Source organism: Ruminococcus sp. 5_1_39BFAA (assembly GCF_964240875.1).
GTDB lineage: Bacteria > Bacillota > Clostridia > Lachnospirales > Lachnospiraceae > Blautia_A.
Genome location: NZ_CAXSVO010000007.1, coordinates 57,672 through 169,852 on the forward strand (window position 1 = coordinate 57,672; position 112,181 = coordinate 169,852).

Genomic DNA, 112,181 nt, shown 5'->3' on the forward strand with positions numbered 1-112,181 from the left:
TTTACAAATGTACGAATCCCACTGGGATAAAGAAAAGAAACAGCCGCGTTCAAAAAGTGTCATGGCTTTTGGCTATGTAGATGAACTCATTTCTGATGAAATGCCGGATCCTGTCGCTTATTATAAAGAGTTTGTGAAACAGAAAAACGAGGAACGTGCTGCGGCTTTCGCCGAAGAAACCCGTCCGCGCGCTTTTGCTGCCCCCGTGGAATTCAACCTCGGACATTTTCTCCTCCATACACTTTTAGAAGAACTGAATGTCAAGGAAGTCATAGACATCCTGGCAGCTCAAATGCACTTTCAGTTCAGTGTATACGATATGATCGCCCAGCTTATTTTTGCCAGGATTATTTATCCCTGTTCGAAATCCAAGACCGTTTCCACTGTTTTCCCCCATCTTTACAACAGCTCCCCGATCTCAGAGGATCAGGTCTACGATGGATTGTCCTTTATCGGTGAATCCTATAAAAAATATATCGAACTCTTTAACCATTGTTATGAGCAGCACTATCAGAGGGATTTCAGCAATGTATTTTTTGACTGTACGAATTATTATTTTGAGATTGACCTGCCCTGTGAAGATAAGCAGAAAGGACCTTCCAAAGAGAACCGGCATGATCCTATCATCGGTCAGGCGCTTCTCCTGGATGCAGATCTGGTTCCGCTGGCCATGCAGATGTATCCCGGAAATGAATCCGAGAAACCTTATATCCGAAAGATCATTGAGGAAATGAAGAGCCGCTATAAAGTCTCCGGAAAGACAGTGCAGGTCGCAGATAAAGGGCTCAACTGTGCCAGAAATATCTATGCTGCCGTGAAAGAAGCGGACGATGGATATATTTTCTCTAAATCCATACATGGCAGAAATTTAAGTGGGAAAGAAAAGAAATGGGTCGTATTAGAAAATGATGAAAATGTATGGGAGAATCACACGGATAAAGACGGGAAGCTCTTATACCGTCTCAAGTCCTGTGTAGATACCTTTTCCTATCAATTTAAAGAAACCGATCCCAAAACAGGGGAAGAAACCGTGACTGTTTTTTCAGTAAAGGAAAAACGGATAGTTTCTTACAATCCGGCCCTGGCTAAAAAGCAAAAAGCCGAGATCATGAAAATGGCAGACAAAGCTTCCAACTATACGACTTATAAGAAAATGACCCGGGAGGAATTAGGGGATTCTGCGAAATACATCAAAATAACCAACAAGGACAGGAACGGAAAGAAAATCCAACCTGTTATAGAGATTGACCAGGAAAAGCTGGATGAGGATCTGAAGTATGCGGGGTACAATCTTATGGTTACATCAGAGCTGGATATGGAGCCGCTTCAGGTCTATCAAACATATCATAACTTGTGGAAGATCGAGGAATCCTTCCGGATCACGAAATCTTATCTGGATGCGCGCCCGGTTTATATGCAAAAAAAAGAAACAATCTATGGGCATTTTTTAATCTGCTACCTTAGCTTGTTTCTTTTAAGAGTATTAGAGATCAAAGTTTTTAAAAACGAGATCAATTCCTACGACCTGATTCACTTTATACGCGACTTCCGGGTCGCAAGAGGCGCAGATGGCTCCTATATCAATATATCCAGAAACCAGGCAGTCAACGAAAAAATCAAAGAGTTGACCGGAATAACCAATCTGGATGCTTTGTATCTTTCCAAAAAGGAAATCGAAAATTTCTTCCAAAACTGTATGTTGCTTGACTCCTGAGTACTAGGTTTTGAGAGAAACGACGTAAGTCAGGTAGCATAGATGTAGACCATCCTTTAGAATCTATAGAAGTCAGCACCATATTCTTTAGAAGAGAACCTTATAGTTCAATCCCTGCAAGTGGTCAATTTCCGCTCAATTTCCGTGAAGATAAAAAACGTAAAGTAGGTATTGACGAAAAAGGGAAAAAAGTGTAGAATAACTTCAGCTCATTAAATTTATAAAAATTTAAAGTGAGAAATTCTGCGAAGGGAATCAGTAGAGACAGAAACCTGACCTACAGAGAGCTGCGAATGGTGGAAAGCAGCGGTTGGCCTGTTTTGAATATCATCCCTGAGAAGGGAAGCCGAACACAAGGAAGTGCCAGTAGGTTTCCACGGTCGTTCCCCGTTACAGGAACCGCGTATGCCGGTACGTTGTTGGATCGTACTTGTTTCAAGGTAGAAACAGGGTGGTTGCGGATAGTTGTCCGTCCCTAGTTTGGGGACGGATTTTTTTCGTTTAATCCAAAATCCGGCGAGTAACAAGAGGAGGAAAGAGCATGAAAAATTACAAAAAAATCATGAACGCAGTGGCGGCAGTAGAAAAATTCATACTGATCATTTCTACCCTGCTGATTCTGGTCCTGACAGTGGGAAATGTATTTTCACGTAAAGTCATCCATCGTTCCTGGTCCTTTACAGAGGAACTGGTGGTAGCTGTGTTCGTACTGATCACACTGATGGCGGCAGCTTTGGCGTGCCGGAACGGTGAGCTTGTGAACCTGACCCTGATCACGGACCGTCTGCCGGAAAAGCTGAAAAAGCCATCCGTCATCCTGATCACCGTTTTAAGCATTATTTTTACAGCAGTCCTGTTCAAGTACGGTATGGACAAGGTTATCACACAGTTAGAAAATGGCAAAAGAACCTTTGTCCTGAACTGGCCGGAGTGGATTTTCTGGTCCTTTGTACCGATTGGGGCAGCCTGCATGATTCTTCACTTTATTGAATATTGTGTGGATTTCTGCACAGGCAATATGAAAAAGGAGGATAAATAAATGATAAGTGCAATCCTGTTTATTTCATTTTTTGTTTTCCTGATCCTTGGAGTTCCCATCGCGATCTGCCTGGGACTGTCCTCTATCTGTGCGATCCTTTATTCAGGAACATCTTTAACAATTGTTGCGACAAATATGTATTCAGGAATCAGCAAATTCCTGCTCCTGGCAATTCCATTCTTCGTACTGTCAGGAAATATTATGGCAAAGGCTGGTATCTCCAAACGTCTCATCAAGTTTGTAGATACCTGTGTAGGACATAAAAAGGGCGGTATCGCTATTGTGTGCGTTATCGTAGCCTGCTTCTTCGGAGCGATTTCCGGCTCCGGACCTGCAACAGTTGCAGCTCTTGGAGCGGTATTGATCCCGGCCATGGTGGAGGAGGGAGGATTTTCAGCACCTTTCTCTACGGCATTGATGGCAACTTCAAGCTCCATCGCCATCGTCATACCGCCAAGTATTGCCTTCGTTGTATACGCTTCCATCACAGGCGTTTCCATTGCAGATATGTTTACCGCAGGTATTGTACCCGGTATTTTAATGGGGGTTGCTCTGGTAATCGTGGTTATGCTGGAAGCAAAAAAGCACAATATCAAGCCGACCCACCAGAGAGCCACCGGAAAAGAGAGATGGACAGCCTTTAAGGATGCCTTCTGGGGCTTCCTGATGCCAGTCATCATCCTTGGCGGTATTTACGGAGGTGTCTTCACTCCTACCGAGGCGGCAGCCGTATCTGTTGTTTACGGACTGTTTGTAGGTATGGTGATCTACCGCGAGGTAAAGTTAAAAGATCTGGCCGATATTTTTGTGGAATCTGCAAAGACCACAGGAGGTATTATGCTCATTGTGGCATGTGCATCCCTGTTCTCTTACGTCTGCACAAAATTCGGTATTGCGGAAGCTGCTTCCGCACTTCTTGCAAGCATTGCACATAACCAGTTTACGTTCCTGCTGATCGTAAACATTATATTCCTGATTGCAGGCTGCTTTATTGACGCAAACTCTGCAATGTACATTTTTATCTCGATCATGCTTCCGGTGTGCAAAGCCCTTGGCTATGACCTGGTGGCATTTGGTGTGATGGCAACCGTAAACCTTGCCATCGGACAGGTAACACCGCCTGTTGGTGTAAACCTTTTCGTTGCAATTGGAATCAAGATCAAAAAGGGAATGGAGGTTACTCTGCAGCAGATTTCCAAAGCAGTGGTGCCGATGCTGGTAGCGAGTGTAGCGGTTCTGGCTGTTGTAACTTATGTTCCGGCAGTTTCTGTAGCGCTTCCAAAAGCGCTGGCAAAGAACGGATCTTATTCCGGTAATCCGGGAACTGGTGCGGCTGAGGTGGCTTCCAATGACGAGACAGCCGACAGCGGCAACGGGGACAATTCCTTTGACACCATCGGCGACTACAGCGACCTTGACTGGCCGGAGATGGAATGGAACTTTGCCTGCTCCACAACCGAAACCTCTACCTGGGCAGACGGCGGTCGTAAGTTTGGCGAGCTGATGGAGAAGGCTACCGGAGGCAAGGTAAAGGTTAATGTTTACGCTGCCGACCAGCTTACAAACGGAAACCAGTCTGAAGGCATCCAGGCGCTGATGAATGGCGATCCGGTACAGATCTCCATGCACTCTAACCTGATCTACTCCGCATTTGACCCGAGATTTAACGTGGTATCCCTGCCGTTTATCTACGATTCCGTAGAAGATGCGGATGCTAAATTCGACGGTGCAGCCGGAGAAAAAATGAAAGAGATTTTAAATGAATACGGTCTCCACTGCATGGGTATTGCAGAAAACGGCTTCCGTGAGCTGACCAACAGCGTGCGTGAAGTAAAATCCGTGGAGGATATGAAGAACCTGAAAATCCGTGTAGCAGGCTCCAATCTGCTGATGGAATGCTATAAGAGATGGGGCGCAGACGCTACCAACATGAACTGGTCTGAGACTTACACCGCACTGCAGCAGAATACGGTAGAGGGCCAGGAGAATCCGCTTCCGGCTATCGATGCGGCAAGCGTGCAGGAGGTTCAGCCTTACTGCTCCATGTGGGATGTAATTTATGACTGCCTGTTCTTCTGTATCAACCAGGAAATCTATGACGGACTGACACCTGAGCAGCAGGCTGTTGTAGATGAGGCGGGCCAGAAAGCTGTTGAATACGAGCGTTATATTAACCGTTCCGGCGATGAGGAGATCACCAGCCGTTGGGAGGACAAAAATGGCGTGACCTTTACTGCTAAGGAGGATATGGATATTGACTCCTTCAGAGAAGCAGTAGAAGGCATTGACCAGTGGTATATTGAGCAGTTAAAATCTGAGGGATATGATGACGCCGAGGAGTTAGTGGAAAGCTTTACCTCTGACGCGGATGTTCCTGTTTTTGATGTGGCGGATCACAGTGACCTTGACTGGCCGGAAATGGAGTGGAATTTCACCTGTTCCACCACAGAAACCAGCACCTGGGCAGAAGGCGGCCGCAAGTTCGGCGAGCTGATGGAAAAGGCCACAGGAGGAAAAGTCAAAGTCAATGTTTACGCTGCTGACCAGCTTACAAACGGAAACCAGTCCGAAGGAATCCAGGCGCTGATGAACGGCGACCCGGTACAGGTTTCCTTACATTCTAATCTGATCTACTCTGCGTTTGACCCGAGATTTAATGTGGTATCCCTGCCATTTATCTACGATTCTGTGGAGGACGCAGATGCAAAATTCGACGGTGCAGCCGGAGAAAAGATGAAAGAGATCTTAAGTGAATACGGGCTTCACTGCATGGGAATCGCAGAAAACGGCTTCCGCCAGCTTACAAACGGCGTGCGCGAGGTCAAATCCGTGGAGGACATGAAAAACCTGAAGATCCGTGTGGCAGGCTCCAATCTGTTGATGGAATGCTACAAGAGATGGGGAGCAGACGCCACCAACATGAACTGGTCTGAGACCTACACTGCATTGCAGCAGAATACAGTAGAAGGCCAGGAGAATCCGCTTCCGGCAATTGATGCGGCAAGCGTGCAGGAGGTACAGCAGTATTGCTCCATGTGGGATGCAATTTATGACTGTCTGTTTTTCTGCATTAACCAGGAGGTTTATGACAGCCTGACACCTGAGCAGCAGGCAGTTGTGGACGAATGCGGACAGCTTGCAACGGAATACGAGAGATACATCAACCGTTCCGGCAACGAGGAGATCATGAGCCGTTGGGAAGAGAAAAACGGTGTGACCTTTACAGCAAAGGAGGATATGGAGCTTGATTCCTTCAAGGAAGCTGTAGAAGGTGTGGAAGACTGGTTCGTAGAGGAACTGAAAGCACAGGGCTACGATGATGCACAGGAGCTTGTAGACAGCTTTACTTCCGAGACTGAGACGGCTGCCGAAGAAAAGACTTATGACGTGGCAGATCACAGCGACCTTGACTGGCCGGAGACGGAATGGAACTTCACCTGTTCCACAACAGAAACCTCTACCTGGGCAGAAGCAGGCCGTAAGTTCGGTGAACTGATGGAAAAAGCCACCGGAGGAAATATCAAAGTCAATGTTTACGCAGCAGACCAGCTTACAAACGGAAACCAGTCCGAAGGAATCCAGGCGCTGATGAACGGCGACCCGGTACAGGTTTCCTTACATTCCAATCTGATCTACTCTGCGTTTGACCCAAGATTTAATGTGGTATCTTTGCCGTTTATCTACGATTCCGTGGAGGACGCAGATGCAAAATTCGACGGTGCAGCCGGAGAAAAGATGAAAGAGATCTTAAGTGAATACGGGCTTCACTGCATGGGAATCGCAGAAAACGGTTTCCGCCAGCTTACAAACGGCGTGCGCGAGGTCAAATCCGTGGAGGACATGAAAAACCTGAAGATCCGTATGGCAGGCTCCAATCTGTTGATGGAATGCTACAAGAGATGGGGCGCAGACGCCACCAACATGAACTGGTCTGAGACCTACACTGCATTGCAGCAGAATACAGTAGAAGGCCAGGAGAATCCGCTTCCGGCAATTGATGCGGCAAGCGTGCAGGAGGTACAGCAGTATTGCTCCATGTGGGATGCAATTTATGACTGTCTGTTTTTCTGCATCAACCAGGAGGTTTATGACAGCCTGACACCTGAGCAGCAGGCAGTTGTGGACGAATGCGGACAGATCGCTACAGAATATGAGCGAGACATTAACCGTTCCGGCGATGAGGAGATCATGAGCCGCTGGGAAGAGAAAAACGGTGTGACCTTTACAGCAAAGGAAGATCTGGATATTGATTCCTTCAAGGAAGCTGTAGAAGGCGTGGAAGACTGGTTCGTAGAGGAACTGAAAGACCAGGGCTATGATGACGCCCAGGAACTTGTGGATACCTTTAAAGAATAAAAGTTAAAAGAGAAAGGGGACTGACGTATGGATGCGCCAGTCCCCTTTGCATTACAGGATTCCCATGATCCGCAGTGCACACCAGACAAGAAGAAGCGCCATGACTGCATTCATAACCTTATAATGGTCTGCGTAGAAGCGGTTCAGAATATTTCCGGCAAACGCCCAGATGAGATTTCCCAAAGCCCCCAGGATCATAAGATACACAGCGAAAAAGAAGAGAACAGGAATGGCTGACTCATATGGAAGTATGTAGGAAGAAAACATAGTCAGTCCGTAGATGATAATCTTCACATTTACAAGCTGAAGAAAGATTCCCATCACATACGAGGGCTCTTTTTCCTGTACGCTGGCAGAGGGTGGCTGACGTTTGGCTGTCTGCCAGGCAAGATAAAGAATATAGGCAGCGCCGATATATTTCATGACAGGCTGGATACCGGGGATGAGATTTCCCAGGGTGCTGCAGAAAATTCCGCTTAAGCACATAAGAGTCAGGGAGCCGGTCCAGATACCAAGCATAAAACGGAAATTCTTTTTTACACCGTATTGGCTGGCAGTTGATAAAAGCAGAATGTTATTAGGTCCCGGGGACCATACAGTAATGATGGCAGAAAGAGTCATATCGATAAAAACGGATATAGGCATGGAAAGATTCTCCTTTTATATTTCTGCCGTCTATTATAATATTTTTCAGTGGGTTTTAAAAGTATTTTTCTGATAGATTTCCATAAAAAGGTCGAAAAATAAATAAAGATATGTTATAATATTCATAATATTTTCAAAATACTATCTAAAATGAAAGAAAATAGAAAGGAAGAGGAGGAACGGCGTATGTTAAAGAACTGGGCTCCGGAAGAAAGACCGGAAAAGGAAGAAATCAAGGAGCGGCTAAAAGCGGCCAGCCAAAAGCTTTATGAACTGCAGATGAAGATTAAGGAGCATAAGCTTCCTGTGCTTGTGCTGTTTGAAGGATGGGGTGCTTCCGGAAAGGGCAGCTCTATTGGAAAGGTCATCAAAAATATAGACCCGAGATTTTTTAAAGTAGCTACCATGTCTGCTCCAACAGAAGAAGAACTGCGCCGACCATTCCTCTATCGGTATTTTAAGCAGATTCCGGAAGCTGGTAAATTTACTTTTCTCGATTCCGGATGGATGGAGCAGACCTGTAAAGACTGTCTGGATGGGCTGAAGGGAGAAGCCTATGCAAAAAGGATTGACAGCATCAAACGGTTTGAGCGTCAGCTTACGGATAACGGATATCTGGTTCTGAAGTTTTTTATGGAAATCGATAAAGAGGAGCAGACCCGTCGAATGAACGCTTTATTAGACAGTAAGGATACAGACTGGCGTGTAGCGGAGTTTGACAGATGGCAGAATGAGCACTATAAAAAGTGCCGGAAAATTTTTGACAAATATCTTACGGATACCAATACCTCGACAGCGCCGTGGTATATCATTGATGCAACAGACAAAAAGTGGGCGGAATTACAGATATTGGAAACCATGGTAAGCAATATCGAGGTGGCAATGCAGAACAGCGGTCATTCCACTCCTCTGCTTCAAAATGTCTTTCCTCTTGTAAAAATGCCCAAGCTTTCCGAAATTGAACTGGAAGGAAAGGAAATCAGTGATGAGGATTACAAGGCAGAGCTGAAACAGCTTCAGAAAAAGCTGGGCGAGCTTCATAACCGCCTCTACCGGAAACGGATCCCGGTGATCATCACCTACGAGGGCTGGGACGCAGCAGGAAAGGGCGGCAATATCAAGCGCATTACCGAGGCACTTGATCCCAGAGGCTTTGAGGTTCATCCAATCGCAAGCCCGGAGCCTCACGAGAAATCCCGCCATTATCTGTGGCGTTTCTGGACAAGGCTTCCAAAGGACGGACACATTGCCATTTTTGACCGGACCTGGTACGGAAGAGTCATGGTAGAACGTCTGGAAGGCTTTTGCAGCGAAAACGACTGGAAAAGAGCCTACAATGAAATGAATGAATTTGAAAAGGAACTGTCCGACTGGGGTGCTGTGATCATCAAATTCTGGGTTCAGATAGACAAGGACACCCAGCTCGCCAGATTTACCGATCGTCAGAACAATCCGGAAAAACAGTGGAAGATCACAGACGAGGACTGGCGGAATCGGGAAAAATGGGATGCCTATGAGGGCGCCATCAATGAAATGCTCACAAAGACCAGCACCGTCTACGCTCCCTGGTATATTCTGGAATCCGTGGACAAAAAATATGCAAGGATCAAAGCTTTGAAAATCGTGATTGAACAGCTTGAGAAGGCACTGAAATGAGCAATTTGATTTTTAGCTTAAATGCGACCTTACCAGTTTTTTTTACCATGATATTAGGATGGTTTTTTAAGAAAACAGCATTAATGGATGACCATTTTGTGGAGAAAACAAATAAATTCGTATTTCGGGCTGCGCTGCCGGTATTGCTGTTTGAAGATCTGGCTTCTGTGGATTTTATTGAAGTGTGGGACACATCCTTTGTGTTGTTCTGTTTTTTTGCCACCCTGTTGTCGGTTTTGGGTGTGACAGCAGTTTCCTTTTTGTTAAAAGACAAGTCCATCCAGGGCGAATTTATCCAGGCGTCCTACCGCAGCAGCGCGGCTATCCTGGGCATTGCTTTTATCCAAAACATTTACGGAAATGCAGGCATGGGCCCGCTGATGATCATTGGCACGGTACCTCTTTATAATATATGTGCGGTTGTGGTGCTCAGCTTTATGAAGCCTGACCGGAAAAAACTGGATAAGCGCCTGTTAAAAGAAACCCTTCTGGAAATCGTAACCAATCCTATTATTCTGGGCATTGTTGCGGGGATGATCTGGTCGGTTCTGAGGATTCCCATGCTTCCTATCCTTGGGAAAACCGTGAAAAATCTGTCTGCCCTGGCCACACCTTTGGGTCTGATGGCTATGGGGGCTTCTTTTGAAATGAAAGATGTGTCAGCCTGCCTGAAACCAGCAGTTCTTGCCTCTTTTATAAAGTTAGTGGGCCTTGCGGCGGTCTTCCTGCCCATAGCCATAAACCTTGGCTTCCGCACGGAAAAATTAGTAGCTATACTGGTTATGTTAGGAACTGCCACAACCGTCAGTTGCTATATCATGGCCCGGAACATGGGGCATAAGGGCGTATTGACATCCAATACGGTTATGCTCACAACTCTTTTCAGCGCCTTTACCCTTACCGGATGGCTGTTTCTGCTGCGGACTATGGGATTCATTTAAATCATCTGTTCATCTGCATTTTAAAGGGCGCCATTTGGCGCCCTGTTACTATTTCTTAATTCATAAATTTTTTCAGCTCATCCATAAAGGTGCTGACATCTTTAAATTCCCGGTACACGGAAGCAAAACGGACATATGCTACGGAGTCCAGGTCTTTCAGGTGATTCATTACAATCTCGCCGATGGTGGTACTGGAAATTTCTTTTTCTTCGGTCTTAAAAATATCCCCTTCGATGGAATCCATCATTTCCTCAAGCCGTTCGCTTGAGATGGGACGCTTATAGCAGGCGCGACGGATGCCGTCCATTAACTTGGAGCGGCTGTATTGTTCGCGGTTTTGATTCTTTTTGATTACGGTCAGTGGTATGGTTTCCACCTTTTCATATGTGGTAAACCTTCTTCCGCAGGAATCGCACAATCTGCGGCGGCGTATGGAGTTTGTATCCTCCACTGGCCGGGAATCCACGACTCTTGTATTATCCTGATTACAATATGGACATTTCATGGAACTCTCCCCTTTCTCCATGGCACCCTTCCTGCCATGTCCCGAAACTCTGTTTTATTGGACTATTATACTGTATTTTTTGTTGTTATGTCAACAAGACGACAGGCATATTTCGCATTTGTCAAGCATAAATTTTGAAAAAAGCAACTTTTTAATCTGTTGCGAAAAAGTGGTTATCTATGCGCCTTTGTGAGTTAAAGCAAAAGGAAATCATCAACATCTGTACCTGCCGTAGCCTGGGATGCCCCATCGATGTGGAGTTTAACTGTGCCACAGGCCGTCTGACAGCCCTGGTTGTACCCGGACCAGGGCATTTTTGCGGATTTTTTGGAAGAGACAGTGAATATGTTATACCCTGGGAATGTATCCGCCAGATTGGGGATGACATTATTCTGGTAGAGATTCAGGAAGAAAAATGCTTCCATAAGGACTGAAGGTTGTAATTTTCTAACTACTGTTCACAGGTATATCACGCGAGGTGTTTTATGTGAGCAAAGGTCACATAAAACCCGAGAATGGCAGGCGCGAAATCGCATTTATGCGATTTCTGTGCATCCCGCGGAGCGTGTTGCTGTGAACGGAGTGAACAGTAACATTTTCTGCTTTTGTCAAGGGCTTTTATTTTTTATATTTTTCCGAAAAAAGTATATTTATCCTCCCGGCTGAGAATCATTTCTAGTGACGAAAGAAGATAAGGAGGATTCTTAAGATGGCACTTAACAAAGTAGAAATTTGCGGGGTCAATACAGCGAAGCTTCCAGTTCTGAAAGCCGAAGAGAAAGAAGAGCTTTTTCGGAGAATCAAGGAGGGAGACGAAGAAGCCCGGGAACTTTACATCAAAGGAAATTTAAGGCTTGTATTAAGCGTGATCAAGCGCTTTCAAAGCAGCAGTGAAAACGTGGACGATCTGTTTCAGATAGGGTGTATTGGTCTGATCAAGGCCATTGACAACTTTGACACGACTCTGAATGTAAAATTTTCTACCTATGCGGTACCCATGATCATCGGAGAAATCAGGCGGTATCTCCGTGACAACAATTCCATCCGTGTCAGCCGTTCCCTGCGGGACATTGCCTACAAAGCCATATATGCAAAAGAAAACTACGTAAAGCAGCACTTAAAGGAGCCTACCATAGCGGAAATCGCGGAGGAGATCGGCATAGAGAAAGAAACTATCGTTTATGCCATGGACGCGATCCAAAATCCGGTAAGTCTCTTTGAGCCAGTATATACAGAGGGCGGTGACACCCTCTATGTAATGGATCAGATCAGCGATAAGAAAAACAAAGAAGACCACTGGATCGAAAATCTTTCTTTGCGGGAAGCCATGCAGCGTCTCAATGACAGGGAGAGGCATATTATTGAGCTGCGTTTTTTTGAGGGAAAAACACAGATGGAGGTGGCTGGGGAAATCGGCATCTCCCAGGCGCAGGTCAGCCGCCTGGAAAAAAATGCGCTGAAATCCATGAAGAACTATCTGAGACCGTAAAGGTCAAAAAAGCCTTCCGCCTTGCAGTAAATACAAAGCGGAAGGCCTTAATGTCTCAGGAAACATAAGAAGCTGCCAGCGACAGATTCTTTAATTAGCAGATACCCTGTGCCTTCATAGCATCCACAACCTTCTCGAAGCCTGCGATGTTTGCGCCTACAACATAGTTGTCTTCCATGTCATAACGTTTTGCAGCCTCATCAGCTTTCTGGAAGATATCCTTCATAATGTTGTGAAGCTTCGCATCAACCTCTTCAGCTGTCCAGGAAAGTCTCATGGAGTTCTGGCTCATCTCCAGGGCGGAAGTAGCAACACCGCCTGCGTTTGCAGCCTTTCCAGGCATAAACAGAACGCCGTTTTCCATTACATAGTTGGTAGCGTCCAGAGTGGTAGGCATGTTAGCTCCCTCTACAACATATTTGCAGCCGTTTGCAACCAGAACCTTAGCACCCTCAAGATCAAGCTCGTTCTGAGTTGCACATGGCAGATAAACGTCACATTTGATATTCCAGATGCCAAGACCTTCTGTATAGGTAGCACCCTCAACCCGCTCTGCGTATTCTTTGATACGTCCGCGTTTTACTTCTTTGATATCTTTTACGATATCCAGCTTAATGCCTTCCGGATCATAGATATATCCGTTGGAGTCGTTCATGGCAACAACTTTAGCACCCATCTGCTGAGCTTTTTCTACTGCGTAGATCGCAACGTTACCGGAACCGGTCACTACAAAGGTTTTGCCCTCCATAGAATCATTGTGAGCCTTCATGATCTCATCCAGCATGTAAACAACGCCGTATCCGGTAGCCTGGGTACGGATCAGGGAACCGCCGAAGGTAAGACCCTTTCCAGTCAGAACACCTTCATACAGACCGCGGATTCTCTTATACTGTCCGAATAAATATCCGATCTCACGTCCGCCCACACCGATATCGCCTGCAGGAACGTCTGTGTCAGCACCAATATATTTGGAAAGCTCTGTCATAAAACTCTGGCAGAATGCCATAACTTCTCTGTCAGATTTGCCCTTCGGGTCAAAGTTGGAACCACCTTTGCCGCCGCCGATCGGAAGACCGGTCAGAGAGTTTTTGAAGATCTGTTCAAAACCTAAGAATTTCAGAATGCTCTGGTTTACGGACGGATGGAAGCGGAGACCTCCCTTGTAAGGTCCGATTGCGCTGTTAAACTGTACGCGGTAACCTTTGTTTACCTGAACCACGCCTTTATCGTCTACCCACGGAACGCGGAAGGAGATGATTCTTTCCGGCTCAACGAGACGCTCCAGGATGGAAAGTCTGCGGTACTCTTCTTCGTTTCTGTCAATTACTACTTTCAAAGAATCCAGAACTTCTTTTACTGCCTGGTGGAACTCCGGCTCGCCCGGATTCTGAGCTACGACTCTCTCATAAACTTCTTCGGTATAAGACATTGTAAATCCTCCTCATCCAAGATATAAAAATTTTTTCGCTTGCTATTATACACTAAAGTATTAAAAAAGAAAAGAGTAACATGGGATTTTTTTTATGAATGTTGCAAATCATTTTGGGAAAGCCTTGCGAAAAAATGGTAAATATGAGATGATAGGTGATATTTGTAGGTGAGGAGTGTGAATTTTATGAGAACATTTGAAAAATCCAGCAAATTGGATAATGTATTATACGATGTGAGAGGTCCGGTGGTGGATGAGGCCGCGAGAATGGAAGAGGATGGTATGGAAATACTGAAGCTGAATATTGGAAATCCTTATCCGTTCGGATTCTCCGCGCCGCAGGAGGTTATTCTGGATATGCTCAGCAACGTCCGCACTTCCCAGGGATATTCGGATTCTAAAGGGATTTTCTCTGCCAGAAAGGCAATCATGCAGTATTCACAACTGAAAAAGATTCCAGGTGTGACGATGAATGATATATATACAGGAAACGGTGTCAGCGAACTTATCAATCTGTGTATGCAGGCACTTCTAAATAACGGTGACGAAATTCTGATTCCTTCCCCGGATTATCCGCTGTGGACTGCTACGGCGACTCTGGCAGGAGGAAAGGCAGTGCATTATATTTGTGATGAGCAGTCTGAATGGTACCCGGATATAGAAGATATCCGCAGCAAGATCACAGACAGAACAAAGGCTATCGTGATCATCAATCCAAACAATCCCACCGGAGCCGTATATCCAAAGGAAATCCTGGAACAGATCGTCCAGGTGGCAAGGGAGCATGAGCTGATCATTTTTTCCGATGAGATCTATGATCGTCTTGTGATGGACGGATATGAGCATACCTCCATAGCATCCCTGGCACCAGATGTTTTCTGCGTAACCTTTTCCGGTCTGTCAAAATCCCATATGATCGCCGGATTCAGGATCGGCTGGATGGTTCTGAGCGGTGCGAAACACAGGGCAAAGAGCTACATAGAGGGCTTAAACATGCTTTCCTCCATGCGTCTGTGCTCCAATGTTCCGGCTCAGGCTATCGTGCAGACAGCATTGGGCGGTTACCAGAGCGTCAACGAATACATCCAGCCGGGCGGAAGGGTGTATGAGCAGAGAGAGTATATTTATAAGGCTCTGACAGACATTCCGGGGATTACAGCAGTAAAACCAAAGGCAGCCTTTTATATTTTTCCGAAGATCGATACAAAGAAATTCGGAATTACAGATGATGAGCAGTTTGCGTTGGATTTTCTTCATGAAAAGCAAGTATTGCTTGTACCGGGCAAGGGCTTTAACTGGGGAGAACCGGATCATTTCCGCGTTGTATATCTGCCGAATGTGCTTCAATTGGAAAAAGCGGCAGCAAAGCTGAGGGACTTCCTCAGTACATACAAGCAGAGCTAAGGTGGTATCTACACAAAATTTTAGGATATAGACCTTGGAAAAAATTAATGCTATAATAGATTTATCGGCCAACGATTGATGGACAGTACGAAATATCCGTGAGGGGTAAGGAGGATAAAATTATCGAAGAGCTGAAAAAAGAAAGGGGATTAAACTATGGCAGGATTTAATATGAAAGTGACACCGGAAATTGAGAGACTGACAGACATTTGTACGGAGAATACAAGCCTTGACCTGTCCCTTTACGCAAAATATGACGTAAAGCGCGGGCTGCGTGATGTAAACGGAAAGGGTGTTCTGGCAGGTCTGACTCAGGTTTCCAATGTAAATGCAGTGAAGGTTGTGGACGGAAAAGAGGTTCCCTGCGCGGGCAGCCTTTCCTATCGCGGCTATGACATTAAGGAGCTGACAAGGGGATTTGTTAATGATGACCGTTTCGGTTTTGAGGAGACGACGTATCTTTTGCTTTTCGGAAAGCTTCCTAACAGCGAGGAGCTGGAAGAGTTTTCAAAGCTTCTTACAAACCAGAGATCTCTACCCACGAATTTTGTAAGAGATGTTATCATGAAGGCACCGTCAAAGGACATTATGAATGCTCTTTCCAGAAGCGTTCTGACTCTTTACTGTTATGACAAGAATCCAGATGACATCTCCCTGCCAAACGTACTTCGGCAGTGTCTGAATCTGATCAGTGTATTTCCGCTTTTGTCCGTATACGGATATCAGGCGTATAACCACTATATTTGTGGAAAGAGCCTTTACATTCATAATCCAAAGAAGGGGCTTTCCACTGCGGAAAATATTCTGAGAATGCTCAGACCGGATAAAAAGTATTCCCATTTGGAAGCAAAAATTCTGGATTTGGCTCTGATCCTCCATATGGAGCACGGTGGAGGAAATAACTCTACTTTTACAACTCACGTAGTTTCATCTTCAGGAACAGACACTTATTCTGCCATTGCAGCAGCACTTGGTTCCCTGAAGGGACCAAAGCACGGCGGTGCCAATATTAAGGTTGTCAGCATGTTCCATGACATGAAGAAAAATATTTCTGACATTGGGGACGAGGATGCGGTAAGGGATTATCTGAAGAAGCTTCTCCATAAAGAGGCATTTGACAGAAGAGGGCTGATCTATGGTATGGGTCATGCAATCTATTCCGTTTCCGACCCAAGAGCAGAGGTTCTGAAAAGCTTTGTGGAAACCCTTGCCCGTGAAAAAGGAAGGATAAAGGATTACAATCTTTATTCCATGGTAGAAAGGATGGCGCCTGAGGTGATCGCAGAGGAACGCCATATCTACAAAGGCGTCAGTGCCAATGTGGATTTTTACAGCGGATTTGTATACAGTATGCTGGATCTGCCATTGGAGCTGTATACGCCTATGTTTGCTGTGGCGCGTATTGTTGGATGGAGCGCACATCGTATGGAGGAGCTTATCAATACGGATAAGATCATCCGTCCGGCTTATAAGAATGTTCTGGAGCCGGCAGCATATGTTCCGCTGAATGAGCGCAGCTAAGAAAGGCAAGTGAGAGTATGACGGAATTAAATGGATCAGCACTGGTTCTGGAGGGCGGCGGCAACCGGGGGGTGTTTACAGCCGGAGTCCTGGATTATCTGATGGAGAGGGAAGAGAAGTTTTCTTATGTGATCGGTGTGTCCGCCGGGGCCTGTAATGCCATGGACTATCTTTCCGGGCAGCCGGAACGTACCAAAAACTGTATGATCGTGCGGGAAAGAAAGAACCGGTATATTGCCACCAGGGGAGCATTGAAAAAAGGACGGCTGTTTGATATGGATATGATTTTTGACCAATATCCGAACAGAATTTTTCCCTTTGATTTTGATACCTATTTTCAGTCAGATATGGACTGTGAGCTGGTGGTAACCAATTGTCTTTCGGGAAAAGCCAGGTATTTGTCAGAGAAAGAAAGCAGAGAAAGGCTGCTGGCAATCTGCCGTGCATCCTCCAGTATCCCTGTAGCCAGTGATATGGTGATGGTGGACGGAGCGCCCTGTCTTGACGGAGGAATTGCAGATTCCATACCAATCATACATGCAATGGAAAAAGGTTACCGCAAGAACGTGGTGATCCTTACCAGAAACAAAGGCTACCGTAAGAAAAAGCCGGGTAAGAGCCGGGCACTTTATATTGCAGCATTTAAAGAGTATCCGGAGTTTTTGAATACGCTGCTGACGCGGTACAGAAATTACAACCGTACCTTGGAGCTTATTGAAAAATGGGAACAGGAAGGTCATATTTTTGTAATCAGGCCGGAGATGGAAACCGTTTCCAGAACTGAACAGAATACCCGGAAACTGACAGAGTTTTATCAGCATGGCATGGATGTGATGAAAGAGCGTTTTGATGAAATGCAGGCATATCTGAAAGGCTGACAGTTTTGCTCTTTAAAGAGCTTAGAGCGTGCTTGAAAAATGCTTTCAGCCAGATGTGCGTCACAATTTGTGAGAGACAAATATACCGCAAAGTGGGGCGTGCAGATGACTGGAATGAATTTTCAAACACGCTCTAGGAGAAAACGCAGAAATTAAGGATGAGGTTGGGATGTTTAAGAGCTTTTTTCCGGATGAATATCTGGATTCCGCATATGAGATAGATTATGATGGGCTGTACAGAAAAGGAATCAGGGGGATTTTGTTTGACATTGACAATACCCTTGTGCCCCACGGTGCTCCGGCTGATGAAAGGGCGGTAAGGCTGTTTGAGAAGCTCCATGAAAGGGGTTTTGGCTGCTGTCTGGTTTCCAATAACAAAAAGCCGCGCGTCGAGCCCTTCGCTTCAGCAGTGGGAGCCCATTACCTGGAAGATGCAGGAAAGCCTTCTGTAAAGGGATACCAAAAAGCTATGGAGATTCTGGGAACAGATACAAAGAATACGGTTTTCGTAGGAGATCAGCTTTTTACTGACATTTACGGCGCAAAAAGGGCGGGACTGCAGACCTTTCTGGTAAAGCCGATCCATCCCAAGGAAGAGATCCAGATTGTCCTGAAGCGTTATCTCGAAAAAATTATTCTATATTTTTACATGAAAGAGGAGGGGGATTCATGAACCATATCGTGATCATAGGATTTATGGGTTCAGGTAAGACACGTGTGGGAAAACGTCTGTCCAATGATCTGGGACTGCCGTTCGTGGATGTTGACAGAGTAATTACAAAGAAAATGGATTTAAGTGTAAAGGAGATTTTCCAGAGATTCGGGGAACCATATTATCGCGCCCTTGAAACTATAACTATCAAGGCTTTGATCGAGGACCAGGAACGCAAGGTGGTCTCTCTGGGATCCGGGCTTCCTATTCAGGAGCAGAACCAGAAATATCTTAAAGAACTGGGTACCATTGTTTATCTGAAAGGCTCTGCAGATACACTGCGGAAACGTCTGGAGGGAAACAGCAGCAACCCGCTTCTGGAGGGAGAAAACCAGGATGAAAAAATCAAAAAGCTTCTGAAACAGCGCGACCCGGTGTACACAAAGTATGCGGATATCCAAGTTGTAACAGGTGTGAAGCCATTTGAGGAGCTGATCCGGGAAATCGAGGAAAAATTGGAAGCATATGCAAAAAAATAGTTGAAAAATATGCGCAGGTATTATAGAATAATGAAAGTGAAGCACAATAAGGAGGAAATATTAATATGATTTCAGCAGGTGATTTCAGAAACGGCGTCACAGTAGAAATTGATGGCAATGTATGTCAGATCGTAGAATTTCAGCATGTTAAACCTGGAAAAGGAGCAGCTTTCGTAAGAACCAAATACAAAAATATCATCACAGGATCCGTGTTAGAGAAATCTTTCCGTCCTACTGAGAAATTCCCTACCGCACGTATTGAGCGTGTAGATATGCAGTATCTGTACAGCGACGGCGGTTTATTCTACTTCATGAACGTAGAGACTTTCGATCAGATTGGTCTGACTGAGGAGCAGGTTGGAGATTCTCTTAAGTTTGTAAAAGAAAATGAAATGGTTAAAATATGTTCTCATAACGGCAACGTATTTGCAATTGAACCGCCGTTGTTCGTAGAGCTTCTTGTTACAGAAACCGAACCTGGCTTTGCAGGAAACACTGCTCAGGGAGCTACGAAACCGGCTACCGTAGAGACGGGGGCACAGGTTATGGTTCCGTTGTTTGTTAATGAGGGAGACAAGCTGAAAATTGATACCAGATCCGGAGAATATCTTTCCAGAGTATAATTGGAGAATATGTACTGCCATCGGTGTGAACCGATGGCAGTTTTGCAATTTGATAAAACGAGAGACAGGTAATTGGCCAGAGAGAGGCAGGAGGAGAATATGGAATATACAACATTAGGAAAAACAGGTCTGCGCATTTCCAGAATGGGCTTTGGAGGAATCCCCATTCAGAGGATTGATGCCCAGGGAACAAGGGAATTAATGAAGAAGCTTGCCGAGTCAGGCGTAAACTATATCGACACAGCCAGAAGCTACACGGTGAGCGAAGAATATCTGGGCTATGGCCTGGAAGGAATCCGGAACAGATTTGTCCTGGCAACAAAGAGCATGTCCAGAACAAAGGATGCCATGGCAGCAGACATTGAGATAAGCCTTAAGAATTTGCGGACAGACTATATTGACCTGTATCAGGTACATAATCCAAGCATGGAGCAGCTTGATACGATTGTGGGAGAGGGGGGAGCACTGGAGGCTCTTCTGGAGGCAAAGGCTGCCGGAAAGATCGGGCATTTGGGACTGACAGCCCATTCGACAGCAGTGTTTGAGCGCGCGCTTTCATTGGACTGGGTAGAAACCATCATGTTCCCTTACAACATCGTAGAAAACCAGGGGGAAGAGCTGATTGCAAAATGCAGGGAGAAGAATATTGGATTTATAGATATGAAGCCCCTGGCAGGAGGAGCCATTGAAAATGCTGCACTGGCTCTCCGTTATGTCTGTTCCAATCCGGCTGTGACGGTTGTGATACCCGGAATGGCAGATATTGCGGAGCTGGATGAAAATGTAAGGGCTTGTTCAGATACCAGTCCCATCACAGAAGAAGAGAAGGCTGAGCTGGAGAAAATCCGTCAGGAGCTGGGAACGGATTTTTGCCGGCGCTGTAATTACTGTGCGCCTTGTACTGTAGGAATCAACATCCCAAGTGTTTTCCTGTTTGCAGGATATCTGGAGCGGTACAATCTGGCTGACTGGGCAAAAGAACGCTATTTTGGCCTTCCGGTGAAGGCTTCTGCCTGCGTTGAGTGCGGAGAGTGTGAGAGCAGATGTCCGTATCATCTGCCGATCCGCCAGAAGCTGAAAAAATGTGCGGAAGAATTTGGAGAATGATTTTTGACACCATATTTAACAAAAAAAGCTCTGAAGCCTGGTAATTCCAGGCTTCAGAGCTAATCCAACAAGTGGACCTGGCGGGAATTGAACCCGCGTCCGAAAGTCTATCCCTTGAGGCATCTCCCATCACAGTCGCTGAATTAACATTCCCTCTACAGCACGCCCACCGACAGGCTTACTGCTTCAGTAGCTTCATGATACATCTGCCGGGACAAAGCTTAACCGGCAAGGTTTCTCACATAGTCGACGCCAGGAACCTGATGTGTGAGTGCACCAGGACTGACGGGCAGCACTTAGGCTGCCATTACTAACTGATCGTCAGCGTTTATATTTAGAATTTCCCGTTATTACGCAGTTCGGGAGACTGCGGATGGCTTCCACAACTTCAAAACCCCCGTCGAAACCAGTACAAGCCCTAATGATGAATAGACAGGTGTCTGGTACGCAGACGAAGAGAAAAGCATTTGTGCGGCTTTTCTTGAATCATTATAGCGGTATTCCTGTGAGGTGTCAAGCCTGTAAAAAAATACTAAAAGTTCCTATGATATAAAAAAGCACTGCGCGAATGATGCGCACGGATGCAGGGGGGATTTATTGCTTCGGGATATGCATCCGGCGCGGCAAAAATGTAATGAATGCCTATTTCCCTAAATACCCCCCATCTACGGGAATGACAGCTCCGGTAATGTAATTGGACTCCTCGCTGGCAAGAAAAACACTGATTCCTTTCAGATCTTCAGCAGTCCCCCAACGTCCCATTGGAATACGGCTGCTGATCTCCTTGTACTGACCGGGATTTTTTTCCTTTAATTCGGCAGTGAGGGCGGTAGCCATATATCCGGGAGCAATGGCATTTACGCAAATCCCGTAACAAGCCCATTCATTGGAGAGCGCTTTCGTCAATTGTGCTACAGCGCCTTTACTGGCAGTATATGCAGGTATCCGCACGCTGCCGAAAAAGGAGGTCATAGAGGCGATATTGATTATTTTTCCGCCTCCCTGTTTTTTCATCTTGGCAGCCGCCAGTTGAGACATATAAAAGACCGCGCTCAGATTGATACGGATGATTTTCTCCCACTGTTCAGCGGGAAAGTCCAATGCATCGCAGCGATATTGTATACCAGCTCCATTCACCAGAATGTCTAAACGTCCGTCAAGATATTCCAATGCTTTTTGATATCCGGCCTCAATCTGGTTCTTGTCCTGAAGATCTGCCTGCACACCATACACGGAAGGTCCGCTTTGCCCCATCTCCCTGGCTGCGTCAAAAGCTTTGGAGGAGGATCCAAGGAGTACTACTTCTGCACCTGCTTCATGCAGCCCCTCAGCGATTCCCTTGCATAAACCGCTGCCGCCGCCGGTGACCAGAGCTTTCTTTCTATCTAATGTAAAATTCATGCTATCTCTCCTTTTTTAACTTATTATACAAAAAAAGTTTTCTGACATCAATTATGGAAATATATGAAACAAATAATATTTCGAATCTGAAAGGAAATAATAAATAAAGGAAAGTGAGAAACATGCGGCATATTATTTTAAAATCTTAGAAGGTGTGAAAATAATAATCAAACTATTTGACAAAATTGGACAAAAAATAGTTCGAAATTTTAAATATAGTATAATTACTCAAAAATATAGAGGAAATTTGTTACGAAAGACATTGTTGTGTGAAAAATATTTGCTTATAATTTATTAAATAGGTGTACGGGATGTTGGGAAGGTGCTTAATGGAATAGAGGTGGTGCGATGATTATATCTGTAAAGCAGATGCAGAATATTGTAGAAGAGCTGGAAGACACTATACAGAAGAATATTAATATTATGGATGAAAAAGGCTGTATAATTGCCAGTTCCGACCCGTCCAGAATCGGAAATTATCATTCCGGAGCACAACAGGTAATTAATGAAAAGCTGGATGAACTTGTTATCTGTGACCAGGACGAGTATGCGGGAGCAAAAAATGGAATTAATCTCCCTATTATTATAGAAGGGGAAATCGTGGGTGTAGTTGGAATAACCGGAGAAAAAGAAGAGGTTCAGACACTGGGGAAGATCATCCAGAAAATGACCAAAATATTGATTATGGACAATTACCAAAATAATCAGAAAAAGACAATGGAAAATATGAAAAATAATTTTATTTTCAGTTGGCTTTTTACGAATGAGGACGAAACCGATACGGATGAAAATATTAACCTTAGAGGCAGGCTGCTGGGGATTGATATTAATTTGAACCGGGTTGTAGTTGTAATGGGAATTGAAAGCAAAAAGTCAGATCAGGGACAGCATGAGGCAGAGATAGAACAGAAGAGATATGAAATAATCAGCAAAGAAATTAAACGATATCTGAAACATGATTCCCAGCATTTGTTTTCTCAGATTGGTACAAAGCTGGTTATTTTTTTCCATAGTTCTGATACCATAGAGGTAATGAGAACAGTAGGAGAAATGGCTAAGGGGATTGAAAAACAGTATGATAGCAATGTGTATTGCGGGATTGGAACAGCAGGAACCAATCGTCTTGAAATCAGACGATCTTACCGGGAGGCAAATACGGCCTGCAATCTTGCCATGCGTATGAAGAACAGAAAGATCAAACTGTATAGCGATGCGGACATGGAGCTGCTGCTGCAAAATATTTCCAGACATGACCGGGAAATGTTTGTGAAAAGGATTTTTAAAGATTGCCAGGACAGCGAAATTCTGAAATGGGTACAGCTTCTCAGGTGTTATACGGAAAATAATGGTTCTATCACTAAGACGGCAGAAGATTGCTATATTCATAAAAACACTTTGCAGTATCGTCTTACAAGACTGAAGGATATTACCGGATATGATCCGAGAATTATAAAAGAATCCATTCCACTTTATATAGCAATGCTGATCTATGAATTTGATTACAATGGAAATACGGAGTGAACTGCGTGTATCAATGCAGCGTTGATAAATTATCACTTTAATTTACGAAAAATATTTCTTGCAATTAAGTGTATTATCCTGTATAATAACTTTAATTTATTAGTTGGGATGAGGGAAATATAACAGATGTACAAAGGTGTACAGCGTTTGGGGTATCGCAGTACACCTTTTTTGTTTCACTATATGGCAAAATGACGATTTTGCTTTCAATTGCGTTTCCTGATTCCAATCAAACACAGGGTAAGGGAGGAAGCATTTAGGTATGTTAGAATCAGTAACAAATGTGATCAACCAGATTGATGGTATGGTGTGGGGATGGTGGATGATTATCCTTTTGCTGGGAACACACATTTTTATGACTATCCGCACAGGATTTATCCAAAGAAAAATAGGAACAGGAATCCGTCTATCGGTTTTAAAAGATCCGGATGCAGAAGGAGAAGTCAGTCAGTTTGGCGCATTGACTACAGCGCTGGCCTCCACCATTGGCACTGGTAATATTATCGGCGTGGGAACTGCAATTGCCATAGGAGGCCCCGGGGCAGTTCTGTGGTGCTGGCTTACCGGTGTATTCGGAATTGCAACAAAATACAGTGAATCTCTCATTGCGGTAAAATACCGTGTGAAAACAAGAGATGGGCGTATGCAGGGCGGAGCAATGTATGCCCTTGAACGTGGGCTGAATATGAAATGGCTTGGGTTGATTTTTGCGTTTTTCGGTGCATTCGCTTCTTTTGGAATCGGATGTGCCACACAGGTAAATGCTATTGCAACTGTGTGCAAAGAAAATCTTGGTATAGCCCCGGCGCTTATTGGCATTGCGGTAGCGGTTTTAACAGCGCTTGTGATTTTTGGCGGAATCAAAGCAATTGCTAATGTATGCGAAAAACTGGTTCCTTTTATGGCTGTGTTTTATGTGTTGGGATGTATCGTCATCTTAGGAATCAACTTTAACTTTATAATTCCTGCTATTCAGACGATCTGTAAGCTGGCATTTACACCTGGTGCAGCAGCAGGCGGTCTTGTGGGGAGAGGGATTATGATGGCAATGCAGTATGGTATTGCAAGGGGACTGTTTTCAAATGAATCAGGTATGGGTTCTGCGCCCATTGCAGCGGCCGCCGCACAGACGAGGAATCCTGTTCGTCAGGCACTTGTTTCCAGTACGGGCACATTCTGGGATACAGTAGTTGTTTGCCTTATGACAGGTCTTGTTCTTGTTACCAGCATTATGAAGAACCCATCTATTGACATGGGGGCTATTTCAGATGGAGGTATATTAACCACACTGGCATTTTCACAGATTCCTGTACTGGGACCTGTTATTCTTGTCGTGGGTATTATTTCGTTTGCATACTCAACGGTTCTTGGATGGGCATATTACGGTGAGCGCTGTGTTGAATACTTTGCAGGGAAAAAGGGACTGATTCCTTACCGCGTTGTCTATATTGTGATTGCTGCAATTGCGCCGGTTGTTTCTTTGAATCTGGTTTGGACGATTGCGGATATCTTAAACGCATTGATGGCGATTCCGAACCTTGTAGCAGTGCTGCTGCTCTCTAACGTGATCGTGAAAGAAACGAAAAAATACATTAACAATCTGGATGCAAAAGACGATACGGAGATTCCGGTAATTGATAAGTGAAAAGTTAAAATATAAATCTGATGAAGATGAAGCATTTTTCAAACACGCTCTAGGGACTGGTGTTAAAAACACCAGTCCTTTTTATGCTATAGGATAGTACTCCATTTTGTTCTGAATGGAAACTTGTCAAACTTTCTATAGCATAAAAAACGCAGCTTACGCTGCGGGATGCGCACTACTGTGTACGCTATTACACTAAGCTCGAAAATACCTCGCTAAGTGTAATATGTGTTCGCGCAAGAGGAATATGGTTGCTGGCGCAACCGCGCTTCGGCGCGAGTGTGCGCCAAGGCGCACACTTTTTTATTGGCAAACAGGATATGTTACATAAAACCAAAATAAATTAATTAATTTGGTATATGTAATATTGTAAAGAAGTATTGATTTTTATACAATCTATATTAGTTAAAACGTATATGAATAAAGGAAAAAACATATAAAAATTGTGCGTTATTCACAATAACTTGCGAGCGGAAAGGAGAAGTTTTTAGTGAAATTATTGTTAGCTTCTGATTCATATAAGGGAAGCCTGACCACGTTGCAGGTTGCGGAACAGATTAAAAAAGGAGTCAAGAAAGTCTTTCCGGATGCAGAATTCATGTGTGTGCCTGCTGCAGACGGCGGGGAAGGTACCGTAGAGGCTATGGTCAGCAGCATGGGTGGAGAGTATCGGAGCGTTGAAGTTACGGCTCCAAATGGGAATAGAGTTCGGGCAAAATATGGATTGCTGCCAGGGAAAAATGTCGTTTTGGAAATGGCTGCAGCATCGGGACTTCCGCTTGTTCCGCGGGCAGAGCGGGATGTGATGCACGCTACAACCTATGGAACAGGTGAGCTGATCCGGGCGGCTTTGGGAGAGGATTGTAAACGGATTTACATAGGAATCGGCGGCTCTGCTACAAATGACGGCGGGCTGGGTATGGCTCAGGCATTGGGATTTTCTTTTCTGGATGCAGAAGGAAAGGAAGTTGGATTTGGCGGAAGAGAACTGAAACGTGTGGTGAAAATTGATATTTCTAATGTAGATGCAAGGCTGAAAGAAAAAGAAATCATTGTAATGAGCGATGTGAGTAATCCTCTTTGCGGTGAGCTTGGTGCATCTGCCATATATGGTCCGCAGAAAGGCGCTACGCCGGAACAGGTGAAAGAACTTGACGATGGCCTGAGACATTTTGCCGGGGTGATAAAAGAACAATTGAACATGGATCTGATAGATATGCCTGGAGCCGGAGCGGCTGGCGGACTTGGAGCCGGATTGGTTGCCTTTACAGGAGCAAAAGTGAAATCAGGAATAGAGGCAATTCTTGAAGCTTCTAATTTTAAAGAAAAATTAAAATGGGCAGATCTGGTCATCTCAGGTGAAGGAAAAATTGACAGACAATCAGCTTTTGGAAAAGTGATTTCTGGAATCTCCAAGGCTGCAAAGGAAAATGGTGTTCCGGTGATTGCAGTATCGGGTTCTATTGAATACGGAGCAGAGATTATTTACGAAGAGGGTGTGACATCGATGGAGGCTGCGGTTTGTAAACCGATGCCATTGGAGGAGGCACTCCGTAACGCAGATATCCTGGTGGAAAATGCGGTAGAACGTGTGATGCGCACTATAAAAATCGGACAGGAAATGTCTTGACAGTTGGTGGTCGTATGCAGAATTCAGATGAGAAGAAGATAGAAAATATTTATCCGGCAGACATTAAAAATCTCTACGACGCGTTAAGGAAGTCATCAGAAAAGTTTCCGGATAAAATTGCAGTGATCGAAGAAAAAAGAAAAATCACTTATAGCAGGCTAAGGGAAAAAACAGATGTATTAGCAGATTATCTGATGGGAAAATTCAGGATAAAGCAGGGCGATAGAGTAGGGCTTTTGTTCGTAAACAGCATTGATTTTTATATTGCATTTTATGCTGTGATGAAGCTGGGAGCTATTGCAGTCCTGGTGAACACAAAGATGCAGAGCGAGGAAATCGCGTTTACTCTTGGAGATACAGGAACACATTGCTTAATTACAAATGAGCGGTGGTTGGAAAAAATTTCGGGAATCATAACTGATCTGAAAATTGACCGCATCATAACAGAAGTTAGTACAGACAAAAGAATTCCGGATGTGCAAATGACATCCATGGAAAATATATTTGACACTGCGGATGGCCTTGCAGCGGAACATGCGGAAGCTGTTCAGAAGGATGATCTGACGGCTGTGATCATGCACACGTCAGGTACCACCGGTAAACCAAAGGGAATTATGGTATCGCACCAGAACATCATGGGGACTGCTTACGGATACCGGGATGTTCTGGGATTAAATGAAAATGATATTACGGTTATTTCGGTCCCTGTATTTCACATTCTGGCTTTAAGCTGTGTATCCAATACGTTTCTCAATATGGGAGGAACAATGGTGGTATTTGAGAGATTTGATGCGAATAAGGCACTTGAAGCAATGGAAAAATACCGTGCTACACATTTTCATTCCGTACCTGCCGTTTATATCAAAATGATGCAGGAAGCAACAAGAAAATACGATCTAAGCTCATGGCGGATCGCGGTTTGCGGCGGAGCCATTATCAGTGAAGAATATAAGGAAAAGTTTTACAGGATGGTACCCAGTGCTTCCTTCCGTATTGCTTATGGTCTGACAGAAACAGCAGGATCAGGTGTCCTTTCTTTTGAGCATGGAATGCCGGGAAAAGAAGTGCCGAATTGCAGATTGTCCATTTTGGATGAAAAAACAGGGCTGCTTATGGATTACGGCGAAGGTGAGGCAATTTGCGAAGGTCCGGTTGTTACCACAAAGATTTGGGGAAGAACTCCGGAGGATCCGCTGAGACTTCATACAGGAGATATTGTCAGAAAAGAAAAGAATGGTGATATCTATATACTGGACAGAATCAAGGATGTGATCAACCGGGGAGGGGAAAAGCTATTTCCCTCATCAATCGAAACTGCTTTGCTCCGGTACGAAGGAGTAGACGAGGCTATCGTATTTCCGGTAAGCGACGAATTACTTGGGGAGGTTCCGGCGGCTATTTTGGTAGAGAAGGAAAATTGCAGAATTTCTTTGGAGGAAATACAAAAAGATCTTCCAAAGAGAATTGGAAAGTTTGAACTTCCGCAGTATCTGGAAATCTGGAAAAAAGAGGATATCCCCCTTACGGGAAACGGAAAAGTAAGAAAAAAAAGACTGCGTGAGATATTTGAAGAGATATTAAATAAAAAGTCTGGATCATAAAACGGAAATAAGGAGGAAAAGATGAGAAAACCGGAATTTATCACTGCGAAAGAGGCAGTTTCAAGAATTAAAAGCGGAACGACTCTTTGCACGATTGGAATGACCATGGTTTCTGCCTGTGAGACGATTTTAAAGGAACTGGAAAACAGCTTTTTAGAGACCGGAACTCCGAATCAGCTTACTTATGTGCATACCTGCGGGCAATCGGACAGAAGTGCTGGAGCTGTTTACCATATGGCGAATGAGGGTATGACAAAGAGAGTAATTGGCGGACATTGGGGCCTTTGCCCAAGAATGATGGAGCTGATCTCTGCTAACAAGATTGAAGCATATAATCTTCCACAGGGACAGATGGCAAATATGTTCCACAGCATGGCACTTCGTGAACCTGGAAAGATCAGCAAGATAGGGCTGGGAACGTTTATTGATCCAAGAATCGAAGGCGGAAAAATGAATGACAGAACAAAGCCGCTGGAAGATATTGTAGATGTAGTAACCATTGACGGTGAGGAATATCTCCGCTATAAGGAAATTCCTATTGATACACTGCTGATCCGTGGTACATATGCAGATGAAAACGGCAATATATCTACCCAGGAAGAGGCGATGGTGCTGGAACTGCTTCCGGCTGTTATGGCTACAAAGCGCTTTGGCGGTCAGGTTATCTGTCAGGTGAAAAATATTGTAAAGGCCGGAACCATCAGCCCGAAAGATGTTATTGTTCCGGGGGTGCTTGTTGATGCAGTTGTGCTTTGTGATAATCCGATCCAGAACCACAGACAGACTTCTTCCTGGTATTATGATCCGTCTTACAGCGGTCAGGCACTGGCACCAGAAGCTGGCGAAGAACCGATTCCGCTTACTGTCCGTAAGGTAATTGGAAGAAGAGCCATGATGGAACTGGAGCCGGATATGATAATTAATGTGGGAACTGGAATTCCTAACGATGTGATCGGAGCGATCATTGCAGAGGAAGAAATCGGGGATGATATTACCATAACCGTAGAGTCCGGAATATATGGCGGCGTACCGGCCGGAGGAATTGATTTTGGAATTTCCAAAAATGCGCAGGCACTCATTCCTCATGACAGACAGTTTGAATACTACAACGGTGCCGGAATTGATTATACCTTTATGGGCGCCGGAGAGATGGATGAAAAGGGAAATGTAAACGCTACAAAAATGGGAGACAAAGCGCCTGGAGCCGGAGGATTTATTGATATTACGGCCAGGGCAAAAAATGTAATTTTCTGTTCTACTTTTACAGGAAAAGGACTGAAAGTTTCCTTTGATGAAAGTGGAATGCACATAATAGAAGAAGGTAAAATCCGCAAAATGGTTAAGAAAGTACAGCAGATTTCATATAATGGCAAAATTGCCGGTGAGATGAACCAGAACATGGTGTATGTGACGGAACGTGCTGTATTCCGGCTTACCCCGGAGGGTCCGATGCTTATAGAAATTGCAAAAGGTATTGACCTCCAGAAGGATGTTTTGGATCAGATGGATTTCAAACCTTTAATTGCTGAAGATCTCAAATATACGGATACACGGATCTATCTTGAAAAATGGTCCGGGTTGAAGGAGATATTAATAAATAAGAAAAGGAGGTAGTTGAATGAGTATTAAGAAAGTAATGGTGGTGGGAGCCGGCATTATGGGAAGCGGCATTGCGCAGGTTTGCATTGAGCATGGCATCCAAACCGTACTTACTGATATCTCAAAGGAACTTGCAGACAATGGAAAAGCAAAAATTGACCATTTTCTGCAGAGGAAGATTGAGAAAGGAAAGATTTCTCAAGAGGTAAAAGATAAGGCGATATCGCTCCTGACAACAAGCGGAAGCTATCAGGACGGAGCAGATGCAGACCTAGTAATTGAGGCAGCAACTGAAAATGTTCCGATCAAGCTGAAGATATTTGCGCAGCTTGACGAGATTATGAATGAGAATGCTGTTATGGCAACTAATACTTCTACAATTTCCATTACCAAGATCGCAGGGGCAACAAAACATCCTGACCGCGTAATCGGAACACATTTCTTTGTTCCGCCGCCAGCAATGAAACTTCTGGAGGTAATACCGGGAATTCTTACCAGTGATGAGACTGAGAAAAAGGCACTTGCTTTTGCAGAACAGATTGGAAAAGAAGCAATTAAAGCACCGGATACATCCGGTTTCCTGGTAAACAGAATGTTGGTTCCGATGCAGAACGAGGCTATTTTCCTTGTAATGGAAGGGAATGATCCTAAGGCTGTGGATGCATCCATGAAGCTGGGAGCAAACTTCCCGATGGGACCTCTTGAATTAACTGATTTTGCAGGTCTTGACACTGTATTGGCAGTTATGACACAGATGTATGAGGATTTGGGAGATCCGAAATACAGGCCGTGTCCACTTCTGAAGAAGATGGTTAATGCTCATCTTTTAGGAAGAAAAACGGGAAAAGGTTTTTACGATTATACAAAAAAATAAGAAATACATAGGAGGGTAAAACATGAGGTGTAAAAAATTATTCGCAGGCGCAATGGCAGGTTTACTGGCAGTCATGTCAATGTCAGCCGTAGTATCAGCAGAGGAAGCAGAAACCATTAAAGTAGGATGCGTGTTCCCGATCACCGGCAACAATGCGGATCAGGGTGTGTTTAACGTTGACGGATGCCAGTTTGCAGTAGATTACATCAATGATAATGGTGGAATCCAGTCACTGGGCGGAGCAAAGCTGGAACTTGTTGCCTATGATAATCAGTCTGACGCGGACCAGTCCAAAGCAGTTGCAGAACGTTTGATCAACGAGAATCCGGATATCGTGGCAGTAACAGGCGCTGCATCCAGTTCTTTTGTACTTCCGATGCTTCCGGTATTTGAGAAAAACCAGATGCCGTTCTTAACAGCACAGGTTTCTGAGTCCATTACAAACCAGGGATATCAGTATGCATTCCGTTTCGGTTCCACAGGTGGAAGTTTTGCTGAATATCAGGTTAAGTTCCTGGAGTGGTTAAACGAAGAATACAATCTTGGCATCACAAAGGTTGGTATCGTATATGAGGATACGGAGTGGGGTATCTCCAATACATCCGGTGCTGTGAATGCGATTGAAAGTTCTTCCGCAAACGGATCCGGTCTGGAGATCGCTTATAATGAGTCCTTTACCGCAGGTTCTTCCGACCTTACAAACATCGTGGTCGGACTGAAAAAGGCAGGCTGCGAGGTTGTATTCCCAACCTGCTATACACAGGATGCGAAGCTGTTATTCAACACTATGAAGAGTATGAACTATAGCCCGCTGATCATCGGCGGCGGCGGTGGATTCCTTTATCCGTCCTTTGGCGAGGAGCTTGGCGAACTGGTTGACGGCGTTGTTTCTGTAAGCGGACATAACTATGATGTCCAGACGATTACAAATAACGCAGAGATCGCTGATATCGGCGCACAGTTTGAGGAAAAATACGGATACTTTATGCCGGAGCAGAGTACTTCCGCATTTAGTGCAATTTATCTGATGGCACAGGCTCTTGAAAACGCAGGAACAACAGATCATGCAGCAGTTGCTGATGCGCTCCGTGCTCTTACCTGTGAAGCTGCTACACCTGGCGGAGCAATTTCTTTCGATGAAACTGGTTCCAACAATAACGCTCATGCTGTAATCGTTCAGTGGCAGAAGGGCGAAGACGATGTTTACAGAACAAATTGCGTATTCCCGGATACCGAAGCTGGCGCAGAGTTCCAGATGACTGATGACCTGAAGGCTATGCAGAAATAAGGCGAAATAGGAATACATACGGGATGTATTGCTGTTTCCGGCGATACATCCCGTATTACTTAAAGGAGGTTACGAGACATGATGACGTGGGTATTTTTCCAATCCCTGATAAGCGGCATCCTGGCCGGAGGTGTTTACGCACTGTTCGGCGTTGGTATCACGATTATCTTTGGAGTTATGAAAATGGTAGATTTCTCCGCCTGCGCACAGTTGGTTTGGGGTATGTATTTTACCTGGATTTTCTATTCCGTGACGGGATTAAACTGCTACTGGGCAATTCCTTTTGTAGTAATCTGCATGGGCGCTCTTGCGTGGGTGATTTTTAAAATAATAGTAAGACCTTTGCTGGGGTCTGATGATACATCCTTTATTCTTGTTACATTAGGTCTGTCGTATTTCTTACAGAATCTGGCAGAATTTGTATTTGGTGCAGATCCGAAATCTGTTCCTTCTTCAATTAAAACATCTTCTATACTGATTGGTGATTACAGCATCGGTTTACCGCGACTGATCGCATTCGTTGCCATGATCATACTGGTATTCGGCGTTTATACGCTGTTAAATAAGACTACTCTTGGACGGGCTATGAGAGCGACAGCAGAGAAACCGGAGGTTGCTCAGATGCTCGGAATTAATACAAAGAAAACATTTACAATCGCATTTATGATCGGTGTAATATTTGCCGGCTTATCAGGACTTCTGCTTACACCATTGTATTATGTAACTCCAACCTCTGGTCATATGTTCCGTACCACTGCCTATATTGCAGTTATTATCGGCGGCTTGGGAGATATTAAAGGAGCATTGGTAGGCGGTCTTACCATTGGCGTTATCGAGGCATTAGTAACCGGACTGATTTCCAATGATTTAGGTCCTGTGGGTATTTGCCTGGCACTTCTGATCGTACTTTACTTAAGGCCTCAGGGATTCTTTGGGAAAGGAGAGCGTCGAGCATGAATAAATATTTACAGAAAAAATACATCCCGGCTTACGTGCTGCTGGTGATCGCTCTTCTGATACCTGCGGTTACAACCGGAAACTACATTATTTCTATCCTTGTAAACTGTATGTTTTTTGCTGCAATGGCAGGCTGCTGGAATATTATCGGCGGATATGGCGGACAGGTATGCTGGTGTGAGGCATCCTTTATTGCAGTCGGTGCATATTCAAACTTTATTCTGAATGCAGAATTAGGATGGTCCCCGTTTGTTTCTATTCCTGTGGGAATGGTAGTTGCAGTGCTGATTGCAACGGTAGTGGGATATTCGACCTTCCGCCTTCACGGACCATATTTTTCCATTGCGACCATCGCCTGCGGCGAGGCAATCCGTGTATTGATCCAGCATTTCGATACCTATACCAAGGGTGCTGCCGGAATGTATGTTACATACCGCAAAAATGATTTCTGGGCACTGACCTTTGCAAATGACATACCATTTTACTATATTGCACTGATTATTATGCTTTTGGTAGTTTTTGTAACCTTTAAGTTTACAAAATCAAAAACAGGCTACTACTTAAGCGCTATCAAGGGTGATGAAACTGCGGCAGAATCCCTTGGAATTGAAACCTTCAAAGTTAAATTAAGAGCTTTCCAGTTGAGTGCTGTTATGGCCTCTGTTGTTGGATGTTTCTATGCATCATTCCTGACTTATATCGCTCCCACCAGTACGGCAAGCTTTGACTTATCCATGAAAATCGGCGTAGTTGCCATTGTTGGTGGTGTTGCAAGCCTTTGGGGACCGGTTATCGGTGGTTTCGTAGTCAGCCTTCTGATTGAGTTTACCAGCGTTTTATTCGGTGCGGCAGGCGGAAGCCAGATGGTATACGGCATCCTGCTTATGGTTGTTATCATCTTTAAACCGGAAGGCATCATCGGATTCTTCCATAAGGATAATACTGTAAACAAAACTTCAGGCATTCGCTTCAGACGGAAAAAGGAGGGGGCATAATGGGAAGATTACTGGAAGTAACCGATTTGTCTATTTCTTTCGGAGGTATCAAGGCGGTTCAGAACCTTAACTTTCACATTGACCAGGGTGAGATCTTAGCGCTCATCGGGCCGAATGGTTCCGGAAAGTCTACTACGGTCAACATGATTTCCGGTGTGTATATTCAGAATAAGGGAACGATCGTATTTGACGGGAAAGAAATTCCTACAAAAATGAGTATTGCGGAACGTGCGAAATTGGGAATTGAGAGAACCTTCCAGACTCCGAAACCGTTTTCAAATTTGTCGGTATATGACAATATTTATACCATCGCACTGCAGAAGAATTCAAAAGCACAGGCAGCAGAATTGACGGATGAAATTCTGAACCTGACAAAACTTTATGATTTAAAAGACATAAAGAGTGGAAAATTGTCAATTGAGAAAAGAAAATGGATGGATCTGGCCCGCTGTATGGCGACAAAACCCAAGATCATTATGATGGATGAGGTTATGGCAGGCTTGAACCCGTCTGAAATGGAATCCAGCCTTGACCTTGTCAGGACGATCAATAAAGAAGGAATCACAGTTCTCTTTATCGAGCATGTTATGAAGGCGGTTGTGTCGGTATGCACAAGAGCGATCGTATTAAACCAGGGACAACTGCTTTGCGAAGGAGAACCACGTGAGGTATTGAATGATCCGGAGGTAATTGCTGCATATTTGGGAGGTGAAGACGATGCTGTTGGAAATTAAAGACTTGTGTGCCGGCTATGGTGACCTGCAGGTCCTGTTTAACGTATCAATGCACGTGGATGAAGGAGAGGTTGTATCTCTGGTTGGTTCCAACGGTGCCGGGAAAACAACACTTCTTCGGATCCTTTCCGGACTGGAGCCGATCAAATCCGGAAGCATTACCTATCAGGGGGAGGATTTGATGAGTATCAAATCCTATGAGAAAGCAGATCACAAGATAGCACATATCCCACAGGGACGAGGAATCCTCGGAAGCCTGAGTGTGCGGGAAAATCTTGTTATGGGAGCTTATCCGAAGGATGCTCGGGCAGATATGGAAAAAAATATCCAAAAATCCTATGAGATGTTCCCGATTCTGAAGGAACGCCAGAACCAGATGGCAGGCTCCTTAAGCGGCGGTGAGCAGCAGATGCTGGCTATCGCAAGAGCTTTGATGATCAATCCGAAGCTTCTGATGCTGGATGAGCCGTCATTGGGACTTGCTCCTATTGTTGTGAAGGATATGTTTGGAATCATTTCCACTGTTGCAAAGCAGGGTGTGAGTATTCTGATCGTAGAGCAGAACCTGAAGCAGGCTCTGTCTGTAGCGGACAGAGGATATGTTCTGGAGACAGGACATATCGTAATGGAAGGCAAAGCGGCAGACCTGCTGGCAGATGAAAAGATCCAGGCAGCATATCTGGGTATCTAATGGTAAAAGCTTAACCATACGGAATGGGAGAACGCTATGGAAAACGTTAAAAAAGCAGCGGTAGTTGGTGCAGGGATGATCGGTATCAGTATGTGTGCACTGCTCACCGGGAATGGTGTGGAAACGTTTTTATATACCAGAAGCAGACAAAAGGAAAGAAAAGAACAATATGATCAGATTCTTGCAGGGCTTGTGGAGGATGGATTGCTAGAGGAAGAACAAAAGGAAATCTGCGCCTCATATCTACACATTACTTCCTCCTATGAAGAATTAGAAGAGGTGGACATTGCTTTTGAATGTGTGGCAGAAAACCTGGAGACCAAGCGGGAAGTATTTGCAAATCTCCGGACATTCTGTCCAGGACTTTTAGTGGCAGTTTCCACAAGCTCTGCAATTTCATCCAGGGAACTGGCTGTTGCCAGCGGTATGGAGGATAAGGTTCTTGTAGCACATCCCTTTTATCCTCCTCACCTGATTCCCTGTGTAGAGGTTGTACCGAATGCTTACACTTCAGCACAGAGTCTGGAAATATTGAAAGATTTTCTTGAAAATCTGAACAGAGAAGTGGTTGTTATAAAAAAAGATGCTCCCGGGTTTATTGCAAACCGGCTCCAGTATGCCATGTTAAGAGAAGCAATACATATTGTGGAACAGGGAATCGCAGAGCCGCGGGATGTGGACAGGGTGCTGAAATATAGCTTTGCACCACGATATACAGCCATTGGGATTTTTGAGCATTTTGATAACTGCGGTTTGGATCTGGCCAGAGATATCAGCGATTATCTCTACCCTGATCTGTGCAGCACCGGGGAGGCCCAGAGTTATGTCAGAGAGAAATGTGATAATGGGCATTACGGGGTAAAAAGCGGACAGGGAACTTATTTTTGGAATGACCGTGATGTGGAGGATCTAAAGGAGCGGGTTAAAGCTCCGTATCTGAAATGTTTTTCATGGAATATTCCGGAAAAGTTTTGTGAGATGCAGGAGGAAAGGAATTGAAACCAATGAGATTACATCATGTGGGAATTATCATGCCCACAATGGAAAAGGCAGAAGCATTTATGGAGCAATTTGGGCTTGAAACGGATTATATGGAGTACGTGGATGCCTATCATGCGCATTGTCTTTTTACAAAATACACACAGAATGAATCACCGGTAGAGCTGATCATCCCTACAGAGGGTGTGCTGACAGAATACCGGGGCGGAAAGGGTGGTCTTCACCACATTGCATTTGAAGTGGAAGATGTGGAAAAGGCCAGACAGGAATTTGAGGAAAAAGGACTGGAAATGCTGGAGGATGCAGCAGTACCGGGCGCAGGCGGAATCATTGTGAATTTTTTACGGCCACGTTACGGATTTGGAGTACTGGTGGAATTTGTACAGCAGGTGAAGTGATAGGAGGTACATGACATGAATGGATTAAAGGATGTAGTGATCGTGAGCGGATGCAGAACTGCAGTAGGTTCTTTTGGAGGAAGCTTAAAAAATGTGTCAGCCATTGATCTGGGAGCCTTAGTTGTAAAGGAAGCAGTGAACCGGGCCGGAATCCAGCCCTCTGACGTGAATGAGGTGATCGTAGGACAGGTAGGCCAGATCGCTGAAAATGGTTTTGTTGCAAGGGCAATCAGCCTGAAGGCCGGCATGCCAAAAGAGACAACTGCATATTCTGTAAACCGTCAGTGCGGTTCCAGCCTCCAGGCTATCGCAGACGCAGTGATGGAGATTCAGACCGGATATGCGGATGTGGTAGTCGCTGCAGGCGCAGAAAATATATCCCAGCTTCCTTATTATGTAAAAGATGCAAGATGGGGAGCAAGAATGGGGCACAAGGTATTTGAAGATGGTGTTATTGACATTCTTACCTGGCCGTTGGACGGAAACCATAATGGCGTGACTGCGGAGAACGTTGCAAACACCTATCATGTTTCCAGAGAAGAGCAGGATGCTTTTGCCATGAGAAGTCATCAAAGGGCATGCGCAGCAATTAAAGAAGGAAAATTCAAGGACGAGATCGTACCTGTAGAAATAAAGGACAGAAAAGGAAATGTAACGGTTTTTGATACCGATGAAGGTCCAAGAGAAGGACAGACAATGGAAAAACTGGAAAGATTACGTCCCTGCTTCGTAAAGGGCGGAACCGTAACAGCCGGAAATTCTTCCAGCCTGAATGACGCCGCCGCCGCTGTTGTGGTAATGTCCAGAGAAAAGGCTGAGGAGCTTGGAGTGGTTCCAAAGCTTACCATTAAAGGTTACGCAGTAGCAGGTTTTGACGCAGAGCTTATGGGATATTCACCGAAATTTTCCAGTGAAAAGCTTGCAAAGCAGCTTGGTCTGAATCTGAAAGACATTGATATGTTTGAAATTAATGAGGCTTTTGCAAGCCAGGCATTTGCAGTAACCCGCGACCTGGGTCTTGACGAGAATAAGGTTAATATTTACGGTGGCGGAATTTCCATTGGACATCCTATCGGGGCTACCGGATGTATTTTAACGGTAAAGGTGCTTTATGAGCTGATGCGTACAGACAAAAAGAATGCCATGATCAGCATGTGCATTGGCGGCGGACAGGGAATTTCTATGTACTTTGAGAAATAGGTGGGGTGAATATGAAAGAGAATATTGTAATTGTATCAGGTGCGAGAACTGCGATCGGAAGCTTTGGCGGCTCCTTAAAGGGATTAGAAGCAACGGACTTAGGCGGGATTGCCATTAAAGAAGCATTAATCCGTGCGGAAGTGGCACCTGAGGATGTGGATGAGGTTGTGATGGGCTGCGTGGGACAGGCGGCTGAAAACGCATTTATGGCAAGAGTAAGTTCTATTAAGGCAGGAATTCCCTATGAAGCCACCGCTCTGACGGTAAACCGGTTATGTTCTTCAGGTCTTCAGGCTATTTTGACTGCTGCCATGGAAATTGACAACGGTTTTTGCGACATTGCGGTTGCAGGCGGCGGTGAAAGCATGGATAACATCCCGTTCTATCTGCGCAAAGCAAGAACTGGTTACCGAATGGGACATGCTGAGTTGGAAGACGGTCTGATCACAGCACTTTCAGATCCTATTACCAGGGATCACATGGGAATTACTGCGGAAAATATTGCAGAGCGTTATCACATTACAAGAGAAGAACAGGATGAATATGCTCTGATGAGCCAGCAGCGAGCTGCAAAAGCAAGAGATGAAGGAAAGTTCAGGGACGAGATCGTTCCGGTTGAGGTAAAGGTCAATAAAAAGGAAACAAAGATTTTCGATGTGGATGAGCATATCCGGGATAATGTGACTTTGGAAAAGCTGGCAAAGCTTCGTCCTGCATTTAAAAAGGATGGAACGGTAACGGCAGGCAATGCTTCCGGAATCAATGACTGCGGTGCTGCTGTGGTACTGATGAAAGAGGAAGAGGCAAAACGCAGAAAGTTAAAGCCACTGGTACGGATCGTTGATGCTGCAGCGGCTGGTGTTGACCCGGCTTATATGGGAATCGGACCAATTCCGGCAGTGAGAAAGCTGTTAAAGAAGACAGGACTTACTGTGGATGACATTGATCTGTTTGAATTGAATGAGGCATTTGCGAGCCAGTCTATCGCCTGCATCCGTGAGCTTGGACTTGATGTTGAAAAAGTAAATGTGAACGGCAGCGGCATTTCTATGGGGCATCCAATTGGCGCCACAGGATGTATCATCACGATCAAGCTGATGAATGAGATGATTCGCCGTAACGCAAGATACGGAATCGCGACGCTTTGTATTGGCGGCGGTCAGGGTCTGGCAGTTCTTTTTGAGAGAGATCAGGACTGAAATGCGGCAGGAAAGGACAGTAGATTATTCACGAACAGAAAATACGTATCTGGTTATGTCAAAACATATTAATGGATATGGGAGACTTTTCGGCGGCGTATTGATGCAGTGGATCGATGAAGTGGCAGGAACTGTTGCGAGACGGCATTCCAGCAGTATCGTTACAACGGCATGTGTGGATAATCTGAACTTTAAGGCAGGCGCGTATTTTGGAAATACAATCGTATTGATCGGGAGAATGACGCATGTAGGAAAAACCTCAATGGAGGTAAGAGTAGACACCTATGTGGAAGAACTGGACGGAACAAGGAAGATGATCAATCGTGCTTATGAAGTACTGGTGGCAATCGACCGTGACGGCAACAAAAAAGAAGTACCGGCACTGAAGGTGGAAACGGAGGCCCAGCGGGCAGAGTGGATCGGCGGTGAGAAGCGTTACGCGCTTCGCCGGCAGCGGCGTCTGGAAGGATATTAAAGAAAAGCGGGTTGGAAGCGGAGAAATGCTTCTGGCCTGCTTTTTATATAAAAGAATTCAATTTCCCTCCTGCGTTCACAGAACATACATAAATATCTGCTAAGATGTTAAAAAAGACTGGAAAAGAGTAACCTGTGAATAGGAGGAAGATAGAATGGATGCGTTGAAAATTCTTGTAGTGGACGATGAGAGCCGTATGAGAAAGCTGGTAAAAGACTTTTTGGTGAAAAAAAATTTCCAGGTGCTGGAGGCCGGAGACGGTGAGGAGGCGATGGATGTTTTTTATAAGGAGAAGGATATTGCTCTTATCATTCTGGATGTGATGATGCCGAAGATGGATGGCTGGGAGGTATGCCGTGAGGTGCGGAAAAATTCCAAGGTGCCGATCATCATGCTGACAGCCCGGGGAGACGAGCGGGACGAGCTGCTTGGATTTGATCTGGGAGTGGATGAGTATATTTCCAAACCATTCAGCCCAAAGATTCTGGTAGCGCGAGTCGAGGCTATTTTAAGGCGTACAGGTCAGCAAAGCATGGAGGATATGCTCAGTGCAGGCGGTATCGTTATCGATAAGGCTGCTCATCTGGCAACGGTAGATGGGAAGACCATGGATTTAAGCTTTAAGGAATTTGAACTTCTGACATATTTCCTGGAAAATCAGGGAATTGCTTTGTCCAGGGAGAAAATACTGAATTCTGTATGGAACTACGATTATTTTGGCGATGCCCGTACCATTGATACCCATGTAAAGAAGCTGAGAAGCAAAATGGGAGAAAAAGGAGAGTATATAAAGACTGTGTGGGGAATGGGCTATAAATTCGAGGTGGATGAACCATGACGGCCAGAATGAAAAAGGTCCACTCATTAAAGGGGCAGATCACAGGAACCTTTATTGGGCTTTTGCTCCTGTCCATTTTGACAATTTTCATTATTAACGGTCTTTTTCTGGAGAGCTATTATGTATCCAAAAAGACAGAGGTTCTTTCAGATGCACGGGATATGTTGAGCAGACTGGATATCGATGCCCTGGTCCACGACGATGGCACGTCAGAAGAGCTTTCTTCTGACATTATCAAACAGGGAACACAGAATAACTTAAGCCTGGTGGTGATTAATGCGGATAACAGCAAATACATCTGCTGGCCTGAAAATGAAGACCAGCTTCGGAGCAAGCTGTTTTTCGGCTATGCCAGTGACCTGGATACTGATAAGGGAAAGGGCAGGATCCTTGAAGAAACAGAACGGTATGTAATGCAGAAGATCCACGACCGATTTACAGGAATGGATTATGTAGAATGCTGGGGCAGGTTTGAAAACGGCAATTATTTTCTGGTGAGAAGTCCTTTGGAAAGCATCCGGGAGAGTGCTGCGATTTCCAATAAGTTTTACTTTTTCGTGGGAATTATTATTATTGTCATCAGCGGCATTCTGATCAGTGCCGTGACCAGGAGGATTACCAAGCCTATTTATGAGCTGACGGGGCTTTCACAAAAGATGTCCAATCTGGATTTTGAGACGCGGTATACAAGCCATTCCAATAATGAGATCGACGTGCTTGGAGATAATTTCAATAAGATGTCCAGCCAGCTCGAGAGTACCATTTCCAAGCTGAAATCAGCCAATAATAAACTGCAGCAGGATATTGCGGATAGGGTAAAAATAGATGAGATGCGGAAGGAATTCCTGGACAATGTTTCTCATGAACTGAAGACTCCTATTGCGCTGGTGCAGGGTTATGCGGAAGGGTTAAAGGAAAATATAAACGATGATCCGGAGAGCATGGAGTTTTACTGCGATGTCATTATAGACGAGGCTTCAAAAATGAATAAAATGGTGAGAAACCTTTTAACCCTGAATCAGTTGGAATCCGGACGGGATGCAGCCGTGATGGAGCGGTTTGATCTGATCGCCCTGATCAGAGGAGTCCTTTCCACAATGGATATTATGATCCAGCAAAAGGAGGCAAAGATTCTTTTTACCGGAAAAGAACCGGTATATGTGTGGGCGGATGAGTTTAAAACAGAGGAGGTTGTGACAAATTATGTGAGCAATGCCCTGAATCATCTGGATGGAGAGCGGGAAATTGAGATCAAGGTTTTGATGGATGGGGAAGAACGGGTAAAGGTGACGGTATTTAACACCGGAAGTCCCATTCCGGAGGCAGATATTCCAAATCTCTGGAATAAGTTTTATAAGGTGGATAAGGCGCGTACCAGAGAATATGGCGGCAGCGGTATCGGACTTTCTATTGTAAAAGCGATCTTGGAAGGGATGAATCAGAAGTACGGCGTAGAGAATTTTGACAACGGCGTGGAATTCTGGTTTACTCTTGATAGAAAATAGAGTGAATCAGGCAAAAAAGCACTTTGCAAGTGCCTTTTTTTGCGTTATACTTAAACGATGAGTAGGATGGACAGCAGGAGGAATGCTATGATTGGAATAATCGACTATGATGCGGGAAATATCAAGAGTGTGGAAAAAGCGTTTCATCTTCTGGGTGAGGAGACCGTGGTTTCCCGTGACCCGGAGGTGCTTTTAAAGGCGGATAAGGCCATTCTGCCTGGAGTGGGAAGCTTTGGGGAGGCAATGGAAAATCTGCATACGTACGGACTGGTGCCTGTGATAAAGGAAATGGTGGAGAAGAAGACGCCGCTTCTGGGAATTTGTCTGGGACTCCAGCTTTTATTTGAATCCAGTGAGGAATGTCCGGGCGTGGAGGGACTTGGCATATTAAAAGGGAAAATCGTTAAGATACCGCCGTCGCCTGGTCTGAAAATCCCTCATATGGGTTGGAACTCTCTCCATCTGCAGAACAACGGAAGGCTGTTTTACGGGATTCCGGAGCAGACCTATGTGTATTTTGTCCATTCCTATTATTTGGAGGCAGACGAACTGGAGATCGTAAAGGCAACAACGGAATACAGCACCTGTATCCATGCTGCTGTGGAGAAGGATCAAGTGTTTGCCTGCCAGTTCCATCCGGAGAAGAGCAGCCGTTACGGGCTGAAGATCCTGGAAAACTTCGCAAAAGCAGGAAGGGAGGCTTAGAACGATGTTTACAAAAAGAATCATTCCCTGCCTGGATGTAAATAATGGACGGGTGGTAAAAGGCGTAAATTTTGTTGACCTGAAAGATGCAGGAGATCCGGTCGAGATTGCAAAGGCATATGATGAAGCCGGTGCAGATGAGGTTATTTTCCTGGATATCACTGCTTCCTGTGAGGAACGGGATACCGTAGTGGAGATGGTGCGCAAGGTTGCGGCAAATGTATTCATTCCGTTTACGGTAGGCGGAGGAATTCGCACGGTAGAGGATTTCAGAAAGCTCCTACGGGAGGGGGCAGATAAGATTTCTGTGAATTCCGCAGCCATTGACAGACCGGAGCTGATCCGTGAGGCAGCAAATAAATTCGGCAGTCAGTGCGTGGTGGTGGCGATAGACGCAAAACGCCGTCCGGACGGTGGATGGAATATTTATAAGCACGGCGGCAGGCTGGATACAGGGATCGATGCGGTTGAATGGGCAAAAAAAGCCGAGGCTTTGGGGGCAGGGGAGATCCTGCTTACCAGTATGGACTGCGACGGAACAAAAGCAGGATACGATATTCCTCTGACAAAAGCTGTTTCAGACGCAGTTACGATTCCGGTGATTGCTTCCGGCGGCGCCGGAACGTTGGAACACTTTTATGAAGCACTGGCGGAAGGCGGAGCAGATGCGGCGCTGGCAGCCTCCCTGTTTCATTACAAGGAGCTGGAGATTTCACAGGTAAAGGAGTATCTGGCAGAAAAGGGCGTATCCGTCCGCAGATAAAGAACAGATATTTGACATCAAGAGATACGATAACGCAGATAAAGAACAGATATTTGACATCAAAGAGATACGATACCACAGATAAAGAGGTGACAAAATGGCCCCGATAGCAGGAGACTGGCAGGAGGCACTGAAAGATGAATTCCGTCAGCCGTATTATGGGAAATTATATAAGACTGTGATGAATGAGTACAGGACCCGAAGGGTTTTTCCGCCGCCGGAAGATATGTTCAATGCGTTTCATTTCACACCCCTTCATGAGGTAAAGGTGGTGATTTTGGGACAGGATCCCTACCACAATGTAGGGCAGGCAAACGGATTATGTTTTTCCGTAAAGGAAAATGTGGAAATTCCGCCGTCGCTGGTAAATATTTTTCAGGAGCTTCACGATGACTGCGGCTGTTACATTCCAAATAACGGATGCCTGGAAAAGTGGGCGAAGCAGGGCGTTCTTTTGCTGAACACCGTTTTGACAGTCCGTGCGCACCAGGCGAATTCCCACAGAGGAATCGGGTGGGAGCAGTTTACGGATGCAGTGATCAAAATTTTGAATGACCAGGACAGACCCATTGTGTATCTGCTGTGGGGAAGACCTGCTCAGATGAAAAAGAGCATGCTGTACAATCCCGGGCAGCTTGTACTGACAGCAGCTCATCCCAGTCCGCTGTCAGCGTCAAGAGGCTTTTTCGGGTGCAGGCATTTCAGCAGGACAAATCAGTTCCTTTCAGAGAACGGACTGTCTCCCGTGGACTGGCAGATAGAAAATATTCAGCGATATGAGGGATTTTAGACATGGGAAAAAAGAATGACAATACACTTGTAAAAAATGCATCCTTTCTGATGGTTGCGGCGTTGATTTCCAAGATCATCGGTATGCTGTATAAAAGCCCATTGTCCACCACACTGGGAAATAACAGTTATGCCATGTTTAACTATGCCCAGAATGTCTATTTTATTCTTCTGATGATCTCATCCTTCAGTATTCCACAGGCAGTATCGAAGATCATGGCGGAAAAAATTGCATTCCGGAGATACCGTGATGCGCAGAAGGTATTTCACTGTGCGCTTATTTATGTGGTGATCGTCGGCGGGATCGTTGCGTTGTTTTGCTTTTTCGGCGGTTCTATACTGGTTCCGGATTCCATGTCCGGTGCGCGGCTTGCACTGAGGATGCTGGCACCGACTATTTTTATGTCCGGAATTCTTGGGGTATTCAGAGGTTATTTCCAGGCATACCGGAATATGATGCCGACATCCATTTCACAGATCGTGGAGCAGATTTTTGTGGCAACCTTTGCCCTTCTGATGTCCAGTGTCATGCTGAAGCATTTCAGCGGAGAAAAGGAAGCTGTGGTGCAGTCGTGGGGTGCGGCAGGTGCCACCATGGGTACGGGAGCGGGTGTGCTGGCTGCGCTGGTTTTTATGGTTTTGGTGTACCGGTTAAACCAGAGAGTCATCCGCAAAAAGATTAAATATGATGAGGTTTCTGTGGATGAGGATTCGGCAGACGTGATGAAAAACATTATTCTCATTGTAATGCCTATCGTTCTCAGTGCTTTTATCTATAATGTAAACGGATTTATCAACAGCTATATGTATTCCGGAATACTGGGAGCCCGCGGACAGGATCACGACATGATTCAGAGCATGTATGCAGAGTATGGGTATTATATGACGCTGATCAATATTCCTCTTACATTGGCGAGCACTGCGCCTACCTCTATGATTCCGGAGGTTTCCGCACAGTATGCAAGACGGGATATGGCCAGCGCCAGAGATAAAATTGACAGGGCTACCTGGATCAGCATGTTTATTTCCATCCCCTGTACTGTGGGACTGGCAGTGCTGTCGGGTCCTATCACGCGCCTGCTTTTTCCAAGGACAACAGGCGTGGCAGGAGAGCTTATGATACTTGGTGTGATTACCATTATTTTAAATGGGAATTCAAACATCTCAAACGGCGTGCTTCAGGGAATCGGCAAGCCTAACATTCCGATGCGGAATGCGGCGATCGCATTAGTAGCAGATGTGATCGTTATGGCAGTGCTCCTTTTGCTGACTGATCTGGGGGTATACACGATCGTGATTTCCATGATCGTTTACGCAGTGGTAATGTGTCTGCTCAATGAGATATCCATGAAAAAATATATGCGGTATCAAAATCCATGGAAGATGGCATATATCAATCCGCTGCTGGCGTCCGTGCCTATGGCTGTGGTGGCGGGAGGAGTGTATTATGGGCTGTATGCGCTGCTCCATTCCAATATCATCTGTCTGGGTATTGCGGTGATTCTTGCGGCAATCGTCTATTTTATGGTATATCTGATCGTAAGCAAGCCTACAGATGAAGATTTTGCCATGATGCCGGGAGGAGCATATCTGAAAAAAATTTACCGGAAATTGCCTGTTGGTTAAAAATATAGGAAATGAAATATTTTAAGGATATCCAGGGAACATAATGCGGCGAAGCTTTTTGCCGGAAATGTAAAAAAAGGAGCGTATACTGCTGTGGTATACGCTCCGTCCTTTTATGTGCGCCTTGCGGCGCACGTTTCGATTCATCTTACGCGTCTTTCTTTGCTTTCAGGTTTTTCTGCGCGGTGGAAAGCATCAGTTTGATCCTGTTCAACTGGTTTACCTCGCTTGCACCCGGATCATAGTCAATGGCAACAATGTTTGCCTCCGGATGGGAGCGGCGGATCTCCTTGATAACACCTTTTCCCACAATATGGTTCGGCAGACAACCAAATGGCTGGATGCAGACGATATTGGGCACGCCGTCGTGGATCAGCTCCATCATTTCTCCTGTTAAGAACCAGCCTTCACCAGTCTGGTTTCCTGTAGAAACGATTGGGGAAGCCATCTCTGCCAGATCACGGATATCAGCGGTAGGATGGAAATGGCGGCTTTCTTTTAACGCCTGATTTGCGGTTCCCCGAACCCACTCAATCGCCTTAATCCCCATATTACCCATAAAGGCTTTGGACTTCTTAAAGCCAAGGTTATCGACTTTGAAATTCTGATTGTAAAAGCAGTAGCACATGAAATCGATCAGATCAGGCACAACAGGCTCTGCCCCTTCTGCTTCAAGAAGGTCTGCCAGGTGGTTGTTGGCAGCGGGAAGGAATTTTACAAGAATCTCTCCCACGATTCCTACACGGGGCTTTTTCTCATCGCTGATGAGGATAGTGTCAAAATCATGAACCATCTCCCGGCACATTTTTTTGAACTGGCTGTGGCTTAAGGAGCTTCCGGAAACAAAAGCGATCACTCGCTGTTCCCAAATCTTATGCTTGCGGTTCACGATTCCTTTTTCTAATTCATAGGGCCGCATCCGGTAGATACACTTCATAAGAATATCCCCAAATACAGCAGCATATACAACCGCCTTTACAAGGGGGAAAGTAAGCTTGAATCCAGGATTGCTCTCCAGTCCGCTTAAGTTAGCTGAGATCACAGGAACCTGCTCCATATCCGCTTTCTTCAGCGCTCGGCGGATAAATGCAATATAGTTGGAAGCACGGCAGCCTCCGCCGGTCTGTGACATGATGACCGCAGTTTTGTCCAGGTCATATTTTCCGGACAGCAGCGCATCCATGATCTGTCCCACCACGATCAGGGAGGGGTAGCAGGCATCGTTATTTACATATTTCAGACCCACATCCACAGCGTGCTTGTTATCATTAGGCAGGACTTCAAGATGATATCCATTGGCATTAAAGGCTGCCTGCAGCAGGGAAAAATGCACCGGGGACATCTGCGGGCAAAGGATGGTGTAATCCTTGCGCATCTCCTTGGTAAAGCTGGCCTTTTCTATAGAAGAAGGCTCTATGGACCTTGCTTTTTTCCGGGCGTCCTTAGCGCGGAGGGCAGCCAGCAGAGACCTGACACGGATACGTGCTGCGCCAAGGTTGTTTACCTCATCAATTTTCAGACAGGTATAAATCTTTTCGCTGCGGTCCAGAATCTCATAGACTTCATCGGTGGTAACGGCGTCAAGTCCGCAGCCAAAGGAGTTCAACTGGATCAGGTCAAGATTTTCCCGGGTCTTAACGTAGTTTGCTGCAGCATAAAGGCGGGAATGATACATCCACTGGTCATTGACACGGATAGGACGCTCAATGGGAACTAGATGGGAAACGGAATCCTCCGTCAGCACCGCAACGCCGTAGCTGTTGATCAGATCCGGGATACCGTGATGGATCTCCGGGTCAATATGGTAAGGACGTCCGGCAAGCACGATTCCCCGGCGGCCTGTTTCATCCAGATATTTCAGGGTTTCCTCGCCCTTTTTCTCAATATCTTTATGTACGGCAGTCATTTCCACCCAGCCCTTGTGAGCTGCAGCCTTCACCTCATCGGCAGGAAGATCCGGGAAAATCTCAAGGAGACGTTTTGTGGCAATCTCCTCAGATGTCAGCGCCAGGAACGGATTCATAAACGTGATGGACGGGTCATGAAGCTCATCCACATTGTTTTTGATGTTTTCCGCATAGGAGGTGACAATGGGGCAGTTATAATGGTTTACTGCATCCGGGAATTCGTTCCGCTCATAGGGGATACAGGGGTAGAAAATAAATTTCACGCCTTTTCTGAGAAGCCACGTTACATGTCCGTGGGCCAGCTTTGCAGGATAGCATTCCGACTCACTGGGGATGGATTCAATACCAAGCTCGTAAATCTTTCTGGTAGAGGTAGGGGAAAGCACAACCTCATATTTCAGCTCTGTAAAGAAGGTGTACCAGAAAGGATAATTCTCGAACATATTCAGTACACGGGGAATCCCAACCTTTCCGCGGGTGGCTTCATCCGGTGAAAGCGGCTGGTAGGAAAAAATCCGTTTATACTTATATTCATAAAGATTCGGGATATGATCCTTGTTTTTCTCCTTACCGATACCGCGCTCGCAGCGGTTTCCGCTGACAAACTGGCGTCCGCCTGTGAATTTGTTTATGGTGAGACGGCAGTTGTTGGTACATCCGTGGCAGTTTGCCATGGAGGTAGTATATTTGAGGGCATTGATCTTTTCAATGGAAAGCATGGTGGTTTCTGTGCCTTCGGTGTAACGCTCCCTGGCAATGAGGGCAGCACCGAACGCGCCCATGATTCCCGCAATATCGGGACGGATGGCTTCACAGTCCGCGATCCGCTCAAAGCTTCGGAGAACCGCATCGTTATAGAAGGTACCGCCCTGTACTACAATGTGCTTGCCAAGCTCTGTGGCATCGGAAACCTTGATAACCTTATACAACGCATTTTTGATAACAGAATAAGCAAGACCTGCTGAGATATCGGATACCTCAGCTCCCTCCTTCTGTGCCTGCTTTACCTTGGAATTCATAAATACGGTACAGCGTGTGCCAAGATCAATGGGATGCTGTGCAAAAAGGGCAGCCTTGGCAAAATCCTGAACCGAATAATTCAGGGATTTGGCAAAGGTCTCAATAAAGGAACCACAGCCTGAGGAGCAGGCTTCGTTAAGCTGTACGCTGTCCACGGTCTGATTTTTGATCTTGATACATTTCATATCCTGGCCGCCGATGTCCAGGATACAGTCTACCTCCGGATCAAAGAAAGCAGCGGCGTAGTAATGGGAAACCGTTTCCACCTCTCCCTCGTCCAGGATCAGGGCAGCCTTGATCAGCGCCTCGCCGTAGCCTGTGGAGCAGGAGTAGGCGATCTTTGCATCCTTTGGAAGAATGCTGTAAATCTCCTGGATGGAGCGGATGGCAGTCTTTAAAGGGCTTCCGTTGTTATTGCTGTAGAAGGAATAAAGCAAGGTTCCGTCCTCGCCGACAACCGCGGTCTTCGTAGTGGTGGAGCCTGCATCGATACCTAAATAGCAGTTTCCTTTGTATGTAGAAAGATCGCCTTTTTTTACCTGGTAAGCATTCTGGCGTTCATGAAAAGCTTCATAGTCCTCCTGTGTCGCAAAAAGAGGCTCCATACGTTCCACCTCGAAGTCCATATGGATGGAACCCTGCAGGCGGTTCTTTAATTCCGTCAGGGAAACCGTCACCTCATCTTTTGCATTCATGGCAGAACCCATAGCTGCAAAAAGGTGGGAATTCTCCGGTACAATGGCGTGCTCGTCGTCAAGCTTCAGGGTGCGGATAAATGCCTGTTTCAGCTCTGAAAGAAAGTGAAGAGGACCGCCCAGGAATGCAACATGACCGCGGATCGGTTTTCCGCAGGCAAGGCCGGAGATCGTCTGGTTTACAACTGCCTGGAAAATAGAAGCAGACAGGTCTTCCTTTGTGGCACCGTCATTGATCAGGGGCTGGATGTCAGTCTTTGCAAATACACCGCAGCGGGCCGCAATGGGGTAGAGTGCCTTATAATTTTTGGCATATTCATTCAGACCGGTTGCGTCTGTCTGAAGAAGAGATGCCATCTGGTCAATAAAAGAACCGGTACCGCCTGCGCAGATACCGTTCATACGCTGCTCAATATTACCGCCCTCAAAGTATATGATCTTGGCATCCTCACCTCCAAGCTCAATGGCAACATCAGTCTGAGGTGCGATCTTCTGCAGGGCAGTAGAAACAGAAATAACCTCCTGGACGAAGGGGATTTCAAGATGATTGGCAAGAGTCAGACCACCGGAGCCTGTAATGACAGGATGAAGAGTCAGCTCGCCAAGCTTGTCGTAGGCTTTTTGGAGCAGATCAGCCAGTGTTTCCTGAATGTTGGCGAAATGGCGTTCGTAATCTGCAAAAAGCAGGTTTTCGTTTTCGTCAAGAATTGCGATCTTGACAGTGGTGGAACCAATGTCAATTCCCAATGTGTGTTTAGTCATAAAAATAAAATTTGCCTCCTCGTTACTGTACTTCTATAAGTAGTCTTATGTTATTCGTAAAAGAATTAACTCCAATAAGTGAAATCCCTGCGTATTCTTTCTTATTAAATGTACGGCAGGGACATTCTATAATATTATACGATAAGGCGCAACAAATGGCAATGTAAAAGTTTAACAATGATTCCGGGCTTTACAGTTGAAATTTCAGTTATTTCAAGCTATAATCATCTTTATTGTAAGGAAAAGGAATTAATTAAGGAAAGGAATGTGCAAATGGCAGAATATAAAATTCTGAAGACAGAAGGACGGGCGAAAAGAGCAGAATTTCATACCGTCCACGGAACGATCCAGACTCCTGTTTTTATGAATGTAGGTACTGTGGGAGCTATCAAGGGTGCTGTTTCCACAATGGATTTAAAAGAAATCGGAACCCAGGTGGAGCTGTCCAATACGTATCATCTCCATGTGCGGACCGGCGACAAGCTGATCAAAGAATTCGGCGGTCTTCACAAATTCATGGTATGGGACAGGCCCATCCTGACAGATTCCGGCGGCTTCCAGGTGTTTTCCCTGGCAGGTCTGCGGAAAATAAAGGAAGAAGGTGTCTATTTCCAGTCCCATATTGACGGTCATAAGATTTTTATGGGACCTGAGGAGAGTATGCAGATCCAGTCAAATCTGGGGTCCACCATCGCCATGGCATTCGACGAATGTCCCAGCAGCGTAGCAGACAGAGATTATGTACAAAATTCGGTAGACCGCACGACGAGATGGCTTGTGCGCTGCAAGGAGGAGATGGCAAGGCTGAACAGCCTGCCGGATACGGTGAACCGGGAACAGCTTTTATTCGGCATCAACCAGGGTGCCGTCTACGAGGATATCCGAAAAGCCCACGCAGATACCATTTCTCAGCTTGACCTGGACGGCTATGCCGTTGGAGGTCTGGCAGTAGGCGAAACACACGCGGAGATGTACCGGATCCTGGACGAGGTGGTACCTCACCTTCCTCAGAACAAGCCCACCTATCTGATGGGAGTTGGAACTCCCGCAAACATCCTGGAGGGCGTGGAACGGGGAATCGATTTCTTTGACTGTGTATATCCCAGCAGAAACGGCCGCCACGGACACGTCTATACAAACCACGGAAAGATGAACCTTTTCAACGCAAAATACGAGCTGGATCACCGTCCCATCGAGGAGGGCTGCCAGTGCCCGGCCTGCCGCCATTACAGCAGAGCTTATATCCGTCATCTCCTGAAAGCAAAAGAAATGCTGGGCATGAGACTGTGTGTTCTTCATAATCTCTACTTTTATAACCACATGATGGAAGAGATCCGCGACGCTCTGGACAGCGGAAATTTTGCAGCATACAAAAAAATGCGTCTGGAAGGCTTCGAGGAAGGCAAAATTAACGGGAATCGGTAAAAAATAGGCAAAACTACTTGATGAAACCACTTTTTTTGTGTATGATATACTACAACGCTCTGAAAAACCAGTATATGGCAGAGAGAATTATTTCGAGTAAGATACAGGAGGAATTTTAAATGGACGCAGCAAGCGGAATGAGTATGGGATTTACCATCGTATGGCTGGTAGTTCTTTTCGGAATCATGTATTTTCTGATGGTAAGACCGCAGAAAAAAGAGCAGAAAAGAGTTCAGACCATGCTGAGCAGCATGGAAGTAGGTGACAGCGTAGTTACCACAAGCGGCTTCTACGGAGTCATCATCGACATGACCGAAGAGGACGTGATCGTAGAGTTCGGCAACAACAAAAACTGCCGAATCCCCATGAGAAAACAAGCAATCGCCGAGGTAGAAAAAGCAGAACAGGCTTCTGCTTAAGTAAAAAGGATGTCGCAGTTGCGGCATCCTTTTTTGAACTATAAAAAGTATAGTCTTTCCTGATATTTCCATTCCACACATCCTACCTCTCGTGTGAAACAATCCCACAAAAATCCCACACGATCCCTCGTGTGAAGAGCGGGCCAACAGGGGGAGCGCGAGGGGGCATGCGGCCTTCGCTCTCCGAGCTTGCCCCCTCGCATACCTCGCATAACAGTTTTTTACTTTAATAGGTTGAAATCTCCGAAAAAGTGCGTTATTATAATAACAATATCCAATTGTAGAAAAGAGAGCGAGGAAATTATTATGAATTACAACATCTCACTGATTCCCGGCGATGGAATAGGCCCGGAAATTGTGACAGAAGCAAAAAAAGTTCTTGACAAAGTATGCGAAAAATACGACCATACCTTTACATACTCCGAGCTGCTGCTGGGCGGCGCATCCATCGATGCCCATGGAGTTCCTCTCACCGAGGAAACCATTGCCGCAGCAAAAGCTTCAGACGCTGTCCTGATGGGCTCCATCGGCGGTGATGCAAAAACCTCACCCTGGTATAAACTGGAGCCGTCCAAACGCCCGGAAGCCGGACTTCTGGGAATCCGCAAGGCGCTGAACCTGTTCGCTAACTTAAGACCAGCATATTTATATAATGAATTGAGAAATGCTTGTCCTCTGCGCGATGAGATCATCGGCGACGGCTTTGACATGATCATTGTCCGTGAACTGACAGGCGGTCTCTATTTCGGCGAAAGAAAAACAATCGAAGAGGATGGCGTTAAAATAGCAATTGATACCCTGACTTATAATGAAAACGAGATCCGCAGAATCGCCATCAAAGCCTTTGACATTGCTATGAAGCGCCGCAAAAAGGTGACCAGTGTAGACAAAGCAAATGTTCTGGATTCCTCCAGACTGTGGAGAAAGGTAGTCGAAGAAGTAGCAAAAGACTACCCGGAAGTAACCCTGGAACACATGCTGGTCGACAACTGTGCAATGCAGCTTGTCCGCGACCCGAAGCAGTTTGACGTGATCCTCACAGAGAATATGTTCGGAGATATCTTATCCGATGAGGCAAGCATGGTAACCGGATCCATCGGAATGCTGTCCTCCGCAAGCTTAAACGAGACAAAATTCGGTCTCTATGAGCCAAGCCACGGCTCCGCACCGGACATCGCAGGACAGAATAAGGCAAACCCAATCGCTACGATCTTATCAGCAGCCATGATGCTCCGCTTCTCCTTAGACCTTGACAAAGAGGCAGACGCAGTGGAAGCCGCTGTACAGAAGGTACTGACAGACGGCTACCGTACAGGCGATATTATGTCCGAAGGCTGTAAGCTGGTGGGAACAAAAGAGATGGGCGATTTGATCGCAGAGGCGATTTAATTTTTTCAAAAATTCTAAACGATGTTATAATTGTTCATAGAAATACAATATCCATTTTATTTTATGGTTTATAAAAAGAGAGGAAATCAATCATGAAAAGCGATGCAGTAAAAAAGGGTTCCCAGCAGGCACCTCACCGTTCCCTGTTCAATGCCCTTGGAATGACAAAAGAAGAGATGGAACGTCCCCTTGTAGGAATCGTAAGTTCATATAATGAAATCGTACCGGGTCACATGAACCTGGATAAAATTGTAGCAGCCGTAAAACAAGGCGTAGCCATGGCAGGAGGAACACCTGTTGTATTCCCGGCTATTGCTGTATGTGACGGAATCGCCATGGGACATATCGGAATGAAATACTCCCTGGTAACACGTGACCTGATCGCAGATTCCACAGAAGCCATGGCACTGGCACATCAGTTTGACGCCCTTGTTATGGTGCCAAACTGCGATAAAAACGTACCCGGTCTTCTCATGGCAGCAGCAAGGATCAATGTACCTACCGTATTCGTAAGCGGTGGCCCCATGATGGCAGGTCATATTCACGGACACAAAACCAGCCTTTCCAGCATGTTTGAGGCAGTAGGCTCCTATGCGGCAGGAACGATCTCCGAAGAAGAGCTGACCGAATTTGAAAACAAAGCCTGCCCCACCTGCGGTTCCTGTTCCGGTATGTATACCGCTAACAGTATGAACTGTCTGACTGAAGCACTTGGTATGGGACTTGGCGGAAACGGAACCATTCCCGCTGTATATTCCCAGCGTATCCGCCTTGCAAAGCACGCCGGAATGCAGGTTATGGAAATGTACAGAAGAAATATTCGCCCAAGAGACATCATGACAAAAGAGGCTATTATGAACGCCCTGACCGTAGATATGGCTCTCGGATGTTCAACAAACAGTATGCTCCATCTTCCGGCAATCGCTCATGAGATCGGTTGGGATTTCGATATCAGCTTTGCAAACGAAGTCAGTGCAAAAACACCAAACCTGTGTCATCTTGCACCGGCAGGCCCAACATATATGGAAGACCTGAACGAAGCAGGCGGTGTTTACGCCGTTATGAACGAGTTAAATAAAAAAGGACTTCTCAACACAGAATGTATAACCGTTACAGGAAAAACAGTGGGCGAAAACATTGAAGGATGTGTGAATCTGAATCCTGAGGTTATCCGACCGATCGACAATCCATACAGCCAGACAGGAGGCCTTGCGGTATTAAAAGGAAATCTTGCTCCGGACGGCGGCGTAGTAAAACGTTCCGCAGTGGTGGAGGAGATGATGGTACACGAAGGACCTGCAAGAGTCTTTGACTGCGAGGAAGATGCAATCGAAGCCATCAAGGGCGGAAAGATCGTAGCCGGAGACGTAGTGGTCATCCGCTATGAAGGACCGAAAGGCGGACCTGGCATGAGAGAAATGCTGAATCCTACCTCTGCCATTGCAGGTATGGGTCTTGGCTCTTCCGTAGCTTTGATCACAGACGGCCGTTTCAGCGGTGCATCCAGAGGAGCATCCATCGGACACGTTTCTCCTGAGGCAGCCGTAGGCGGACCGATCGCGCTGATCGAGGAAGGCGATATCATCAGCATCAATATTCCGGAGCTGAAGCTGGAAGTGAAGGTTTCCGATGAAGAGATGCAGGCGAGAAAAGCAAAATGGCAGCCAAGAGAGCCTAGGGTAACCACAGGATATCTGAGCAGATATGCGTCTATGGTTACATCCGGAAATCGCGGCGCTATTCTGGAAATACCAAAAGGAGGTCGTTAAATTGCAGCTTACAGGTGCAGAAATTATTATAGAATGTCTGTTAGAGCAGGGAGTTGATACCGTATTCGGATATCCGGGAGGAGCCATTCTGAATGTTTACGATGCTCTTTATAAATACAGCGATAAAATTAATCATGTGCTGACGTCTCACGAGCAGGGAGCTTCCCATGCGGCAGACGGCTATGCACGGGCTACGGGAAAGGTGGGAGTGTGCCTTGCAACCTCCGGTCCCGGTGCTACCAACCTTGTTACGGGAATTGCCACCGCGTGTATGGATTCCGTTCCGGTGGTAGCAATTACCTGCAATGTGGGAACAGCCCTTTTGGGAAAGGATTCCTTTCAGGAGGTTGACATTGCAGGAATCGTAATGCCTGTTACAAAGCACAGCTATATTGTAAAAGACGTGACAAAGCTTGCGGAAACCATCCGTAAGGCATTTTCTATTTCAAAAAGCGGTCGCCCGGGTCCTGTCCTTGTGGATGTGCCAAAGGATGTCACTGGGGCAAAATGTGAATATATCCGTCACAGCATCACGGCAGTAGAGCCAAAAGCAGATACCATCCGTCAGGAGGATATCAAAACTGCTGTGGAAATGATCAAAGCGGCAGAAAAACCGTTTATTTTCGTAGGCGGAGGCGCAGTGATCGCCAACGCGTCCGAGGAAGTAAGGGAGCTTGCACACAGGATCCAGGCTCCGGTATGCGACAGTCTTATGGGGAAAGGAGCATTTTCCGGCGAGGATGAGCTGTATACAGGACCTGTGGGAATGCACGGGAGCAAAACATCAAACTACGCCATGTGCGAGTGCGACCTGCTGATCACGCTCGGCGCACGTTTCAGTGACCGTGTGACAGGCGACACCAGCACCTTTGCATCCCAGGCAAAGATCCTGCAGATTGATGTAGATGCAGCAGAGATCAATAAAAACGTTACCGTAGATGCCTCAGTGATCGGAGATTTAAGAGAGGTACTGAAGCTTCTGCTTGAAGCAGTTCCGGCAAAGGAACATCCGGAATGGGTAGAGCATATTGAAACATTAAAGGAAAAATATCCGTTAAATTACGACCACAGCCAGCTTACAGGTCCTTACGTGATCGAGAAGCTTTATGAGCTTACTGGCGGCGATGCCATTATTTCCACGGATGTGGGACAGCATCAGATGTGGGCAGCACAGTATTTTAAGTTCAAAAGTCCCAGAACCTTCCTGACTTCAGGCGGTCTTGGAACCATGGGCTACGGCCTTGGCGCTGCTATTGGAGCAAAAATGGGATGCCCGGATAAAACTGTGGTAAATATTGCAGGCGACGGCTGCTTCCGTATGAACATGAATGAGATCGCAACAGCCGTGCGCTGCGGCAAACCGCTTGTGCAGATCATTTTGAACAACCATGTTCTTGGCATGGTGCGTCAGTGGCAGACTTTGTTCTATGGACAGAGATATTCCCAGACCATTCTGAATGACAGTGTGGATTTCGTGAAGGTTTCCGAGGCAATGGGTGCAAGGGCGATCCGTGTCACCAAGCTGGAAGAGGTGGAGCCTGCATTAAAAGAGGCCTTAAGTGCTGACGGCCCGGTTGTGCTGGATTGCTGGATCGACCAGGATTTAAGCGTTTATCCGATGGTTCCGGCGGGGGCTAATCTTGATGATGTATTTGACGAGGAGGATATGAAAAAAGATGAGCAGAGTGTATAATTTTTCGGCGGGTCCGGCTGTTCTGCCGGAAGAGGTACTGAAAGAGGTTGCTGCTGAAATGATGGATTACAACGGAACAGGCATGTCTGTGATGGAAATGAGCCACAGAAGCGCAGCATTCCAGGAAATCATTGACACTGCAGAGCAGGATCTCCGTGACCTGATGAACATTCCGGATAACTATAAGGTATTGTTCCTGCAGGGAGGAGCATCCCAGCAATTTGCCATGATTCCCATGAATTTGATGAAAAACAAGGTTGCGGATTATATCGTAACAGGACAGTGGGCAAAGAAAGCATACCAGGAAGCACAGAAATATGGCAAAGCAAACAAGATTGCCTCTTCCGAGGATAAGACCTTTTCCTATATTCCGGACTGCAGCGATTTACCGATAAGCCCGGATGCGGATTATGTTTATATTTGCGAAAACAATACCATTTATGGTACTAAGTTTAAAAAGCTTCCTGATACAAAGGGCAAGACCCTGGTTGCAGATGTCTCCTCCTGCTTCCTGTCTGAGCCTGTAGATGTGAGCAAATACGGCATTATTTACGGCGGTGTTCAGAAAAATATCGGACCGGCAGGTATGGTGATTGTGATCATCCGCGAGGATCTGATCACAGAGGATGTTCTTCCGGGAACTCCAACCATGCTCACTTATAAGACCCACTCGGACGCAGGTTCCCTTTACAACACCCCCAATGCATACTGCATCTATGTATGCGGCAAGGTATTTAAATGGCTGAAGGCAATGGGCGGTCTGGAGGAAATGAAGAAACGTAATGAGGAAAAAGCAAAAATCCTTTATGATTTCCTGGATTCCAGTAAGCTCTTTAAAGGAACCGTGGTTCCGGAGGACCGCTCTCTTATGAACGTGCCTTTTGTGACAGGCGATAAGGAAATGGATGCAAAATTTGTAAAAGAGGCGGCAGCAGCAGGATTTGTAAACTTAAAGGGACACAGATCCGTTGGCGGCATGCGCGCAAGTATTTACAATGCAATGCCGAAAGCAGGAGTGGAAGCTCTTGTAGCCTTCATGAAAAAATTCGAGGAGGAAAACGCATAATGTATCAGTATCATTGCCTGAACCCCATTGCTGAAAAGGGACTTGATATTTTTGACAACAATTACAGAAGCTCTGACACTTTGGACAACTGCGATGCGGTTTTAGTCAGAAGTGCGAAGATGCACGATATGGAGCTTCCTGAGAGCGTTGCAGCCATTGCACGCGCAGGAGCCGGAGTAAACAATATTCCCATTAAGGAATGCGCAGAAAAAGGAATCGTAGTATTCAATACACCGGGTGCCAATGCAAACGGCGTAAAGGAGCTTGTTTTAGCAGGAATGCTGCTGGCTTCCCGAGATATCGTAGGCGGTATCGAGTGGGTACAGCAGGAAAAGGACAGAGCAGATATCGATAAGCTTGCCGAAAAGCAGAAAAAACAGTTTGCAGGCTGTGAGATCATGGGCAAGAAGCTTGGAATCATCGGCCTGGGAGCAATCGGAAGCATGGTGGCAAATGCAGCGGCTGGCCTTGGCATGGAGGTATATGGCTATGACCCTTATATTTCCATTGATGCAGCATGGAATTTGTCACGTACCATTAAGCACAGCAAAACTCTGGATGAAATTTACACACAGTGCGACTATATCACTATTCATGTCCCGCTTATGGACGCCACACAGAAGATGATCAACAAAGAAGCCTTCAGTAAAATGAAGGACGGCGTGGTGCTTTTAAACTTTGCCCGCGATCTTCTGGTGAATGAGGAGGATTTGATCGAAGCCCTGGAAGCCGGTAAGGTAAAGAAATACGTAACCGATTTTGCTAATCCGACAGTGGCAGGCAGAGAGGGAATCCTGGTAACCCCTCACCTTGGCGCTTCCACTGAGGAGTCAGAAGAGAACTGCGCGGTCATGGCAGTAAAAGAGCTGCGGGATTTCCTGGAGAACGGAAATATCAAAAACTCCGTCAACTTCCCTAACTGTGATATGGGAACCTGCGTGGCAGTGGGCAGAATCGCACTTACCCACAAAAATATCCCTAATATGATCAGCCAGGTAACGAAAATCCTGGGCAGTGAAGGCTTAAATATCGCAGACATGACAAATAAGAGCAAGGGCGAGTACGCATATACGCTGATCGACCTGGAAAGCGCCGCATCTCAGCAGGCGTTGGACGCTCTGCAGGCAATCGAAGGCATGTCTAAAGTACGTGTGATCAAATAAGGCGGATTATATTTTCAAAAGAGATTTGGCGCAAAACCTTAGTGCCAAATCTCTTTTTCTATTTGTTGAAAATCTGTATCAAAATTGATTATAATAAAGCCATGAAAAAGAGAGTGATTGGCCAATCATACCTCTGAAAAGAGAAAGAACGAACAATAAAAGAAGAAGGAAAAAGAGGTGTGAATTTATGAAAGAAAAAGTACAGTTATTCGGCAGATTTTTAAGCGGAATGGTAATGCCAAACATCGGTGCCTTTATTGCATGGGGACTGATCACCGCATTATTTATGGAAACAGGCTGGTGTCCAAATGAAAGAATAGCCCAGTTTATCAGTCCCATGTCATCCATGCTTCTCCCGCTGCTCATTGCATATACAGGCGGAAATGTAGTGGCAGGACAGCGAGGCGGCGTAATTGGTGCCATTGCGACCATGGGTGTTATCGTAGGTTCCGATGTGCCTATGTTCATCGGCGCTATGATCGTAGGTCCCCTGTCTGCATGGGTGATCAAGAAATTCGACAAATTCATGGAGAATAAGGTAAAAGCCGGATTTGAAATGCTGGTAAACAACTTCTCCGTTGGTATCATTGGTGCCATCCTTGCGATTGCTGCAATGTATGGCGTTACACCACTTGTAACAGTATTAAACAACGCTATGGAGGCAGGTGTGGGATTCTTCGTAGATCACGGCTTACTGCCACTGACAAGTGTTTTCATTGAGCCGGCAAAGGTTCTGTTCTTAAACAACGCAATCAACCATGGCATCCTGTCACCAATGGGAATCAAACAGGTTGAGGAAGCCGGAAAATCTATTTTCTTCCTTCTGGAAGCAAATCCGGGACCGGGACTTGGTATTCTGTTAGCTTACTGTGTTGCCGGAAAGGGAAGTGCAAAAAGCTCTGCACCGGGAGCAGCGATCATCCATTTCCTGGGCGGTATCCATGAGATCTACTTCCCATATATCCTGATGAATCCGCTTCTGATCCTGGCTACCATAGCCGGCGGCGCAGTGGGTGTATTCACCTTCAACCTGATGGGCGTTGGTCTTACCGCTCCGGCATCACCGGGAAGCATCCTGGCAATCATGATGATGGCAGAACGTCACAGCTATGTTGGCCTGATCCTGGGCGTGCTCCTGGCAACAGTCGTATCCTTTGTAGTGGCAATCCCGATCCTGAAATTCATGGGTAAGGATGCAAGCCTTGAGGAAGCACAGCAGAAGAAGGATTCTATGAAAAAACAGGCAAAAGGCATTGTGGAGAGTGAAGCCCCGAAAGCAGCAACTGCAGGTAAAGTAAAGAAGATCGCATTCGCATGTGATGCAGGAATGGGATCCAGTGCAATGGGCGCTACGGTTCTGAAAAAGAAAATCGCAGCAGCTGGCATTGAGGGTATCGAGGTTATCCATACTCCTGTATCCTCCATCCCACAGGATGTCCAGGTGGTAGTGACCCACGAGGAGCTTGGGGAAAGAGCTGCCCACAGCAATCCAAACGCACAGTTGATCCTGATCACAAACTTCCTGGCAGCACCTCAGTATGAGGAGTTAGTGGAGCAGTTAAAGAAACAGTGAGAATAGCGCAAAGCAAAAAATGAACAGTTACGCTTGCGGCAGAACTGTGAAAATGATATGATATGAGTGTCGGAAACAGGGTAGATTCTGTTTCCGGCACTTCTTACTATTTGTAAAAGGAAAAGGTGAGAAAAATGGAATTTACACCGCGGACAAAGCAGATCCTGGGGGTTATGCTGAAAGAGGACCAGAACATATCCGTAAAGAACCTTGCGGAAAAAGTGGGGGTCAGTAAGCGTACCGTACAGAGAGAACTGGAATATATCGACATGAGCCTGAAACCATATCAGATACAGTTTATGTCAAAAACAGGAGTGGGCATTTGGCTGGAAGGAAGCGCTGAAGAAAAGGCCAGACTTTTGGCAGACCTGCAAAGCGGAGACGCTTATGATGTGAGCAACCGGGAAGAGCGAAGAAAAAGGCTGATCCTGGAAATCCTGAAGGACAAAGGACTGAAAAAACTGTTTTATTACAGCAGTAAATTCAAGGTCAGTGAAGCTACTGTCAGCACGGATCTGGAGGCTGTGGAGGAATGGCTGAATAAATACGAACTACATGTGATCCGTAAGCCGGGCAGCGGTGTAGCCATTGAGGGAAGCGAAGAAAGCTATCGAAAAGCAATAAAAGCTTTTATTAATGAAAATATAGATACCAGGCTTTTGCAGGAAGCTTATGAGTTTGAATCGGACAGCCTGGAAGGGCTTGCAAAAAGCAATCTGGGACAGATTCTCAATGATGATGTCCTGAAGCGGGTCATCAACTGCATTCTCTGTATGGAGGATGACAGGATCATGAACCTGACGGAAAACTCCTATACAGGTCTTGTGATCCACATTTCCATTGCCATCAATAGGATCCTGAAAAATGAGATCATTGAGAAAGATGCCAGATGGAGCGAGGAGATGCCCAGAGATGGGGAATACTCCCTGGCGCTGTGTATTGCCCAGGAGCTGGAGGAGGAATTTGATATCCGGATCCCACCTGTGGAGGTTGCCTATATCTGCCTTCATTTAAAAGGGGCAAAGCATGAAAAGATCCAGTGGGATGAAAAAAAGACAGCTCTGCCGGAAAGCCGTGAGATGCAGCGCATGATCAATGAAATGATCGATGCTTTTGATCAGGAAAAGGCGTATCTGCTGAAGCTGGATGATGAGTTTATCCAGGGTCTGTTGGCGCACCTTCAGCCTACCTTTATCCGCATCACCCACAATATGAATATCAGTAATCCCGTTTTAGAAGATATTAAGAGGGACTGCCCGGAGGTATTTGAGAAGTGTCAGCGGGTGGCAGAGGTAATGGGAAAATGGATCGGAAAGGAAATACCGGAGGCGGAAACAGGTTACCTTGCCGTTCATTTCGGAGCTGCCGTGGTCCGTATGGAAAATCGGAATGAAAAATTCAGGAAGGTCTGCGTTGGCGTTGTGTGCTCCAGCGGTATCGGGATTTCCAGACTGATGTCCTCCAAGCTTGAAAAGGCATTTAAGGAGAGGGTGATCATAAAATGCTATGGAAAAAATGATATCACTCCTTATATCGCAGGAAAAACCGACTTTTTTGTGGCCAGTATTCCCATTGATCCGTTGGATACGCCTGCAGTTTTTGTCAATCCGCTGCTCAGTGATTCCGATATGGAGCAGGTGAGAAAACTGGTATATAAATATGAGCGGACACCGGAAAAGAAAAAAGAAGAGACAAGCTTTTCCACACAGTTGGAAGAAATCAATCTGGTGGCGGCTCAGATCAACGCAGTTATTAAATATATGGAATTTTTCAAGGTAGATAATTATATTACCTTTGATGAGCTTCTCATTGCAATCGGTGAAAAGTTGTCTCCTTACCGGGACATGGGGGAGATGATCCAGGAGGATCTAAGGCGCAGGGAAAGGATCGCCAGCCAGGTTTTTGCGGAGTTTGGCTTTGCGCTGCTTCATACCAGGACAAAAGGGGTGATCCGACCGGGATTTACCGTCTGTATGACAAAGGATCTGGGGCCGTTTTTGAATCCGTATTTTAAACAGATCCGGGCTGTTTTTATCATGCTGGTACCGGATGACGGCAATGTTAAGATCAATACGGAAATTATGGGTCATATCAGTTCCATTCTGGCTGAGGACGACCATTTTCTCAATACCGTATGCAAGGGAGACAAAGAAGAAATTCGAAAAGAATTGTCTGCCCATTTAAAAAAGTTTTTCAGCAAATATCTTTCCAGGATACAGTAGGGAAAGCTGATCATTCGTTCCCAGAAGTGACCGGAAAGTTCAGACCCTATGAGAGGGACTTACTACAGAAACGGGAAGGAAGAGTTACATATGAAAAATCCTCTGCATTATCAGTTGACAGAATGCGATTGCGGTCCCACTACCATGATGAACGCGATCAGCTATCTTTTTGACAGGGAGGACATACCTCCGGAAATTATCAGAAATATTATGCTTTACTGTCTGGACTGCTACGGCGAGGAGGGAGAGCCTGGAAAGCATGGTACCTCCAGAATGGCGATGCTGTTTTTAAGCAACTGGATCAATCAGTTCGGTAAGCTGGGACGCCTGTCTGTTAAGACAAAATATCTTGCAGGAAAATGTGTGTATCTTGGGAGTGGAAGCTACATAAACGATGCACTCCACAGAGGCGGCGTGGTGGTACTCAGGCTGATTTATGAGGTGGAGCACTATGTGCTTTTGACGGAGGAAAAGGATGGTCTCCTCTATATGTTTGATCCCTTTTATGAGGAGGAGCCATACGATGAGCCGGACATTGTGATGGTGACAGACCAGCCCTTCCGGTATAACAGGATCGTTCCGGAGAAATATTTTAACTGCGAAGGGAACACCACCTATTCTCTTGGCCCGGAGGAGGACAGAGAGGCAGTGCTTCTTTTTAATAAAGAAACAGAACTTGTTGCGGAAAAGACGATTGAATATTTCATTTAGCAGATTACTTCTGAAGGGATTTGGCGCTATCGGATGGCGCCAAATCCCTTTTTCTTTGAGTTGAAAAATACATGGCAATGGCACTATAATAAAACCATCAAGAGGAACGAAAACAAAATCAAAAAGGTTATAAAGAAGAATCAAGGAGGATATGATATGTTTTTCAAAAAGAAAAAAGAGGAGCCAGTACAGCAGGAGAAAAAACAGCTTTTATACCGTGAGAACATTCAGGTAGGATGTAAGGCAGACACACAGGAGAACGTCATCAGAAAAGTAGGACAGATGCTGGTAGATACAGGATATGTAGATCAGCCTTACGTGGAGGCAATGATCGAGAGAGAGAAATCTTTTTCCACATATATGGGAAATGAGCTGGCGCTTCCGCACGGTGTAGAGGCAGCCAAGAAAGAGATCAAGGCATCAGGAATCGCAGTGATGGTTTTCCCGGAGGGAACCCAGTGGGGAAAAGAAATTGTTAAGATTGTTATAGGAATCGCCGGCGTTGGAGAGGAACACCTGGAAATCCTGGGCGTGATCGCAGATAAAATGCTTGCAGCGGATTCCGTAGAGAAGATTGTAAATGGAGATGTAGACACGGTTTACAATATGCTTTCCGGTAATTAAAGGAGGAAACGAAAAATGATTGTCACAGTAACCATGAATCCTGCCATTGATAAAACGGTGGAGATCACCGAAATGCAGCATGGCGGATTGAACAGGATAAAAACAGTGGAGTACGATGCCGGCGGTAAAGGAATCAACGTTTCCAAAACCATCCGGGAGCTTGGCGGAACTACCGTAGCAGTAGGCTTTCTGGGCGGCAATAACGGAAGAACCATTGCAAATGTCCTGGAGGAGAAAGAGATCAAGAGTGATTTTGTCTGGGTAGACGGAGAGACAAGAACCAATACAAAGGTTTTTGAGGAAAACGGCACTGTTACCGAATTAAACGAGCCCGGCCCGGTGATCACAGAGGAAGCAGTAGAGAAGCTGATGGAAAAGCTTGAGAGCTATGCGGGTGAAAATACCATGTTTGTCCTTGCCGGAAGCATCCCGGCAGGCGTATCAAAGGATATTTACGGAGAGATTACCCGCAGGGTTCACGAAAAAGGCTCCATGGTGCTGATGGATGCGGACGGTGAGCTGTTTAAGAGAGCTTTGGAGGCAGGCCCGGATATCATCAAACCGAACCGTGTGGAGCTGGAGGAGTTTGCAGGAATGGATTACCGTGCATCCGATGAAGAGCTTTTGGGAATCGCACGGAAATTCATGGAAAAGGGAATTCAGACCATCGCCGTATCTATGGGAAAAAGCGGCGCCATGATCATCAGCGGAGACTATCAGGTAAAATGTCCGGCACTTTCTGTAAAAGCCCATTCCACCGTAGGCGCAGGTGACGCTATGGTAGCAGCACTGGCATATTCCTGGGACAAAGGACTTGATAAAGAGGAAATGGTAAAAATGTGTATGGCTGTTTCAGCCGGAGCTGTTACCACAGTGGGTACAAAACCGCCTTCCAGAGAAGTAGTTGACACCTTAAAGGAACAGGTTGTGATCGAAACACTTTAAATGTTGCCTGGTGAAAATAATAGCTGTCAGAGGGACAGCAGGATTCTAATATGAAAGGGAGAGAAATCATGAAGACAAAAGCAGTCAGATTATATGGAACAAGAGACCTTCGTCTGGAGGAGTTTGAATTACCGGAAATCAAGGATGACGAGATTCTGGTAAAGGTTATGAGCGACAGTATCTGCATGTCCACCTACAAGCTGGCAGAGCAGGGCAAAAAGCATAAAAGAGCACCTCAGAATATTGACACCAACCCTGTTATCATTGGCCATGAATTTGCAGGTGTTATCGTAGAAGTAGGTGAAAAATGGAAGGATCAGTTTAAACCGGGCATGAAATTTGCACAGCAGCCGGCGCTGAACTACAAGGGAAGCCTTGCATCTCCCGGATATTCCTATGAGTTTTTCGGCGGAGCCTGCACCTACTGCATCATTCCTCACGAGGTAATGGAGCTTGGCTGTCTGATGCCGTATGACGGCGACAGCTTCTTCGAAGCATCTCTTGGAGAGCCAATGAGCTGCTGCATCGGCGGATATCACGGAAATTATCACACCAATAAGAGAAACCACGACCTTGCAGGCGGCACAAAGGCAGATGGAAATATCCTGGTTGCAGGCGGCTGCGGACCGATGGGTCTTGGTATGATCAGCTACGGAATCCAGTTTGAGAACCGTCCGAAACGTATTGTTGTAACTGACATTGACGATGCAAAGCTGGCAAGAGCAGCAGAGGTGATCACACCGGAGAAGGCAGCAGAGAACGGCGTTGAGCTGATCTATGTAAACACTGCAAAAATGGAAGATCCGGTTGCAGGTCTGATGGCTATCACAGACGGACATGGCTATGACGATGTTTTTGTAATGCTTCCTATCAAACCAGTTGTGGAAATGTGCGATAAGATCCTGGCATTTGACGGCTGCATGAACTTCTTTGCAGGCCCGACAGACAACCAGTTTAGCGCAGAGATCAATATGTACAATGTTCACTACACCAGCTCCCATATCCTGGGAACCACCGGAGGAAACAACGATGACCTGATCGAGGCAAATACTCTGGCAGCAGCAGGAAAAATTGAGCCGGCTGTTATGGTAACACATGTAGGCGGAATTGACAGTATTGTGGACGCAACCTTAAACCTGCCTAAGATTCCGGGAGGCAAGAAACTGACCTATACCCAGTTTGATATGCCGCTGACCGCAATCGAGGATTTCGAGGAGCTTGGAAAAACAGACCCGTTGTTTGCAAAGCTTGACGCAGCATGCAAGAAAAACAGAGGATTATGGAGTGCAGAGGCAGAAAAAATCCTGTTTGAGCACTTTGGAGTAGAAGCATAAGGAGAACCTATAATAATTATAATCGGGAGGAAAATCATATGGTATCCAAAAAAGTTACAGTAACAAATGAATCCGGTCTTCACGCAAGACCAGCAGGAGTATTAGCAAAAGAGGCAGGAAAATGCCATTCAAATGTAACCATTAAAACAGGTGACAGAACCGTTCAGTGCAAGAGCATCCTGAACATTATGGCAGCCGCTATCAAATGCGGAACAGAAATCGAAGTTTGCTGCGATGGTGAGAATGAGGCAGAAGATCTGGCTAAGATCGTTGCTTTGATCGAGAGCGGACTTGGAGAATAATCACAGGTAACACACATATTCATATATTCATTCTTAAATAACCTTCATGGAAAAAGCACCGGAGTTTTGAAAGCACCGGTGCTTTTTCTCAATTGTTGCTTATCGTCCGCAGGCTGCAATGAAATCCAGAACCTCCTGCCTTTCCGGCATAACGCGGAGAGCGCCCTTTCTGGTGGTGATGAGAGAAGCAGCAGCATTTGCAAAGGTCATCATCTCCAGCAGGTTTTCACTGGTCAGACCCTCAAGGCCATGCTCCAGCACATAGTTCAGGATGCTTGCGCAGAAGGTGTCTCCGGCACCGGTTGTCTCAATGGTGTTTTCCTGAAGGAATGGAGCGCATTCTACACGCAGGTCTTTATAATATGCGCGGCTGCCGTCCTTACCCATGGTGATCAGTACCAGGGGAATGTTGTATTTTTCACGGATGAGAGCTGCACCTTTGTCATAGTCAGTGGTACCGAAAAGGAATTCCACCTCGTTGTCAGAGATTTTCAGTACGTCACATTTTGTCAAGCCGTATTCAATTTCTGTTTTTGCGTCATCCAGAGATTTCCAGAGAGGCGGACGCAGGTTCGGGTCAAAGGTGATGATACATCCTGCTTCTTTGGCTGCATCCAGTGCGTAGCGGGTAGCTTCTCTGACTCCCTCGTGGGTGGAGGAGAGAGTACCAAAATGGAAAATGCGGGAATTCTGGATCAGTTCCAGAGAAACCTCGTCTTTTGTAAGCATCATATCAGCGCCGGGATTGCGGTAAAATGAGAAATCCCGGTCGCCGTCCGGGTAGGTGTGAACAAAGGCGAGAGTGGTGTGAACCTCCTCGTCCATGACCAGGTTGCGTGTGTCAATTCCTACTTCCTCTACAGCAGCTTTTAACTGATTGCCAAACATATCTTTACCTACTTTTCCAATAAAAGCAGTTTTTTTGCCCAGACGCTCCAGCATAGCCAGCACGTTACAGGGAGCACCGCCGGGATTTGCCTCCAGAAGAGGGTTGCCCTGGGAACTGGTTCCGTTCTCAGTAAAATCAATCAACAGTTCGCCTATGGCGGTTACATCGAACAATTTGCTTTCCATATAAAAAATCCTCCTTTAGAAAACTTGATGCGTTTTTCTCTTAACAACAATTTATCCCAGACAAAGAAGTTTGTCAAACAAATTCCTTTATTTTTCTAAATAAAGATGGTAAAATGAAAAAAGATACTTTTATAATAAAAGAATTGAATCCTTATGCCGCAAAATGTGCGGGGAAAGAGAGTTAATTATGAATGAAAAGATTTATGAATATATGGACTGGCCCAGAATTGAAGGAATTATTTACGGAGAGGAGACATCCCCAAAGGATGTGATGGGCCCCAGGCTGACACCGGACGGCGTTCTGGTTCAGGGCTTTTTCCCGGAAGCACAGTCGGCAGAGGTTTTGGTTGGCAAAAAGGCATATGCCATGGAGCTGGAGGATGAGGCAGGATATTTTGCAGCTCTGATTCCGGCAAGGAAGATTCCGGCATACCGGTTCCGTGTTAAGTTTGATGACAGGACAGCGGAGTTTTATGACGCCTATGCCTTTCCTGGGCTTATGACGGAGGCTGAGGAGCGGGCTTTTTGCGCGGGGGTGTATTATCAGGCATATGAAAAGCTGGGAGCACATCCGGCAGTGGTGAATGGCGTTTCCGGAACATATTTTTCCGTGTGGGCGCCAAATGCTCTGCGTGTCAGTGTTGTCGGACCTTTTAATAATTGGGACGGCAGATATCTGGCTATGCACAGGATGCCTATGTCCGGTATTTTTGAATTGTTTGTACCCGGTGTGTCCGCAGGAACTGTTTATAAATACGAGATCAGGGTAAAGGGAGGAGCTGTCTGTCTGAAGGAAGATCCTTACGGAAACAAAACAGAGTTGCCGCCGTCCTTTGCCAGCGTGGTTGAGGATATTAAGAGCTTTGAGTGGCATGACCAGAAATGGATGAAGGAGCGGGAAAAATATTCTGACCGTTGTCAGCCCATGTCAATTTATGAGACAAGCCTGACAAAATGGAAATCCGGTGAGGAGCTGGTGCGTTTTGCATCAGAGATGGGATACACCCATGTGGAGCTTCATCCGGTGATGGAATATATGGAGGATGGAACAGACGGATATCCCACCGCAGCATATTTTGCTCCTACTGCAAGATTCGGGACACCGGAGGATTTCCAGAAGCTGGTGGATGGGCTTCACCAGGCGGGCGTGGGTGTGATCCTGGATTGGAGTCCTGCGCAGTTCCCACGGTTTGAGGGCGGATTGGAGAAGTTTGACGGTACTCCGCTTTATGAGGTGCAGGATCCTTCTGCTGCTGTGCATCCCATGTGGGGTACCATGCTTTACAATTATGAAAGTCCCATGGTCAAGGATTTCCTTATTTCCAATGCCTGCTTCTGGCTGGAGGTTTATCATGCAGACGGTCTTCGCATGGATGACGTGGACGCCATGCTTTATCTGGACTATGGAAGAAGAAACGGAGAATGGACACCGAATATGTTCGGCTCCAATGAAAACCTTCATGCCATGGAGTTTTTAAAACACTTAAATTCTATCGTGACAAAAAGAAATCCTGGCGCAATCCTGATCGCCCAGGAGGATGGGTTGTGGCCTCAGCTTACGGACAGTGTGGAGAACGACCACATAGGCTTTGGGTATAAATGGAGCGGCGGCTGGACAAAGGATTTTCTGTCCTATCTTTCCGTGGATCCAATTGAGAGAAAGCATTATCATGACCAGCTTACTCTTTCCTCGCTGTATGCTTATTCTGAGTACTATGTGCTGACTCTGGGGCAGCGTGATGTGGGAAATCTGGCTGACTTTATGGAAAAGCTTCCGGGAGATGAGAAGCAGAAGGCGGCTCAGGTGAGAGAAGCCTATGCCTATATGATGCTTCATCCGGGATGCAAGATGATGGCTCCGGATGCGGGGATGCCGTTCGGTCTGAAGGCGTGCATTCAGGATCTGAATGAAATTTATAAAGCACATTCGGCGCTTTATGAGAAGGATGATTCCTACGATGGTTTTGAGTGGGTACAGCTTATGAAGTATGAGGAAAATGTGCTTGTCTTCCTGAGAAAGACGGAGAAGCCGGAGGATACGCTTCTTGCGGTATGTAATTTTGCGGCTGTTCCCTATGAAGATTACCAGACAGGTGTACCGTTTGCAGGAAAGTATAAAGAAATCTTCAACAGCGATGCAAGGAAATACGGCGGTGAAGGCATCGTGAATCTTCGTGTGAAGACGGCAAAAAATGCAACCTGCGATGAACGGGATCATTCCATCAGGCTGAAGGTGCCTGCCCTGGGTGTTTCCATTTTCACCTGTACGCCGATGGAAGAGAAAGCTGTGGTGAAAAAATCCACTGCAGGAAAGAAGGATGCCGAACCAAAGAAATCTGCTGCAAAAAAGAAAAAAGGGGCAGATAATAAATAATTATAAAAACTGCTTGCTTTTTTTGAAAAATACGGTATAATATCATTTGTGTCGAACACAAGCTGGAATAGCTCAGTCGGTAGAGCACTTCACTCGTAATGAAGGGGTCGTGAGTTCGAGTCTCATTTCCAGCTTGCTGAGAAAGAGCTGAAACCTGAATGATCTTCTGGGTTTTGGCTCTTTGATTTACAAGGAATGACATGTACCGCAGATGTTTATGGAGGATAACGAGAAATGATGATCCTGTCCCATCCCGCTCCCGGCTTTTTCGAAAAGAAAATCGAAAAAGAAACCGCAGCACGTGTTGCGGCTTTTTTACGTGGCCTTGGACTGGATGTGGAGAACACCGGCTCTACCGGTGTGCGCGCTGACTGGATGGAGCAGGACGGACCTGGCTTATTTCTTGTTGAAAAAAAGGAAGAGTCTTTAGGAGTTCCATTGGAGGCACTTCCCATATATGGCGATTATATATATACGGAAACCACGCATAGACTGACGCTACAACCAGCGTCGCATTGGCATTGCCGATGATAAAGCAAAATTGCTTTGTCTGTTGGGTTCCGTATCTTTTTTTGCCTTTTTTAAAACCATGATCAAAAGAAGAAGGGGGAAACTGATGAAAGAAATTTCTCTGGAATTAAAGAATATAAAGAAGAGCTTCACAGATGAGGAAGGTGTATTAGAAGGTATCAGCCTTGCGATCGGAAAAGGGGAATTTATTACACTGCTGGGTTCATCCGGCTGCGGAAAGACCACCACGCTGCGCATTATAGCAGGACTGGAAACACCGGATTCTGGAAGCGTTTATCTGGATGGCAGGGATGTGACCGGATTGGAACCGAACCAGCGGGATGTGAATACGGTTTTTCAGAATTATGCGCTTTTTCCTCATATGAATGTGGCTGAAAATGTGGGATACGGCCTTAAGCTGGACAAAGTTCCAAAGAATGAGATCAAAAAGAAGGTCAGCGAAATGCTGGAGCTTGTCCAGCTATCCGGGTTTGAGAAGCGAAAGCCTTCAGAGCTTTCCGGCGGTCAGAGACAGCGTGTCGCGATTGCCCGGGCTCTGGTAAAAAATCCAAAGGTCCTCCTTCTCGATGAACCCTTGGGAGCCCTGGATCTGCAGCTTCGCCGAACTATGCAGCTTGAACTGAAGCGCCTGCAGAAAAAGCTGGGCATTACCTTTGTCTATATCACTCACGACCAGGAGGAGGCAATCAATATGTCTGACAGGATCGCAGTGATGAACAACGGCCGTTTTGAGCAGATCGGCACGCCGGATGAGATCTACAATCATCCGAAGACAAGCTACGTGGCAACCTTTGTGGGAAATGCGAATATCCTGACCGGGATCGTGGAGCACACAGAAGGGACACAGGCACTGATCAAGACAAGCGGTGGAAATGTGCTGGCTGAGACAGGAGATGAGCGGCTGCAGCCGGGAGAAAAGGTGACACTGGCTGTCCGAAGCGAAAACCTTATGCTCAATGAATCCTGTGCAGGAACGGCGTCCTACATGCTGGACGCTGCGGTAAAAGAAAAGAATTTTGCCGGAGGACAGCTTCGGGTACTTCTGGAGCTTCCTGACGGGACAGAGATCACAGCCAGCCGCTACGGAATTGATGCGGATGTGGAAGTGGGGCAGAAGGTCTGTCTGAGATTTCTTCCCAAGAATGCAGTGCTGGTAGACCGGGAGGAGAGCAATGAGTAGAGCAGGGCGCGCAGGCAAGGCGCGCCGTCCGGCATCACGTTCTGTATGGATGATACTTCCGCTGTATATTTTTACCCTGATTTTTGTGGCATGTCCGCTTTTATACATGGTGGCATTAAGCTTTGCCACACCGGGAGAGGTACACGGCGTAGATTGGATCTTTACCTTGGATAATTATAAAAAGATCCTGGAACCGGTGTATTTAAATACCTTTATCCAATCCTTTAAGCTGGCACTGACCAGCACGCTGCTCATTGGGCTGATCGGCTATCCCTTTGGCTATTTTATGGCAAAGCTGCCCGAGAAGCGCAAGAAAAAAGCTATGCTGCTTTTAATGCTGCCTTTCTGGGTGAATTCCCTGATTCGTCTTTACGGCTGGATCATCATTCTACAGAAAAAGGGATTGATGAATTTTATTTTAGAGAAGCTGGGGATTATCGAAAAGCCGCTGAAACTGTTATACAGCTATCCGGCGATCGTGATCGGAATGGTTTACGTGCTTCTGCCTTTTATGATCTTTTCCGTATATTCCAGTGCGGAAAAGCTGGACTGGTCGCTGGTGGAGGCATCCCGTGACCTGGGTGCCACAAAAGCACAGGCGTTCTGGAGCATAAGCTTCAAGCTGACGATTCCGGGGCTTTTGTCGGGAATCATACTGACCTTTATTCCATCCATGGGTCTGTTCTTTATTGCAGATATTCTGGGCGGAAACAAGATCGTACTGGTGGGAAGCCTGATCCAGGAGCAGATGACAAGAGGAAGCAACTGGCCCTTTGCGGCAGCTCTTGCTGTGGTGATGATGCTGCTCACCACGATCATGATCGTCTTTTACCGTAAGGTCACAAATGCCAAAGAACTGGAGGGAATCTGATGAAAAAGAATTCAAAATTTGCCAATTTTTATCTGGGACTGATCTTTTTTCTCATGTACCTTCCCATTGGTGTGGTGATCGTATTTTCCTTTAATGAGTCAAAGCTTCCGGTAAGGTTTACCGGCTTTTCCCTGCGCTGGTATGAGCAGCTTGCCGGGGACAGCGCTATGCTGGAGGCGCTTATAAACAGTCTGATCCTGGCGGTTTTGAGCTGCCTTGTTTCTGCGATCATCGGAACGCTGGGAGCAGTGGGGCTTTCCAGGATCCACTGGAAGACAAAGGGAGTTATGGAATATATTTCCATCCTTCCCCTGATGATCCCGGAAATCATTCTGGGTATGGTCCTGATGGCGTTTTTTTACATGCTGAGCCTGCCTTTCGGTATGCTGACGCTGTTGATCGGGCACACCGTTTTCTGCGTTCCCTATATTTTAATGGAGGTAAAAGCCAGGCTGGTGGGAATGGATCCCTCTCTGGAAGAGGCAGCCCGGGATCTGGGAGCATCCTCACTCCGGGCATTTTGGGACATTACCCTGCCTCTTGTTATGCCGGCAGTGATCTCAGGCAGTCTTTTAGCCTTTGCAATGTCCATGGATGATGTGGTCATCAGTATTTTTATCAATGGTCCAAGGCTGTCCACTCTGCCTATAAAGGTATACACCCAGATGAAGACCGGTGTCACACCGGAGATCAATGCCCTTTGTACCATTATGCTGGCGGTTACGCTTCTGGTGTTGGTATTGTATTCCCTGGTGGGAAGATGGCGGAAAAAGAACAGGTAATCACACGGAGGAGGAGATAAGTATGAATAAACTGATTGAGCTGAAAAATCTGACAAAAAACTTTGATGATCAGCAGGTTTTGCGGGGCATTAACCTGGATATTTATGAAAAAGAGTTTTTGACACTTTTAGGCCCAAGCGGCTGCGGGAAAACAACAACCCTGCGTATTATTGCCGGGTTTGACGAGCCAAGCGGCGGGGAAGTCCTTTTCAATGGGATCGAGATCGCCAAGCTGCCTCCATACAAAAGAGAGGTTAATACGGTTTTCCAGAAATATGCTCTTTTTCCCCATCTGAACGTGGCGGAAAATATTGGCTTCGGACTGAGCCTGAAAAAGATGGATAAGGATGTCATTGCCCAGAAGGTGGCGAAAATGCTGAAAATGGTGGGACTTGAGGGATTTGAAAAAAGAGATGTGACCCTGCTTTCCGGCGGACAGCAGCAGCGTGTTGCAATTGCCCGGGCGCTTGTAAACGAACCCAAGGTGCTGCTTCTGGATGAGCCTTTAGGCGCTTTGGATGCAAAAATACGAAAGCAGATGCAGATTGAGCTGAAAAAGATCCAGCAGGAGGTGGGGATCACCTTCATTTATGTAACTCATGATCAGGAGGAGGCTCTTTCCATGTCTGATACCGTGGTTGTTATGAATAATGGGGAAATCCAGCAGATCGGTACCCCTACAGACATCTATAATGAGCCGGAAAACCGTTTTGTAGCAGGCTTTATCGGAGAATCTAACATTATTGAGGGTGTGATGATCCGGGATTATCTTGTGGAATTCGATGGATTTCAGTTTGAGTGCGTGGACAAAGGCTTTGAGGACAGGGAGGAGATCGAAGTGGTACTCCGGCCGGAGGATTTGGATATCGTGGATCCTGAGGATGCAAAAATAAAGGGTGTTGTGCGCAATATTACCTTCAAGGGCGTTCATTATGAAATCCTTGTTGAGACAGAGCTGCGCACTTACAAGGTTCAGACAACAGACTACGCGGAAGTGGGACGCGAGGTAGGACTGAAATTCGGACCGGAAGATATTCATGTTATGTGTAAAATGGGAGCATACTGATGAAACAGTTTAAGCGGTTAATCATTCCATATCTGATCTGGGCTGTCGTGATCCTTGTAATCCCACTGATCCTGATTGCCCTGTATGCCTTTACAAAAGAAGGAAATGAAGTTCTGACCTTTAGTTTTACCTGGGGGAATTTTGCTAAATTCCTGGAGGCTACATATTTAAATGTTATTGTGAAATCCTTTAAGCTGGGAATTCTCTGTACCTTGATCTGCCTGGTGCTGGGATATCCCCTGGCGTATATCATTGCAAAATGCCCGGAGAAAGTCCAGAGCACGCTGATCCTTCTGGTGACCATTCCTATGTGGATCAACATGCTTCTGCGCACCTATGCGTGGATGAATCTTTTGGCAGACAATGGAATTATCAATCACATGCTGGCAAATTTGGGCATTTCTCCGGTGACTATGATGTATACGGATTTTTCTGTTATGCTGGGCCTGGTGTGCAACTTTATGCCCTTTATGATCATTCCGATCCACACCTCTCTGAGCAAGATGGATAAATCTTTGATCGAGGCGGCATATGATCTTGGAGCAAATAAATTCCAGACCTTCTGGAAGGTGGTCTGGAAGCTGTCGCTTCCGGGAGTGGTAAACGGTATTATGATGGTATTTCTTCTTGCAATTTCTTCCTTCGTAATTCCGAAGCTGCTGGGAGGCGGACAGTACATGCTGATCGGTAACCTGATTGAATCCCAGTTCATTTCCGTGGGTGACTGGAATTTTGGAAGCGCAATTTCGCTGATCCTTGCCGTGCTCATCCTGATCTTCATGGGACTGATGAAACGGCTGGACAAACAGGACGAATAGGAGGCGGAAAGAATGAAGCAAAAGAAAAATTTACTTTCCAGATTTTATGTAGTTCTCTGCCTAGTGTTTTTTTACCTTCCGATTTTGGTGACCATGATCTTTTCCTTTAATTCATCTAAATCGTTGACAAGATTTACAGGATTTTCCATGAGGTGGTATAACGAGCTTCTTCATAATACGGAAGTGAGCAAGGCTGTGTATGTGTCTCTTACGGTGGCAATTCTTGCTACAGTGATCTCTACCGTGATCGGAACCATAACAGCCATCGGGTTGTCAAAATCCCGGAAGGTGATAAAGGAGCTGCTGCTGAACATTAATAACCTTCCGATTTTGAATCCGGATATTGTGACAGCCATTGGCCTGATGCTTTTATTTTCCTCCATTGGATTCCGGAAGGGGTATCTGACCATGCTGCTGGCGCACATTGCCTTTTGCACGCCGTATGTGATCACAAGTGTTTACCCAAAGGTAAGAAGCCTGGATCCCAACCTGGCAAACGCTGCCATGGATCTGGGTGCCACACCCTTTCAGGCACTGACAAAGGTAATTGTGCCCATGATAAAGGAAGGGGTTTTCGCAGGTGCGCTGCTTGCATTTACCATGTCATTTGACGATTTTGTGATTTCCTACTTTGTATCAGGAAATGGGGTAAAGAACATTTCCATAGTGGTCTATAATATGACAAAGAGGATCAATCCTACCATCAATGCACTTTCTACCATCGTGATCCTGGTAATTGCGCTGGTGTTGGTTTTATCAAATGTTTTGCCGAGACTGATGGAAAAGTATTCCGGAAGGATCAGCAAAAAGCTTCAGAGAACCGTTTCCCTGATCCTGATCGTGGTTGTGGGAGCAGGTCTGGTACGGTGGGGGTATGCTGCGGAAGCGAACCATATTCTGAAAGTCTACAATGCGGGAGAGTATATGGACCTTGATCTGCTTGAGCAGTTTGAGGAAGAATATAATTGTACGGTCGTGTATGAAACCTTTGAGTCAAATGAAATGATGTATACGAAGCTTTCCGGCGGAGAGTCATATGATGTGCTGATTCCTTCCGATTATATGATCGAGCGCCTGATCAAGGAGGAATACCTTCAGTACCTTGACTGGGATCTGATCCCAAACAGCAAGAATCTTTTGAAAGAAGTAAGAAATAAGAGCTATGATTCAGGCAGCAGGTACTCCTGTCCGTATTTCTGGGGAACCGTAGGAATCCTTTATGATACCACTGTGGTGGATGAGGAAGATCTGGAGGATGGCTGGGAGCTTTTGAGAAATCCAAAGTATAAAGGAAATATTTACATGTATGACTCTGAGAGAGACTCCTTTATGATCGCGTTGAAGGCACTGGGCTATTCCATGAATACGACCAATGAACAGGAAATCCAGGAGGCTTATCAGTGGCTCATCGATCAGAGAAATACCATGGAGCCCATTTATGCGGGAGATGACGTGATCGACAATATGATTTCCGGAAATAAGGCGATAGCAGTGGTATATTCGGGAGATGCTTCCTATATTATAAGTGAGAATCCAAACCTGGATTACCTGACTCCAAAGCAGGGTACCAATGTGTGGTATGATGCCATGGTCATTACAAAAGATTGTAACGAGGTGGAGCTGGCACACAAATTTATAAATTTTATGATTGATGAGCAATCGGCTCTTTCCAACACGCAGGAAGTAGGGTATACTTCTACTGTAAGGAGTGCATACGATGCCATGATAGAAGCGGATTATGCAGGCATTTCCTCTTACATCCCGGATTATGATAACCCAAACAGTGAGATATTCCGGTATCAGCAGCCAAAGATCAAGCAGAAATATGCAGAGCTGTGGACAAAGATCAAGGCGGAGTGAAAAGTAGCAGAGCTGTAAAGCGAAGCGAAAAATAAATTAACAATAAAAGGAGAGATTATTATGAAGAAAAAGGTATTAGCAGGCGTTTTATGTGCAGCAGCGATGGCAGCAGTTTCTATGCCGGTATACGCAGACGATTCCGAGCTGGTTCTCTATACATGGGAAGGGATGTTCCCACAGGAGGTCCTGGACGGTTTTGAGGACGAGACAGGAATCAAAATTGTATATTCCAATTTTGATACGGACGAAACGATGCTGGAGAAAGTTTCCATGGCAAAGGGCGGAGACTACGATGTGGTGATCGCAGATGACTATATTTTGGAAAAGGTTATTCAGGAAGGCCTTGCTGAGAAGCTGGACAAAGAAAAGCTTTCCAACTTTGAAAATATCAATCCACTGTATCAGGGCCAGTTCTATGATCCGACCGACGAATATATCGTACCATACGGAGCCGGAATCCCTCTGATCGTATATGACCCGGAGGAGGTAGATCTGGATATTAAGGGGTATAGTGACCTTTGGGATGAGTCTTTGGAGGACAGCATTGCCCTTACTGCAAATTATAGGGTTATCAATGGTATTACAAACCTGGCTCTTGGAAAGAGCATGAACGAGGAGGATATAGACTCCATAAAGGAAACAGGAGAAAAGCTTCTTGAGCTGGCACCGAATGTGCGTATGATCCAGGATGATAATACTCAGGATGCTCTGTTAAACGGCGAAGCATCTGTAGCATTTTTATACACTTCCCAGGTAACCGCTGTTTTGGCTGAGAATCCTGACTTGAAGGTGGTTTATCCGGAAGAGGGCCTTGGCTTTGGTATCATGGGAATGTTTATCCCAAGCGAGGCACCGAATAAGGATGGCGCATATCAGTTTGTAAATTACATCCTGCAGCCGGAGGTTGCTGCACAGTGCTTTGATTTCATCGGCTACTACTGCACAAACAAGGCGGCAGATGACCAGGTAAATCCTGATCTTGTAGTGCCGGACAGCGTAACAAAGGGTGAGATCGTCCAGAATATCAGTGCAGAAGCAGACGAGCAGTATAATAAAAACTGGACGGAGTTTAAAGCAGCTTGTGACTGATCTTAAAACTTGTCTGTAAAAAAGACTTCTGGAAAAGAAAAGTTGGGGGTAAAGAAGATGGAGATTTATAAAGGTACATCAACCTTTGCAGGAATTGCCATCGGTAAAATACGCTATTATCACAAAGGCGAATATCAGGTACGCCAGAATTTAGTAAGCAATGTAAAAAAGGAACTGGGAGATTTCAATGAAGCCAGGCTCAAGGTGCTGCAAAAGCTGAAGAGATTGTATGAAGAAAATTCAAAGCTTTCGGAAAAGGAGGCCAGTGCGTTCCTGGAGCAGGCCAGACTTTTGGAAACCGGAAGCTTTCAGCGAGCAGTGGAGAGCATGATTTCGGCAGAAAAAGTCAATGCAGCTTATGCGGTGATGACGACCAGGGACGAGCTTTCTAATACTTTCCGGAATCTGGAAGAGCCTTCTATCCGCAGACGCATTTCCAATGTGCAGGAGATTTCAGGCCGTCTCATCGATGAGCTGGGAGGTGTGGAGCCCCGGATCAATCTGGGAAAGGACCCTGTGATCTTAGCGGCAGAGGTGCTTACCCCCACAGAAATCATGGAGATGGATAAGGAAAAGCTCCTGGCTATGGTGACCCACCAGGGCTCGGAAATTTCCCATACCGCAATCCAGGCAAAGACCATGGGAATCCCGTCCGTTTTCGGCATTGTGCCGGAGGATGAATGGGATGGATGTATGGCAATAGTAGACGGGTATACAGGAATCCTTTATCTTCATCCTGACAGCGAGATGGTGAAAGAATACGAAATCCGTCTCAGGGCTGATCAGGAGGAGAAAGAGGAGTTATTAAAGCTAAAGGCGGAGAAGGACAGAACTGTTGACGGAAAGGATGTCGGGATATACGCTAATATCGGTAACCTGGATGACCTGAACAGTGTGATCTATTACGGTGCAACAGGGATCGGACTTCTCAGAAGTGAATTCCAATACCTGGGAAGGGAGAATTATCCCAGGGAGAACGAGCTTTTTATGGCTTACCGAAAAGTAGCGGAAACAATGGGAGAGCGTCCTGCGGTTATCCGTACTGTAGATCTGGGCGCGGACAAGCAGGCTCCCTATCTGGATATTCCTCAGGAGACAAATCCTATTATGGGAAACAGGGGAATCCGTCTCTGCCTTGACAGAAAGATGATGTTTAAGGCGCAGCTTCGGGCTATTTACCGGGCAAGTGCTTATGGAAATCTTGAGATGATGTATCCCATGATTTCTTCTGAAGAAGAAATGGATGAGATAGAAGCAATCGTCGAGGAGGTAAAAGCCGGGCTACGCAAAAAGGAGATTCCGTTCAAAGACATTCGGGTGGGAATCATGATCGAGACACCTGCGGCGGTGATGATCAGTCGGGAGCTTGCAAAAAGAGTTGACTTTTTAAGCCTGGGAACTAACGACCTAAGTCAGTATACTTTGGCGATGGACCGTCAGAATCCGCTTTTGAGAAATAAATATAATGATCATCATCCGGCTGTTTTGAGAATGATCGAAATGGTTATTCATGCTGGACATCAGGAAGGCTGCCAGGTATGTATCTGCGGAGAGCTTGCGGCAGATACGAAGCTTACGGAAACCTTCCTTCGAATGGGCGTGGATTCTCTGTCAGTGGTGCCGGCGTGTATCCTTCCGGTGCGGAAGGCTCTCAGGGCTGTGGATCTCAGCAAGGCACCTTGTGCACGGAAATAAGGAGAAATATGGAAAAAAGCAGAGTGATTTTACTTCCCTGTGAAGACTACGAGGAAGAAAAGGTATACAATCTGATGAAAGAGGGGCTGGATCTACTAGGAGGAATTTCCAGGCTGATTGGAAAAGAAGAAAAAATTCTCTTAAAGCCCAATCTCTTGAAAAAAGCAGAGATAGAAAAGGCGGTTATCACACATCCTGTTGTGGTGGGCGCCTTTGCCCGTATTCTGAGAGAAGAAGGGTATGAGAATATTGTACTCGCAGATTCCTGCGGAAACGGGACGACAAAAAAGGTTATAAAAGGGACTGGGATGGATGCTTACCTGGAAAAATATGGGATTGAAGCCATTGATTTTTCAGAAGGAGTGCATGTGGAGTATCCGGAAGGAAAGCAGGCAAAGGAATTTGTGATGCCGAAAGAGCTTCTGGAGGCTGATTGCGTGATCTCCCTTTCCAAGATGAAGACCCATGCGCTGGAGCGTATTACGGGAGCAGTAAAAAACAGCTATGGATTTGTATATGGAAGGAACAAGGCAATCGGACATACAAAATATCCAAGTGCAGACAGCTTTGCCAGAATGCTGATCGATTTGAATCAGTATGTAAAGCCGAGACTTTATGTGATGGACGGCATTGTGGCTATGGAGGGAAACGGTCCCGGAGCCGGGGATCCTGTTCCTATGAAGGTGATGCTGATGTCAACAGACCCGGTGGCTCTGGACAGCGTGTTTGCGAGACTTGTCCATTTAAAGCCGCAGCTTGTGCCGACTAATTACCACGGGGAGAAAATGGGGCTGGGGAACAGTGATGAAGCGAATATCCAGGTGCTTTTACCGGATGGCTGTGAGATGTCCGTGGAGGATGCCGTAATGGAATACGGAAATCCCTACTTTAACGTGGACAGAACCGAAATCAGGCATAATATCTGGACCCGTATGGCAAAGGCCTTAAATATTTTCCAGAAGAAGCCCTATATTGATGGGGAAAAGTGTATCCGTTGCGGAATCTGCGTAAGAAGCTGCCCCGTTCCGGAGAAAGCAGTGGATTTCCGAAACGGAAAGGAAAATCCACCTGTGTATGATTACAAAAAATGTATCCGCTGCTTCTGCTGCCAGGAAATGTGCCCGGAGAAGGCGATCAAGGTCAAATAAGGCGAAGGGCAGAAGCAGCGTGCTTCATTTCTGCGAGTAACAAGCCAAGCGGACATGCTTGCATGTCCATTTGGGGAGTGCTGCGCGCAGCGCGGAAATCGGATCCCCTGCAGTTTAATGCAGGGGATTCGATCCGTTTCGGGAGTTTTCGGAGCTATAAATGTCATGACGCAAGAATGCTGGTGATTTCCTGCACCTGAGAAAGCGAAATAGAGCACTCCTGCGCGATCATCCCGTCCGGTATGTTTTGGGATTTCAGCTTTAAGACATTTTGGACCAGTTGAATGCCCAGTTGAATGCCCTTCTGAATACCACGTTCTTCACCTGCTTTTATCATGTCATCAATTGCTTTGCACATACTAACCGCTCCTTTCTTTTTGAGGGTTGGAGCTTCAATCTCATCTAAATTAGACATCACGCGGATGAGATCGAAAGCATCCTGATTCAGATTTTCAAATTCTTGTTGGTGTGAGTTCATGTAGTTATGTAGATTATCCATATTTTCACAGTTCTGCAGAAAACCGAAAACGAAACCGTTCCTTATCCTCAAAGTATTCATTGGAAAGAATATCCTTTTCCGCCATGAAACCTCCTTCCTGTCCAGAGGCAAGGCGAAGCTGCGTATGGATGCTTTGAATAAAGAACAATCTGTACTAACTATATTATACAGAAGGATCGAATACTGCGCAACCATAAATATGACTCTGAACATTATTTTGAGAAAATTTAGTCGAATGACCATTTGAATTTTGAAAAAATTTGATAGGCATAAGCAAGAGATATGGGGTGATATAAATCAACAACTCCATCACTGGCAACGGAGTTGTTGACTTGTATTTCTGAGATATAAACACCTTATCATACAACGTACAATACTGCAAGGAGTTTATAAAGATTTAAGAATCATGCCAGACCTAATAATGCAGCCGTTTCCCGGATAAACTCCGGAGTAGTTCCGCAGCAGCCGCCTATGAGGGTAGCTCCTGCCTGGACGAGAGCCTGCATATGACGGGCAAAATCCTTTGCGTTCATGTTATAAATAGCCTGGCCTTTGTCATCAATAACAGGCATACCGGCATTTGGCTTGGCGATAACTGGAATAGATACATTTTCTTTAATGTTTCGGATGACAGATACAAGCTGATCCGGTCCAACAGAGCAGTTGACGCCTACGGCATCGGCGCCTGCCGCCTCCAGGGAAACAGCGGCTTCAATGGCATTTCCGCCGCTGAAGATACTTCCGTCCGCCTCTACAGTCATGGAACACATAACAGGCAGATCACATACACTTGAGGCAGCATCTACGGCAGCAAGAGTCTCTTCTATATTAATCATGGTTTCTGCCACGATCAGGTCAACGCCTGCGTCAGCCAAAATACGAATCTGCTCCTGATATGTCTCAAAAGCTTTTTCATAAGTCATTTCTCCTGCCGGAGCCATCATTTTACCGCTGGTAGTGATATCACCTGCTACAAAAGCAGCATTCACGGCAACCTCTCTGGCGTAACTTACCAGAGTCCGGTTAATATCCTCAATGTCTTTCTCAAGTCTGTGCATGGTGAGATTTACGCGGTTTCCGCCGAAAGTAGGAGCATAAATAATCTTGCTTCCGGCCTGAATATAATCTCTTTGAAGCTTCTGAATCACTTCTTTATGTGCAATGACCCATTTTTCCGTACAGATACCCTTTGGCATTCCGGCTGCCATGAGATTGGATCCGGTAGCGCCGTCCAGAAGTACGGTAGATTGGGTCAGTTGGCGAAATTCTTCTTTTGTCATGGCGAGTCTCCTTTGATTATAATGATATTTTGCATTATAGCACGATTTTACTTGATTTTCTACTAAGGTGCGTATAAAATAAGGATTGTTTACCAATCTTTAATAGCTTAAGAAAAGGAGTAGAAAATGAGTCGAAGGAGAAGAAAAGACTGGATACCAGGGCTGATCATTACAGCAGTGGTACTGGTAATTGCTCTCATATTTATGGGACTTTTAGCACTGACAAAAATGATTCCCAATATTTTTATGTTGATCATTGGAATCGTACTTGCAGTTTTGATAATCTTAGCAGCATTTTTAACCCACAGAACCCGGTATATCGCAAGGTTTACGGGAGGAGTTCTGCTATCGTTTTTACTGGTGGCTGTTTTAGTCATGGGAAGTCTTTATGTGAACAAGACCCGGACCGCATTGAGCAATATTTCCGGCGTAAATACCGAGGTAACACAGATTTCAGTGTATGTGCGGAGCGATGATCCGGCAGATTCCGTGGAGGCTACAGCAGGCTATTCTTATGGAATCCTGCAGTCACTGGACCGTGAAAATACGGATGGAGCTGTGGAACATTTAAAGAGCCAGTTCGGTACGGACGTTCAGACAATCGAATATGCGGGCCTGACAGAGTTAGCGGATGGACTTTTAAATGGAGAAGCGGGAGCTGCTCTTTTGAACCAGGGTTATCTGCAGGTTTTGGAAGAGATCGACGGCTATACTGATATTGAGTCAAAGATTAAAGAAGTAGGTTCTGTTGAAGTAGAAACGGAAATCGAAAGCAGCACTGAGACACCTGCAGCGCCGACTATCACGGCAAATGGGGGCAAGGTTTATACAGTTTATATCAGCGGTATTGACAACAGAGGTGCACTGGTTACAAAGAGCCGAAGCGATGTAAACATTATTGCAACGGTGAATACGGATACCCACCAGGTTCTGCTGGTTTCCACACCGAGAGATTATTTTGTTCCCCTGTCCATTTCCGGGGGACAGCCGGACAAGCTGACCCATGCGGGCATTTATGGCATTGATGTATGTATGGATACACTGGGAATGCTGTATGATATTGATATCAATTATTACTTCCGCGTGAACTTCGGCGGTTTTGTGGAGATTATCGATGCGCTGGGGGGAATTACCGTAAATTCCGATTATGATTTTGATTCCGGAAATATTACAGGATATCATTTCAATAAAGGTGAGAACTATGTAAACGGTGAGCAGGCCCTTGTATTTGCCAGGGAGCGTTACGCTTTCCAGGAAGGTGACCGTCAGAGGGGAAGAAATCAGATGGCTGTTATCCAGGGTGTAGCCAATAAGGTTTTATCACCGGAGATTCTTACAAGCTACTCCTCTGTGCTTTCCAGCCTGGACGGATGCTTTGGAACAAACATTTCCTATGAGGAGATTGCAGATCTTCTTCAAAAACAGCTCACCAAAGGCGGAAGCTGGAACATTGTAAGCTACAGCGTAGACGGAACAGGAGATAACCAAAAGCCTTATTCCATGAGCCAGACTGCTTATGTTATGGTTCCGGATTATACTACTGTGGAGAAAGCGAAATCTCTCATGCAGGCAGTCCGTGACGGACAGGTTATTACACAGGCGGACGCGGATGCCGGGGCTTCTACAGCAGAGACAGTGCCGGCCGCTGATACGGCTCCAGCCGATGGAACGGTGCAGGCACAGTAGAGTGCTGCTAACTGAATAATGATTTGACAAAAAATTAAATCCAGACATTCTAAACAAAATTTAGAGTGCCTGGATTTTTTGCGTCCGAATAAAATATAAAAATGGTGGAATACTGTAAATGTCGCATTATTCTAGTAATGCGACTCCCTTGCTAAAATGGTCCGGCTCCGCGTATTCGGAGACCTGACCATTTTTGTTACCATTTATTTTGGATTTTGACTAGAGTTGATTGTCCATAAGTTGATTCATATATTTACGCTTCGTATCAGAACAAATATGAACATAAAGATCCAGAGTAGTGCGTACAGATGTGTGCCCTAAAATTTCAGAAAGAGATTTTGTGTCAAAACCCTGTTCCACCCATCGACAGGAAAACTGATGTCTCAATGAATGTATTTTCAAGGGCGGAATTTGACATTCTTTCAGTAAAGCAGAATATTTGCGCTGGATAATACGGGGTTCCATACACTTAGATGTCCCGGTCAAAATATAAGTATCCTTTTCACCTGCTAACCTTTGACCAAGCTCGAGAAGTTTATCAGGAATAGGGATTTCACGATGTGAATTTGCCGTTTTCGGGGAATCTATATATAAAATCGTTTTTGCTATCTTATGTGTAACCGGATCTGGTATCTGGTCCAGGTTCTTGATTCGGATAACTGTACGGCAGATGCGGAGCTTTTTTCTGCTAAAGTCGAAATCTTCCCAGCGGAGACCGCTAAGCTCTCCCACACGAATACCTGTATTCATACAAAGAAGGATTCCATAATTAAATCTGTCCAGGTGCTGAATTAAGTATTCCTCCAGAATCTGATAATCCTCTATATCCATTATTTTTATATCATTGTTTATTACAGTCAGATGTGGGTATTTTATAGGCTCAGCAGTGCTCAGCCCCTCTGACTGTGCGAAATTCAAAACATTTCTTAAAACGCTTAACGTTACATGAATAGTTCCATTTGATAATCCCTGCTCCTTCTTTTTTTGAATCAGATACCAGATTGTTTTGTTGGTGATATTTCTTACAGGGGTAGAACCGATTTCGGAAAGTATCTGATTTTCCAAAATAGCTTCGTAGTTGGAAAAAGTACTGTCTTTTACTGTATGACGAATCTGGAACTTCCACCATTGCGATACAGTGTGGAATGTAGCGCTGGGAGCAAGGCAACATACACCGCCGTACAGTGCAGTTTCAGCTTGAGTTTCAGAAAGCTTGCATATTTTTTTCTGCTTTACTTCACGATAGGTTCTGCCATACAAATAGCCGTACCGGATTTTTCCATTTATATCCCTGGCTTTAACGTAACGTGCTTCCCATCGTCCGTCTTTTCGTTTACGAATATTCTCACCTTTTCTGGACATAGTTACCTCCTTATAAATCACGATTTTAGTACCATTTTTTTGACCACTTATACATTATATAGTACATTTTGTGCTGCTGAAGAAATGAATAAATAAATATCCAGGTTGGAATTAATTCTAGTAAATTATGACAAACACGGTATAAATGAAGATTCTTTATTGACTTCCACCTCATTTCGCTGTAAACTATAAACCGACAAGCAGAAAAAGTACCTAAATTATCGGTTTTCTGCTTATCGCATTACTAGAATAATATGACAAGCTGAGAAAGAAAGCAAAAGTATTATGAAAACAGGATACAGCATTCGGACGTGGCGAATGAGACTTTTTTGCCCGGAACCCTCATGGCTTGAAAAGACACAGGAGTATTTCAGAAATGTGGTTGACTTTTATTATGGTCTCCTGTGCAGACATGAAGAATTATGGAACAGCAGCCTTTTTGAGATTCAACGGGAGCTGGAGTTGCTAACTCTGGCAGGGCGGGAGAAAAGACAGCCGGAATGTCCGTTGCCCTTTGGAAAGGTTCCTGTTTATTTTCGACGCTCTGCGATAAATAAAGCAGCTGCTGTCGTAAAAAGCACTGTTGCGGGAATTCACAAAGCAGACAGTGGCAAGACAGAAGCTTTTCCGGAAGGAATTGATGCCAATGTAACCTTTTTTAAAGGCATGTACAGCGACCTTACTTCAGAAGAGGTGCAGTTAAAGCTTTGGAATGGGGAAAAATGGGTGTGGATTTCCTGTCAGTTGAAAGGAAGGGCTTTTCCGATGGATGGACAGCCTCTTTCCCCAACCCTGGTAAAGGAAGGCAAATGGTACATGCTTCACATTCCTGTGCGTCAGGAAAACAGCGATGCCCGTACTGCTAAGGAGCGTATGGCCGCCGGGGAGCGAATCTGCAGCGTCCGCTTTACGAATACGGATATATTTGCCATGTGCTGTGTTCTGGATGGGGAAGGGCAGCAGATTGCTGTGCATGCCTGCCGGGGAGGAGATGAGTATCGTCACCGCTGCCGACAGCTTATGGAAAAAATCGAACAGTCCCGTGTATATACGGATCACGATGATTCCCTTCAGCCCAATAAAAAATACTTTGTACATCTGAGAAATCTGTCTCAACATTACGGACACCAGGTGAGCCGGGAAATTGTAGATTTTTGCCTGAAGGAGAGGGCGGGAATCATAGTGCTTCCCGACTACAGTCAGGACTTTTCCAGAATGTCCATGTTAAAAAGCGGGAACTTTTCACCGCTGCATCTGAGCAACCGGATTCGCAGCTTTCTGCAGTACAAGGCATGGGCGAAGGGGATTCTGGTGCTGGAACTTCGAACTGACGGAACGGTCGGAAAATGCGCCGTTTGCGGCGGAAAGATCCGAAAAAGCGGAAAACAGTTTATCTGTGAAAACGGCCATCAGGGCAATCGCTTTTTGAACGATGCGAAAAACCTTGGCTTAAAATGCCAGGAAAGCTTCCGGAGAAACAGGGAAAAGTAAATGACATAAGCAGCATGTTTCATGCTCTTATATAAATACCGGGAAACCGGTGAGAGGGTGTGCACCAGAGGTGCGTACTTTCCGGTCGAATATCGCCGGGCGGCCCATGGAGGCGTCGCCGAAGAACCGCACCTTAGGGAGCGGGGTATATTCAAAGTTATAAAAATGATAAAGGAAAGTTGATTTATTATGTTACGGAATTTAGGGAAAGAAGTAAGAAATTCAGGTAGCAGTAATGGCAATGGAAGACGGTCATTGAAACGCTTTGAACACTGGCAGTTAATTGCACTCTATCTAATCATATATGATATTCTTGCGGTCAATGCTTCGTATTTTCTGGCACTGTGGTTCCGATTTGACTGCACATATTCGATGATTCCGGCGCAGTATTTTTCAGCTTATCTGAAATTTGCACCATTCTATACTGCTTTTTCTATTTTTGTATTTTGGGCATTACGCCTGTACAACAGTGTATGGAGATTTGCTAGCTACAGCGAGCTACTTCGTACCGGCTTTGCAACAGTGATCACATCCATATTCCATATTATAGGAATCACCTTGGCATTTGGTAGAATGCCATCTTCCTACTTCCTGTTTGGAATGATTATTCAATTTGGATTGGTTGTAGGCGTGCGCTTTTCTTACCGTTTTATCCTGTTGGAAAGAAGCCGCCGGGAAAAGAGTGAGAGTCAGGGAATGATTCATCATGTGATGCTGATCGGTGCCGGAGCCGCAGGTCAGATGATCCTAAAAGACATCGAGCGGGCTTACGAAACAAAAGCGAAGGTTTACTGCATTATCGATGATAACCCTAACAAATGGGGACGTTACATAGAAGGAATTCCGGTTGTGGGAGGTCGTGATGACATCCTGGTAAATGCGGAGAAATATAAGATTGATCAGATTTTTCTGGCAATACCCAGTGCCAGCGCACAAGAGCAGAGGGATATTCTGAATATCTGCAAAGAAACGCGATGTGAAATGAAAATCCTGCCAGGAATGTACCAGCTTGTGACGGGAGAGGTTTCCGTAAGCAAGATGAAGGATGTGGCTGTGGAGGATCTTCTGGGAAGAGAACCGATTAAGGTCAACATGGATGAAATCTATGATTACCTGAGCGGAAAGACAATTCTGGTGACCGGCGGAGGCGGTTCGATCGGAAGCGAGCTGTGCCGACAGATCGCGGGACACCAGCCAAAGCAGTTGATTATTTTCGATGTTTATGAGAACAATGCATACGATATTGAGCAGGAGTTGAAAGGAAAATATCCCGGTCTGAATTTGGTGGTGCTGATCGGATCAGTGCGTGACAGCCGCAGGATCAGCAGCGTTTTTGAGACATATAAGCCGGATATTGTTTATCATGCGGCGGCGCACAAGCACGTTCCGCTGATGGAGACGAGTCCCTGCGAGGCGATCAAGAATAATGTGATGGGCACATATAAAACCGCATATGCGGCTTTGAAAAACGGGTGCCAGAGATTTGTCCTCATCAGTACCGACAAAGCGGTGAACCCGACAAACATCATGGGCGCCAGCAAGCGTCTCTGCGAGATGGTGATACAGTCCGTGGACATGATCAGCAAGCAGGACCGGGAGGATCTGCTGCCGCTTCTGGGAAGACATTATGAGGACAGCGAGGAGACAGAGCAGTTATCGGAGCACTTTGCTGCTTCTAAGAATGCGTCAGGCAGATCACGCCGGACAGAATTTGTGGCGGTCCGTTTCGGAAATGTATTGGGCAGCAACGGTTCTGTGATCCCTCTTTTCAAAAAGCAGATTGCCAAAGGCGGTCCGGTCACTGTGACCCATCCGGACATTATCCGTTATTTCATGACCATTCCGGAGGCGGTGAGCCTGGTGCTCCAGGCTGGGACATATGCCAAAGGAGGAGAGATTTTCGTCCTGGATATGGGCGCCCCGGTAAAGATCGACACCCTTGCCAGAAACCTGATCAAGCTGTCCGGGTATAAGCCGGACGTGGATATCAAGATTGAGTATACGGGTCTGCGCCCCGGGGAGAAGCTGTATGAGGAAAAACTGATGGCGGAGGAAGGACTTACCAAGACCCAGAACGATCTGATACATATTGGCAGACCGATTCCGTTTGATGTCGAGAAGTTCCTGGGGCAGTTGGAGACGCTGGCAGAGTTTAGTTACAGCAACAGCGGGCATATTTGTGAGCTTGTGAAAGAAATCGTGCCCACGTACCATCCGGCGGAGGCGGATCTGAAGATGCATGGGAAGGTGTATGAGGAATTGCTGCAGGAGGCGGCGGTGACAAATCAGGCGGGATAGTCAGATACCTTGCAGCAAGCTATGGGGTTCTGATTGTCGGGGGTATTCGCTAAATGCGTGTGCGAGCGCCTGCGTCCGCTATGGAAAACAGATTCATCAATCACAGAGGAGTAAAACACAATGGATAAGGAAAAATACCTGGCAGATCCACGGTTTAAAGGGATTGAGCCATTTAAGGATAAAGTATGGCTTTCCTCCCCGACCATGCATGGGGAAGAACTGAAATATATGACGGAAGCCTTTGAGACAAACTGGATGTCTACCGTGGGAGAAAACATTAACGCAGTAGAGCTAATGACGGCTGAGGAGAGATACTGTGATATTCATGAAATGTGGACAGATGGTTCTTGAAATCTTTCTTGATCCTAAGCATCCGGAACATGTAACAGAACCGGAAGATTATGGATTAAGGCACATTGCTTTTTTTAGTGGAGAAATTAGATGAGGCTGTCAAGGTTGTTAAATGTGAGCCCATTAGAACTGATTGGTTCGGAAGAAGATTCACATTTACAAAGGATCCGGATAGACAACCGATTGAATTAATAGGGAGAAAGCCAGATATCGGAGCAGCTAAGTATAACACAGAAGATGAATGGGTACAGGAGTACAAGGAGCAGTTTAGTACTGAGCTGAGCTTTATGTAGCATATAGTATACGGCTTTGTGCGCAGCACTCAGTAGGAGAAATATAAGAGGAGAACAGGGAGTCATGTCTATTGACAAGAAAAAAATCATAGGGATTTCTGCAGCTGTTTTAGGAGCTGCATTTGTGGGCATGAGTATTCTTGCCAGAAAGAAAAAACCATCCTCTATCTATGAAGATGATAAAGAACATAAAAATCCGTTTGAGGGTAAGAAGGTGGTTCTTATTAAGGATGAGAATGATAAAGAAAATGCGGATGGAGTAAAAGGACATCTTGAGGCTATCGGAGAGGTAGATTACAATCCGGGGTTTTATGAGAAACACGTTAAGAGAGTTATTGATGTGGTTCTGTCATTTGGTGGGCTTGTTACGTTATCTCCCTTTTTTACCATCATTGCACTTGCTATAAAGATAGAAGATCCGGGTCCGGTGCTGTTCACGCAGAAGCGAGTGGGGCAGAATAAGAGATATTTCAAATTACATAAATTCCGCTCCATGAAGATGAGTACACCACACGATGTGCCGACTCATCAGCTGGAGAATCCGGAGCAATACATAACAAAAGTTGGGAAGTTCCTGCGTGCTCATAGTCTGGATGAACTGCCGCAGATTTGGGATATCTTCATTGGAAATATGTCGGTAATTGGTCCCAGGCCGGGTCTCTGGAATCAGGATCTTTTAACTGCTGAGAGAGACAAGTATGGTGCTAACGATGTGAAGCCTGGGCTTACTGGTTGGGCGCAGATTAACGGCAGGGATGAACTTGAGATTCTTGATAAGGCGAAGCTAGATGGAGAATATGTTAAGAAGATGGGTCTTGGGATGGATATCAAATGTTTTCTGGGAAGTATCCATGTATTTGGAAAAGATGAGTCTGTGGTTGAAGGCGGAACTGGGGAAATGAAGAAAAAAAATGTTGGACGCCATTATACAGATGGAAAAAGTGATGATGAGCTGATAGGACATATCGGATTCGGTGAACCTGTCGAGGCTGATAAGGATGGTCATAAGCGAGTACTGATAACTGGTGTCGATTCATATATTGGAGAATCGTTCCGAGCGTATGCCGTAGAGTATTATCCTGATAATTTTACGATTGATGCTGTGGATATGATAGATTCGGCATGGAGAGATATGGACTTCTCACCATATGATGTGGTTTTCCATGTAGCTGGTATAGCCCATGCTGATGTAGGAAATGTGTCTGATGAGGTGAAGGAAAAGTACTATGCCGTTAACACTGATCTTGCTATAGAGACAGCTAACAAGGCGAAGGCAGATGGAGTTAAACAGTTTGTTTTCATGTCTTCAGCGATTGTTTATGGAGATTCGGCTCCTTATGGAAAGCGGAAGAGGATTACGGCTGATACAAAACCGAAACCTGCAAATTTCTATGGAGATAGCAAGTGGCAGGCTGACAAAGGTGTTAGGAAACTGGCGGATAACAGCTTTATTGTAACTGTTCTCAGACCACCGATGATCTACGGCAAGAACAGTAAGGGTAATTATCCTACGCTTGCTAAGATGGCAAAGAAGCTGTCTATTTTCCCGGATGTGCAGAATGAGAGGTCGATGCTTTACATAGAAAACCTCTGTGAGTTCCTATGTCAGGTAATGATAAGAGGAGAAAGTGGTATCTTCTGGCCTCAGAATGCTGAATATACCAGGACTTCGGAACTGGTAAAAATCATCGGGGAGGTAAGTGGACATAATGTAAGGGTTTCAAAAAGATGGAATTGGGTTGTTGGTCTGGCATCACGCATTCCGGGCAAGGTTTCAGGGCTGGCAAATAAGGCATTTGGCAATATGATCTATGAACAGAACATGAGCCAGTATGATTTCAAATATCAGAAAGTTTCATTAAAAGAAAGTATTAAGAGGACGGAAGGCTAATGGCGGAACAAAAAAAAGCATTGCAGCTTGCATCAGTTGCTTCAATGATAGATCAATTTAATATTCCGAACATCCAGATTCTTCTTGATTTAGGTTATAAGGTAGATGTTGTAGCAGATTTCACACATCCAGGAACTATTACAAACGAAAGAGCAGAAGATTTGAAAAGTCGCCTCAACGATATGGGAGTTCGTGTGATTGATATAGCAATACCACGATCGCTAAATCCAAGGGCTGTCATGTCTGCGTACAAACAAGTTAAAAAACTAATTACATCTGAACACTACAACCTCATACATTGTCACAGTCCTATTGGTGGAGTTATCTGTAGACAAGCAGCTAAGAGTGAAAGAAAGAATGGAACCAAGGTTGTTTATACAGCCCACGGTTTCCATTTTTATGACGGAGCACCGCTTAAGAACTGGATGATTTTTTATCCGATAGAGAAATATTTCTCCCGCTGCACCGATGTATTGATTACAATTAACAAGGAAGACTATAAGAGAGCATCGGAGAAGTTCAAAGCCAGAAAGGTTGTCTATATTCCAGGTGTGGGTGTGGATACCGAGAAGTTCGCTGTATGCAAAGTGGATAAAAGAACTAAACGTTCAGAATTGGGAGTGAAGGATTCAGACTTCATCCTACTGTCGGTAGGTGAACTTTCAGAACGCAAGAATCAGAAGGTTATCATCGATGCTCTTCATATGATAAAAGAAGAGGGGAATATCGATGATATCGTATACCTTGCTGTAGGCAAGGGTGATCAGGAGGAAGAGTTCAGAAGATTGATTAGGGAGTATGGACTGGATGCTCACATCAAACTTCTAGGTTTCCGTGCAGATGTTGATGAACTGTGTGAGATTGTTGATTGTTTTGTACATCCGAGTATCCGAGAGGGATTGGGAATAGCACCCCTTGAAGCGATGGCTGCAGGACTACCACTGATATCAGCGAATGTGAATGGTATTAAGGATTACACAGAAGATGGTGTGTCTGGATACTGTATAGATCCGACTAACGTTGATGCGATGGTGAAAGCTATCAAATATATGCATGACGATGAAATCTTCCGAAATAACTGTGCCTCGAATAACTTTAAAACAGCAAAGGCCTTCGATATAAGGCACACTGACGAAATTATGTCTGAAGTATATCGGGGGGGGGTATAGACATCTCTTAAGCATTGCAGTTCGTCAGGAGAAAAGAGAAGAACTTGGTCTGGGATTATCAGACTTTGTGGTCATCTCTATAGGGGAACTCAATGACAATAAGAACCACAGAGTTATTATCGAAGCATTAGCTGATGTTCCTGATGCCAAGTATGTGATTGTAGGAAAAGGAAATCTTGACGAACAGCTGAGAAAGTTAGCTGTTGAACACGGAGTCTCTAATCGTGTTATTCTGACAGGTTTCCGTACTGATGTAAGAGACTTGCTATGGATGTCTGATTGTTTCGCATTTCCCAGTAAGAGGGAAGGGCTTGGGATTGCGGCATTGGAAGGAATGTCCGCAGGACTTCCGGTCATCGGTCATGACATTGGAGGTATTAGGGACTTTGTTATAGATGGGGAGACCGGATGGCTGTGTGGAGATGATAATGATTACAAACAAAAACTAAGATTTACAAAAGAAGAGGGCGATTTATTCAGAATGTCATTCTTGTGTAAAAGAAAAGCGGAGCATTTCTCTGTTTCAACTTCAAGCAGAATTATGGAGAAAGAGTATTTGGAGATAGATAGTCAATGAAAGTATTACACTATATTTATGGCCTGAATATAGGCGGGGCGGAGTCCTTTTTACTAAATTTTTTAAACTCAGTTCATACTGTAGATTGCATTTTTGATTTTTGCATTCAGTCTAACACTATTGAGAATAAAGATTTAGAAAAAGCAATAATCCGGAAGCATGGTCGTATCCATTATATTGCTCCATATAATAAAAGGCCTTTAAAAAATAAAAATGATTTCAAAAGATTGATTCAAGAATGCCATTATGATGTGGTTCACTTTCACCTAAATTCTCTTTTAAATCTTTCGCCAATTGTTATTTGCGTTAAAGAGGGAATCAAAGTGATTGTTCATTCTCACAATTCAAAATCAAATGGAGGACTGCTTGGAAATGCCCTTCACCGTATCAATAAGAATAGAATCAGGAAGCTTGATATAGGAAGACTCTCCTGTGGAGTTGAAGCGGGAGAATGGTTTTTTGGGGATGAAAAGTATTGCATAATAAATAATGGGATTATTTCAGAAAAGTTTAAATATAATAACCACATAAGAAAAATAATAAGAGAACTGTATAAAATTCCCTCCGAAGGTACGGTCATAGGTCACGTTGGAAGATTCTCAGAGCAGAAAAACCACAAGTTCATTGTTGATGTGTTTTATAAGTATCATATAAACAATAAAAACTCTTTCCTTATGTTAATTGGCGATGGAGAGAGGAAAGATGATATCCTTGAAAGAGTTAAGAAAAAGGGGTTAGATAAAAGTGTTATTTTCTGCGGAAACGTTGACAATGTAAATGAGTGCTTGGCTTCTATGGATGTTATGTTGTTCCCTTCTCTTTACGAAGGACTGCCATTTACATTGATAGAGGCTCAAGCTGCAGGTGTACCAATTCTTGCTTCCGATGTTATATCAAAAAACGTAAGCATTACCAATTTGATTACATTCAAATCATTAAATGACGGTCCAGAGTCTTGGTCTACTGCATTAATGAATTCAATAAAAAAATCAGAAGAACAAGAGAGAGTACAATATTCTGAAATTGTTAAGGATACAGAATATGATAGTGAGCAGACGGCTATTAAGTTGATGAAGTATTATAGGGGATTGTAATTAATGAGATTAAAGGATTGCCGACATTTTCTGCGTGGTTAGAGAAAATAGATGAATTTGGATTTTTCAAGGATACAATAAATAGGGAATAGGGAGCAAGATATGCAAATTATATATATTCAGAACAAAAGTAAATTACTTTCAGTTTTACTTTTGTTAATGCCTATATTCAATATGTATGAACTTCCGGGGGGAAGAGGAACTATAGCCGATATTGCGCTTGTACTTATGTTTGCTATAGCAGTTTCCCGAAGCGTTCTTTCTCATAAAGTCAAGCTGGTGCCGTCACTGTTTTTATTTGCTGCATACCTGTTTTTGGATGGTTTTGTAACAATGACTTACACCAATTCTCCGTCTGATCAGCATATGACATATACAATTAGATATTTGTTGTATTTTATTATATTTGCTATATGTTTTAAGAATTATCTTGACATCAACTTTACAATAAAACTTTACGGGGTGTTTTGCGTATTAAGTACGATATGGCTATTAATGCAATATATACTGATGGTTTTCTTCCACATATATTTGCCAGGATTCATAGCCAGATTTGTTGCAAGAGAAGAATTGCTTACTGACTACCTTTATGTTAATCATACTTTTTTTTACAGGCCAAGGTCTTTTTTTGAAGAGCCAGCTCACTATGCTGTATATGTAATAGGATTTTTGATCATCTTATTACTCACAAGTGATACTTCGAAAAAAATCTCATTAAAGATTTTTCTGTCATTTGGAATAGTTCTTTCCGGCTCGACTACAGGCTTGGCTATGCTGGCTCTTGCGTGGATAGTTTATTTTTACAGACTATTTAGGAAAAAAAAGATTACCACAAAAACATTATTATTGATTGTTGGTTTACTTGGAGCTTTATATGTTGCATTACAAAGCTCGACAGCACAAATATTAATTAGAAGAACATTTCAAAGTAATGAAGCTTCTTCAGGGCGATTCGAAAATGTTATGAGGGCACTTAGTCCCAAATCGGCACTTGAGTTTTTCTTTGGAAGAGGGGCTTATGTACCAGATATAAGCGATGATGTGGGATGGTTGCCAGGATGGCCGCTTATTTATAAATGTTATGGAGTAATAGGATTACTACTTCTTCTTGCAATATTATTTTCATTGTTTATGCATGGCAATAGGAATCAAAAGATCTTCATTGCGCTATTTGTTCTACTGAATATAGGCACTGAAATGGTTACAATGTCATTTGTGTTTCCGTATATGGCATATATCGTATGCGGCACGATGCTGGACGAAAAGAATCTTCGACGGCGCAAGAATGGAACATAACCTGACTATATCGAATTATAGTCTTATAGATGAAAAGCAAGGATAAGGCGGCAAGTAATAGCCATAAGCCCAGGAGAATTATGAATAAATTAGTCACTATTATTATTCCTATATATAAGAAAGAAGATACGTTGGCGTCCTGTTTGGAGACTGTAATTAACCAAAGCTATAGAGATATAGAGGTTATTCTTATTAATGACTGCTCACCGGATCGGTGTTTAGAAATATGTAATAGTTATAGTCTAAAATATGAGTTTATCAAAATTATAGATCTTAAAGAAAATCACGGGGTTTCGTATGCCAGAAATCAGGGACTGGCAATTGCTTCAGGTGGATATATTACTTTTATTGATGCGGATGATGCTGTAGATGCACACTATGTGCGAGATATGGTAAAGAAGATAGGTGAAGCAGATATTCTGATGACCTCCATATACAGGGATTATGATGGGGATGTGCTTGAGATGACTCGCTATGAAGCCATCGACTATATTTATCGAAAAGATGGATATGAGGGAGGTGTCGTTGGCAAACTATTTAGGAAAGAGGTTGCCATAGAGAACGAATTCCCTGTTGATATCAAGATTGGGGAAGATGCATATTATCTATTTAATTGCATACAAAAATCAAATAAGTGCATCTACTATAAAAAACAATTATATCATGTCAGACAGTCTAAGTATAATTCAGGGAATTGGATGCCTTTTGAGAAGATATACGATACGGTTCGATTGTTGGATTACATAATAAGAAAAACTAATGATACATTTGGCAGATGTCCTCAAAGCGCATACGAAGCGTTATTTGAAAGAAGTATAAATGTGTTTATGAGATCTAGATACAAGGATGTTCCTAACGAAAAAAAGAAAAGGATTAGAGAGAATATAATAAACTACTACAAGCGTTTTGGAATTAAAGGTTTGCCAGCGAGATATGCAATATCAGGAATTACGTATTTGCTATTCCCAACTGCATACGCCAACGTTATTTATCGGATTTATATAAGAAGCTGATGAATGTTGTTGATTTGATGAGTAAACATAAAGTGATAGGAGTGGATACGATGAGTGAATACCTGCTAAGTATTGTTGTTCCAACAAAGAACAGATATAAATATTTATATTCGTTAATTGAGCAGATATGTTATATCAATGACAAAAGAATAGAACTTGTAATCCAGGATAATACGGAAGATAACAAGGAATTCGAAGGATATTTAAACAATCATTCTTTCCCGTTCATTCATTATTATTGGGATAATAAACAATATACCGTGTGCGAGAACAGTGATTTAGGAGTACTACATGCAAAGGGTGAGTATATATGTTTTGTAGGAGATGACGATATTGTTTCCCGGCATTTGATTGGATTTACTGAGAAAATGCAGGAGGAAGGCATCGATGGAGCCATATTTAACAGAGCCGTTTATGATTGGCCAGGAGTTACCCGAGTTGCAACACATACTTTCAATGTTACGATTCCTCGGTTTACGGGTGAAAAGATTCACCTTAACGGAACTAAAGAGCAACATAAAATACTGCAAAGGTGTGGAACTTCATTAGGAAGGTTACCTTCTTTATACCAAGGAGTAATCAGAAAAAGTGTTCTAGATAAGGTAAGGGATGCGTGCGGCACATATTTTCCGGGACCAAGCCCTGATATGGGGATAGCTATTGTTTTACCGTATTATATAGGGGAATATGTATATTGTGATCTGCCGCTGGTTTCTTCCGGAGCTTCTCCTAAAAGTGCTGCGGGTTTAGGCGCTAAACATCAGCATAAGGGAGAGCTGAGAAACAAATCATTTTTGCCTTCTGATATCGAAGAACAGTGGGAGAAACGAATTCCTATGATATGGACGGCAGAAACAATATATGCGCAGTCAATATTTGCGGCGCTAAAGAATGCAAATAAGGAACATGATCTTAAATCATTCAATTTCGAGTATTTATATGCTAGATTTGCTATGTTCGAAAGGGATTACAAGGGGCTATTAAAGAACCCGAATATAGAGGGCACATATAATAAAGGCAAATGCAATCTATATTATGCAAGTTTGTTTATTCAAAGAATATACTGGTTTATATACAACAGAACTATCAAAAGACTGAATTTAGACGGGACTAAGCATTATGATGACGTCAAAGATTCGTTTGCAGCCATGAAAATTATAGATGGTGAGATAAAGTCCAAGGGGTTCTAAGGATTACCTAAAGCAGCATTAACTGATAAATGTAATGATGTTGCAATGGGGATAGTCTGTTTATATTTTTATTAGCAACTATTCTTTTATTGGGTTGCGGAGTGGAGAATTGATGAGTAATAATGAAGTTTCAAGAAACAAGGTTATGAAAGGTTTGTTCTGGGTTTATCTTGAGAATATCTCGGCACAGTTAGTTACATTCATTGTTTCTATTATCCTTGCAAGGCTACTACTTCCAAATGATTATGGTTTGATTGCTTTGGTCACAGTGTTTATAAATATTGCTAATGTATTTGTATCTTCTAGCTTTAATATGAGCCTGGTTCAAAAAAAAGATGCTGATAGATTAGACTACAATACACTATTTTGGTTTAATTGTGTTCTGTCCGTAGTACTATATGCTATCTTGTTTATATCTGCACCATTAATAGCAGAGTATTATGAAAATGAGTTGCTGATTCCTATAATCAGAGTATTATCTTTGAGTATACCATTATCTGCATACAATAGTATTCAGGTTGCTTATGTTAACAGTAAAATGACATTTAAGAAGTCATTTATTGCAACGTCAGCAGGGGCAGTTATTTCAGGTATAATTGGAATTGCTATGGCCTATAAAGGTGATGGCTTATGGGCTTTGGTTGCTCAGAAGGTAATTAACATATTTTTAAATACCATTTTTCTTTCAGCGATTGTTGATTGGAAGCCAAGGCTAGAGTTTTCGTGGGTCAGATTTAAATCATTGTTTCAGTTTGGATGGAAAATATTGGTCACTGGATTAATGTTTACTGGATACTCAGAACTTAGGTCACTTGTAATTGGAAAGAGATATTCGGCAGACGATCTTGCCTACTATAATAGAGGCTTTCAATTCCCGCAGTTCATCGCATCAAATATTGATACGACAATTACCAGGGTAATGTTGCCAACATTATCCAAAAGCCAGGATGACGTTAAGCAGCTGGCATTAATGACAAGAAGAGCCGCAAAAACGAGTGCATATATAATGACACCGATTCTCTTCGGATTAGCTGTAGTAGGAAACAATGTTGTTAGCATTTTGTTAACAGACAAGTGGCTGCCATGTGTTCCATATTTGCAAATTATGTGTATAGTCTGGTGGCTTCAACCTACGCAGAGTTGTTCGATTCAGGCGATTAATGCAATTGGACGATCTGATGTTTATCTGAGGATTGAAATAATAAGCAAAGTGCTTGGTATTTCACTTTTGATAGGGGCAGTTGCTATATTTAATACACCTTTTGCTATTGCTGTGAGTATGTTGATAGGGCAGATTTCTGCTGTGTTTATTTATGGTACTTTTGTGCAAATACATGTCGGCTATAGACTGATAGATCAAATCAAAGATTTATTAGTTCCGGGTTCATTAGGCATTGTGATGGCTGTAGGAGTATATTTTGTTGGAACACTATTTACTGGCAAATTTGGCAAATTAATTACTCTTCTCGTGCAGACAGTGTTCGGAGCATTTATATATATTACACTGTCCCATGTGCTGAAGATTGAAGAGTATAACTATTTACGAAATATTATCATTAGGAGGAAAACGTCCACTGAAAAGTGCTGTTGCAGGAAGGAAAAAAGTCAGTAATAAAACATACAAAGAATGAGCCAGTAGTCGGCAGGAATATTTTCCATAGGGCATGTGACCCTGGTTAGGAGCTGAGCTGACATCCTGGTTATGGACAGGCGGGACGAGAGGTACGCCCAGAAGGGTATACAGATTAATGAGTGGAAACCTCATCCAATAAGATGTAGCCGCATCATTGGTAGCGAGTTTTGGGGAAGCAAAGGTAACAATGCTTCTTAAGTGTAAACAGTCAGGAAATAGGGCTGAAAGTGATTGAGCACCGAAATCCACGTGTTCCGTAGGTCGACGCTTTCTTTCGAGCGGAAGACAACATGTATATATTTGAATGGCTAGAATATATATGCTACGGCGGTGTCTAAGAGCCAGCCATGTTTTACAATGTCTGTATATTACCTGGGGAGAGCCTATACCTTCCTGATTATTCAGGTATGATGTACGAATGAGAAAAGGAAGTCAAATGAGGTATAGTGCAGTCGGATGGTCGAATAGTACTGATGAAGGTGGGTAACGCCACTGGAGGGAAGTCGAGAGGGGTTCATCCCTACCACACGACATCATATCAAAAGGGAAACATTATCTATACTCAGAGATAGGAGAGAATAATGACAACAAAACTTGCGAGAATCTCAGAACTATCAAAAGAAAATCCCGATATGAAATTCAACTCTATCGGACATTTGATTAACTTTGACATGCTCAAAGCGTGTCATAACAAAATGGATGGCAGAAAAGCGTTTGGCATAGACGGAATATCAAAAGCTGACTATGATAGAAATCTCGATGAAAATCTCAGGAACCTAGAGCAGAGGTTAAAGAATAAAAGCTATAGACCTAAGCCTGCCCGTAAGGTGGAGATTCCAAAAGAAAATGGTAAAACAAGACCTCTAAGCATTTATGCATATGAGGACAAGCTTGTGCAGGAAGCTCTCAGAGAGATACTCGAAGCGGTATTCGAACCACATTTCTATGAAAATATGTGTGGTTTTAGACCAAATAGAAGCTGCCATGGAGCAATACGCAAACTGAACGACATGATAGAAGGTCAAAGAACGAACTATATCCTTGACGCAGATATTTCTGGATTCTTTGATAATCTGAGTCATGACTGGATAATAAAGTTCATATCATCACGCATAACAGACCCAAATATAATCCGGCTAGTGGAGCGTATGCTCAAGGCAGGCGTCCTAAAAGAAGGAGAATTTTATGTGGACGACTTTGGTGCTGGGCAGGGAAGCGTGTGCTCACCAATTATTGCTAACATATATATGCACTACGTTCTCATATGGTGGTTTAACGAAAAGATAAAACCACTAATGAAAGGCTTTTGCGACGTTGTGGCATATGCCGACGACTTTGTATGCTGCTTTCAGTACAAGAAAGAAGCTGAAATGTTCTACGAACTACTGAAGAAGCGTATGGGACATTTCGGCTTGACCCTGGAAGAAAGCAAAACCCGGCTAATTTACTTTGGGCGTTTTGCAGAAGACAATCTTGCGAGGGATAATAAGAAGCCAGAAACATTTGACTTTCTTGGGTTCACGCATTATTGCTCTAAGAGTAGAAATGGAAAATTCAGAGTAAAGCACAGAACAGCAGGAAAGAAGTTCCGGAAGAAATGCAAACAAATGAACATAACCATAAGGGATATGAGGTTTGAAAAGAAAAAATGCATTCTCAAAAAGGTTAATCAGATTCTGACAGGCTACTACCATTACTATGACATAACAGACAATTATCAGATGATGGATAACTTTAGAAAGAGAGTGATTCGAATTCTATTCTTCTGGATGAATAGACGTAGTCAAAGGAAAAGCTATACATGGGATGGATTCAATGAATTTCTCAAAAGTCATCCTATTGTTAAGCCAAAGATATATGTGAGCATATATGGATAGTTTGAGGTATTAGTGTCGTGAAGAGCCGTATGCCTTAATTGGGCACGTACGGATCTGTGGGGGTTACACCCAGTAATGGGTGCTTCTACCCGACAAGTTTGGATCCAGTATTTGTCTGATGATCCTGGTAGACACGGGAGGTTCGCTGCCGTAGAAGGATGGGTATACACAAGGCCATGTGGAACGGAAACAAAGACGTTTTACCTCGTGTACCCAAAACCCTCTATTTTCGTACCAGATACAGAGAAATGTCCATTCCTATGACTCATTCTTCTGAGATATTTATTGATCATATATCTAAAAAATCCTTGTTTTTCAAGGAAAAAAATCTTGACATAATAGGGAGGAAGTCATGATTCCATTAGTAAAACCATATATCACACCAAGCGAAGAGCTTATGCCAGAAATCGAAAAAATTCTTTATAGTGGATATATTGCCGAAGGAGAAGCAGCTTGGAAATTTGAGGAAGAATTTCAGAAGTTTATTGATAATCCCAACACTTTAGTGGTTCAATCAGGAACAGCTGCACTCCATCTTGCCTTACTCTCACTTAATGTTGGTACTGGAGATGAAGTCATCAGCACTCCTATGACGGCTGAACCGACTAACACGACGATTGCGTTTACAGGAGCTAAGGTTGTGTGGGGTGATGTTGATTCCAATACCGGCTTACTTGATTCCAAGTCTGTGAGGGAAAAAATCACTGAGCGAACTAAAGCAATTATGCTTGTTCATTATGCGGGTATGGTCTGCGATATGGACGAATTCAACAAGATTTCCGAAGAGACTGGAATACCTGTCATCGAGGATTCTGCCCATTGCCTTGGTGGGAAATATAATGGAAAAGTGATTGGCTCAAATTCGCAGTACACATGCTTCTCGTTTCAGGCAATTAAGCAGATGACCACAGTTGATGGCGGAGCGATAGCTTTTAAGAATCCTGATGAGGTAGAGCCGGCTCGTAAGCTACGGTGGTTCGGTCTCGATAAGAAAGTATCAAGACTTCAGAACGATATTACAAGAGCTGGATACAAGTATGGCATCAATAATATAACAGGAATAATTGGTCAGGTTCAGTTAAGACATGCGCAGGAAGTAATAAATAAGTATATCAGTAATGGTAAGTACTATGACGAAGCTCTTAAGGGAATTCCGGGAGTGACATTAGTTCCGTATTATAAGAACACTGAACCATCTTATTGGCTTTATACACTAAAGGTCGAGAACAGAGATGATTTCTGCAAGATGATGGAAGAGGCAGGTGTCTTAGCTTCTCCGTTGCATCACCGAAGCGATACCCACAGCGTGTTTAACGAATCGCGATGTGAACTTCCGGCAATGGAAGAATGGTACAAGAATTTTGTCCACATTCCTTGTGGCTGGTGGGTCGACGAGGAGACAAGAGAAAGGATTGTAGAAATAATAAAAAAGGGTTGGTAATAAATCGATTGCAGAAAGGAATTGAATAATGAAGAAGTATTATCCGAGCATTCAGGTGCTCAGAGGAGTGCTATTTCTCTTGATTCTTGCCTTCCATTGCGGTGTCCCATTTGCCAGTTTTGGGTGGGTGGGGGGGGGTAGAGGCCTTCTTTGTTATTAGTGCTTTTTTCCTTGTAAAAAAGTACTGGGGAACTGATACGTTAAGCGTTAAAAAGCAGTTCATACACAGGATAACAAGACTGTACCCTCCGTATGTTGTGGTATTAATCGTAGCCGCTTTATATGCACTGTTGACGAAGGCTATTCCATTTGACCTTATTACGCATCTGCTGGCGGGTCAGAACTTTCAGTGGATGATAACAGGGTATTCGTCATCGATGCAGCCCATGACTGCTCATACATGGACTCTTTCAATCGAGGTCTGGACCGGCTTGGTGTGGCTCTTGTTGCTGCGACATTTGAACCAGAAACAGTTTAAGTACAGCATGTATGGGATGCTATTAATAGGAATTATATATAGAACTCTGACCATCATATTTGGATGCGATGTGTATGTGGTATCGCTTTGTCCGATTGCACATTTTGATGCATTTGCTTGCGGATCGTTATTGGCTATTAAAAGTAGGAGCGAAAAGCTGAACAGAAAGATTGGGATGATGTGTATACCAGGTTTGGCTGGAATAGCGGTGATTGTTTATGTTATCGCTGTCAATAGTGGTATATCACTTTGGCAAGGATATTTGCTTTTATCCTCGTCGAAGAATTATTTGAACAACTGGTTCACAGGAAATATCTACTTGTTCATCTCGCTGCTTATAGCAGGTCTTGTGGCCTTGTTGTATTTACATGATTCTGAAAGAACGCAAGAATCAGGAATGATAACTCGACTATTCGTTATTATGGGAGATAATTCTTATGTGCTATATCTGTTTCATTGGCCGATTCTTATGGTTATGATGAGAATAATAAAGCCGTGGTATTTTAATTTCCCGTTGACCTTCATAGCATCAATTATTGCAACATACATATTTGATAAGATATATATAAGAATTCAGAAAAAACTGCACGGAGGAATAAAACGTGATTCCACTGTATAAGCCTTATATGCCCGATTTGCCTGAGATGGATTCGATCATTCATTCTGGTGCATTGACATATGGCAGCTACACAAAACAATTTGAAGAAAAGCTTAGAGAATACTTTGGAACGCCATATCTTATGGTCACAACAAGCTTTCATCTTGCAATCTCTGTAGCATTAACAGCCATGGAGATAAAGTTTGGTGATGAGGTTATTGCTTCGCCTATGGCATGCCTTGCGTCCACGCAGCCGTATCTGTCTAATGGCTGTAAAATTCGATGGGCTGATGTTGATTCTAAGACAGGTACGCTTGATCCATCTTCCGTCGAGAAACAGATTACGGATAATACAAAGGCTATCATTCACAATCATTTTTGTGGGTATCCGGGATATATCGATGAAATAAATGAGATTGGTGCTCGCCATGGCATACCAATCATTGATGACGGGATTGAATGCTTCGGATCTGAATATCACGGGCTGAAGATTGGTAACTGTGGAACGGATGTAACAATCTTTTCTTTGACTGCTGTCCGCTTTTGTAACTGTATTGATGGCGGCATCGTGATCTTCAAAGATAAAGCCTTGTACGAGAAAAGCCTCTTAATACGAGACTGCGGCATCGACAGATCAATATTCAGAGATGAGATGGGAGAAATCAGTTCGGATTGTGATATCAGTTTGGTTGGATACAGCGCAACAATGAGCAATGTGAACGGCTACATTGGCTTAATGCAGATGGAGAAGATTACTGAACTATTGGAAAAGCATCGTGGACAGGCTGAAAAATGGAGAACAATATATGATTTCCAGAGTACAATGATTCCAATATACAGAGAAAACTGTAATCCAAATTACTGGGTTTATGGCATTTTGACTGATGATAAGATCGGAACAATCAAGAGATTCCGTAATATGGGCTACTATGCTTCGGGGGTTCATATCAGAAATGATATTTACAGTGCATTCGGAAAACAGGATGTAGAGCTGCCAGGTGTTGAAGAATTCTATAAGCATTTTGTAGCATTACCGTGTGGATGGTGGATGGAATGAATGAACTGAACTGGAATGTTGTGGAACATAAAGACTTATCAGGAAAAACACGAAACAGTATTGCAGAATTAAAGAATCAACATTGGTCCTATGGAATTAAGTCGCAAATTGATTGGATGAATAAAAATATACAAGCGGATGATTATCATCTGTTGGGTGTTGATAGTAGTGGGGTTCTAAGAGCATATTTAACTCTTGTTCATATACAAGTTAAATATGATGGGAAGGACGATGACGCATTGGGTATTGGCGGAGTTTCTGTAGATAAGAGTGTTGAGCACAGCGGAATTGGAAAGCAATTAGTTTCAGTCGCTAATGCTTATATAAAGAAAAAAGGTAAAATGGGGCTTTTGCTATGCAAAGACAGGCTTACCGAATTCTATAAAAAATGCGAATGGGTAAATGTTGATTGTAAAATAGCATATGTGGATGGTCAAACTTTTGAAAATGTCGTTATGATTTATCCGCACGAACTTAAATGCGAGAGTATCTCAATAGATAGAAACTTTTAATCTTTGGAGGAAAAGGAATATGGCAAAGTACAATTCATCTGAATTTTTTAAAGGAAAGACACTGATGATTACTGGAGGAACAGGCTCTTTTGGAACAACGGTGTTAAAGAGATTTCTTACATCAGAAATTGAAGAGATAAGGATTTTTTCGAGAGATGAGAAGAAACAGGACGATCTTAGACATGAACTCCAGGCGAAGTATCCAGATTACTCGGAGAAGGTAAGATTTTACATTGGTGATGTAAGAAACATCGATTCTTTAAGAGATGCTGTTGAGGGAGTTGACTTTATATTCCATGCAGCTGCCCTGAAACAGGTTCCGTCCTGTGAGTTCTTCCCAATGGAAGCAGTCAGAACAAATGTCATGGGAACCGATAATATGCTTCATGCAGCAATTGATGCAAAGGTGAAGAATGTTGTGTGCCTTTCTACTGACAAGGCCGCTTATCCAATTAATGCCATGGGTATTTCCAAGGCTATGATGGAGAAGGTTATAAGGGCTAATGCACTTAGAGCGGTTGAAAAGAGTGGTACGATAGTATCTTGTACAAGATACGGTAACGTTATGTGTTCTCGTGGTTCCATCATACCGCTCTTCATCGAGCAGATTCATTCAGGAAAGCCGATTACAATAACTGATCCCAATATGACCCGTTTCCTTATGAACCTTGATGAAGCGGTAGATCTCGTAATGTTTGCGTTTGAGCACGCTAAACCAGGGGATCTATTTGTCCAGAAATCTGATGCCAGTACAATTGGTGTTCTTGGACAGGCAGTCCAGAAGCTTTTCGGAGACACGGGTACCAAGATTATTGGTGCACGTCATGGCGAAAAACTTTTCGAAACTTTACTAACGAATGAAGAGAGAATTCGTTCTGAGGATATGGGTGATTACTTCCGCGTTACACCTGATGAACGCGGTTTGAATTATGATAAGTTCTTGTCGACTTACGGAGCGGTGACTCAGGCAGATGAAGCATATACAAGTCATAACACAAATCGTCTCGATGTTGAAGGAACAGTAAAGAAGATTCTTACTACGGATTATGTAAATGAACAGCTTGCAACATGGAAAACTGAGTAAAGCGAAAAATAAAGGAGAAATGAGAAATGCTACTTTATGAAAAGTTAGTTGCAAAAAAAGGAAAATCTGGCTTTGGTAGGTCTCAGCTACGTTGGAATGCCTATTGCACATGCCCTTGCAAAAAGGTGTGAATATTATCGGCTTTGACATTAACAAAGAGAAGATTGAGCTTTATAAAACCGGCGTTGTCCCTACCAAAGAAGTAGGTGAAGAAGAGATAAGGAATACTAAAATCCAATTCACAGCGGATGAAACGAAACTGAAAAAGCAAACTTCATCATCGTTGCCGTTCCTACTCCAGTAAACACAGATCATACACCTGATCTTACCCCTGTTATCGGATCTTTTGAGATGGTTGGCCGCAATCTTACTCCAGGCGCTATTGTAGTTTATGGGTCCACGGTATATCCTGGCTGTACCGAGGATGTCTGCATTCCGATTCTTGAGAAGCAGAGTGGACTTAAGTGTGGTGTGGATTTCAAGATTGGTTATTCTCCTGAACGAATCAATCCTGGCGATAAAGTTCATCGTTTGGAGAATATTCATAAAATTGTATCTGGCATTGACGAAGAATCTTTGAAAGAAATCAAGGCAGTGTATGATCTCGTGATCGAGGTTGGCACTCATTCGGTATCAAACGTTCGTACTGTTGAGACTGTAAAGGTTGTGGAGAATTTTCAACGTGATATCATATTGCATTTATGAATGAGCTGGCGATGGTATTTGACCGCATGGATATTGATACAAATGAAGTTGTGGATGGAATGAACACCAAATGGAATGCTCTTGGCTTTAGAACCGGACTGGTTGGTGGTCACTGCACTGGTGTTGATTCTTATTATTTTACCTATGAAGCTGAGAAACTTGGATACCACAGCCAGATTATTCTGAATGGTCGTATTGTGAATGATTCGATGGGTGCATATGTTGCTGATAGAGCTGTTCATAAGATGATTGAGGCTGGTCAAGCTCCGAAAAAGAGCAAAGTTGTGATTCTGGGTTTTGACTTTTAAGGAGAATTGCCCTGATAACAGAAACAGCAAGGTAGATGACATAATTAAGCGGCTTAAACTTTATGGGATTGAGCCGATAATCGTTGATCCTTGGGCAAGTGAGCGAGATGCAATGTGTGAGTATGGAGTTACATTGACTAAAATGGAAGATGTCAATGATGCAGACTGTGTTATCGTGGCTGTTGCGCATAATGAATTTAGAACTCTAAGCCTTGATGATATCAAAAAAATGTACAGAGAATCGAATGACTCTGAGAAGGTTCTTATCGATGTCAAGGGGCTTTACAATATTGAAGACTTGATGGAAGCCACACCATATTTCTGAGCACCAGAGGGAAAAATGAAGAAGAAGTACCTTCTGGACTGGTGAAATTTCTTCGGTATGTCAGGGCTAATTTGAAGGAAAGTACGGCGGATTTTGAGGATGCCTTTGTGGGACGTCTTCAGAGCGCCGTTGGAGAGATCAAGAAGAGCCGTGAGATGGAGGCGCGTTATATGGTATTTGAGGAACTTCTTAAGGAAGAAAGAGAAGATGGAAGAGCAGAAGGTCAAGTCGAGGGTAGAGCAGTAGGAAAAGCAGAAGCCGTACTCGAGCTTTTGACCGATCTGGGAGAGATCCCGGAACAACTCCGAGAGAGAATCCTTTCGGAAAGGGATTTGGAAGTTCTGACAAACTATTTAAAAATGGCTGCACGCGCAAAGTCTCTGGAAGAGTTTGAAAACCTTATCAAATAGGCGGGGGCTCTTCTTTCGGATGAAGTACTATTAAATGCTCAGGCAGTGTTATGCCCATGTCTATTGATATCGAAAAGGTATCAGTCTGTGAAATCATAGGTATTGAAAATCCACGAGAAAAGACAGAGGAATTCTATGGATTCCGTAAGTGCTTCAAAAGATGACGTAGTGCAAGTTAGCTGTTTTCCTGCTATACTACACACATCAGTAAATGCTCCATAATTCGTGGGCTGACTTGCAACTAATTTTATGCGATGATGATCTCATCAAACTGACTCGGAAAACTCCAGAAACTTTGATTGGAGTTTTCTAAGTTTTCAAAGGAGAGATGTAAGCGCTTAATTCTTGGGTAGATGGACATTTACCTATTTCAAGCTCATAATGATGATAGTAAATAGCTTTTTACTCCACTCCATGGATAGGAGATAGAAATTTACTACATTTGGAGGTTTCATTATGAGCAACAAACGTGCTCCAGGGCGCTCCCTGGATGAATGGATGGAACTGGTAACCGAGTGCAGACAGAGCGGATTGACGGATGCTGCGTGGTGTAATGAACACGGGATCTCTCCCAGTTGTTTTTATAATGCAGTTACCCGTCTGCGCAAAAGAGCCTGCCAGATACCGGATCCAGCCCCCAAAGCCAGCACTCTTGATCTTACATCCCATAAACAGGATGTGGTTCAGATTGCCATAGAACCGGAGATTTCTCCGGCAGAACTGATCCCGAATGGAAGAAACCGTTCTATGCACCTTGACAATTCACATACGATTGAAATCAAAGCGAAAGGATTGCTGATACGCATAAGCAATACCATTCAGCCAACTCTCCTGAAAGTTTTGATGGATGCACTGAAGGAGCCGTTATGTTAGCGGATATCTCAAATGTTGATGCCATCTATATCGTCTGTGGCAGGACAGATATGCGCAAATCCATTGATGGGTTGTGTGCGATCATCCAGGATCAGTTTTCCATGGAGATCGAACATGCACTCTATCTCTTTTGTGGGCGTAAATGCGACCGCATCAAAGCGATCCTAAAAGAGCCTGATGGTATCGTCATGATCTATAAAAGATTGACAGCACAGGGGTCTTACAGATGGCCAAGAGACAAGTCCGAAGTCCGGGACCTGACATGGCGTGAGTTTGACTGGCTGATGTCCGGCATTGATATTGAGCAGCCAAAGGCCATCAAAACCTCATGATTTCTGCATAAAACATGCACATAAATGCAGGCATTTTCCTTGTTTTTTTGCATTTTTCAGTCCATGAATTATCCTGTTTTACTGGGAAATTTCCCTGTTTTCTGATATAATGAAAAGAGTAAAAACAGGAGGAAAAGGCAGTGGCAGACAGTTCTAAAGATATCCAGCTCCGCGAGCTGAAGGATATGATCACCGATCTGAAAAAGATGATAAAAACGCTTCAGGCAACTGTCGATGCTGCCAATAAGCGGGAAGAAGCCCTGACACAGGAAAGAGACAACCTGAAAGACGAAGTGGCTCTTCTGCGTAAAAAACTCTTTGGTTCTTCCAGCGAGAAACGTACTCTTGATATCCCAGGCCAGCTGAACTTTTTCAATGAAGCGGAAATGGAACAGGATCCGGCTGCAGCCAAGGCAGAAGAACTGGAGGCGTCTCTTCCAGATAAAACAGGAAAGAAACGGAAAGCCAGGACTACAGATGCTGAGCGTTTCAAAGGAATTCCTGTCCAGAAGAAATATCTGGATCTTGCTGACGGGGAGAAGTTCTGTCCAGTCTGCGATACTGCATTGGAAGAAATTGGAGAAGAGTTTGTCCGTCGCGAGCTGGTTTTTATCCCGGCAAAACTGAAAGTGTATGAGTACTACAGTAAAAACTATACATGTCCTGAATGCAGCAGACGTGACCTTCCCGTGATAAAAAAAGGGAAAGATGGAAAACCGCATATGCTCTATGGGATGGCTTCTGCCGGTACGGTCGCATGGGTGATGTACCAGAAGTTCTGCAACGGGCTTCCGTACTGCCGTCAGGAAAAAGACTGGAAACAGTACGGTGCCGCCATTACAAGGGCAACCATGGCTAACTGGGTGATCCATAATTCTGAAGCATTTTTTCTTCCAATGTATGAGTACTTTCATCGGAAACTTCAGGAAAGAGAATTCGCAATGGCAGATGAAACGCCCCTGCAGGTACTCCATGAACCGGGACGTCGTGCACAGACAAAATCTTATATGTGGCTTTTCCGCAGTGGTGAAGATGGCGGTCCACCGATCATCCTCTATAAATACTCGGAAACCCGTGCAGGGGACACTGCGGTGGACTTCCTTCATGGATTTAAAGGCTATCTGATGTGTGATGGCTACAGCGGATACAACAAAGTCCCTGACGCAAAACGGACAGCCTGCTGGGCGCATATCAGGAGATATCTGACAGATGCCATTCCCAAAGGAAAGGAACTGGACTACGCCCAACCTTCCGTGCAGGGCATCATGTATATCAATCAGCTCTTCCATCTGGAAGATATGATCAAGACAAAGTACACTTCCTTCGATGCTATCAAAAAGGCTCGTCTTGAGAAAGAAAAGCCGATAGTGGAAGGCTTTTTGTCGTGGCTTGACAATCAGTCACCTGTCCGCGGATCCAGAATGGATAAGGCCGTGACGTATATCCAGAACCGTCGTTCCTATCTTGCAACCTATCTGGAAGATGGGCGGTGCAGTTTTTCCAACAATCTCAGCGAGATCGCCATCCGGCCATTTACAGTTGGCCGCAATTATGCTGTGAGCAGAATTATGTTCTGTAGTGCCGCATAATCCTTTGAATTCACTACACGGTACTGTTTTT

95 protein-coding genes, 1 tRNA gene, 1 other RNA gene, 2 pseudogenes and 1 other annotated feature (1 of these 100 only partly in view) are annotated in these 112,181 nt (G+C 44.7%); of the genes and pseudogenes, 88 read left to right on the forward strand and 11 right to left on the reverse strand.

The features are described 5' to 3' along the window. From ACESZH_RS09930 to ACESZH_RS09940, 3 genes are all read left to right on the forward strand, one after another. Nucleotides 1–1,714, forward strand: the 3' portion of a protein-coding gene (locus ACESZH_RS09930) for an IS1634 family transposase (protein ID WP_373215274.1). Its footprint begins 44 nt before the window's first position; only the last 1,714 of its 1,758 coding nucleotides appear in the window; its start codon lies off the left edge, out of view; the stop codon is at nucleotides 1,712–1,714. Between the two features lie 236 nt (nucleotides 1,715–1,950). Next, nucleotides 1,951–2,194: a binding site (T-box leader), on the forward strand. A gap of 61 nt (nucleotides 2,195–2,255) precedes the next feature. Further along, a complete protein-coding gene (locus ACESZH_RS09935; RefSeq protein ID WP_373215272.1) occupies nucleotides 2,256–2,753 on the forward strand; it encodes a TRAP transporter small permease in 498 nt (165 codons plus the stop codon). Next, the gene (locus ACESZH_RS09940) at nucleotides 2,754–7,109 is read left to right on the forward strand and encodes a DctP family TRAP transporter solute-binding subunit (protein WP_373219896.1); all 4,356 of its coding nucleotides are present in this window, start codon (nucleotides 2,754–2,756) and stop codon (nucleotides 7,107–7,109) included. Between the two features lie 51 nt (nucleotides 7,110–7,160). Here the strand turns inward: ACESZH_RS09940 and ACESZH_RS09945 are convergent, their stop codons facing one another. Then, nucleotides 7,161–7,754 (reverse strand): LysE family transporter, encoded by a 594-nt coding sequence (locus ACESZH_RS09945; RefSeq protein WP_373215268.1) that lies wholly within the window; start codon nucleotides 7,752–7,754, stop codon nucleotides 7,161–7,163. Between the two features lie 186 nt (nucleotides 7,755–7,940). On the opposite strand from ACESZH_RS09945, the gene pap reads away from it, so the two are divergent. Both pap and ACESZH_RS09955 read left to right on the forward strand, forming a co-directional pair. Next, nucleotides 7,941–9,410, forward strand: coding sequence for a polyphosphate:AMP phosphotransferase (gene pap, locus ACESZH_RS09950; protein WP_373215266.1), 1,470 nt, complete (start codon nucleotides 7,941–7,943; stop codon nucleotides 9,408–9,410). Continuing rightward, nucleotides 9,407–10,351 (forward strand): AEC family transporter, encoded by a 945-nt coding sequence (locus ACESZH_RS09955; protein WP_373215264.1) that lies wholly within the window; start codon nucleotides 9,407–9,409, stop codon nucleotides 10,349–10,351. Before pap ends, ACESZH_RS09955 begins: the two co-directional genes overlap by 4 nt. A 55-nt stretch (nucleotides 10,352–10,406) precedes the next feature. Here ACESZH_RS09955 and nrdR read toward each other — a convergent pair whose 3' ends face one another. Continuing rightward, the gene (gene nrdR / locus ACESZH_RS09960) at nucleotides 10,407–10,856 is read right to left on the reverse strand and encodes a transcriptional regulator NrdR (protein ID WP_373215364.1); all 450 of its coding nucleotides are present in this window, start codon (nucleotides 10,854–10,856) and stop codon (nucleotides 10,407–10,409) included. A gap of 179 nt (nucleotides 10,857–11,035) precedes the next feature. On the opposite strand from nrdR, the gene ACESZH_RS09965 reads away from it, so the two are divergent. Continuing rightward, nucleotides 11,036–11,290: a YlmC/YmxH family sporulation protein gene (locus ACESZH_RS09965; RefSeq protein WP_373215262.1), complete on the forward strand. Its 255-nt coding sequence runs from the start codon at nucleotides 11,036–11,038 to the stop codon at nucleotides 11,288–11,290. A 275-nt stretch (nucleotides 11,291–11,565) separates the two neighbouring features. Continuing rightward, nucleotides 11,566–12,345, forward strand: a complete 780-nt coding sequence (sigG, locus tag ACESZH_RS09970) for an RNA polymerase sporulation sigma factor SigG (protein ID WP_373215259.1) — start codon at nucleotides 11,566–11,568, stop codon at nucleotides 12,343–12,345. 94 nt (nucleotides 12,346–12,439) lie between these two features. On the opposite strand, the gene gdhA is transcribed toward sigG, so the two are convergent. Beyond that, on the reverse strand, nucleotides 12,440–13,774 hold the full coding sequence (gene gdhA / locus ACESZH_RS09975; protein WP_373215257.1) for an NADP-specific glutamate dehydrogenase: 1,335 nt from the start codon (nucleotides 13,772–13,774) through the stop codon (nucleotides 12,440–12,442). Between the two features lie 186 nt (nucleotides 13,775–13,960). On the opposite strand from gdhA, the gene ACESZH_RS09980 reads away from it, so the two are divergent. The 3 genes from ACESZH_RS09980 (at nucleotide 13,961) to ACESZH_RS09990 (ending at nucleotide 17,577) form a co-directional block, all read left to right on the forward strand. Continuing rightward, nucleotides 13,961–15,178, forward strand: coding sequence for an aminotransferase class I/II-fold pyridoxal phosphate-dependent enzyme (locus ACESZH_RS09980; RefSeq protein ID WP_373215255.1), 1,218 nt, complete (start codon nucleotides 13,961–13,963; stop codon nucleotides 15,176–15,178). Between the two features lie 156 nt (nucleotides 15,179–15,334). After that, nucleotides 15,335–16,699, forward strand: coding sequence for a citrate/2-methylcitrate synthase (locus ACESZH_RS09985; protein ID WP_373215253.1), 1,365 nt, complete (start codon nucleotides 15,335–15,337; stop codon nucleotides 16,697–16,699). A 17-nt stretch (nucleotides 16,700–16,716) separates the two neighbouring features. Next, nucleotides 16,717–17,577: a patatin family protein gene (locus ACESZH_RS09990; protein ID WP_373215251.1), complete on the forward strand. Its 861-nt coding sequence runs from the start codon at nucleotides 16,717–16,719 to the stop codon at nucleotides 17,575–17,577. Here the strand turns inward: ACESZH_RS09990 and ACESZH_RS09995 are convergent. Beyond that, complete coding sequence (locus ACESZH_RS09995) at nucleotides 17,514–17,657, reverse strand: DUF6783 domain-containing protein (protein ID WP_373215248.1); 144 nt, start codon at nucleotides 17,655–17,657, stop codon at nucleotides 17,514–17,516. The two genes, ACESZH_RS09990 and ACESZH_RS09995, sit on opposite strands and share 64 nt — an antisense overlap. On the opposite strand from ACESZH_RS09995, the gene ACESZH_RS10000 reads away from it, so the two are divergent. The 5 genes from ACESZH_RS10000 to ACESZH_RS10020 all read left to right on the forward strand — a co-directional run bounded on the left by ACESZH_RS10000 (nucleotide 17,617) and on the right by ACESZH_RS10020 (nucleotide 20,498). Next, nucleotides 17,617–17,733: a DUF6783 domain-containing protein gene (locus tag ACESZH_RS10000; protein ID WP_373215246.1), complete on the forward strand. Its 117-nt coding sequence runs from the start codon at nucleotides 17,617–17,619 to the stop codon at nucleotides 17,731–17,733. The two genes, ACESZH_RS09995 and ACESZH_RS10000, sit on opposite strands and share 41 nt — an antisense overlap. Before the next feature lie 13 nt (nucleotides 17,734–17,746). After that, nucleotides 17,747–18,250, forward strand: coding sequence for a YqeG family HAD IIIA-type phosphatase (locus ACESZH_RS10005; protein ID WP_373215244.1), 504 nt, complete (start codon nucleotides 17,747–17,749; stop codon nucleotides 18,248–18,250). Beyond that, nucleotides 18,247–18,768: a shikimate kinase gene (locus ACESZH_RS10010; RefSeq protein ID WP_373215242.1), complete on the forward strand. Its 522-nt coding sequence runs from the start codon at nucleotides 18,247–18,249 to the stop codon at nucleotides 18,766–18,768. The genes ACESZH_RS10005 and ACESZH_RS10010 overlap by 4 nt, the downstream gene beginning before the upstream one ends. Before the next feature lie 65 nt (nucleotides 18,769–18,833). Next, a complete protein-coding gene (gene efp / locus ACESZH_RS10015; RefSeq protein WP_373215240.1) occupies nucleotides 18,834–19,391 on the forward strand; it encodes an elongation factor P in 558 nt (185 codons plus the stop codon). A gap of 99 nt (nucleotides 19,392–19,490) precedes the next feature. Continuing rightward, nucleotides 19,491–20,498: an aldo/keto reductase gene (locus tag ACESZH_RS10020; protein WP_373215238.1), complete on the forward strand. Its 1,008-nt coding sequence runs from the start codon at nucleotides 19,491–19,493 to the stop codon at nucleotides 20,496–20,498. Between the two features lie 69 nt (nucleotides 20,499–20,567). Here ACESZH_RS10020 and ssrA read toward each other — a convergent pair. Continuing rightward, nucleotides 20,568–20,917, reverse strand: a transfer-messenger RNA (tmRNA) gene (ssrA, locus tag ACESZH_RS10025). 223 nt (nucleotides 20,918–21,140) lie between these two features. After that, nucleotides 21,141–21,899, reverse strand: coding sequence for an SDR family NAD(P)-dependent oxidoreductase (locus tag ACESZH_RS10030; RefSeq protein ID WP_373215236.1), 759 nt, complete (start codon nucleotides 21,897–21,899; stop codon nucleotides 21,141–21,143). 348 nt (nucleotides 21,900–22,247) lie between these two features. Between ACESZH_RS10030 and ACESZH_RS10035 the strand changes: the two genes are divergently transcribed. The 22 genes from ACESZH_RS10035 (at nucleotide 22,248) to ACESZH_RS10140 (ending at nucleotide 45,931) form a co-directional block, all read left to right on the forward strand. Beyond that, the gene (locus tag ACESZH_RS10035; protein WP_373215233.1) at nucleotides 22,248–23,420 is read left to right on the forward strand and encodes a CdaR family transcriptional regulator; all 1,173 of its coding nucleotides are present in this window, start codon (nucleotides 22,248–22,250) and stop codon (nucleotides 23,418–23,420) included. A 262-nt stretch (nucleotides 23,421–23,682) separates the two neighbouring features. Continuing rightward, on the forward strand, nucleotides 23,683–25,065 hold the full coding sequence (locus ACESZH_RS10040; RefSeq protein ID WP_373215230.1) for an alanine/glycine:cation symporter family protein: 1,383 nt from the start codon (nucleotides 23,683–23,685) through the stop codon (nucleotides 25,063–25,065). A 490-nt stretch (nucleotides 25,066–25,555) separates the two neighbouring features. Continuing rightward, complete coding sequence (locus ACESZH_RS10045) at nucleotides 25,556–26,695, forward strand: glycerate kinase (protein WP_373215228.1); 1,140 nt, start codon at nucleotides 25,556–25,558, stop codon at nucleotides 26,693–26,695. Nucleotides 26,696–26,709: 14 nt separating this feature from the next. Beyond that, a complete protein-coding gene (locus tag ACESZH_RS10050; RefSeq protein WP_373215227.1) occupies nucleotides 26,710–28,296 on the forward strand; it encodes a class I adenylate-forming enzyme family protein in 1,587 nt (528 codons plus the stop codon). Between the two features lie 21 nt (nucleotides 28,297–28,317). Further along, nucleotides 28,318–29,910 (forward strand): acyl CoA:acetate/3-ketoacid CoA transferase, encoded by a 1,593-nt coding sequence (locus ACESZH_RS10055; protein WP_373215225.1) that lies wholly within the window; start codon nucleotides 28,318–28,320, stop codon nucleotides 29,908–29,910. 4 nt (nucleotides 29,911–29,914) lie between these two features. After that, entirely contained in the window at nucleotides 29,915–30,769 is an 855-nt protein-coding gene (locus ACESZH_RS10060) for a 3-hydroxyacyl-CoA dehydrogenase family protein (protein ID WP_373215223.1), read from the forward strand. A 22-nt stretch (nucleotides 30,770–30,791) separates the two neighbouring features. Next, on the forward strand, nucleotides 30,792–32,057 hold the full coding sequence (locus ACESZH_RS10065; RefSeq protein WP_373219898.1) for an ABC transporter substrate-binding protein: 1,266 nt from the start codon (nucleotides 30,792–30,794) through the stop codon (nucleotides 32,055–32,057). 78 nt (nucleotides 32,058–32,135) lie between these two features. After that, the gene (locus ACESZH_RS10070; protein ID WP_373215220.1) at nucleotides 32,136–33,014 is read left to right on the forward strand and encodes a branched-chain amino acid ABC transporter permease; all 879 of its coding nucleotides are present in this window, start codon (nucleotides 32,136–32,138) and stop codon (nucleotides 33,012–33,014) included. Next, nucleotides 33,011–34,009, forward strand: a complete 999-nt coding sequence (locus ACESZH_RS10075) for a branched-chain amino acid ABC transporter permease (RefSeq protein ID WP_373215218.1) — start codon at nucleotides 33,011–33,013, stop codon at nucleotides 34,007–34,009. Before ACESZH_RS10070 ends, ACESZH_RS10075 begins: the two co-directional genes overlap by 4 nt. Then, nucleotides 34,009–34,743 carry an ABC transporter ATP-binding protein gene (locus ACESZH_RS10080; RefSeq protein ID WP_373215216.1) on the forward strand — a complete coding sequence of 245 codons (735 nt, stop codon included), beginning with the start codon at nucleotides 34,009–34,011 and terminating at the stop codon, nucleotides 34,741–34,743. The genes ACESZH_RS10075 and ACESZH_RS10080 overlap by 1 nt, the downstream gene beginning before the upstream one ends. Continuing rightward, complete coding sequence (locus ACESZH_RS10085) at nucleotides 34,727–35,434, forward strand: ABC transporter ATP-binding protein (protein ID WP_373215214.1); 708 nt, start codon at nucleotides 34,727–34,729, stop codon at nucleotides 35,432–35,434. Before ACESZH_RS10080 ends, ACESZH_RS10085 begins: the two co-directional genes overlap by 17 nt. A gap of 36 nt (nucleotides 35,435–35,470) precedes the next feature. Beyond that, nucleotides 35,471–36,433 carry a 3-hydroxyacyl-CoA dehydrogenase family protein gene (locus ACESZH_RS10090; RefSeq protein WP_373215211.1) on the forward strand — a complete coding sequence of 321 codons (963 nt, stop codon included), beginning with the start codon at nucleotides 35,471–35,473 and terminating at the stop codon, nucleotides 36,431–36,433. Nucleotides 36,434–36,438: 5 nt separating this feature from the next. Further along, on the forward strand, nucleotides 36,439–36,831 hold the full coding sequence (locus ACESZH_RS10095; protein WP_373215362.1) for a VOC family protein: 393 nt from the start codon (nucleotides 36,439–36,441) through the stop codon (nucleotides 36,829–36,831). A 15-nt stretch (nucleotides 36,832–36,846) separates the two neighbouring features. Then, nucleotides 36,847–38,031, forward strand: a complete 1,185-nt coding sequence (locus ACESZH_RS10100; protein WP_373215208.1) for an acetyl-CoA C-acyltransferase — start codon at nucleotides 36,847–36,849, stop codon at nucleotides 38,029–38,031. An 11-nt stretch (nucleotides 38,032–38,042) separates the two neighbouring features. Next, nucleotides 38,043–39,230, forward strand: coding sequence for an acetyl-CoA C-acyltransferase (locus ACESZH_RS10105; protein WP_373215206.1), 1,188 nt, complete (start codon nucleotides 38,043–38,045; stop codon nucleotides 39,228–39,230). 1 nt (nucleotide 39,231) lies between these two features. Then, complete coding sequence (locus tag ACESZH_RS10110; protein WP_373215204.1) at nucleotides 39,232–39,705, forward strand: acyl-CoA thioesterase; 474 nt, start codon at nucleotides 39,232–39,234, stop codon at nucleotides 39,703–39,705. 154 nt (nucleotides 39,706–39,859) lie between these two features. After that, complete coding sequence (locus tag ACESZH_RS10115) at nucleotides 39,860–40,543, forward strand: response regulator transcription factor (RefSeq protein ID WP_373215202.1); 684 nt, start codon at nucleotides 39,860–39,862, stop codon at nucleotides 40,541–40,543. After that, the gene (locus ACESZH_RS10120) at nucleotides 40,540–42,048 is read left to right on the forward strand and encodes a sensor histidine kinase (RefSeq protein WP_373215200.1); all 1,509 of its coding nucleotides are present in this window, start codon (nucleotides 40,540–40,542) and stop codon (nucleotides 42,046–42,048) included. Before ACESZH_RS10115 ends, ACESZH_RS10120 begins: the two co-directional genes overlap by 4 nt. An 87-nt stretch (nucleotides 42,049–42,135) precedes the next feature. Further along, the gene (gene hisH, locus ACESZH_RS10125) at nucleotides 42,136–42,753 is read left to right on the forward strand and encodes an imidazole glycerol phosphate synthase subunit HisH (RefSeq protein WP_373215198.1); all 618 of its coding nucleotides are present in this window, start codon (nucleotides 42,136–42,138) and stop codon (nucleotides 42,751–42,753) included. Between the two features lie 4 nt (nucleotides 42,754–42,757). Continuing rightward, a complete protein-coding gene (gene hisF, locus ACESZH_RS10130; RefSeq protein ID WP_373215195.1) occupies nucleotides 42,758–43,516 on the forward strand; it encodes an imidazole glycerol phosphate synthase subunit HisF in 759 nt (252 codons plus the stop codon). Nucleotides 43,517–43,613: 97 nt separating this feature from the next. Beyond that, complete coding sequence (locus ACESZH_RS10135) at nucleotides 43,614–44,306, forward strand: uracil-DNA glycosylase (protein ID WP_373215194.1); 693 nt, start codon at nucleotides 43,614–43,616, stop codon at nucleotides 44,304–44,306. A gap of 2 nt (nucleotides 44,307–44,308) precedes the next feature. Further along, nucleotides 44,309–45,931, forward strand: a complete 1,623-nt coding sequence (locus ACESZH_RS10140; RefSeq protein WP_373215192.1) for an oligosaccharide flippase family protein — start codon at nucleotides 44,309–44,311, stop codon at nucleotides 45,929–45,931. A gap of 148 nt (nucleotides 45,932–46,079) precedes the next feature. Here the strand turns inward: ACESZH_RS10140 and ACESZH_RS10145 are convergent, their stop codons facing one another. After that, nucleotides 46,080–50,315, reverse strand: a complete 4,236-nt coding sequence (locus ACESZH_RS10145) for an acyl-CoA dehydratase activase-related protein (RefSeq protein ID WP_373215188.1) — start codon at nucleotides 50,313–50,315, stop codon at nucleotides 46,080–46,082. 273 nt (nucleotides 50,316–50,588) lie between these two features. Here ACESZH_RS10145 and tgt point away from each other — a divergent pair, with 273 nt between their 5' ends. The 14 genes from tgt (at nucleotide 50,589) to ACESZH_RS10215 (ending at nucleotide 66,950) form a co-directional block, all read left to right on the forward strand. After that, a complete protein-coding gene (gene tgt / locus ACESZH_RS10150) occupies nucleotides 50,589–51,740 on the forward strand; it encodes a tRNA guanosine(34) transglycosylase Tgt (protein ID WP_373215186.1) in 1,152 nt (383 codons plus the stop codon). Between the two features lie 119 nt (nucleotides 51,741–51,859). After that, on the forward strand, nucleotides 51,860–52,159 hold the full coding sequence (yajC, locus tag ACESZH_RS10155; protein ID WP_373215184.1) for a preprotein translocase subunit YajC: 300 nt from the start codon (nucleotides 51,860–51,862) through the stop codon (nucleotides 52,157–52,159). Between the two features lie 306 nt (nucleotides 52,160–52,465). After that, nucleotides 52,466–53,548 (forward strand): 3-isopropylmalate dehydrogenase, encoded by a 1,083-nt coding sequence (gene leuB / locus ACESZH_RS10160; RefSeq protein WP_373215181.1) that lies wholly within the window; start codon nucleotides 52,466–52,468, stop codon nucleotides 53,546–53,548. A 92-nt stretch (nucleotides 53,549–53,640) separates the two neighbouring features. Further along, complete coding sequence (gene ilvD / locus ACESZH_RS10165; RefSeq protein ID WP_373215178.1) at nucleotides 53,641–55,317, forward strand: dihydroxy-acid dehydratase; 1,677 nt, start codon at nucleotides 53,641–53,643, stop codon at nucleotides 55,315–55,317. A 1-nt stretch (nucleotide 55,318) separates the two neighbouring features. Beyond that, complete coding sequence (ilvB, locus tag ACESZH_RS10170; protein WP_373215176.1) at nucleotides 55,319–57,010, forward strand: biosynthetic-type acetolactate synthase large subunit; 1,692 nt, start codon at nucleotides 55,319–55,321, stop codon at nucleotides 57,008–57,010. Beyond that, nucleotides 56,994–58,076, forward strand: coding sequence for a 3-phosphoserine/phosphohydroxythreonine transaminase (gene serC / locus ACESZH_RS10175; protein ID WP_373215174.1), 1,083 nt, complete (start codon nucleotides 56,994–56,996; stop codon nucleotides 58,074–58,076). The genes ilvB and serC overlap by 17 nt, the downstream gene beginning before the upstream one ends. Beyond that, nucleotides 58,076–59,239 (forward strand): phosphoglycerate dehydrogenase, encoded by a 1,164-nt coding sequence (locus ACESZH_RS10180; protein ID WP_373215171.1) that lies wholly within the window; start codon nucleotides 58,076–58,078, stop codon nucleotides 59,237–59,239. The genes serC and ACESZH_RS10180 overlap by 1 nt, the downstream gene beginning before the upstream one ends. Before the next feature lie 187 nt (nucleotides 59,240–59,426). After that, nucleotides 59,427–60,812: a PTS mannitol transporter subunit IICB gene (locus ACESZH_RS10185; RefSeq protein WP_373215169.1), complete on the forward strand. Its 1,386-nt coding sequence runs from the start codon at nucleotides 59,427–59,429 to the stop codon at nucleotides 60,810–60,812. A 134-nt stretch (nucleotides 60,813–60,946) separates the two neighbouring features. Further along, on the forward strand, nucleotides 60,947–63,034 hold the full coding sequence (locus ACESZH_RS10190; RefSeq protein WP_373215167.1) for a BglG family transcription antiterminator: 2,088 nt from the start codon (nucleotides 60,947–60,949) through the stop codon (nucleotides 63,032–63,034). A 90-nt stretch (nucleotides 63,035–63,124) separates the two neighbouring features. Further along, on the forward strand, nucleotides 63,125–63,745 hold the full coding sequence (locus ACESZH_RS10195) for a peptidase C39 (protein WP_373215164.1): 621 nt from the start codon (nucleotides 63,125–63,127) through the stop codon (nucleotides 63,743–63,745). A gap of 156 nt (nucleotides 63,746–63,901) precedes the next feature. Beyond that, nucleotides 63,902–64,369 carry a PTS sugar transporter subunit IIA gene (locus ACESZH_RS10200; protein WP_373215162.1) on the forward strand — a complete coding sequence of 156 codons (468 nt, stop codon included), beginning with the start codon at nucleotides 63,902–63,904 and terminating at the stop codon, nucleotides 64,367–64,369. A 15-nt stretch (nucleotides 64,370–64,384) separates the two neighbouring features. Next, nucleotides 64,385–65,314: a 1-phosphofructokinase gene (gene pfkB, locus ACESZH_RS10205; RefSeq protein ID WP_373215160.1), complete on the forward strand. Its 930-nt coding sequence runs from the start codon at nucleotides 64,385–64,387 to the stop codon at nucleotides 65,312–65,314. Nucleotides 65,315–65,382: 68 nt separating this feature from the next. Next, complete coding sequence (locus tag ACESZH_RS10210; protein ID WP_373215157.1) at nucleotides 65,383–66,648, forward strand: zinc-binding dehydrogenase; 1,266 nt, start codon at nucleotides 65,383–65,385, stop codon at nucleotides 66,646–66,648. Between the two features lie 38 nt (nucleotides 66,649–66,686). Next, nucleotides 66,687–66,950, forward strand: a complete 264-nt coding sequence (locus tag ACESZH_RS10215; RefSeq protein ID WP_373215154.1) for an HPr family phosphocarrier protein — start codon at nucleotides 66,687–66,689, stop codon at nucleotides 66,948–66,950. Nucleotides 66,951–67,049: 99 nt separating this feature from the next. On the opposite strand, the gene ACESZH_RS10220 is transcribed toward ACESZH_RS10215, so the two are convergent. Further along, entirely contained in the window at nucleotides 67,050–68,024 is a 975-nt protein-coding gene (locus ACESZH_RS10220) for a carbohydrate kinase (RefSeq protein ID WP_373215152.1), read from the reverse strand. A 187-nt stretch (nucleotides 68,025–68,211) separates the two neighbouring features. On the opposite strand from ACESZH_RS10220, the gene glgB reads away from it, so the two are divergent. The 12 genes from glgB to ACESZH_RS10280 all read left to right on the forward strand — a co-directional run bounded on the left by glgB (nucleotide 68,212) and on the right by ACESZH_RS10280 (nucleotide 81,438). Then, on the forward strand, nucleotides 68,212–70,398 hold the full coding sequence (glgB, locus tag ACESZH_RS10225; RefSeq protein ID WP_373215150.1) for a 1,4-alpha-glucan branching enzyme: 2,187 nt from the start codon (nucleotides 68,212–68,214) through the stop codon (nucleotides 70,396–70,398). A gap of 61 nt (nucleotides 70,399–70,459) precedes the next feature. Beyond that, nucleotides 70,460–70,532 (forward strand) — tRNA-Thr (locus ACESZH_RS10230). A gap of 100 nt (nucleotides 70,533–70,632) precedes the next feature. Continuing rightward, nucleotides 70,633–70,929 carry a hypothetical protein gene (locus ACESZH_RS10235; RefSeq protein WP_373215148.1) on the forward strand — a complete coding sequence of 99 codons (297 nt, stop codon included), beginning with the start codon at nucleotides 70,633–70,635 and terminating at the stop codon, nucleotides 70,927–70,929. Nucleotides 70,930–71,014: 85 nt separating this feature from the next. Beyond that, entirely contained in the window at nucleotides 71,015–72,109 is a 1,095-nt protein-coding gene (locus ACESZH_RS10240) for an ABC transporter ATP-binding protein (protein ID WP_373215146.1), read from the forward strand. Beyond that, nucleotides 72,102–72,980 carry an ABC transporter permease gene (locus ACESZH_RS10245; RefSeq protein WP_373215144.1) on the forward strand — a complete coding sequence of 293 codons (879 nt, stop codon included), beginning with the start codon at nucleotides 72,102–72,104 and terminating at the stop codon, nucleotides 72,978–72,980. Before ACESZH_RS10240 ends, ACESZH_RS10245 begins: the two co-directional genes overlap by 8 nt. After that, complete coding sequence (locus ACESZH_RS10250; RefSeq protein ID WP_373215142.1) at nucleotides 72,980–73,762, forward strand: ABC transporter permease; 783 nt, start codon at nucleotides 72,980–72,982, stop codon at nucleotides 73,760–73,762. Before ACESZH_RS10245 ends, ACESZH_RS10250 begins: the two co-directional genes overlap by 1 nt. 22 nt (nucleotides 73,763–73,784) lie before the next feature. Further along, a complete protein-coding gene (gene potA / locus ACESZH_RS10255) occupies nucleotides 73,785–74,828 on the forward strand; it encodes a spermidine/putrescine ABC transporter ATP-binding protein (protein WP_373215139.1) in 1,044 nt (347 codons plus the stop codon). After that, entirely contained in the window at nucleotides 74,828–75,646 is an 819-nt protein-coding gene (locus ACESZH_RS10260; RefSeq protein WP_373215137.1) for an ABC transporter permease, read from the forward strand. The genes potA and ACESZH_RS10260 overlap by 1 nt, the downstream gene beginning before the upstream one ends. Nucleotides 75,647–75,658: 12 nt before the next feature. Beyond that, entirely contained in the window at nucleotides 75,659–77,506 is a 1,848-nt protein-coding gene (locus ACESZH_RS10265) for an extracellular solute-binding protein (RefSeq protein WP_373215134.1), read from the forward strand. 60 nt (nucleotides 77,507–77,566) lie between these two features. Continuing rightward, nucleotides 77,567–78,595, forward strand: coding sequence for a PotD/PotF family extracellular solute-binding protein (locus ACESZH_RS10270; protein WP_373215131.1), 1,029 nt, complete (start codon nucleotides 77,567–77,569; stop codon nucleotides 78,593–78,595). Between the two features lie 57 nt (nucleotides 78,596–78,652). After that, entirely contained in the window at nucleotides 78,653–80,290 is a 1,638-nt protein-coding gene (gene ptsP, locus ACESZH_RS10275) for a phosphoenolpyruvate--protein phosphotransferase (protein WP_373215128.1), read from the forward strand. A gap of 8 nt (nucleotides 80,291–80,298) precedes the next feature. After that, complete coding sequence (locus ACESZH_RS10280) at nucleotides 80,299–81,438, forward strand: DUF362 domain-containing protein (RefSeq protein WP_373215125.1); 1,140 nt, start codon at nucleotides 80,299–80,301, stop codon at nucleotides 81,436–81,438. A 163-nt stretch (nucleotides 81,439–81,601) separates the two neighbouring features. Here the strand turns inward: ACESZH_RS10280 and ACESZH_RS10285 are convergent, their stop codons facing one another. Together ACESZH_RS10285 and ACESZH_RS10290 are read right to left on the reverse strand one after the other, a co-directional pair. After that, complete coding sequence (locus ACESZH_RS10285; protein WP_373215123.1) at nucleotides 81,602–81,997, reverse strand: hypothetical protein; 396 nt, start codon at nucleotides 81,995–81,997, stop codon at nucleotides 81,602–81,604. Nucleotides 81,998–82,341: 344 nt separating this feature from the next. Continuing rightward, entirely contained in the window at nucleotides 82,342–83,217 is an 876-nt protein-coding gene (locus ACESZH_RS10290; RefSeq protein WP_373215121.1) for a homocysteine S-methyltransferase family protein, read from the reverse strand. A gap of 126 nt (nucleotides 83,218–83,343) precedes the next feature. Between ACESZH_RS10290 and ACESZH_RS10295 the strand changes: the two genes are divergently transcribed. Continuing rightward, nucleotides 83,344–84,903: an LCP family protein gene (locus ACESZH_RS10295; RefSeq protein WP_373215118.1), complete on the forward strand. Its 1,560-nt coding sequence runs from the start codon at nucleotides 83,344–83,346 to the stop codon at nucleotides 84,901–84,903. 219 nt (nucleotides 84,904–85,122) lie between these two features. Here the strand turns inward: ACESZH_RS10295 and ACESZH_RS10300 are convergent, their stop codons facing one another. Next, entirely contained in the window at nucleotides 85,123–86,265 is a 1,143-nt protein-coding gene (locus ACESZH_RS10300; RefSeq protein ID WP_373215116.1) for a tyrosine-type recombinase/integrase, read from the reverse strand. A 318-nt stretch (nucleotides 86,266–86,583) separates the two neighbouring features. Between ACESZH_RS10300 and ACESZH_RS10305 the strand changes: the two genes are divergently transcribed. From ACESZH_RS10305 to ACESZH_RS10420, 24 genes and pseudogenes are all read left to right on the forward strand, one after another. Then, entirely contained in the window at nucleotides 86,584–87,756 is a 1,173-nt protein-coding gene (locus tag ACESZH_RS10305) for a zinc ribbon domain-containing protein (RefSeq protein ID WP_373215114.1), read from the forward strand. A gap of 372 nt (nucleotides 87,757–88,128) precedes the next feature. After that, nucleotides 88,129–88,740, forward strand: a pseudogene (locus tag ACESZH_RS10310) (nucleoside-diphosphate sugar epimerase/dehydratase); the annotation flags it as partial. 108 nt (nucleotides 88,741–88,848) lie between these two features. Beyond that, complete coding sequence (locus tag ACESZH_RS10315; protein WP_373219906.1) at nucleotides 88,849–90,054, forward strand: UDP-N-acetylglucosamine 4,6-dehydratase family protein; 1,206 nt, start codon at nucleotides 88,849–88,851, stop codon at nucleotides 90,052–90,054. Between the two features lie 120 nt (nucleotides 90,055–90,174). Beyond that, entirely contained in the window at nucleotides 90,175–90,405 is a 231-nt protein-coding gene (locus ACESZH_RS10320) for a hypothetical protein (protein WP_373215112.1), read from the forward strand. Between the two features lie 65 nt (nucleotides 90,406–90,470). After that, on the forward strand, nucleotides 90,471–90,698 hold the full coding sequence (locus ACESZH_RS10325) for a hypothetical protein (protein ID WP_373215110.1): 228 nt from the start codon (nucleotides 90,471–90,473) through the stop codon (nucleotides 90,696–90,698). 64 nt (nucleotides 90,699–90,762) lie between these two features. Further along, a complete protein-coding gene (locus ACESZH_RS10330) occupies nucleotides 90,763–92,589 on the forward strand; it encodes a sugar transferase (protein ID WP_373215108.1) in 1,827 nt (608 codons plus the stop codon). Further along, nucleotides 92,589–93,758 carry a glycosyltransferase family 4 protein gene (locus ACESZH_RS10335; RefSeq protein WP_373215106.1) on the forward strand — a complete coding sequence of 390 codons (1,170 nt, stop codon included), beginning with the start codon at nucleotides 92,589–92,591 and terminating at the stop codon, nucleotides 93,756–93,758. The genes ACESZH_RS10330 and ACESZH_RS10335 overlap by 1 nt, the downstream gene beginning before the upstream one ends. A 13-nt stretch (nucleotides 93,759–93,771) precedes the next feature. Further along, nucleotides 93,772–94,335, forward strand: coding sequence for a glycosyltransferase (locus ACESZH_RS10340; RefSeq protein ID WP_373219908.1), 564 nt, complete (start codon nucleotides 93,772–93,774; stop codon nucleotides 94,333–94,335). Continuing rightward, nucleotides 94,332–95,429 (forward strand): glycosyltransferase, encoded by a 1,098-nt coding sequence (locus ACESZH_RS10345; RefSeq protein ID WP_373215103.1) that lies wholly within the window; start codon nucleotides 94,332–94,334, stop codon nucleotides 95,427–95,429. Before ACESZH_RS10340 ends, ACESZH_RS10345 begins: the two co-directional genes overlap by 4 nt. Nucleotides 95,430–95,531: 102 nt before the next feature. Continuing rightward, nucleotides 95,532–96,725, forward strand: a complete 1,194-nt coding sequence (locus ACESZH_RS10350) for a hypothetical protein (protein WP_373215101.1) — start codon at nucleotides 95,532–95,534, stop codon at nucleotides 96,723–96,725. Nucleotides 96,726–96,805: 80 nt separating this feature from the next. Next, nucleotides 96,806–97,738, forward strand: coding sequence for a glycosyltransferase family 2 protein (locus tag ACESZH_RS10355; protein WP_373215099.1), 933 nt, complete (start codon nucleotides 96,806–96,808; stop codon nucleotides 97,736–97,738). A 50-nt stretch (nucleotides 97,739–97,788) separates the two neighbouring features. Beyond that, nucleotides 97,789–98,928 (forward strand): glycosyltransferase, encoded by a 1,140-nt coding sequence (locus ACESZH_RS10360; protein WP_373215097.1) that lies wholly within the window; start codon nucleotides 97,789–97,791, stop codon nucleotides 98,926–98,928. 112 nt (nucleotides 98,929–99,040) lie between these two features. Further along, nucleotides 99,041–100,540 (forward strand): lipopolysaccharide biosynthesis protein, encoded by a 1,500-nt coding sequence (locus ACESZH_RS10365; RefSeq protein ID WP_373215095.1) that lies wholly within the window; start codon nucleotides 99,041–99,043, stop codon nucleotides 100,538–100,540. A 602-nt stretch (nucleotides 100,541–101,142) separates the two neighbouring features. Then, nucleotides 101,143–102,438 carry a group II intron reverse transcriptase/maturase gene (gene ltrA / locus ACESZH_RS10370; RefSeq protein WP_373215093.1) on the forward strand — a complete coding sequence of 432 codons (1,296 nt, stop codon included), beginning with the start codon at nucleotides 101,143–101,145 and terminating at the stop codon, nucleotides 102,436–102,438. 352 nt (nucleotides 102,439–102,790) lie between these two features. After that, a complete protein-coding gene (locus tag ACESZH_RS10375) occupies nucleotides 102,791–103,879 on the forward strand; it encodes a DegT/DnrJ/EryC1/StrS family aminotransferase (protein WP_373215091.1) in 1,089 nt (362 codons plus the stop codon). A gap of 110 nt (nucleotides 103,880–103,989) precedes the next feature. After that, nucleotides 103,990–104,976, forward strand: coding sequence for an acyltransferase family protein (locus ACESZH_RS10380; RefSeq protein ID WP_373219900.1), 987 nt, complete (start codon nucleotides 103,990–103,992; stop codon nucleotides 104,974–104,976). Beyond that, the gene (locus ACESZH_RS10385) at nucleotides 104,960–106,012 is read left to right on the forward strand and encodes a DegT/DnrJ/EryC1/StrS family aminotransferase (RefSeq protein WP_373219448.1); all 1,053 of its coding nucleotides are present in this window, start codon (nucleotides 104,960–104,962) and stop codon (nucleotides 106,010–106,012) included. Before ACESZH_RS10380 ends, ACESZH_RS10385 begins: the two co-directional genes overlap by 17 nt. Continuing rightward, nucleotides 106,009–106,524 (forward strand): GNAT family N-acetyltransferase, encoded by a 516-nt coding sequence (locus tag ACESZH_RS10390; RefSeq protein ID WP_373219450.1) that lies wholly within the window; start codon nucleotides 106,009–106,011, stop codon nucleotides 106,522–106,524. The genes ACESZH_RS10385 and ACESZH_RS10390 overlap by 4 nt, the downstream gene beginning before the upstream one ends. A gap of 19 nt (nucleotides 106,525–106,543) precedes the next feature. After that, nucleotides 106,544–107,608, forward strand: coding sequence for a polysaccharide biosynthesis protein (locus ACESZH_RS10395; protein ID WP_373219451.1), 1,065 nt, complete (start codon nucleotides 106,544–106,546; stop codon nucleotides 107,606–107,608). A 26-nt stretch (nucleotides 107,609–107,634) separates the two neighbouring features. Next, nucleotides 107,635–108,946: pseudogene (locus ACESZH_RS10400) on the forward strand (nucleotide sugar dehydrogenase). A gap of 71 nt (nucleotides 108,947–109,017) precedes the next feature. Continuing rightward, a complete protein-coding gene (locus ACESZH_RS10405; protein ID WP_373219453.1) occupies nucleotides 109,018–109,356 on the forward strand; it encodes a hypothetical protein in 339 nt (112 codons plus the stop codon). 456 nt (nucleotides 109,357–109,812) lie between these two features. Then, complete coding sequence (locus ACESZH_RS10410) at nucleotides 109,813–110,229, forward strand: IS66 family insertion sequence element accessory protein TnpB (protein ID WP_373219454.1); 417 nt, start codon at nucleotides 109,813–109,815, stop codon at nucleotides 110,227–110,229. After that, nucleotides 110,223–110,561 (forward strand): IS66 family insertion sequence element accessory protein TnpB, encoded by a 339-nt coding sequence (gene tnpB, locus ACESZH_RS10415; RefSeq protein WP_373219456.1) that lies wholly within the window; start codon nucleotides 110,223–110,225, stop codon nucleotides 110,559–110,561. Before ACESZH_RS10410 ends, tnpB begins: the two co-directional genes overlap by 7 nt. A 140-nt stretch (nucleotides 110,562–110,701) precedes the next feature. Further along, nucleotides 110,702–112,150, forward strand: a complete 1,449-nt coding sequence (locus ACESZH_RS10420; RefSeq protein ID WP_373219458.1) for an IS66 family transposase — start codon at nucleotides 110,702–110,704, stop codon at nucleotides 112,148–112,150. Nucleotides 112,151–112,181 lie beyond the last annotated feature (31 nt).

Coding starts and splice junctions, on each gene's coding strand:
- ACESZH_RS09935 (WP_373215272.1), top strand. CDS start 2,256: ATGAAAAATTACAAAAAAATCATGAACGCAGTGGCGGCAGTAGAAAAA.
- ACESZH_RS09940 (WP_373219896.1), top strand. CDS start 2,754: ATGATAAGTGCAATCCTGTTTATTTCATTTTTTGTTTTCCTGATCCTT.
- ACESZH_RS09945 (WP_373215268.1), bottom strand. CDS start 7,754: ATGCCTATATCCGTTTTTATCGATATGACTCTTTCTGCCATCATTACT.
- pap (WP_373215266.1), top strand. CDS start 7,941: ATGTTAAAGAACTGGGCTCCGGAAGAAAGACCGGAAAAGGAAGAAATC.
- ACESZH_RS09955 (WP_373215264.1), top strand. CDS start 9,407: ATGAGCAATTTGATTTTTAGCTTAAATGCGACCTTACCAGTTTTTTTT.
- nrdR (WP_373215364.1), bottom strand. CDS start 10,856: ATGAAATGTCCATATTGTAATCAGGATAATACAAGAGTCGTGGATTCC.
- ACESZH_RS09965 (WP_373215262.1), top strand. CDS start 11,036: ATGCGCCTTTGTGAGTTAAAGCAAAAGGAAATCATCAACATCTGTACC.
- sigG (WP_373215259.1), top strand. CDS start 11,566: ATGGCACTTAACAAAGTAGAAATTTGCGGGGTCAATACAGCGAAGCTT.
- gdhA (WP_373215257.1), bottom strand. CDS start 13,774: ATGTCTTATACCGAAGAAGTTTATGAGAGAGTCGTAGCTCAGAATCCG.
- ACESZH_RS09980 (WP_373215255.1), top strand. CDS start 13,961: ATGAGAACATTTGAAAAATCCAGCAAATTGGATAATGTATTATACGAT.
- ACESZH_RS09985 (WP_373215253.1), top strand. CDS start 15,335: ATGGCAGGATTTAATATGAAAGTGACACCGGAAATTGAGAGACTGACA.
- ACESZH_RS09990 (WP_373215251.1), top strand. CDS start 16,717: ATGACGGAATTAAATGGATCAGCACTGGTTCTGGAGGGCGGCGGCAAC.
- ACESZH_RS10000 (WP_373215246.1), top strand. CDS start 17,617: ATGCTTTCAGCCAGATGTGCGTCACAATTTGTGAGAGACAAATATACC.
- ACESZH_RS10005 (WP_373215244.1), top strand. CDS start 17,747: ATGTTTAAGAGCTTTTTTCCGGATGAATATCTGGATTCCGCATATGAG.
- ACESZH_RS10010 (WP_373215242.1), top strand. CDS start 18,247: ATGAACCATATCGTGATCATAGGATTTATGGGTTCAGGTAAGACACGT.
- efp (WP_373215240.1), top strand. CDS start 18,834: ATGATTTCAGCAGGTGATTTCAGAAACGGCGTCACAGTAGAAATTGAT.
- ACESZH_RS10020 (WP_373215238.1), top strand. CDS start 19,491: ATGGAATATACAACATTAGGAAAAACAGGTCTGCGCATTTCCAGAATG.
- ACESZH_RS10030 (WP_373215236.1), bottom strand. CDS start 21,899: ATGAATTTTACATTAGATAGAAAGAAAGCTCTGGTCACCGGCGGCGGC.
- ACESZH_RS10035 (WP_373215233.1), top strand. CDS start 22,248: ATGATTATATCTGTAAAGCAGATGCAGAATATTGTAGAAGAGCTGGAA.
- ACESZH_RS10040 (WP_373215230.1), top strand. CDS start 23,683: ATGTTAGAATCAGTAACAAATGTGATCAACCAGATTGATGGTATGGTG.
- ACESZH_RS10050 (WP_373215227.1), top strand. CDS start 26,710: ATGCAGAATTCAGATGAGAAGAAGATAGAAAATATTTATCCGGCAGAC.
- ACESZH_RS10055 (WP_373215225.1), top strand. CDS start 28,318: ATGAGAAAACCGGAATTTATCACTGCGAAAGAGGCAGTTTCAAGAATT.
- ACESZH_RS10060 (WP_373215223.1), top strand. CDS start 29,915: ATGAGTATTAAGAAAGTAATGGTGGTGGGAGCCGGCATTATGGGAAGC.
- ACESZH_RS10065 (WP_373219898.1), top strand. CDS start 30,792: ATGAGGTGTAAAAAATTATTCGCAGGCGCAATGGCAGGTTTACTGGCA.
- ACESZH_RS10070 (WP_373215220.1), top strand. CDS start 32,136: ATGATGACGTGGGTATTTTTCCAATCCCTGATAAGCGGCATCCTGGCC.
- ACESZH_RS10075 (WP_373215218.1), top strand. CDS start 33,011: ATGAATAAATATTTACAGAAAAAATACATCCCGGCTTACGTGCTGCTG.
- ACESZH_RS10080 (WP_373215216.1), top strand. CDS start 34,009: ATGGGAAGATTACTGGAAGTAACCGATTTGTCTATTTCTTTCGGAGGT.
- ACESZH_RS10085 (WP_373215214.1), top strand. CDS start 34,727: ATGCTGTTGGAAATTAAAGACTTGTGTGCCGGCTATGGTGACCTGCAG.
- ACESZH_RS10090 (WP_373215211.1), top strand. CDS start 35,471: ATGGAAAACGTTAAAAAAGCAGCGGTAGTTGGTGCAGGGATGATCGGT.
- ACESZH_RS10095 (WP_373215362.1), top strand. CDS start 36,439: ATGAGATTACATCATGTGGGAATTATCATGCCCACAATGGAAAAGGCA.
- ACESZH_RS10100 (WP_373215208.1), top strand. CDS start 36,847: ATGAATGGATTAAAGGATGTAGTGATCGTGAGCGGATGCAGAACTGCA.
- ACESZH_RS10105 (WP_373215206.1), top strand. CDS start 38,043: ATGAAAGAGAATATTGTAATTGTATCAGGTGCGAGAACTGCGATCGGA.
- ACESZH_RS10110 (WP_373215204.1), top strand. CDS start 39,232: ATGCGGCAGGAAAGGACAGTAGATTATTCACGAACAGAAAATACGTAT.
- ACESZH_RS10115 (WP_373215202.1), top strand. CDS start 39,860: ATGGATGCGTTGAAAATTCTTGTAGTGGACGATGAGAGCCGTATGAGA.
- ACESZH_RS10120 (WP_373215200.1), top strand. CDS start 40,540: ATGACGGCCAGAATGAAAAAGGTCCACTCATTAAAGGGGCAGATCACA.
- hisH (WP_373215198.1), top strand. CDS start 42,136: ATGATTGGAATAATCGACTATGATGCGGGAAATATCAAGAGTGTGGAA.
- hisF (WP_373215195.1), top strand. CDS start 42,758: ATGTTTACAAAAAGAATCATTCCCTGCCTGGATGTAAATAATGGACGG.
- ACESZH_RS10135 (WP_373215194.1), top strand. CDS start 43,614: ATGGCCCCGATAGCAGGAGACTGGCAGGAGGCACTGAAAGATGAATTC.
- ACESZH_RS10140 (WP_373215192.1), top strand. CDS start 44,309: ATGGGAAAAAAGAATGACAATACACTTGTAAAAAATGCATCCTTTCTG.
- ACESZH_RS10145 (WP_373215188.1), bottom strand. CDS start 50,315: ATGACTAAACACACATTGGGAATTGACATTGGTTCCACCACTGTCAAG.
- tgt (WP_373215186.1), top strand. CDS start 50,589: ATGGCAGAATATAAAATTCTGAAGACAGAAGGACGGGCGAAAAGAGCA.
- yajC (WP_373215184.1), top strand. CDS start 51,860: ATGGACGCAGCAAGCGGAATGAGTATGGGATTTACCATCGTATGGCTG.
- leuB (WP_373215181.1), top strand. CDS start 52,466: ATGAATTACAACATCTCACTGATTCCCGGCGATGGAATAGGCCCGGAA.
- ilvD (WP_373215178.1), top strand. CDS start 53,641: ATGAAAAGCGATGCAGTAAAAAAGGGTTCCCAGCAGGCACCTCACCGT.
- serC (WP_373215174.1), top strand. CDS start 56,994: ATGAGCAGAGTGTATAATTTTTCGGCGGGTCCGGCTGTTCTGCCGGAA.
- ACESZH_RS10180 (WP_373215171.1), top strand. CDS start 58,076: ATGTATCAGTATCATTGCCTGAACCCCATTGCTGAAAAGGGACTTGAT.
- ACESZH_RS10185 (WP_373215169.1), top strand. CDS start 59,427: ATGAAAGAAAAAGTACAGTTATTCGGCAGATTTTTAAGCGGAATGGTA.
- ACESZH_RS10190 (WP_373215167.1), top strand. CDS start 60,947: ATGGAATTTACACCGCGGACAAAGCAGATCCTGGGGGTTATGCTGAAA.
- ACESZH_RS10195 (WP_373215164.1), top strand. CDS start 63,125: ATGAAAAATCCTCTGCATTATCAGTTGACAGAATGCGATTGCGGTCCC.
- ACESZH_RS10200 (WP_373215162.1), top strand. CDS start 63,902: ATGTTTTTCAAAAAGAAAAAAGAGGAGCCAGTACAGCAGGAGAAAAAA.
- pfkB (WP_373215160.1), top strand. CDS start 64,385: ATGATTGTCACAGTAACCATGAATCCTGCCATTGATAAAACGGTGGAG.
- ACESZH_RS10210 (WP_373215157.1), top strand. CDS start 65,383: ATGAAGACAAAAGCAGTCAGATTATATGGAACAAGAGACCTTCGTCTG.
- ACESZH_RS10215 (WP_373215154.1), top strand. CDS start 66,687: ATGGTATCCAAAAAAGTTACAGTAACAAATGAATCCGGTCTTCACGCA.
- ACESZH_RS10220 (WP_373215152.1), bottom strand. CDS start 68,024: ATGGAAAGCAAATTGTTCGATGTAACCGCCATAGGCGAACTGTTGATT.
- glgB (WP_373215150.1), top strand. CDS start 68,212: ATGAATGAAAAGATTTATGAATATATGGACTGGCCCAGAATTGAAGGA.
- ACESZH_RS10235 (WP_373215148.1), top strand. CDS start 70,633: ATGATGATCCTGTCCCATCCCGCTCCCGGCTTTTTCGAAAAGAAAATC.
- ACESZH_RS10240 (WP_373215146.1), top strand. CDS start 71,015: ATGAAAGAAATTTCTCTGGAATTAAAGAATATAAAGAAGAGCTTCACA.
- ACESZH_RS10245 (WP_373215144.1), top strand. CDS start 72,102: ATGAGTAGAGCAGGGCGCGCAGGCAAGGCGCGCCGTCCGGCATCACGT.
- ACESZH_RS10250 (WP_373215142.1), top strand. CDS start 72,980: ATGAAAAAGAATTCAAAATTTGCCAATTTTTATCTGGGACTGATCTTT.
- potA (WP_373215139.1), top strand. CDS start 73,785: ATGAATAAACTGATTGAGCTGAAAAATCTGACAAAAAACTTTGATGAT.
- ACESZH_RS10260 (WP_373215137.1), top strand. CDS start 74,828: ATGAAACAGTTTAAGCGGTTAATCATTCCATATCTGATCTGGGCTGTC.
- ACESZH_RS10265 (WP_373215134.1), top strand. CDS start 75,659: ATGAAGCAAAAGAAAAATTTACTTTCCAGATTTTATGTAGTTCTCTGC.
- ACESZH_RS10270 (WP_373215131.1), top strand. CDS start 77,567: ATGAAGAAAAAGGTATTAGCAGGCGTTTTATGTGCAGCAGCGATGGCA.
- ptsP (WP_373215128.1), top strand. CDS start 78,653: ATGGAGATTTATAAAGGTACATCAACCTTTGCAGGAATTGCCATCGGT.
- ACESZH_RS10280 (WP_373215125.1), top strand. CDS start 80,299: ATGGAAAAAAGCAGAGTGATTTTACTTCCCTGTGAAGACTACGAGGAA.
- ACESZH_RS10285 (WP_373215123.1), bottom strand. CDS start 81,997: ATGAATACTTTGAGGATAAGGAACGGTTTCGTTTTCGGTTTTCTGCAG.
- ACESZH_RS10290 (WP_373215121.1), bottom strand. CDS start 83,217: ATGACAAAAGAAGAATTTCGCCAACTGACCCAATCTACCGTACTTCTG.
- ACESZH_RS10295 (WP_373215118.1), top strand. CDS start 83,344: ATGAGTCGAAGGAGAAGAAAAGACTGGATACCAGGGCTGATCATTACA.
- ACESZH_RS10300 (WP_373215116.1), bottom strand. CDS start 86,265: ATGTCCAGAAAAGGTGAGAATATTCGTAAACGAAAAGACGGACGATGG.
- ACESZH_RS10305 (WP_373215114.1), top strand. CDS start 86,584: ATGAGACTTTTTTGCCCGGAACCCTCATGGCTTGAAAAGACACAGGAG.
- ACESZH_RS10315 (WP_373219906.1), top strand. CDS start 88,849: ATGGATGAAATCTATGATTACCTGAGCGGAAAGACAATTCTGGTGACC.
- ACESZH_RS10320 (WP_373215112.1), top strand. CDS start 90,175: ATGGATAAGGAAAAATACCTGGCAGATCCACGGTTTAAAGGGATTGAG.
- ACESZH_RS10330 (WP_373215108.1), top strand. CDS start 90,763: ATGTCTATTGACAAGAAAAAAATCATAGGGATTTCTGCAGCTGTTTTA.
- ACESZH_RS10335 (WP_373215106.1), top strand. CDS start 92,589: ATGGCGGAACAAAAAAAAGCATTGCAGCTTGCATCAGTTGCTTCAATG.
- ACESZH_RS10345 (WP_373215103.1), top strand. CDS start 94,332: ATGAAAGTATTACACTATATTTATGGCCTGAATATAGGCGGGGCGGAG.
- ACESZH_RS10350 (WP_373215101.1), top strand. CDS start 95,532: ATGCAAATTATATATATTCAGAACAAAAGTAAATTACTTTCAGTTTTA.
- ACESZH_RS10355 (WP_373215099.1), top strand. CDS start 96,806: ATGAATAAATTAGTCACTATTATTATTCCTATATATAAGAAAGAAGAT.
- ACESZH_RS10360 (WP_373215097.1), top strand. CDS start 97,789: ATGAGTGAATACCTGCTAAGTATTGTTGTTCCAACAAAGAACAGATAT.
- ACESZH_RS10365 (WP_373215095.1), top strand. CDS start 99,041: ATGAGTAATAATGAAGTTTCAAGAAACAAGGTTATGAAAGGTTTGTTC.
- ltrA (WP_373215093.1), top strand. CDS start 101,143: ATGACAACAAAACTTGCGAGAATCTCAGAACTATCAAAAGAAAATCCC.
- ACESZH_RS10375 (WP_373215091.1), top strand. CDS start 102,791: ATGATTCCATTAGTAAAACCATATATCACACCAAGCGAAGAGCTTATG.
- ACESZH_RS10390 (WP_373219450.1), top strand. CDS start 106,009: ATGAATGAACTGAACTGGAATGTTGTGGAACATAAAGACTTATCAGGA.
- ACESZH_RS10395 (WP_373219451.1), top strand. CDS start 106,544: ATGGCAAAGTACAATTCATCTGAATTTTTTAAAGGAAAGACACTGATG.
- ACESZH_RS10410 (WP_373219454.1), top strand. CDS start 109,813: ATGAGCAACAAACGTGCTCCAGGGCGCTCCCTGGATGAATGGATGGAA.
- tnpB (WP_373219456.1), top strand. CDS start 110,223: ATGTTAGCGGATATCTCAAATGTTGATGCCATCTATATCGTCTGTGGC.